The sequence below is a fragment of the Chitinophagaceae bacterium genome (assembly GCA_016717285.1).
In the GTDB taxonomy this organism is placed as follows: domain Bacteria; phylum Bacteroidota; class Bacteroidia; order Chitinophagales; family UBA10324; genus JACCZZ01.
This window is the reverse complement of sequence record JADKFU010000005.1, coordinates 1,270,584-1,385,926: the sequence shown is the minus strand read 5'-3', so window position 1 is coordinate 1,385,926 and position 115,343 is coordinate 1,270,584. Positions and strand designations below refer to the sequence as shown.

Annotated in this window: 85 protein-coding genes (1 of these 85 only partly in view); 24 read left to right on the top strand and 61 right to left on the bottom strand. The window is 40.8% G+C overall.

The window, feature by feature from the left end; genetic code table 11:
* On the bottom strand, positions 1-197 hold the 5' portion of the coding sequence (locus IPO83_15515; GenBank protein MBK9732662.1) for a BamA/TamA family outer membrane protein. It extends 2,068 nt beyond the left edge of the window; 197 of the gene's 2,265 nt are visible here — the first part of the coding sequence; the start codon lies at positions 195-197; the stop codon falls past the left edge of the window.
* Between the two features lie 77 nt (positions 198-274).
* Between IPO83_15515 and IPO83_15510 the strand changes: the two genes are divergently transcribed.
* The gene (locus tag IPO83_15510; protein ID MBK9732661.1) at positions 275-997 is read left to right on the top strand and encodes an RNA methyltransferase; all 723 of its coding nucleotides are present in this window, start codon (positions 275-277) and stop codon (positions 995-997) included.
* 46 nt (positions 998-1,043) lie between these two features.
* On the opposite strand, the gene aroA is transcribed toward IPO83_15510, so the two are convergent.
* The 7 genes from aroA to IPO83_15475 form a co-directional block, all read right to left on the bottom strand.
* Complete coding sequence (aroA, locus tag IPO83_15505) at positions 1,044-2,255, bottom strand: 3-phosphoshikimate 1-carboxyvinyltransferase (protein ID MBK9732660.1); 1,212 nt, start codon at positions 2,253-2,255, stop codon at positions 1,044-1,046.
* A 60-nt stretch (positions 2,256-2,315) separates the two neighbouring features.
* Positions 2,316-3,386: a 3-dehydroquinate synthase gene (gene aroB, locus IPO83_15500; GenBank protein ID MBK9732659.1), complete on the bottom strand. Its 1,071-nt coding sequence runs from the start codon at positions 3,384-3,386 to the stop codon at positions 2,316-2,318.
* 107 nt (positions 3,387-3,493) lie between these two features.
* Positions 3,494-3,724 (bottom strand): hypothetical protein, encoded by a 231-nt coding sequence (locus IPO83_15495; GenBank protein ID MBK9732658.1) that lies wholly within the window; start codon positions 3,722-3,724, stop codon positions 3,494-3,496.
* Positions 3,725-3,753: 29 nt separating this feature from the next.
* On the bottom strand, positions 3,754-4,884 hold the full coding sequence (locus tag IPO83_15490; GenBank protein MBK9732657.1) for a bifunctional 3-deoxy-7-phosphoheptulonate synthase/chorismate mutase type II: 1,131 nt from the start codon (positions 4,882-4,884) through the stop codon (positions 3,754-3,756).
* Entirely contained in the window at positions 4,881-5,720 is an 840-nt protein-coding gene (locus IPO83_15485) for a prephenate dehydratase (protein ID MBK9732656.1), read from the bottom strand. Before IPO83_15485 ends, IPO83_15490 begins: the two co-directional genes overlap by 4 nt.
* A gap of 283 nt (positions 5,721-6,003) precedes the next feature.
* Complete coding sequence (locus IPO83_15480) at positions 6,004-7,731, bottom strand: M28 family peptidase (protein ID MBK9732655.1); 1,728 nt, start codon at positions 7,729-7,731, stop codon at positions 6,004-6,006.
* Positions 7,732-7,801: 70 nt separating this feature from the next.
* Positions 7,802-9,652, bottom strand: coding sequence for a T9SS type A sorting domain-containing protein (locus tag IPO83_15475; protein ID MBK9732654.1), 1,851 nt, complete (start codon positions 9,650-9,652; stop codon positions 7,802-7,804).
* Between the two features lie 230 nt (positions 9,653-9,882).
* Between IPO83_15475 and IPO83_15470 the strand changes: the two genes are divergently transcribed.
* Together IPO83_15470 and IPO83_15465 are read left to right on the top strand one after the other, a co-directional pair.
* Positions 9,883-10,749 (top strand): ABC transporter ATP-binding protein, encoded by an 867-nt coding sequence (locus IPO83_15470; GenBank protein ID MBK9732653.1) that lies wholly within the window; start codon positions 9,883-9,885, stop codon positions 10,747-10,749.
* A 92-nt stretch (positions 10,750-10,841) separates the two neighbouring features.
* Complete coding sequence (locus IPO83_15465) at positions 10,842-14,432, top strand: hypothetical protein (protein ID MBK9732652.1); 3,591 nt, start codon at positions 10,842-10,844, stop codon at positions 14,430-14,432.
* A gap of 126 nt (positions 14,433-14,558) precedes the next feature.
* Here the strand turns inward: IPO83_15465 and IPO83_15460 are convergent, their stop codons facing one another.
* Positions 14,559-15,788 (bottom strand): alanine dehydrogenase, encoded by a 1,230-nt coding sequence (locus IPO83_15460; protein ID MBK9732651.1) that lies wholly within the window; start codon positions 15,786-15,788, stop codon positions 14,559-14,561.
* On the bottom strand, positions 15,785-16,204 hold the full coding sequence (gene tsaE, locus IPO83_15455) for a tRNA (adenosine(37)-N6)-threonylcarbamoyltransferase complex ATPase subunit type 1 TsaE (GenBank protein MBK9732650.1): 420 nt from the start codon (positions 16,202-16,204) through the stop codon (positions 15,785-15,787). The genes IPO83_15460 and tsaE overlap by 4 nt, the downstream gene beginning before the upstream one ends.
* A gap of 444 nt (positions 16,205-16,648) precedes the next feature.
* Between tsaE and IPO83_15450 the strand changes: the two genes are divergently transcribed.
* Complete coding sequence (locus tag IPO83_15450; protein ID MBK9732649.1) at positions 16,649-16,981, top strand: GIY-YIG nuclease family protein; 333 nt, start codon at positions 16,649-16,651, stop codon at positions 16,979-16,981.
* A gap of 99 nt (positions 16,982-17,080) precedes the next feature.
* On the opposite strand, the gene ugpC is transcribed toward IPO83_15450, so the two are convergent.
* The 11 genes from ugpC to IPO83_15395 form a co-directional block, all read right to left on the bottom strand.
* Complete coding sequence (gene ugpC, locus IPO83_15445; GenBank protein ID MBK9732648.1) at positions 17,081-18,199, bottom strand: sn-glycerol-3-phosphate ABC transporter ATP-binding protein UgpC; 1,119 nt, start codon at positions 18,197-18,199, stop codon at positions 17,081-17,083.
* A 14-nt stretch (positions 18,200-18,213) separates the two neighbouring features.
* A complete protein-coding gene (locus IPO83_15440) occupies positions 18,214-19,365 on the bottom strand; it encodes a glycosidase (GenBank protein ID MBK9732647.1) in 1,152 nt (383 codons plus the stop codon).
* 34 nt (positions 19,366-19,399) lie between these two features.
* Positions 19,400-20,707 (bottom strand): hypothetical protein, encoded by a 1,308-nt coding sequence (locus IPO83_15435; protein ID MBK9732646.1) that lies wholly within the window; start codon positions 20,705-20,707, stop codon positions 19,400-19,402.
* A 10-nt stretch (positions 20,708-20,717) separates the two neighbouring features.
* Positions 20,718-22,145 carry a glycoside hydrolase family 130 protein gene (locus IPO83_15430; protein MBK9732645.1) on the bottom strand — a complete coding sequence of 476 codons (1,428 nt, stop codon included), beginning with the start codon at positions 22,143-22,145 and terminating at the stop codon, positions 20,718-20,720.
* A gap of 21 nt (positions 22,146-22,166) precedes the next feature.
* Positions 22,167-22,994 (bottom strand): carbohydrate ABC transporter permease, encoded by an 828-nt coding sequence (locus IPO83_15425; protein MBK9732644.1) that lies wholly within the window; start codon positions 22,992-22,994, stop codon positions 22,167-22,169.
* Positions 22,995-23,041: 47 nt separating this feature from the next.
* Positions 23,042-23,947: a sugar ABC transporter permease gene (locus IPO83_15420; GenBank protein MBK9732643.1), complete on the bottom strand. Its 906-nt coding sequence runs from the start codon at positions 23,945-23,947 to the stop codon at positions 23,042-23,044.
* 2 nt (positions 23,948-23,949) lie between these two features.
* Positions 23,950-25,074 carry a Gfo/Idh/MocA family oxidoreductase gene (locus IPO83_15415; GenBank protein MBK9732642.1) on the bottom strand — a complete coding sequence of 375 codons (1,125 nt, stop codon included), beginning with the start codon at positions 25,072-25,074 and terminating at the stop codon, positions 23,950-23,952.
* A gap of 138 nt (positions 25,075-25,212) precedes the next feature.
* Positions 25,213-26,523: an extracellular solute-binding protein gene (locus IPO83_15410; protein MBK9732641.1), complete on the bottom strand. Its 1,311-nt coding sequence runs from the start codon at positions 26,521-26,523 to the stop codon at positions 25,213-25,215.
* A 147-nt stretch (positions 26,524-26,670) separates the two neighbouring features.
* Positions 26,671-27,738: a LamG domain-containing protein gene (locus tag IPO83_15405; protein MBK9732640.1), complete on the bottom strand. Its 1,068-nt coding sequence runs from the start codon at positions 27,736-27,738 to the stop codon at positions 26,671-26,673.
* Between the two features lie 39 nt (positions 27,739-27,777).
* Positions 27,778-29,295, bottom strand: coding sequence for a RagB/SusD family nutrient uptake outer membrane protein (locus IPO83_15400; protein MBK9732639.1), 1,518 nt, complete (start codon positions 29,293-29,295; stop codon positions 27,778-27,780).
* 159 nt (positions 29,296-29,454) lie between these two features.
* Positions 29,455-32,538, bottom strand: a complete 3,084-nt coding sequence (locus IPO83_15395) for a TonB-dependent receptor (GenBank protein MBK9732638.1) — start codon at positions 32,536-32,538, stop codon at positions 29,455-29,457.
* A 367-nt stretch (positions 32,539-32,905) separates the two neighbouring features.
* Between IPO83_15395 and IPO83_15390 the strand changes: the two genes are divergently transcribed.
* Positions 32,906-34,204 (top strand): DUF5103 domain-containing protein, encoded by a 1,299-nt coding sequence (locus IPO83_15390; GenBank protein ID MBK9732637.1) that lies wholly within the window; start codon positions 32,906-32,908, stop codon positions 34,202-34,204.
* Between the two features lie 9 nt (positions 34,205-34,213).
* On the opposite strand, the gene IPO83_15385 is transcribed toward IPO83_15390, so the two are convergent.
* A complete protein-coding gene (locus tag IPO83_15385; GenBank protein ID MBK9732636.1) occupies positions 34,214-35,140 on the bottom strand; it encodes an LD-carboxypeptidase in 927 nt (308 codons plus the stop codon).
* Positions 35,141-35,374: 234 nt separating this feature from the next.
* On the opposite strand from IPO83_15385, the gene metG reads away from it, so the two are divergent.
* The gene (metG, locus tag IPO83_15380; GenBank protein MBK9732635.1) at positions 35,375-37,480 is read left to right on the top strand and encodes a methionine--tRNA ligase; all 2,106 of its coding nucleotides are present in this window, start codon (positions 35,375-35,377) and stop codon (positions 37,478-37,480) included.
* Between the two features lie 138 nt (positions 37,481-37,618).
* The gene (locus tag IPO83_15375) at positions 37,619-38,041 is read left to right on the top strand and encodes a TIGR03067 domain-containing protein (protein ID MBK9732634.1); all 423 of its coding nucleotides are present in this window, start codon (positions 37,619-37,621) and stop codon (positions 38,039-38,041) included.
* Between the two features lie 150 nt (positions 38,042-38,191).
* Here the strand turns inward: IPO83_15375 and IPO83_15370 are convergent, their stop codons facing one another.
* From IPO83_15370 to IPO83_15335, 8 genes are all read right to left on the bottom strand, one after another.
* Positions 38,192-41,659 carry a PAS domain-containing protein gene (locus IPO83_15370; protein MBK9732633.1) on the bottom strand — a complete coding sequence of 1,156 codons (3,468 nt, stop codon included), beginning with the start codon at positions 41,657-41,659 and terminating at the stop codon, positions 38,192-38,194.
* Position 41,660: 1 nt separating this feature from the next.
* Positions 41,661-42,125, bottom strand: coding sequence for a response regulator (locus tag IPO83_15365; protein ID MBK9732632.1), 465 nt, complete (start codon positions 42,123-42,125; stop codon positions 41,661-41,663).
* A 312-nt stretch (positions 42,126-42,437) separates the two neighbouring features.
* Positions 42,438-43,979 carry an MBL fold metallo-hydrolase gene (locus tag IPO83_15360; protein MBK9732631.1) on the bottom strand — a complete coding sequence of 514 codons (1,542 nt, stop codon included), beginning with the start codon at positions 43,977-43,979 and terminating at the stop codon, positions 42,438-42,440.
* A gap of 202 nt (positions 43,980-44,181) precedes the next feature.
* Positions 44,182-44,934 carry a hypothetical protein gene (locus tag IPO83_15355; GenBank protein MBK9732630.1) on the bottom strand — a complete coding sequence of 251 codons (753 nt, stop codon included), beginning with the start codon at positions 44,932-44,934 and terminating at the stop codon, positions 44,182-44,184.
* A 57-nt stretch (positions 44,935-44,991) separates the two neighbouring features.
* Positions 44,992-45,462 (bottom strand): PepSY-like domain-containing protein, encoded by a 471-nt coding sequence (locus tag IPO83_15350; GenBank protein ID MBK9732629.1) that lies wholly within the window; start codon positions 45,460-45,462, stop codon positions 44,992-44,994.
* A gap of 77 nt (positions 45,463-45,539) precedes the next feature.
* Positions 45,540-45,932, bottom strand: coding sequence for a hypothetical protein (locus tag IPO83_15345; GenBank protein ID MBK9732628.1), 393 nt, complete (start codon positions 45,930-45,932; stop codon positions 45,540-45,542).
* A gap of 248 nt (positions 45,933-46,180) precedes the next feature.
* Positions 46,181-46,354, bottom strand: a complete 174-nt coding sequence (locus IPO83_15340; GenBank protein MBK9732627.1) for a hypothetical protein — start codon at positions 46,352-46,354, stop codon at positions 46,181-46,183.
* A gap of 1 nt (position 46,355) precedes the next feature.
* Positions 46,356-46,886, bottom strand: a complete 531-nt coding sequence (locus IPO83_15335; GenBank protein ID MBK9732626.1) for a hypothetical protein — start codon at positions 46,884-46,886, stop codon at positions 46,356-46,358.
* A gap of 349 nt (positions 46,887-47,235) precedes the next feature.
* Between IPO83_15335 and IPO83_15330 the strand changes: the two genes are divergently transcribed.
* Positions 47,236-48,828 carry an IS1182 family transposase gene (locus IPO83_15330; GenBank protein ID MBK9732625.1) on the top strand — a complete coding sequence of 531 codons (1,593 nt, stop codon included), beginning with the start codon at positions 47,236-47,238 and terminating at the stop codon, positions 48,826-48,828.
* A gap of 122 nt (positions 48,829-48,950) precedes the next feature.
* On the opposite strand, the gene IPO83_15325 is transcribed toward IPO83_15330, so the two are convergent.
* The 5 genes from IPO83_15325 to IPO83_15305 form a co-directional block, all read right to left on the bottom strand.
* Positions 48,951-49,658, bottom strand: a complete 708-nt coding sequence (locus IPO83_15325; protein MBK9732624.1) for a hypothetical protein — start codon at positions 49,656-49,658, stop codon at positions 48,951-48,953.
* Positions 49,659-49,688: 30 nt separating this feature from the next.
* On the bottom strand, positions 49,689-49,994 hold the full coding sequence (locus IPO83_15320; GenBank protein MBK9732623.1) for a transposase: 306 nt from the start codon (positions 49,992-49,994) through the stop codon (positions 49,689-49,691).
* 303 nt (positions 49,995-50,297) lie between these two features.
* Positions 50,298-53,282 (bottom strand): DEAD/DEAH box helicase family protein, encoded by a 2,985-nt coding sequence (locus IPO83_15315; protein ID MBK9732622.1) that lies wholly within the window; start codon positions 53,280-53,282, stop codon positions 50,298-50,300.
* Between the two features lies 1 nt (position 53,283).
* Positions 53,284-54,075: a nucleotidyl transferase AbiEii/AbiGii toxin family protein gene (locus tag IPO83_15310; protein MBK9732621.1), complete on the bottom strand. Its 792-nt coding sequence runs from the start codon at positions 54,073-54,075 to the stop codon at positions 53,284-53,286.
* Positions 54,072-54,896 carry a hypothetical protein gene (locus tag IPO83_15305; protein ID MBK9732620.1) on the bottom strand — a complete coding sequence of 275 codons (825 nt, stop codon included), beginning with the start codon at positions 54,894-54,896 and terminating at the stop codon, positions 54,072-54,074. Before IPO83_15305 ends, IPO83_15310 begins: the two co-directional genes overlap by 4 nt.
* Before the next feature lie 327 nt (positions 54,897-55,223).
* Between IPO83_15305 and IPO83_15300 the strand changes: the two genes are divergently transcribed.
* The 4 genes from IPO83_15300 (at position 55,224) to IPO83_15285 (ending at position 63,379) form a co-directional block, all read left to right on the top strand.
* On the top strand, positions 55,224-56,888 hold the full coding sequence (locus IPO83_15300; GenBank protein MBK9732619.1) for a CTP synthase: 1,665 nt from the start codon (positions 55,224-55,226) through the stop codon (positions 56,886-56,888).
* Between the two features lie 302 nt (positions 56,889-57,190).
* A complete protein-coding gene (yidC, locus tag IPO83_15295; protein ID MBK9732618.1) occupies positions 57,191-59,041 on the top strand; it encodes a membrane protein insertase YidC in 1,851 nt (616 codons plus the stop codon).
* Positions 59,042-59,335: 294 nt separating this feature from the next.
* Positions 59,336-61,213, top strand: coding sequence for a T9SS type A sorting domain-containing protein (locus tag IPO83_15290; protein MBK9732617.1), 1,878 nt, complete (start codon positions 59,336-59,338; stop codon positions 61,211-61,213).
* 243 nt (positions 61,214-61,456) lie between these two features.
* On the top strand, positions 61,457-63,379 hold the full coding sequence (locus tag IPO83_15285; GenBank protein ID MBK9732616.1) for a T9SS type A sorting domain-containing protein: 1,923 nt from the start codon (positions 61,457-61,459) through the stop codon (positions 63,377-63,379).
* Positions 63,380-63,782: 403 nt separating this feature from the next.
* On the opposite strand, the gene IPO83_15280 is transcribed toward IPO83_15285, so the two are convergent.
* The 8 genes from IPO83_15280 to IPO83_15245 form a co-directional block, all read right to left on the bottom strand.
* A complete protein-coding gene (locus IPO83_15280; GenBank protein MBK9732615.1) occupies positions 63,783-64,754 on the bottom strand; it encodes a YihY/virulence factor BrkB family protein in 972 nt (323 codons plus the stop codon).
* On the bottom strand, positions 64,744-65,154 hold the full coding sequence (locus tag IPO83_15275) for an acyl-CoA thioesterase (protein ID MBK9732614.1): 411 nt from the start codon (positions 65,152-65,154) through the stop codon (positions 64,744-64,746). The genes IPO83_15280 and IPO83_15275 overlap by 11 nt, the downstream gene beginning before the upstream one ends.
* A gap of 169 nt (positions 65,155-65,323) precedes the next feature.
* The gene (gene mltG, locus IPO83_15270) at positions 65,324-66,370 is read right to left on the bottom strand and encodes an endolytic transglycosylase MltG (GenBank protein ID MBK9732613.1); all 1,047 of its coding nucleotides are present in this window, start codon (positions 66,368-66,370) and stop codon (positions 65,324-65,326) included.
* Between the two features lie 364 nt (positions 66,371-66,734).
* Positions 66,735-68,645: a tetratricopeptide repeat protein gene (locus IPO83_15265; protein ID MBK9732612.1), complete on the bottom strand. Its 1,911-nt coding sequence runs from the start codon at positions 68,643-68,645 to the stop codon at positions 66,735-66,737.
* Positions 68,646-68,769: 124 nt separating this feature from the next.
* On the bottom strand, positions 68,770-69,075 hold the full coding sequence (locus IPO83_15260; protein MBK9732611.1) for a rhodanese-like domain-containing protein: 306 nt from the start codon (positions 69,073-69,075) through the stop codon (positions 68,770-68,772).
* Positions 69,076-69,083: 8 nt separating this feature from the next.
* Complete coding sequence (locus tag IPO83_15255) at positions 69,084-70,934, bottom strand: T9SS type A sorting domain-containing protein (GenBank protein MBK9732610.1); 1,851 nt, start codon at positions 70,932-70,934, stop codon at positions 69,084-69,086.
* A 57-nt stretch (positions 70,935-70,991) separates the two neighbouring features.
* A complete protein-coding gene (locus tag IPO83_15250; GenBank protein MBK9732609.1) occupies positions 70,992-71,792 on the bottom strand; it encodes a PASTA domain-containing protein in 801 nt (266 codons plus the stop codon).
* The gene (locus tag IPO83_15245) at positions 71,782-74,469 is read right to left on the bottom strand and encodes a D-alanine--D-alanine ligase (protein ID MBK9732608.1); all 2,688 of its coding nucleotides are present in this window, start codon (positions 74,467-74,469) and stop codon (positions 71,782-71,784) included. The genes IPO83_15250 and IPO83_15245 overlap by 11 nt, the downstream gene beginning before the upstream one ends.
* A 462-nt stretch (positions 74,470-74,931) precedes the next feature.
* Between IPO83_15245 and IPO83_15240 the strand changes: the two genes are divergently transcribed.
* A complete protein-coding gene (locus tag IPO83_15240) occupies positions 74,932-77,700 on the top strand; it encodes a sulfatase-like hydrolase/transferase (GenBank protein ID MBK9732607.1) in 2,769 nt (922 codons plus the stop codon).
* A gap of 277 nt (positions 77,701-77,977) precedes the next feature.
* Positions 77,978-79,417, top strand: a complete 1,440-nt coding sequence (locus IPO83_15235) for an amidohydrolase (protein MBK9732606.1) — start codon at positions 77,978-77,980, stop codon at positions 79,415-79,417.
* A 149-nt stretch (positions 79,418-79,566) separates the two neighbouring features.
* On the opposite strand, the gene IPO83_15230 is transcribed toward IPO83_15235, so the two are convergent.
* From IPO83_15230 to IPO83_15205, 6 genes are all read right to left on the bottom strand, one after another.
* Entirely contained in the window at positions 79,567-80,157 is a 591-nt protein-coding gene (locus IPO83_15230) for a Pr6Pr family membrane protein (GenBank protein ID MBK9732605.1), read from the bottom strand.
* A gap of 96 nt (positions 80,158-80,253) precedes the next feature.
* Entirely contained in the window at positions 80,254-82,404 is a 2,151-nt protein-coding gene (locus IPO83_15225) for a T9SS type A sorting domain-containing protein (GenBank protein MBK9732604.1), read from the bottom strand.
* 43 nt (positions 82,405-82,447) lie between these two features.
* Positions 82,448-83,989, bottom strand: coding sequence for a TolC family protein (locus IPO83_15220; protein MBK9732603.1), 1,542 nt, complete (start codon positions 83,987-83,989; stop codon positions 82,448-82,450).
* Positions 83,990-84,042: 53 nt separating this feature from the next.
* Positions 84,043-87,177 carry a multidrug efflux RND transporter permease subunit gene (locus tag IPO83_15215; protein MBK9732602.1) on the bottom strand — a complete coding sequence of 1,045 codons (3,135 nt, stop codon included), beginning with the start codon at positions 87,175-87,177 and terminating at the stop codon, positions 84,043-84,045.
* Between the two features lie 27 nt (positions 87,178-87,204).
* Positions 87,205-88,347, bottom strand: a complete 1,143-nt coding sequence (locus IPO83_15210) for an efflux RND transporter periplasmic adaptor subunit (protein ID MBK9732601.1) — start codon at positions 88,345-88,347, stop codon at positions 87,205-87,207.
* A 219-nt stretch (positions 88,348-88,566) separates the two neighbouring features.
* Entirely contained in the window at positions 88,567-89,691 is a 1,125-nt protein-coding gene (locus IPO83_15205) for an AI-2E family transporter (protein ID MBK9732600.1), read from the bottom strand.
* 525 nt (positions 89,692-90,216) lie between these two features.
* Here IPO83_15205 and IPO83_15200 point away from each other — a divergent pair.
* On the top strand, positions 90,217-91,155 hold the full coding sequence (locus IPO83_15200; GenBank protein ID MBK9732599.1) for a hypothetical protein: 939 nt from the start codon (positions 90,217-90,219) through the stop codon (positions 91,153-91,155).
* A gap of 3 nt (positions 91,156-91,158) precedes the next feature.
* On the opposite strand, the gene IPO83_15195 is transcribed toward IPO83_15200, so the two are convergent.
* The gene (locus IPO83_15195; protein ID MBK9732598.1) at positions 91,159-92,388 is read right to left on the bottom strand and encodes an NAD(P)/FAD-dependent oxidoreductase; all 1,230 of its coding nucleotides are present in this window, start codon (positions 92,386-92,388) and stop codon (positions 91,159-91,161) included.
* A gap of 243 nt (positions 92,389-92,631) precedes the next feature.
* Positions 92,632-92,844: a hypothetical protein gene (locus IPO83_15190; GenBank protein ID MBK9732597.1), complete on the bottom strand. Its 213-nt coding sequence runs from the start codon at positions 92,842-92,844 to the stop codon at positions 92,632-92,634.
* Positions 92,845-93,298: 454 nt separating this feature from the next.
* Here IPO83_15190 and IPO83_15185 point away from each other — a divergent pair, with 454 nt between their 5' ends.
* On the top strand, positions 93,299-94,378 hold the full coding sequence (locus tag IPO83_15185) for an acyl-CoA desaturase (protein ID MBK9732596.1): 1,080 nt from the start codon (positions 93,299-93,301) through the stop codon (positions 94,376-94,378).
* A gap of 84 nt (positions 94,379-94,462) precedes the next feature.
* On the opposite strand, the gene IPO83_15180 is transcribed toward IPO83_15185, so the two are convergent.
* From IPO83_15180 to IPO83_15165, 4 genes are all read right to left on the bottom strand, one after another.
* Entirely contained in the window at positions 94,463-95,905 is a 1,443-nt protein-coding gene (locus IPO83_15180; GenBank protein MBK9732595.1) for a Glu/Leu/Phe/Val dehydrogenase, read from the bottom strand.
* Complete coding sequence (locus IPO83_15175) at positions 95,902-96,135, bottom strand: hypothetical protein (GenBank protein ID MBK9732594.1); 234 nt, start codon at positions 96,133-96,135, stop codon at positions 95,902-95,904. The genes IPO83_15180 and IPO83_15175 overlap by 4 nt, the downstream gene beginning before the upstream one ends.
* 12 nt (positions 96,136-96,147) lie before the next feature.
* Entirely contained in the window at positions 96,148-96,867 is a 720-nt protein-coding gene (gene ccsA / locus IPO83_15170; GenBank protein MBK9732593.1) for a cytochrome c biogenesis protein CcsA, read from the bottom strand.
* Between the two features lie 140 nt (positions 96,868-97,007).
* Positions 97,008-97,661, bottom strand: coding sequence for a heme exporter protein CcmB (locus IPO83_15165; protein ID MBK9732592.1), 654 nt, complete (start codon positions 97,659-97,661; stop codon positions 97,008-97,010).
* Positions 97,662-97,784: 123 nt separating this feature from the next.
* On the opposite strand from IPO83_15165, the gene accC reads away from it, so the two are divergent.
* Positions 97,785-99,284, top strand: a complete 1,500-nt coding sequence (gene accC, locus IPO83_15160) for an acetyl-CoA carboxylase biotin carboxylase subunit (GenBank protein ID MBK9732591.1) — start codon at positions 97,785-97,787, stop codon at positions 99,282-99,284.
* A 36-nt stretch (positions 99,285-99,320) separates the two neighbouring features.
* On the opposite strand, the gene IPO83_15155 is transcribed toward accC, so the two are convergent.
* Positions 99,321-99,770 carry a hypothetical protein gene (locus tag IPO83_15155; GenBank protein MBK9732590.1) on the bottom strand — a complete coding sequence of 150 codons (450 nt, stop codon included), beginning with the start codon at positions 99,768-99,770 and terminating at the stop codon, positions 99,321-99,323.
* A gap of 73 nt (positions 99,771-99,843) precedes the next feature.
* Between IPO83_15155 and IPO83_15150 the strand changes: the two genes are divergently transcribed.
* The 3 genes from IPO83_15150 to IPO83_15140 all read left to right on the top strand — a co-directional run bounded on the left by IPO83_15150 (position 99,844) and on the right by IPO83_15140 (position 102,083).
* Complete coding sequence (locus IPO83_15150) at positions 99,844-100,833, top strand: acyl transferase (GenBank protein ID MBK9732589.1); 990 nt, start codon at positions 99,844-99,846, stop codon at positions 100,831-100,833.
* Between the two features lie 153 nt (positions 100,834-100,986).
* The gene (locus IPO83_15145; GenBank protein MBK9732588.1) at positions 100,987-101,475 is read left to right on the top strand and encodes a hypothetical protein; all 489 of its coding nucleotides are present in this window, start codon (positions 100,987-100,989) and stop codon (positions 101,473-101,475) included.
* Positions 101,472-102,083 (top strand): cupin domain-containing protein, encoded by a 612-nt coding sequence (locus IPO83_15140; protein MBK9732587.1) that lies wholly within the window; start codon positions 101,472-101,474, stop codon positions 102,081-102,083. Before IPO83_15145 ends, IPO83_15140 begins: the two co-directional genes overlap by 4 nt.
* A 217-nt stretch (positions 102,084-102,300) precedes the next feature.
* On the opposite strand, the gene IPO83_15135 is transcribed toward IPO83_15140, so the two are convergent.
* The 4 genes from IPO83_15135 to IPO83_15120 form a co-directional block, all read right to left on the bottom strand.
* Positions 102,301-102,936, bottom strand: coding sequence for a hypothetical protein (locus IPO83_15135; protein MBK9732586.1), 636 nt, complete (start codon positions 102,934-102,936; stop codon positions 102,301-102,303).
* A gap of 42 nt (positions 102,937-102,978) precedes the next feature.
* Positions 102,979-103,854: a DUF1295 domain-containing protein gene (locus tag IPO83_15130; GenBank protein MBK9732585.1), complete on the bottom strand. Its 876-nt coding sequence runs from the start codon at positions 103,852-103,854 to the stop codon at positions 102,979-102,981.
* A 185-nt stretch (positions 103,855-104,039) separates the two neighbouring features.
* Entirely contained in the window at positions 104,040-106,283 is a 2,244-nt protein-coding gene (locus IPO83_15125; GenBank protein ID MBK9732584.1) for a M4 family metallopeptidase, read from the bottom strand.
* A gap of 24 nt (positions 106,284-106,307) precedes the next feature.
* On the bottom strand, positions 106,308-108,620 hold the full coding sequence (locus IPO83_15120) for a hypothetical protein (GenBank protein MBK9732583.1): 2,313 nt from the start codon (positions 108,618-108,620) through the stop codon (positions 106,308-106,310).
* Positions 108,621-108,944: 324 nt separating this feature from the next.
* Between IPO83_15120 and IPO83_15115 the strand changes: the two genes are divergently transcribed.
* The 3 genes from IPO83_15115 to IPO83_15105 all read left to right on the top strand — a co-directional run bounded on the left by IPO83_15115 (position 108,945) and on the right by IPO83_15105 (position 113,675).
* Positions 108,945-111,899 carry a tetratricopeptide repeat protein gene (locus tag IPO83_15115; GenBank protein MBK9732582.1) on the top strand — a complete coding sequence of 985 codons (2,955 nt, stop codon included), beginning with the start codon at positions 108,945-108,947 and terminating at the stop codon, positions 111,897-111,899.
* 9 nt (positions 111,900-111,908) lie between these two features.
* Entirely contained in the window at positions 111,909-112,649 is a 741-nt protein-coding gene (locus IPO83_15110) for a response regulator transcription factor (protein MBK9732581.1), read from the top strand.
* A 111-nt stretch (positions 112,650-112,760) separates the two neighbouring features.
* The gene (locus IPO83_15105) at positions 112,761-113,675 is read left to right on the top strand and encodes a hypothetical protein (GenBank protein MBK9732580.1); all 915 of its coding nucleotides are present in this window, start codon (positions 112,761-112,763) and stop codon (positions 113,673-113,675) included.
* A 7-nt stretch (positions 113,676-113,682) separates the two neighbouring features.
* Here IPO83_15105 and bshB1 read toward each other — a convergent pair whose 3' ends face one another.
* Positions 113,683-114,399 (bottom strand): bacillithiol biosynthesis deacetylase BshB1, encoded by a 717-nt coding sequence (gene bshB1, locus IPO83_15100; protein MBK9732579.1) that lies wholly within the window; start codon positions 114,397-114,399, stop codon positions 113,683-113,685.
* A 238-nt stretch (positions 114,400-114,637) separates the two neighbouring features.
* On the opposite strand from bshB1, the gene idi reads away from it, so the two are divergent.
* Positions 114,638-115,171 carry an isopentenyl-diphosphate Delta-isomerase gene (gene idi / locus IPO83_15095; GenBank protein MBK9732578.1) on the top strand — a complete coding sequence of 178 codons (534 nt, stop codon included), beginning with the start codon at positions 114,638-114,640 and terminating at the stop codon, positions 115,169-115,171.
* Positions 115,172-115,343 lie beyond the last annotated feature (172 nt).

The window sequence follows — 115,343 nt, the reverse complement described above, 5'->3', positions numbered from 1 at the left end:
AGTCCAAGCGTTTTTCTATTGGGTTGTTGCTTTGCCAGTGTCGCAAGTTTACTTTCCAGTGATATGTTTTCTTCAATATTTCTTCTGATTTTCCTGTAATCTATTTCCGACTGTATGGTGACTTCATTTTTTTTTAACAACACCTGGCTGCCTGTGAGATATTGTGTATTGCTGCAACCGGTAAGTAAGGGAGCCAAGAAAACCAGCAAAAGAATGTATCTTACACTAAGCCCCAAAAGTCGCATGTATGTTGAGTAAATCGATTGAAAAATACGTGAATTCACTAAAACAAAAAAAGCACCGTATTGAAGAAGGCCGCTTTATTGCTGAGGGCGAAAAGATCGCGGAAGAGTTTTTAACATCGCGCTTACGCACAGACAAGATCATTGCCACGCGTGAATGGCTGGATGAAAAAGAAAATCTATGGAACAAGAAGAAAGCAACTGTGCTGGATGTTTCTGAAATAGAAATGAAACGAATCTCAGGGCTTACACAGCCATCACGTGTATTGCTGGTCCTCGAAATGATTGCAACGGAAATTGATGATAGCATGGTAAAATCCAACATCAACCTCGTGTTGGAGGATATTCGTGATCCCGGAAACATGGGTACCATTATCCGGATCGCTGACTGGTTTGGAATTCCATATATTTTTTGCTCAGAAGAATGTGTGGATGTCTACAATCCAAAAGTGGTTCAAGCTTCAATGGGATCTGTTACAAGGGTGAAAGTAATAGAAATGAAACTTCCAGGGTTATTTCAACGCTTTCCTTCTTTGCCTGCATATGCTGCGCATTTAGAAGGCGAAAATATTTTTTCCACGAATTTGAAACAGGAAGGATTCATTGTGATTGGCAATGAAGCACGCGGCCTTTCAGAGGCACTTGTTCCATTCATTCATAAAAAAATCACCATTCCTAAATTCGGAAAAGCGGAATCGTTGAATGCCGCAGTGGCAACAGGAATTGTATGTGCGATGTTCCGTACAAAAATGTAGAAACGCCCTGTTTCCGTTTATTTTTGAGACGCTAAACATGGTGTCTTTACTCCTTCGTGATTTCAAATCCTAACAATTTCAAATCATCCCAATATTTCGGATACGATTTTTTCACTACCATCGGATTGTCAATCAATACATTTCCGGATAGCATGGCCAATGGCGCGAATGACATGGCCATCCTGTGATCTTCATAGGTGTTGAACATCACATCGTCAGCAATAAATTTTCCGGCTACGGTGATAGCATCACCAGATTTACGAATACTGATACCACATTTCTTCAATTCATTTCTCAATGCATCCTCGCGGTCACTTTCCTTGTATTGAAGATGTTCCAATCCGGTGAAGCTGGCAGGTTGTGATAAACCACCGCACACAACAAACATAGCCGGCGCAAGGTCAGGTTGATCATTCAGGTGAAAATTAAAATTTCCACTGCCGGCAGTTTTCGTGAGATTAATATGCTGACCTGCATAAGAAGTTTTTATTCCGAAGTTTTCCATAAACACTGCAATTTTTGCATCGCCCTGGAAACTGTTTTCCAGCAATCCTGATAAAGTGAGATCCAATTCATCACTGAAAGCTGCCATCTCGTAATAATAAGATGCGGCACTCCAATCGGATTCAATAAAAATATTCTTCGGTTGGTAAGATTGGGACGGAACCTGAATAACATTCGCTTTCCGTTCATGTTGCACGCCAAAGTATTCCATGAGTGATAAGGTCATGTCAATATAAGGTTGAGAAACGATATTGCCGGTCAGTTCAAGCGTCAAACCATTTTGCATGCATGGAGCAATCATCAGTAAAGCAGAAGCAAACTGACTGCTGATTCCTGAATGCACTTTTATTGTTCCGCCTTTAATTTTTCTACCTGTAATTTTTAGCGGCGGGAAATTTTCATGACCCAGATATTCAATCTGTGCACCCAATTCCCGCAATGGGTCCACAAGATCTCCGACAGGACGTTCCTTCATTCGTTCGCTTCCCGTTAAGATCCAGCTGCCTTTTTTCAATGCAAGAAAAGCAGTCATGAAACGGAAAACGGTTCCGGCATCATGAGCATCATAGTCAGTTCCGGATGAATTCAGCAAAGAAGTCATCACTTTGGTGTCATTCGAATCGGAAATATTTTTCTTCACTATTGATTGCTCCATTAATGCTTCTATAATGAGCACACGGTTACTTATGCTTTTAGAACCGCTTAAATGAATGCTGCCTTTTATATTCCTATCGTTCTTCGAAACCCTGTACAACATCATTTATTTTTTTTCTTTCATGTTTATATTCCGACCATACTATCCGGTGTATGAATATTATTTATACATAGCACGGATATAATCCAATGACCGGCGGATCAATTGTTCGTCTGCTTCCACTCCGATTACCGGTTCGCCTATATTTTGCAGCAATGCAAACTGAATGCGGCCACCGCGGTTTTTTTTATCTTGTTTCATCAGGTTCAATACTGTATCATCAAAAACCGGATCCATATTCACTACGGGGAAATGGTGGCGGATAAACTTGTTCACTTCCTCCATTTTTTTCTCCGGGAAATCGCAAAGTTGTTGTGAAAGAAACAATTCGCCAATCATTCCTGCGGCGATGCAAAATCCATGAAGCGCTTCTTCTCCCCTGTTCAATAAATTCGATTCAACGGCATGCCCAATCGTATGTCCGAAGTTCAGAATTTTACGCAAGTCCTTTTCCAGCGGATCTTTTTCCACCACCGCCAGTTTTATTCCTGATGAATCACGCACAATCCTTTTCCAGTTAACAATCGAAAGATCATCGATTGCATTTATTTTTTTCCAGAATTTTCCACCTGCCAGTAATCCGTGCTTCACCACTTCAGCAAATCCATTCATCAACTGTTCTGCGGGAAGTGTTTTTAAGAATTCAACATTTACAAATGTGGCTGCCGGAGTTTTAAAAACACCCACCTGATTTTTGAATTGCTGAAAATCAATGCCCTGCTTTCCACCGTAAGCAGCATCAACCTGGCTCAGTACAGTAGTTGGAACATGCATAAAATCAATACCCCGCTTGTACGTTGCTGCAGCAAAGCCACCTAAGTCGCATACCATGCCACCGCCTAAATTAATGAGCACCGCGTTTCGATCCGCATTTTGTTCAGTGAGCTGTTCCCATACCTGCTGCGTGGTTTCAATATTCTTGAATGATTCGCCCGAAAAAATTTCGATGACGTTAGCGGATTTCAGCGATTCCACTTCGTTGAATAAAACAGGCAGACAATGATTCACCGTCTGATCATCAACCAATATAAAATGCGAGGTGTATTTTTTTTTCGAAAGAAAATCTGAAAGTCCTTTAGAAAAATTTTTATGAAAGATATTTTTTGAAAGGAGCTGCTTTTTAGAAGACATGATTTGGGAAGATAATTGTAACTGATTTCAAAAATGGAGATTGCAGGAAAAGTTATTTGACGGTTTATCACAGCACATCGAAAGAGTTGCTATGATGGTATTTGCAACTAACTCATCAATACACAAAATTCTTTTCGATTGATCTCGCTCCTTATACTCCACTTTGTTCTAACCTTTGGAGATTGTTTCTCCCGCCAGTTACCATTTTTCGCAATTTGCAATGAATATAAGGAGGGATCGCCATGACGGCGTTGATTGATGCGCCTTTGCAAACATAGTATAACAACATTTGTTGCCTGGTGCAATTCTTCTCCGGCTTTGCCCAACCATTTAACCATGTAACAATTTAACGCCTCAACCAAGCAATTTACGCCTGCGAACCAACAGCCTGCTGTTCCTTCTTCTTCGCCAGATTCATCACTTCCACCTGAGTGCGGATGGATTCATCATGTATCTGAACGTAGAGCGCTTTTACAAACTCACGATTGAGTCCCATCGTTTCGCCGAGGTCGAGCACTTTCTTCAAAATTTCTTCCCAACGACTCACCTGGAAAACGATCACATTGTTATCACGTTTCCAATCACCGATTTCTTTCGATAGCAACATCCGCGAAGCAAGTGTCTGTAACAAATCTTCATCAACGGAATTAATTTTCTCGCGTAACTCCTGCAGCTTCGATTTGTTTTCTTCCACTACATCAGTCCGGATGATGAGGTTAGAGATGATTTCAAATAAACGATCCGGAGTGATCTGTTGACGTGCATCACTCAAAGCTCGCAAAGGATCATTATGAGTTTCAATGATCAGACCATCGTAATGCAGGTCCATTGCTTTTTGAGCGACATAAGCAGTAAGGTGCGTGTTTCCGCAGATGTGACTTGGGTCGCAGATCATAGGCAATTCAGGGCACATGGTTTTTAATTCCAATGCAAGTTCCCATTGCGGCTGATTGCGGTACATCGTAACTTCATAACTATGAAAACCACGGTGAATCGTCGCCATCTTTTTTATACCAGCACGGTTGATGCGTTCCAATGCGCCGATCCACAATTGAAGATCAGGATAAGCAGGATTTTTCACCAATACCGGAACATCCACCCCTTTTAATGCGCTGGCCAATTCCGTTACAGAAAATGGATTCGCTGTTGTGCGCGCGCCAATCCAGAGAATATCAATTCCGGCCTTCAATGCTTTTTCTATGTGCATCGGATTGGCAACTTCTGTTGCCAGCATTGCGCCGGTTTCTTCCTTCACGCGTTTCATCCAGTCGAGGCCAATTACACCAATGCCTTCGAACATACCCGGACGTGTACGTGGCTTCCAGATACCTGCACGAAAAACAAACTTATCGAAGTGCTGCTTAATTCCTCTTGCTGTCTTCAGCATCTGGTCTTCAGACTCCGCGCTGCACGGTCCTGCTATCAGAATGGGTTTTTTGTCAAAGGGCAACCATTCACTGGTTGGAATGAGGTCAAGATCTAATTTTTTTGTGCTCATAGTTTTGCTGTTACAAATTTTCCTTTACGGTATTCTCCTAAAATTGAAAGATTAAAAGTTTTCTTCAACACCTTGGTAATCGCTGTTTCATAGTCTTCATATTTCGTCCATTCCAGATCAACCAGGAATGTATATTCGTTAGGTCTCCCCACAATCGGTACAGATTGAATCTTGGTAAGATTGATCCAGTAATCACCCAATATGTCCACCACCTTTTTTAAGTTGCGTGGTGAATTATCCAATTGAAAACTTATTGATGCTTTGTTGGCTCCGGAAATTTTAATGTTCTTATCAGAAAGAACCAAAAACCTTGTATAATTTCTTTTATGCGTTTCGATGTTTGAATTAAGAATCGTCATACCATAACGCTCTGCGGCCGCATCACCTGCAATCACCGCTGTGTTGTGCAACTGCTGGTCCCGCACATTTCTTGCACACTCTGCGGTATCGTTTAATGCCATTACTTTCTTACCAGGAAATCGCAGCAGGAACTCATCGCACTGGCGAATCGCCATCGGATGTGAATGAATGAATTCTATTTCATCAATCTTAACACCGTTCAAACCCATCAGGTGCAATTCAATCTGCAGATAGACTTCGCCAATCACACGCAGCCGGTAGTCAGTGATAAACTGATAATTGGTAAGAATAGTACCGGCCGTGGAATTCTCAATCGCCATCACACAGTAATCAGCTTCTCCATTTACCATCTTCTCACAGGAACTGCGGAATGAATTGGCTTCAATGATGTCGATATTGCGTCCGAAAAATTTTTGCGCGGCCACATCATGAAAAGATGCTGCTATGCCCTGTATGGAAACTTTTTTTCTACGCATGTTATCGCTCTTACGTATTCGTTAGCGACAAAGTTATACGAAAATGCATGTAATAAACTATTTTTTTTCGCTGAAACCCATACGGGATAAGGGTTTTAGCTAACAAGGGTTAGTTAGGGGAATGGAGATTAGGAATTAAGAATTAAGAATTAGGAATTAGGAAGTTCCTGTCATTCTGAGTGAAGAGAAGAATCTATCCAGTAAAAAGCAAGCGCATTTTATGCTGAGCAATTCCGCCTGTCATTCTGAGCGAAGCGAAGAATCTCCACTCCCAAACAAATCCTCAATTTTTAAATATAACCTTCCTGCTTTCTGTCAGCATTCCATCTATCACCAATTGATACATATAAGTTCCATGTGCATTATAGCCATGATGATAGAGCACTTCATTGATTCCCTTATTCAGTTTGAAAGGAAGTTCTTTCAGCAAATTTCCATTGGTGTCAATAATCCTGATCACAGCGGTGTTATAGGGTATTGGATGAAGCACATTCACGGTAATAATGATTGCCTCATCAGAAGGATTGGGAAAAGCGGGCAATAACTGAATGCTTTTTTTTGAATCCGGATCACTGATGGACGTAATAGTGCCTGCAATTTCTCCACTGAATAAACTTTCTATTCCATTGCTATCTACTGTTGCTACACTCAGGTAATAGGTATTTGGTGCCGGAAGATTTAAACTTGCAATTGAAGTGTTGATAGTATAAACAGAATCCCAGTCATAAGTCAGTGAACGCACTCCAACACGGTATTGCGGATACGTTTGATCTGCATTAATTTCCACTGATATCACATTACCGGCAACATCAATTCCAAATGTGGGTGTCTTAGGTCCAATGGCAGCCATCGCTGCACCAATTCCATTAATAAGCGCATTTCTTTTGAGGTAATTAAAATCAACCAAAAAACTATCAATAGCATTGTCGCCATCTGTATCATAACCCAGCACATCACGGGAAGTATGCTGGTTATCAGCATAGCCAACTGCCGTCACATTTGCATTACCATTTTCGTTGGCTGATGTAAATCGCATGGCAGTGTATCCATGTTCCCTGAATGGAATGTGATCACCTCCTCTTCCGGTACGGTCTTCACCCGTCATTACAGAAATAGTCATAGGAACTGATGCAAGCTCCAGCAATTGCTCCTTGTATTGCAATTTGATAAACCGCACCAATCCTTTATGCGGCGAATTAAAACCACCATAAGAAAACAGCCTCACCTGCGTACTGTCAATGTCACCAAACGGAGAGCAGCTTGGTGGTGATGAAGTTTCTCCACATAATATTCCACCCACAATATCATTGTTGAGCACTGCCTTCACAGGAATATTTTGCTGCTGTACATAATCGGCAAACGCTTCTGATCCATACAGCCCCTGTTCTTCTGCAATGTTTGCAAGAAATACTATTGTCCGGCTGTAACTAAATTTACTCATCACTCTCGCCAGTTCAATCACCAGTGCTGTTCCGCTTCCATTGTCGTCACTGCCCTGCGCAAGGCAAGCGGTATCACACAATATTTCACAACGGCTGTCTAAATGTGATTCAATGATGATGATGGAATGATCAGCTGTATCAAGTCCGGGCAGAACGGCAAAAACATTTCTGTGCTGACCGACATTACAGATTGAAAGATCAAACTGAAGATACGAAGGCAGGAGTCGGTTATAATTCCCGGCACTGAATTGTTGAAATTTATGATATACCCATCTTCTTGCAGCGCCGATTCCTTTTACATTCGAAATTGTATCTGATCCTGAATTGCGGTTTTGAAATGACCCTAAATATTCGAGATATTCATGCAGTGAATCAGCATTGATCTGATCATTTAATCCTGTTGAAATTGTATCCGGATCATTCAGTAGTACAGGTGGAAAATAATCTGCCGGATTGTAATTCCCCATCATTACCTGTTCAGCCATTGCATTGGTTGAGATAATATTGGTTTGAGCGAAAACGGTATGAACAAACAGGAGGCAACATGCAAGTGAGAAAGATTTTTCCATAGCACCTGAATTTTATGAAAGTTACTCTAATCAGTCAGGAATTAATTACGCGAAGCACTTTTAAGCTTTTTCAAAGCTTTATCACCTTCTGTGTTGTAATAACTATTCCATTCGTGGAGATGAGCAGAAAATAAGTTCCCGCTGTCAGTGGATCCGTAGCAAATGCAAATTCATTTTTACCGGCAAGCACTCTTTCCTGCATGAGCGTTTTAATCTTCCTTCCATTGATATCCAGCAATTCAAATACACAGTTTGCTGAATGCTCCAGCTTAAATGCAATGGTTACTTTTTCTCCGAAAGGATTTGGAAATACATTTACGCCCTTACTGCTTTCATATATTTCATTCACGCCGGTTGGCGGCGGATCCAATGCGATCTCTGCAATCCAGGTGGAAATTTTATGGATAGTGGTTCCATATGAACCATTCACCCACACTTTTCCGGGATCATCATACCGACGTTGCGCTCCTGAATAATCTCCCCATCGTTCAGTTCCGGGAATAACAGAAACAAAGGACTGCCCATTCTTCACATTCTTCAATGATGAATAGCTTCCTTCACCATCAGAAGCAATAACAGAATAGCCGGGAAAAAGATTGATCGCGCTTCTCATTACCACAATGATGGAAGAGTTATCCTGATCACTTAATCCATTGTAGGCAAGATTTGGATAACCATAATGAATCGTATCATCGGATAAAATCTTTAATGTTAAAGAAGGTGCGGATTGCACATTATTAATAACCCCATGATATATTGCTGCTGTGGCTAACGCAGTATCAGTAGTGTTTCCTACCAACTGAATTCTGTCATTTTCATAAAACGCTCCGAGCACGCGCGAATCGTTAGTGGCAAGATCACCGCCTGATGATTGTTTTCCATCAATAGGAATAAAGTAGGAAATATCCGACTTCAAAACTTCGCTGGTAAGCTCTTGTGAAGATGCACCAATGGTATCCGTAAGATGTACAAGAAAAAAAGTATCATTCACAACATCAAGATTCCGTTCACTCAGGAAATAAATATCAGGACCGTATAAAGTGCTGCCGCCTTTCACCGGACAAAGGTTCCTGATCTTTCTTCCATTGAATGAAACATCATCATGAAGTTGCACTGAGAGCGATGCGCCCTCGTAACCTTTGAATTTATTTACCTGCCAGATCACGCTGCGAACCCAACCTGTTTGCCACGGTTCATCGTTGTGAAGATGATTGACGGTAACAAACAATTCATTATTGGTGAGAGCGATAATCGGATAATCACTCCATAATGTATCATTGAGCGGATTGCCGGGTAACTCATAAAAATTCCAGTTTGCGCCAGGATAATCAGTTTGAGAAAATGCAACAATTATACTTGAAGTCGCATCGGTAAATCCTGCCAGAAACACAGCTACAAATTTATTTTCAAGAGGGTCATAAATGACTTTTGGATCATACTTGTCATTCGTATTTCCTAATGAAGCAGAAAATGCATCCAATGAAATATAACTGATGGTGGTGTCAGTGTTCAGATCATACATGAAGATCGTGGAATTCATTACTGAAACCACGTAACCGGAATTTGAAACGGCAATGTCGTTATCGTTGGGAACAGAATTATTGTAAAGGTTGCCCTGGAAATTGCGCCATACAAACGGAGTGTCCGGAACATCTCTTATGGTTGATGGAAGTGTTGCAGCTTGTTTTTTCTTACGGATCATTTCTTCCAGCAACTCTTTTCTTTCTTCCAGTAGTTTTCCGTCCTGAAATTCATCTTCAACTTCCTTTTCTAGATTTATCAGTCCCGGATTCCAGTCTTCCTGAATATCGCTTACCTTTTGCGAAGCGCTTAAAGGAATATTAAAGAGACGCTGCTGAGCGACAGCGCAATTGTCAATGATAACCAACACTAAAAATGAAAGCGGTAAAAAGTACTTCATTAACCACATTTAAAAAGTCGCCGTAAAATAAATCAATTAATGGTTTGAATCAACATGAATTTACAAACACATTGAGTGCATGATAAGACATCCTCCTTTTAATATTACAAAAAATCATTTTTAACAATGCTCATCGATAAATTGAACGCCTTCATCTAAATAAAATAACATCTGTAACTTTTCTACCTTCTTTTACCTCTCATTCTTTATCATTGTAAAAAAACCAAATCATGGAGCTTTCCATTCAAGGCTTGTCGAAAACCTATTCCAACGGAGTTATTGCCCTAAACGATGTTACACTTACCATTCCAACAGGAATGTATGGATTGCTGGGTCCAAATGGAGCTGGTAAATCCACGCTCATGCGCACCATTGCAACCCTACAGGATGCAGACAGTGGGAGTATTCACCTGGAAGGCATTGATGTTTTAAAAGATAAAATGGCGGTTCGCAAAATACTCGGATATCTTCCACAGGAATTCGGTGTCTATCCCAAAGTTTCCGCGCAGGATATGCTGGCTCATATCGCTGTACTGAAAGGATTGACAGTGGGCAGAAAAGAACTGGTGCAGTCGCTGCTGCAAAAAGTGAATTTATATGACGACCGCAAAAAATCATTGAGTGGTTTTTCAGGTGGCATGAAGCAACGGTTTGGTATTGCGCAAGCATTGCTTGGGGATCCGAAGCTGATTATTGTGGATGAACCCACTGCGGGACTGGATCCCGGAGAGCGCAACCGGTTTTATAATTTACTTTCCGAAATCGGTGAAAACAGGATCGTGATTCTTTCCACCCACATTGTGGATGATGTAAAAGAATTGTGTTCCAACATGGCGATTATTGACAAAGGAACTTTACTCTATTCAGGTTCGCCGAATGATGCACTGCTTTCGCTATCCAATAAAATATGGACCAGGTATATTTCAAAATCAGAGATACAGGAGTTCATGAATCGTTACCGTGTGATTTCAACGCGCATGGTAAGTGGAAAACCTTTGATTCATGTATTCAATACCGATGATCCCGGAGATGGATTCTCACCCGTTGAAGCGGACCTCGAAGATGTTTTCTTTTCACGCATTGCAGGATTAAACTGATTTGGCTGTTGCTGAATTACTTTTTAATAACGCTGCAAATTAAGTCCTGCACTTTTAACTATCTCTGAATTTTCTCACCCTCACACGCTAATATGTTCTGGAACATTTTCCGCTTTGAAATAAGATACTGGCTGAAGCAGCCAATGGTGTTCATTTTTTTATTCGTCAACGCGCTGCTGATATTTGGTGCCACGAGCAGTGATTCAGTGCAGGTGGGAGGCTCAGTTGGGAACGTAAACAAGAACGCTCCATTTGTTGTTGAAAATTTTTACGCAGTCATGTCGATCATCAGCTTGCTGATGGTGACTGCCTTTCTGAATGTAGCAGCAGCACGGGATTTTAATTTTAACACCCATCAGATCATTTTTTCTACACCATTAAAAAAAATCAGTTTTCTGCTGGGCCGGTTTTGTGGTGCTGTCTTCGTTTCTATTATTCCTTTCTTAGGTGTTTCTGTTGGAAATATTTTAGGGGTGCTGATGCCGTGGGTTGATCCTGCACGTGTTGGTCCAACATTTATAGATGGCCACCTGATGGGGCTGATTGTATTTATCATTCCGAACATCCTGTTCGCAGGCGCATTTATTTTTGCGATTGCAGCACTTACCAGAAGTACGATTTATTCATTCATAGCTACTATTCTTTTACTGGTAGGTTATGGAATTGCCAATGGACTCGTAAGAGATTTAAAGAATGAATATTTAGGTACACTCATCGATCCATTCGGCATCCGCACATTTTCTGTTGCCACTAAATACTGGACAGTGGCAGATAAGAATTCAATGTCACTCGGATTAACAGGTATCATGCTTGTGAACAGGCTGATCTGGCTGGCAGCAGCGGCAGCCATACTGACATTTACTTTTGCAAGATTTTCATTCACAGAAAAATCACGCAGAAAAAAACGCGCAGCGCCAGCAGTAAAAGAACTTCGTCCTTCCTACGGCATGTTTCAGAAATTGCCCGCAACTTCATTTTCAAATGCCGCTTCACAGCAATTCAAACAATTCATCAACCAGGTAAGACTCGATTTCTTCGGCATTTTGAAAAGTACAGCATTCATAGTCATCATTCTTGCAGGCATCATCAACATGGCTTCTTCCATGGCTTTTGTAACTGATTCTGGTTATGGAAATAAATCCTTTCCGGTTACGTATACCATTATTGACAGCATACGCGGAACATTGTATCTCTTTCTGATTGCCATCATCACTTTTTACACAGGGGTATTGGTATGGAAAGAACGCGATGCAAAAGTGAACGACATCTATGATGCATTGCCGTTTGCAAAATGGATATCTCCCATTTCCAAGTTGATTTCCATGATTTTAATTGTCGGGGTAATACTGCTCGTCGCTTTGATTACTGGCGTTGTTACGCAAACATTGTATGGATTTCATGATTATAAACCAGGTGAATATTTTATTGAATTGCTCGTGCTTGATCTGCTGTTCTTCTGCTTCCTGATCGCACTTTCGCTTTTTATTCATACGATCGTTAACAACCGTTACATTGCATACTTCCTTTTCATTGCATTTATAATTGCCAATCTGTTTGCGTGGTCGTCGATAGATGTAGTTTCCAATATGGTTATTTTCGGAAGTATTCCCAACCATACTTATTCTGATATGAATGGATTAAATCCGTATACACAAGGCCTTGCCTGGTTTAATCTGTACTGGTTTCTTTTTTCGGGTTTGCTTGTGATGTGCGTAGTGGCTTTCTGGATGCGAGGGAAAGAAACGGCTTTTAAAAACAGGTGGAATGCTGCAAGAGCTTCTTTTAAGGGAAGTTACCAATGGATCACCTTCACGTTACTAATAACATGGATATTTTCAGCGGGATTTGTTTTTTACAACACAAAAGTGCTCAATCACTACAACACACCAAGAGCACAGGAAATTTCGCAGGCGGAATATGAAAGACTTTACAAGAAATATGAAAACATTAATCAGCCGCGGATAACGGATATTCATTATCAAATCGATCTTTATCCTGAAGCACGCAATCTGCACGTAGTGACCGATGCAATTGCATGGAATGCCGGAGGCAAAGCAATAGACTCCATTCATTTTTCAATGGTTGATGGATTTGATATTGTAATTGATTTGCCTGATGCCACAGTCGTTCTTGACGACAAAAATCATCTGTATCGGATCTATCAATTGAAACAACCATTACAGCCTGGTGACAGCCTGCCCATAAAAATAACTTCAGATTATCTAAGCAAAGGCTTTGAGAACAATGTGCGCTTTACGCAGATCGTTGCCAATGGTTCCTTTTTCAACAATGCGGATGTACTCCCACAGATCGGTTATCAGTCAGGTAACGAAATAGCCGATAAAAACCGTCGCAAGAAATGCAAGTTGCCTGAACGGGAACGCATGCCCGCTCTCGTACGCAACTGTAGCGATGCCTGTATGAACACTTACCTGAGTAACAGCTCTGATTGGGTGAATGTAGAAACCGTAATGAGCACATCGAAAGACCAGATTGCTGTAGCTCCGGGTTCTTTATTGAAAGAATGGACAGCAGGTGACCGTCATTATTTCCACTATAAGCTGGATCATAAATCAATGAACTTTTACTCCTTTATTTCTGCCCGTTATGAAGTGAAACGCGATAAGTATAAAGACATTGATGTGGAAGTTTATTATACCAAAGGTCATGAATACAACGTAGACAAAATGGTCAGCTCACTGAAAAATTCACTGAAATATTACACTGAAAACTTCGGACCCTATTATCACCACCAGGCACGCATCATTGAATTCCCGCGATATGCTTCTTTCGCACAGGCCTTTCCCGGAACCATGCCTTATTCAGAAAGTATCGGCTTCATCGCAAATCTTGAAGACCCTGAAGACATTGATATGGTTTATTACGTAGTGGCGCATGAAGTTGGACATCAATGGTGGGCCCACCAGGTGATTGGTGCCAACATGCAGGGCGCAACACTGTTGTCAGAAACCATGGCACAATATTCTGCACTCATGGTAATGGAAGATATGTACGGTAAAGAACAGATGCATAAATTTTTAAAGTATGAAATGGATCGTTATCTCCGTTCTCGTGGTGCCGAAACAATTAAAGAAACTCCTTTAATGAAAGTGGAAGAACAGGGATACATTCATTACCGGAAAGGAAGTGTAGTGATGTATTATCTGAAAGAAATGATTGGTGAAGACAGCATCAACTTCGCATTGAAAAACATGATAGACTCCTTCGCTTACAGGAATCCTCCTTATCCTAATTCCTATCAACTGGTGGAGCGGTTTGAAAAAGAAACACCTGACTCCCTGAAATACATTATTAAAGATCTTTTTTACGACATGACCATTTTTAATAACCGAACCCTGGATGCATCCTATAAAAAATTGCCGGACGGTAAATTTGAAGTCACGATGAATGTGCAATCCGAAAAATACAAAGCTGATTCGCTGGGGAAAGAAACAAAGGTTCCCATCAACGACTGGATCGAAATCGGAGCGCTGGCAGTTCCTGAAGAAGGCAAAAAAACCGGGAAGCAGTTATACAGTGAAAAAGTAAAAGTGGCAGCGGATAAAAACACTTACCTATTTACAGTTGATCAACAACCGGATAAAGCAGGGATTGATCCTAATTATTACCTGATTGACAGGATGCCGGATGATAATCTGAAAGACGTAGACGAGAAGAAATAATTTAATGAGGAACCAGGGTGGTAAGTCCTTAGTCCGGAGTCGTTAGTCCTTAGTCGTTAGTAGTCTTTAGTCTTATTGCTAAATTCTATGATGTACGTCCCAAATTAATTCCTAATTCCTAATTCTCTACATTCCTGAAGCAAAAAGCAAATTCAAATCCGTACTCTTCATGTTGAACTTTTCGCTCAGATGGCGATTGGTAAGTGTTCCTTTATAAACATATACTCCATTGCGGATGTGAGGATGCACGCTCATCAGCTTATCAAACCCACCCAACTCACTTGCCTCGAGCAGCATGGTGGTTAATACATTACTGATAGCTTGTGAAGCAGTTCTTGGAACGCGAGAGGGAATATTGGGCACACAATAATGAATGATGTCAAATTTCTTGAAGATCGGATTGGTATGCGTCGTAACTTCCGATGTTTCGAAACAACCTCCCTGATCAATACTTACATCAACAATCACTGAGCCGGGACGCATGTGCGACACCATATCTTCGGTAACAATTATGGGTGCACGACCTGATTTTGAATGCACTGCTCCCACCGCTACATCGGCTCGCGCCAAAGCCTTTGCCAGTACGTCCTGCCGGATAATAGAAGTGAACACCCTTGCGCCAATATTGCGTTGAAGTCGTTTTAATTTATAAATAGAGTTGTCGAATATTTTTACTTCAGCACCTAATGCAATGGCTGTACGCGCGGCATTTTCACCAACCGTTCCTGCACCAAGTATCACCACATTTGCAGGAGGAACACCGGCAATGCCACCTAATAAAATTCCTTTACCATGATTAAGATTACTCAATAATTCCGCGGCAATTAAAATGGCGGTGCTACCCGCAATCTCACTCATGCTTCCAACAATTGGAAAGGAGCCGGATTCATCCTGTATGTATTCGTAAGCAAGTGCAATCACTTTTTTCTGAAGTAACAATTCCAGATAGTGCTCTGTGACAGTTGGAAGATGAATGGGTGAAATAATAATCTGGTTAGGATGTAACATATGAATCTCCTGCTCGGAAAGCGGAGCAACCTTCAATATGATATGCGCATTAAAAATTTCCTTTGCATGGTATGCGATCCCCGCCCCGCATTCGGAATATTCTGTATCAGAAATATGTGAACCTTCACCTGCTTTGGATTCCACAATAATCCGGTGATCATGTCCAACCAATATCGAAACAGCACCGGGAGTAAGTGCAACCCTGTTTTCCTGGAAATGACGCTCTTTCGGGATACCAACAAAAAGTTGATCCTGTTTCCGGGGTACCTCCAGCAGCGATTCCTGTGGAGCCAGACCAATTCCGGATTTCAGTTCTTCCGGCAGTTTTATTTTTTTCTCATCACTCATGGCAGTGTTATCGTCAAAATTCTTTGTTGATCTTCAGTTACCGTTATGCTGATATGGACAGTTTCCACCGGAAGCAATGGTTCAATTAATTGTGGCCACTCAACAAAACAATATTCATTTCCCGAAAGATACTCTTCAATTCCGATTGCAAGGGCTTCATCGATGGTTTGCAGGCGAAAGAGATCAAGGTGAAAAATTATTCCGGCGCCGGCGTATTCATTTACGATTGCAAAAGTAGGACTTGAAATATGTTCCTGCACTCCTAATTGATTACACAATGCAGCAATGATTGTTGTTTTGCCGCTTCCCATTTCCCCTAAAAATGCGAAAATTTTACTGCCTGCACAAGACGACAAAATCTGCTGCGCAACCTCCGGGAGTTGTTTCAAAGAAGCAATTTTGATTTGATTCTTCATGAAGTGAAGCTATGAAAAAGATGGAAGGAAGAGGTGCTTCATTCGCAATATTTGTAATCCTGAGTTTATGTTTGTCATTCTAAGCGCAGCGAAGAATCTATATACGATAAAAAAATTGTTATTCTCAACAACAGGTTTTCATTCTGACCACAACGAAGAATCTATGCACAATAGCGAATTTGTCGATCTGATTAACAGGTTTGTCATTCTGAGCGTAGCGAAGAATCTACACCAACAATCAATTGGTCATGCTGAGCATACGTTTGTCATTCTGTGGAGTGTAAAAAATCTACCCGACCATAAAAAATTATTACTTTGTTCACCGAAGAATTTATAATACACAAAATATTTGTCATTCTGTGCCTCATGTTCGTCATTCTGAGCGCGGCGAAGAATCTATAATATCCGAATTATTGCACGTCTATAAAATCCATATTCAATTTAATGAAAGACTACCATTTTTATGTATACCTCCTCACCAACTACAAGAAGACAGTTCTCTACACCGGCGTTACCAATGATTTAGCAGAACGTATTCTTAGTCATTTTGAAAACAGAGGCAAGCCAAAAACATTTACCGGCAGGTACCATGTCTTTTACTTGCTTTACTATGAGCACTTTCAGCATGTAGATAACGCTATTGCACGCGAGAAAGAAATCAAAGGATGGACAAGAAAAAAGAAAGAGGATTTGATACGGACGATGAATCCGCAATTCCGTTTTTTAAATAAAGAATTGTTCGAGGAATGGCCGCCTGTGGATGATAATTTAGGTTAAGGGCAGATTCTTCGCTTCGCTCAGAATGACAAATACTTTCTCCGAAAGACAGATGCCTGCTCAGCATAACAAGTTTATATCAGAATGCTACGGGCAAAACTATTTTATAACCATTCCTGAAACGGCATCCATGAATACGAGTTTATCCAGCCCGAACTTTACCCCGGTTTTCTCTCCTATCGCTACAGATTCATTGGGTGGCCTCCCTGCAATAAGTGTCTGATCAGCTAAAGAAAGATACACCAACTGTTCATTGCCCATATTTTCATACGCTGTTATTTCAAGCACACAATCGCTCATTTGATCTTGATCTTCAGCACCTGTTAAAAGAATGTGTTCAGGCCTGATCCCGATCACCACTTGCTTGCCCGTATAATTTTTTAATGACGCAGAGACATCAGGCAGTGATAATTTAAATTTTGCTGCCTGGTGTATAAAACAAAAACCTTCCTGCTGTTCAATAGTGCCGCTCATAAAATTCATGGTAGGTGATCCTATAAACCCTGCAACAAACTTGTTGTCGGGCTCCTTGTATAAATGCATCGGCGTATCCAGTTGCATCAGTCTTCCTTTATTCAGCACGGCAATTCTGTTGCCCAGCGTCATGGCTTCTGTCTGATCATGCGTTACATAAATCATTGTTGCATTGATTTCATGATGCAGCTTTTGCAATTCAATCCGCATCTGGCTTCTCAGTTTTGCATCCAGGTTACTGAGTGGTTCATCAAACAAAAAAACCTTCGGCCGCCTGATGATTGCTCTTCCGATAGCTACGCGTTGTCGCTGCCCTCCGGAAAGTGTTTTTGGTTTACGCTCCAGCACTCCTTCCATCTCCAGCAATTTTGCTGTATGCATCACTCTTTCTCTAATTTCTTCCTTCCGCATTTTTTTCAGCTTCAGACCAAATGCCATGTTTTCATACACAGTCATGTGTGGATACAAAGCATAATTTTGGAAAACCATAGCGATGTCACGGTTGCTCGGATCGAGGTCATTGATTTTTTTTCCATCAATCGAAAGTGTTCCTTCGCTGATGTCTTCAAGACCGGCAATCATTCTCAGCAATGTAGATTTGCCACAGCCTGAAGGACCTACAATCACCATGAATTCCTTGTCTTTCACTGTAAATGAGATATCGTCGATGGCCTTTGATGGCGCTTCATTCTTTTTACTACCGGGATAAATTTTTGAAAGGTGCTCCAATGTTACTTCTGCCATGATCTCTGATTTAGTTACTGCTCAAGCGAAAAATATTCTTTTAAAATATGGGTAATGCGACAGGCAAGATCCAATTCACCAGAAACAATAATATAATCATTACCATGTGCGACAATGCCGGTTGTAAAAACAACATGCTGTAAATACGCCTGGTGTTGAATATCAATGGTCAGGTTTTCATTTGCCTCCAGCAATGGTGTTATGTCTTCAAGCCTAAGAACTTTTAAAGGATCATTACGATCCATCAATGCCCAAAATGTTCTATATACTCCTACTGCGCCACCACTCTGTTGCACGCCATGGTACAGGATCAACCAGCCATCTTTGGTAAGAATAGGTGGTGTACCTCCTCCAATTTTTTCGTTAGACAAAGAAGCGCGCCTTGCGCGGATGAATGGCTGATTCATTGGTTTCCAATGCAAAAGATCCGGCGAAGTGGCCATGTGTATGGCAGCGCCGGGATGATACAGCGAACCCGGCGATGAAGCAAAATAACATTCACCCATAGGACGGGTCAAGGCAAAATATTTTTTGCCGATAGTTCCTTCAAATAAAAGCATGTCTTTATTCTGATGGTCGAGCACAACGCCCATGCAGTTGTAATTTAATCCATCTTCCGATGCATATAACATTGTTGAATGCCGTTCACTGCTTACACAGCAGACGGTCATGTAATATCGCCCATCAATCAATGAAATTCTCGGATCTTCTATGCCATATTCCTGGCTTGCAAATTCAGGCGCGATAATTTTATCGTAGTGAATCATTTCAACCCTGCTGCCATCGGCATTTAATTCAACCGGCAAAAGCCACGATAATGAAGTCAACGCATACACCGGAAATCCATATGCCTTAATGCTGAACTTACGCGGATCAACCCGCACAACGTCCTGCAATGGCCAACTGTCTGTCGTATAATTTCCTGAAGCCTCCCAACGAATACAATGCGCTTTGTCATTTACAACAGGATCTGTAAGTGCTTCTGCAATTCTCACCATCATCAGCAGATTCCCATTGGATAAACGACACAAACCAGGATTAAAAGCACCCAGCACAAATGTTTTTTCTTTCAATCCGTTTCGAAGCGGTGAACGAGACAGATCAACATCATCCGGCTTGAATATCAAGCGATCTGATTTTATATGTGCATGCTGATTCTGTTGCATCGTTTACATTTTCTTATCCGAAATCAATCAGTGACTACTTCTTATACTTTTCAAAAGCTGCTTTTACTGCAGGATGATTTTCCACCTGTTGCATGGTAAACAAGGCTTCAATGGTTGATTCTGCGCCCGAGTTATAATTTACACTTCCCGGTGCTGAAATTCCATCGTAACCCCTGCCGGTTGCAACATCATACATGTTGGCATTCTCATTATTTGCTCCGGCAAACCATGCGGCCAGGTGCCCTGCAATATCGGCATACTTGTCCAACCCTGTAATGTTATATGCTTCAACCGCTGCGAAAACCATTGGTGTAACACCATATGCAATTTGTTCATAGGCAGCACCACTGAGCTTCTGATACACTTCTCCGTTTTTAGCAAGCACAGCAGTTGATTGATAACCATTCTGCAAAATCCAGGGATAAAAATTATCTACTTCCATCAAGGCCTTGTCAGTGTATTGTGCATCATTCAAAAAAGCACCTGCCTTCAGCAAAGCATACGCTTGCACATTCGCATAAGCATGCCATGTATTTTCCCAGCTTAAAAAACTTCCATACGGATAGTGCGTGGCATCTCCTGCCTGCATCAGCACAATTCCATCCGCCAGCTTTTTTATGTAATCAGTGATGACCTGATCTCCGTTTGTTTTCGAATACATTATCAGGCCTAAAATCAACAATGCCGATTGATCTGTTGCACTTCCCGACGGCAACCATTCAGGGACAGTAATTCCATTCACAAGCTTTGTTGTTTCAGGAAGATTTACCATGTCAGCTTTTATCTGTGCTACCAGCTTGCTAATTGAAGTATTCATCTCGTTATAGAGCTGCACATCAATATTTTGAATCAATGGAGCACATTCAGTAAGTGCAACAAGCGCTCTCCACGACCACCAGTTTTCACCGTTGGAACTGGTAGCACCAAATTTGTTAATCAGTCCACTCGTAAACAAAAAATTATAGAAGTATCCATTGTCGGATTGCATTTCTAAAATGAAATGTAATAAATGAATGGCTTTGTTTTGAAGTGCTGTATCTGTAGCGAATTTTTCGCTTCGAACATAAACCTGCACTGCTCTTGCAACATCATCAACGCAGGTAAACCCCTCTCCTGCAGCTTCAACCGGATGGTAGTCCGGAGCTTCGGCATAAATATAAATACCAGCAGCATTAACGCCTGTTGAAAAAGTAACGGGAGTATACAAATAATTAAGGTGGTTCAGATTGACCAATGCAGTATTTACAGTTGGAGGCGGCTCACCTTCGCCGGGTTTATCACATGCTGCGGCAATGAGGTTGATCAGCAGGAAATAAAAAACGTAACGCATCTTTATGTTCATAGTTGGAATTTTAAGGTTTCATCTCATTCAGCAATTCATTCAATTCAATTGTTACGAATGCAGTTGCTGCATCAGATACTGCATAGGGAATAATCAGCTTGCTGCCATGTAACATCAATCCACAGGTGTACACCACATTTGGAACATAGCCTTCACGTTCTGCTTCATCAGCGATCAGCAATGGCTCGTATAATCTCTTGATTACAATGGAAGGATCGTACAGGTCAAGAAGTATTGCACCTATTACATACGTTCTCAAAGCACCAACACCATGCGTAAGCAATAACCATCCCTCACTTGTTTTTACAGGTGAGCCGCAATTACCTGACTGTACTATTTCCCAGTGGAAACGAGGTTCCAGCAACAATCTGTACTCATCCCATCTGTATAAGTCATCAGTATACATGATGTTCATTACTTCACCACCTTGCCTGGAGATCATCACGTATTTGCCGTTTATCTTTTCAGGAAACAAAGCCATTCCTTTATCACTAATTGCATCACCATATAATTTTCTTATTTGGAAAATGTCAAAGTCTTTGGTTTGGATCATTTGCGTCTGAATCCTGTGACCGTTGTAAGCAGTATACGTTCCATAATAGGTGGTTTCATCATTGTCTGTAAATTTCACAAACCGCACATCTTCCATGCCCATGCTTTCGGCCTTCCCACCTGGGAAAATTACTTTTTCATTCAATGGTAATGCTGCAGATGAATGCAGTTCATAATTGCTATCCAGTATATTTTCAATAATTGATATACTGTTTTCTACCGCTAAATCCTTCGCTGCTATGCTGGATAATACTTCCATCGCCACTGCTGCAGTAAATTGTTCTGGTAGCATTTCAAGAACACTGCTTTTAAATTCAGGAAATGCCCCTGCACATTTCAACACAAAGGCTTTGCTGTATAACGCATCTGCATTCTTCTCCAAACGGGTGGCGAATAAAGCCGGATTATCAAGAACTACATTTCCATTTTCATCAACAATACCGCTCTTAAAAGCAATGGAAGAAATATGGCCTTCACCGGTGGCCCGCAGACTCATCACAAAACGTTGTTGCCCTTTGCTTAACTGCGATTGATCAGGATGAGCAACGATAGAAGGGTTGAAGAGTGCAGCCGCCTGAATGGAATATTCCTTCGTAAAAAAAGAACCCAGTAACAATTTTCTATTTGCTGAAAAATGATCCAGGCTTTTTCCAAATTGTTTTTCCGTCCGGTCGAAATGCTGCTTAAATATTTCATTAATGTTTCTGTGACGTGATGAAAAATCAGCCGCAACTTTTAAAAGCAATCCATTCACTTCCTCTTCAGAAAACTTTTCCAGCCGATTGATCACATGGTGAATACGCTCACTTCCCGGCAGACTCAAATACTGGAGAATGACTGCCTTTGGTGACGCAAACAATTGTACAGGACTCTTTGTAATCTTCATAGCTGATCAAAGTCTTTTTAATTAATCTTTCATGCCGGTTGAGGCCATGCTTTGTATGAAATGTTTTTGAAAAAACAGGAAGGCAATCATTACAGGTAATGCAAGCAAGACCGCTGCGGAAATTTTCACGCCCAATTGCGAGTCGGCTCTACCTCCCACCGCGAACAAGGTTACTAATTGTGGCATGGTCATTAGTTGCTCATTGCGAATCACAATCAATGGCCACAGTACTTCATTCCAGGAACCAATGAAAGTGAGGATGGCAACCGTCACCAATGTTGGTTTGATATTGGGCCACAGGATACGGAAGATGATCTGCAATTCATTACAACCATCCAGCCTTGCCGCGTCAATCAAAGCCTGCGGTAATCCCTGGAAGGCCTGCCTGAACATTAAAATCGCGAAAGCGCTTACGCCGAACGGAATGATCAATGCAGCATACGTGTCAACCAACCGGAGATTCACCATTGTGATATAATTCGGAATGAGTGTGATTTGAAACGGCAGCGACATGGTGAATACAATCACGTAAAAGATCAACTGACGACCTTTGAATTTCAATTTAGCAAGTGCATAACCAACCATTGAACCTGTCACCAGCACGATACCTGTTGTAATTACCGCAATCAGCAGACTGTTGAACAGGGAACGTTCAATTGGAATCTTGCTCATCATAGTGATGAAGTTTGACCAGGTTGGTTTTGTGGGCAAGAAACTCAGTTTGCCGATTTCACTCTCAGGCGAAAAGGAAGCTCCAATCATCCAGATAAAAGGATAAATAAAAGTAAGAGCGGCTATTCCCAAAGCAGCATACAGGAGAAAAGTCCCAATGGATTTATTCTTTTGCATCACCGTTTGATTGTTGTTTATTCTTCCAATTCATATGCGCTGATTTTTTAATCTTCCCTCTCAATGTATTTCTTCTGCAACACTACCACAGTCATTATCATAATAGCATAGAAAAAACCAAGTGTTGAAGAATAACCCATGTTATAAAATTGAAACGCCTGCTTGTAGATGTAAAGAACCGCTGACAATGTTTGATTCATGGGTCCGCCACCGGTCATGACGTATGGCTCGATGAAAAGTGAAAATCCTCCTATCGTTGATAATATTACCACCATAAAAATGGTCGGATTGATCATCGGCAACGTGATATGATAAAATTGCTGCCAGCGGTTGGCGCCTTCCAGCTTCGCAGCTTCATAATATTGCGGCGGAACCGTTTGTAATCCCACCAGAAAAAGGATCACATACAATCCAACATTCTTCCACGTAGCCATAATAGCAATGGAATAAATGGCCACATCAGGATTCACCAACCACCCAACTTTGGGGAGCCCGATATCGGTAATCAACCTATTGATCAATCCTGAATCATAACCCAATAATTGTTGCCACAATATGGTAATTACAACACCGGAAACAATCACCGGCATAAAGAAAGAAGCCCTGAAAAATGCAATTGCTTTGATTTGTTGGTTGAGCAGGTAAGCGAGAAAAAGGGAAACAATGAGTTGCAAAGGAATGTGCAGCAATAAAAATTTCAAAGTGTTGCCAATTGCTTTCCAGAATAAACGGTCATTGAATAACCGCACATAATTATCAATACCGATAAAATGCATCGGGCCAATGATGTTCCATTTATTGAACGTGAGGAAGAAGCAGAAGAAAACAGGAAAGAATACAAAGACAATAACGTTGAGTATATAAGGCGACACGAGCAGATACGGAAGCAACTTTTTTCGCGAAACCGAAAACTGTCTCCTGCTTTTTTTGATGGTGACTGATTCTTCCGACATGTTCAGTTCTTTGTTTCTTTAGACAATCGTTGTGCAGTCTCCGCCATTTTCAATGATTGTAGTGCATTCCGTTCAGCAATTACACGTACATGATTTTTATTTACGATCCACTTCCATTGATCCGTAATCATTGCCGTTAGCATTTGCCGGTAACGGTCCTGCTTTTCCATTTCATTTCCATAATGAATAGTAACATGATGATCAAACAAAACCTCCTGAAATCTGCCACGGGTCAATTGCACTTCCGGATAATCAGCATCCTGCTGCTCGATCTTTGCACCTTCCAATTGGTTTTGAAGAATTTCAAGGTGATGATGGAGCAACAATCCGTGCAATTTGATCTTCACCGGGATCCATCCATACAAGGTAATCTCTCCCCGCTCAAACTGCAACCGCATCTCCTGCCGGTCCAGTATTTTAGGTTGATCGAAGCCATGATAAAAATTAACGATTCCATCCTGGTAAAGAACAGTGGCCTGCACGCGATCGGTTATCTTTTTACCTACACCAGGTCGCTGCAGTGCTATTGCATTCACTACTTTTCCTTCATCCAACCAACCTTCAAACAGATCGAAGAAATGAACAGCATGTTCTATAAATATACCTCCACTTTTTTCTTCGTCCCAAAACCAATGCTTTGGACCCAGGTTTTCATCGCTTGCATAGTTTTCAAAAAAACCATGGAGAAAATTTCCAAGCATTTTTTTGTCACAAATCATTTTCACTGTTTCAAATAAAGGATTGTAGCGTTGCATGAGGTTCACTACATACAGCAGTTGTAACTGCGCTGCTAAAACTGCCAGTTCTTCTGCTTGTTCAGCATGCAATGCTGCAGGCTTCTCGCAGATCACATGCTTACCAGCCATCAATGCAAGTTTCGATTGCTGAAAATGCAGATAAGGTGGCGTTGCAATATAAATGAGTTCAATCCTGCTGTCTTTCAGAAACAATGCATAATCAGCATAAACCGATGCATTAAATTTTGTTCCGAATTCATTTGCAGCACTTTCATTAGTGTCTGAAACAGCCACAATGCTAATGCCTGGCACATTCAAAAATGCTACAGCAGCAAAATGTGCGAAGCCGCCTGCGCCAACGATTCCGATATGTAATGCTTTATCAGGCAAGGAAAAATTTGAAGGTTTGAAAGTTTGAAATGTTTGAAGGGTTTGAAGGGTTTAGATTGTTTATTCGGTCCCTGAATGTTGAAACAAAAATGGTTGCGTCCATTGACTATAAGCTTGACGTAACAATCGCTTCATCAACTAATTCTTAACGGCAATTTCATTATCTCCTAACAAAACATTTACCGCCCTTTCAGCATCTGCTATGGCCTGTTCCGGTGTTTTTTTTCCAAACACTACACAGGTTTCATATTCCTGTGAAATGATGTCGAGGACTTCCACAATCACTTCACAATTATCAACTCCTTTTAAATACGGCAACTGCTTCGCGAAAGTTATCAGCATTGGATTCTTGCTGAAGTAATTGCTGTAGTACGGATCAGTTTGCAGGTTCTTTCGCCGTGGCAATTGTCCGGTTATCTCCAGTAATTGCAGATCACCTTCCTTATCCACCATGGTCTCGATAAAGTCCCATGCAATTTGCGGATGCGTACAGGTATTGAACACTACCATATTCTTTGGGTCAGCATAGGTATGAACCGGACCTTCATGATCGTCAGGAACGATGGGTTCATAAAAATCAAAACCGAAATGTCTGTCTGGCAAACTATTTAAATAAGAAATTTCCCAGGGACCTGTCCATTTTGTAACGATCTGCTCCGCAACAAAAGGATCACTTGCCGCCGCAAGGTTTTCTCTGGAAAAATAGCCATCACTATACAAGCTTTGCAGAAAACGAAAAACCTCCACTGCATATCTGTTATTGAATGCTGCTTTGTTGTTTATAATTAATGGTGCCCCATTTGAAGCTGCAAGATAGAGCGGGTAAAAATTAAAAAGTCGCTGGTACCAGATTGCTTTTACTTCGGTATAACCAAACCATTGTCCGGTTAATCCTTTCGCTGCGTTGTTGTTTTTATAAACTTTAGCTGCGTTGCGGTAGCTGCTGTAAGTTCTCGGAAGTTCATCAATTCCGTTTTCACGCAGCAGGTCTTTGTTATAAATTGTAAGGAAGGGATTTACTTTCCATGGAACCTGGTAGATATGTCCGTCTGAACTGGTAATTTCTTTTATCACGTCACTGTCACAACGTTCATTCATAAATTCCCAAAAACCGTTCAGCGTATCCAGTGCAATCAAAGCACCTGCACGTGCATACATTTCTACATTTCCCTGCCACATATTGGCATAGATGTCAGGTGTTGTTTTACCTACCACAGCGGCAAGTATCACTTCTTCACTTGAATTTCCTTCAGGAACAGGTTGAATGTGAACCGGACTTTCAGCATGAAGCGTATTCCAGCTTGTTGTCCATTGTGTTCCAAATGCAATTTCCCGTGGATTATTGGAGCACCAGAAAAGCAATTCCTTTTTCTTTTCTTCCTGAGAACTACAGGCGTTCAAAGAAAAAAAAACAAGCAATAACAAGCAGGCACGAATGGAACAATGCATAGGAATTTATTCAACCGGAAGTTCTCCGTTAATAAATCAGGCACTTCTATTTTAAAAACACCGGAATCAATTTCATTTTTATTTGGAGAAGAAAAAAACCCTGCAGTTTGAAACTACTGCAGGGTTCATAATGGTATCAGGAAAAAATTACAACGTCTTTTGATTGTTGTAAATAGTAGTTACCTGAGGGCCATCCAATGTGATGTTGTAGAACATCACATCATCAATGTTTCCGGTAAAGAATCCACCCCATGCAACCTGGAAGTCTCCGTCAACAGTTTCGTATTTGTCTGTCGGCAAATCCTGTCCTATGGTGAAATTTATTGGTGTACCAAGTCCGATAGCGTTTCCGGGAGTATTGGTCCATGATTTAACAAGGTCGCCATTGATGTAGAAATTCATATTGCCGCCACCAAAGGTTACTACAACATGGTACCAAACATCATTGTCTAAAACTGCTACTTCATCATCACGATCATAGTATGCTGTATCAACACCATTCACGGCCTTCACAGTCATGAATATTTTGTTAGCGCTTTGATATTGAAGTTTATAGCCGTTCCAGCGGTTTAAAGCCGTCAGCGTATAAGTGTCAGGATTGATAAGTCTTGCAACGCCTGATTTGTTACACCATAAGCTGATAGACATTTGTGGTGGATTAAGCGCGGAAGTGTAAGGCACTTCAATGTTTCCGCCACCGTCAAAATGGTAACACATATTTGCGCGACCGAAACGATCTGTGGTAAGAGAAGGTGTTCCTGCACCATAATAAACGTGACCGGTTTTAACGGTTCCGTTGTTGCCATGTCCCGAAGAATCGTTCGGATTGCCATTGAATTTCCAGAAACCGATGAGGTTGTCAGGTGAAATTTCGGTAATCAGATTCGATTGGTACGTAGCAATTCCTGCCTCCAACTGTGCGCATGCATTGGTAATAGCTTCCTGTGTTGCGTTTGCATCTGCCTGAACTCCTTTTGCCGCATCAATCACCGTTCCGAAAGCTGTTTTTGATCCAACTACATACTGTCCGGGTTTTGTACCTTCTACAGTTGAATTGTACAAAGCGTCTGCTTCTGTAATATTCGCATTAAGACATGTCTTGTCGGTAACTACTGCAGGATCATCCTTTTTGCAGGAAGTGAAGACGACTGCCAGTAACATGCTGAAAAATAATGTGGTCGCAATTAATTTAAAAGGTTTCATTGATGGTCTCATGTTTTTTTGATTTGTTTAATTGTTAAAAATAAAAGAAGGTTAATACAAAGCGTGATTTCTGTCTCTCTCGCTTTGTGGAATGGGAAAATATTTATTGGTCTGATAATTAAAAAAAGGCTTGTCAGCAAAAGCTTGTGTTGCATACGATTCACCGTAACGGATAACGTCGAAATAGCGATGAAACTCACAACCCAGTTCTACCCTTCGTTCATGTTGGATGGCCGCACGCACAGATTCTTTACTTCCGGCGGCGACGTCAGGCAAAAGTCCTGCCGGAATATTTCCAAAGCCTGGCAACAGATTATCATAGAGGTAACTTTCGCGGGCCCGCTTTCTGACTTCATTAAGTGGTATCAATGCTTCCGCAGTCCTTCCGGATTCATTCAGTGCTTCTGCATCCCATAATAAAACATCGGCATAACGAATGGCGATATAATTGATGCTGCCGTCACCTTTAAGGTTGATAGGTATTTCTGAAAAAGGTTGTTGATGTTTCCTGGTAAGATAGCCTGTAGGCGACCAGTCTTTGCTAAATATTTCGCCATTGTACCAAGGCATGCTGTCGCGGCCCACTGTATAATCTAATCGCGGATCAGGAATTCCTTCTGTAGTTTTTTCAAACTCATCTACAAAATCCTGTGTGGGTGCATTAAAGAAATAACCGCCTTCCACCGCGGGTGCAAACCATTGGTTCAAAACATTGCCCGTAAAAGGATCCTGTGCATTTAAATGCTGCACTTCAAAAACAGATTCGATGTTGTTTTTGTAATCAGCACTGAAATTCTGAGCATACTGAAACATAAGCTGATATTGCTGACTCCCAATTACTTCTTCGGCTTTGGTGGCAGCAAGATCCCATTTGGATTGAAATAGATAAGCTTTGGCCAGCAATGCATTGGCCGCGCCTTGTGTTACGCGTCCAACATCCACACCTGAATAACTGAGGGGCAGGTTTGGTGCAGCATCAAGTAAGTCCTGCTCTATTACTGTTTCAAAAATCGTTTGAACAGGTGATTGCGGTATTTGTAACTCTTCCGCACCTAATGGTTCAAGTATAACAGGCACATCACCAAAAATATTGACCAGTGTGAAATAATAGTAGGCGCGTAGAAATTTTGCTTCCGCAAGTATTCTTGCTTTCAATGCTTCATCCATTTCTATTGCAGGAATCTTATCAAGCACGATGTTGGCCCGTGTGATACCTTCATACAATCTTTCCCATTCATTTTCCAGATTGCCGTTGATTGCGGTAATGTTGAAGTCATCAATGAGTCCGATATCCGCCTGATCGCCGGCAATGCCTCCCTTCGCCGCATCATCAGATGCCACATCTCCAAACACCCAAATTCTGTTTTGTGCATTGGTTCCCTGGAAGCCTGCCGGAAAAGAAAGCAACTGATATGCAGCATTAATCGCCAATACTGCTTGTTCCTGTGTAGTATAAAATTCAGATTCGGGGTACACTCCTAACACTTCCGTAGTCAGAAATTTCTTGCATCCTGTAACTGATAGAAAGACAAAAGCAATTAGCGCACTTTTTACAAAGCACTTCTTCATTGATTAAGGAGGTAATAAACGCGTGAAAAAAAATTCGAGTCCGGTTACATTTTTTGATCGATGACACTTTAACTCCGACCCGGGCAGTAAAATGGAGAAAAAATGAAACTGCGTTCTGTTGCCGAATATACGCTTAATATACTCAGCACTATTTAAGAATCAGAAAGTAACATTGATGCCGGCAATGTAGCTGCGGGCACTGGGGTATGTTCCCCAATCGATTCCTGCAGCTAAATCACCTCCGTATGTTTCTGAATTAAGATTATCACTCGTATGCATTTCCGGATCAAGCCCTTTGAATTGGGTAAATGTCAAAAGGTTTTCACCAGTCACATAAATTCTGATTCCTTTCATATGAATTTTATCAAGTGCCTGTTTAGGAATATTGTAACCGATTTGCAAATTTTTCAAACGCAGGTAAGACGCATCCTGCAAAAATCTGCTGGATGGTGTTTTATTATTGGTTGATCCCAGCCAGGAAACACGTGGCTCCGTATCGCTGGTACCTTCTCCTGTCCAGTGGTTGTCATATACATTTTGCGTCAGGTTAAATGCACGGTAGAATCCTTCAATGTCCTGGTTCACCTGAAGGTATATTTTATTGCCATAAGAACCCTGGAAGAAAACAGAGAAATCAAAATTTGCATACTGCAGGTTAGCCGTGAAACCATAAATAAATTTGGGTATGGCGCTGCCTAAAAATGTTCTGTCATTTTCATCAATCACACCATCTTTGTTCTGATCTTTAAATTTCACATCACCGGGACGGATATAAGTTCCCTGGTAAGCATGTCCAAAAATATCCGCATTGTTTTGAAAGATGCCTTCCATTTCATACATATAAAATGACCCAATGGGTTCACCTACTGTTGTGAGGGTGGCATAAATTCCATTATCAATTCTTCCACCGGGAATCGGAGCGCCATCAGCCAGCTCAAGCACTTTATTTTGCAAGGTTGCCAGATTTCCGTTTAATTCATACTTCAGCTTTCCTTCATTGTTTTGATAATTCAGCTCAAACTCAAATCCTTTGTTTTGCACCTTTCCCGCATTGGCATAGGGAGTAGAAGCACTTCCGCCAATCAACGGCAAAGGCACAGGAATCAGCATGTCAGATGTTATCTTTATAAAATAATCTACCGTGAAAGTGAACTTATCCTGCAGTATTCCAAAGTCAATTCCAAAATCAGTTTGCGTGGAGGATTCCCACTTCACATTTTCATTGCCACGCGTAGAAACAGTATAACCGGAGTTGCTGACCGGTGTTGCTCCGAACACATAGTTATAACCTTGTCCGATCACGGAAGCCCACGGATAATTTCCGATATCCTGATTGCCTAGTTCACCAAAGCTTGCTCTTAACCGTAACTTTGAAACAGAAGGCATTTTATCCTTGAGCCACTTTTCATTGTGCATGTTCCATCCTGCAGATCCGGAAAAGAAGGTACCGTACCTGTTGTCAGCTGAAAACCTGGAGGAACCATCGCGCCGAACAGTGCCTGATAACAGGTATCGGTCATCATAAGAATAATTTACATTTCCGAAAAGCGAGAAAAGGCGCCATTGTTGTTGCGCTGAAAAAGCGGTCTGAGAATTTATATCGCTTCCATTACCCAGGTAAATCAGGTTGTCAAGCTGCTCCGGAAAATCATGATCAGTGCCTCCGTGAATCGTATTGTTATTGCTAATGGCTTCGGTACCAAGCGTAGCAGAGATATTGTGCACCGTGTTAAAGACTTTATTGTAACGCAATGTATTGTTCCAGATGAGGTTTATGTTATTGGCTGTGCTGACGGTAAGTCTGTTTGGGCTGTTGATTCGTCCATTTGTTCCGTAATTTCTGTCGAAGCGACGCGCATCCGTAATAATTAAATCCATTCCCGCATCAGACTTGAAAGTGAGGTCTTTCAAGATCTTGTATTCCAGAAATACATCGCCGAAAGTCCTGTATTGATTTTCTGTATTATCTGAATAAACAGCCAGGGCAACCGGGTTATATCCATCTCCGAAAAATTCAGGATACTGTGGAAGATCAGTATAGCTGCCGTCTTCATTAAATACAGGAATGGCAGGTGTGCGAAACAAGGCATAGCGAACTACACTTCCCCCATTTCCTCCATATCCATCACCTGAGCTGCCTACAATGTTCCTGTTGCTATATGAAATGTTGATGTTATTGCCGACGGTCAATTTATTGTTGAGCGCAATATTGAGTTTTGCATTGGTAGAAAAACGTTCGTAGGAGGAATTCAAAATGATCCCTTCCTGTTTAAAATAATCTGCTGCTACATAATAAAGTGTTTTATCTGTTCCGCCGGAAACAGAAAGCTCATGACTCTGAATCATTCCATTCTGAAAAATTTCATTCAGCCAATCTGTATCTGCCATGTCCAGACCTTCAGGAATTGGCTTGCGCTTTAATGCAGCGTTGGAAATATCGAGGTTATCATTGGCCACTGCTTCATTAAAAAGTTGTACATACTCCGCAGTATTCGTCATCTCAGGCAGATCACCGTGCGTTTGAAAACCTGCATATCCTGAATAGGTCACTTTTGCATCACCCTTTTTTCCACTCTTAGTGGTAACTACTACCACACCATTTGCAGCTCGGGCCCCGTAAATGGCCGCTGACGCGGCATCTTTTAAAACAGTGATGGATTCAATATCATTCGCTGATAGAAAATTGATACCGTCTTTTGATGGAATACCATCAATGATGAAAAGGGGATTGTTATCGTTGATGGTGCCAACACCACGTATCCTTACTGCTACACCTTCGCCCGGTTGCCCGGTTGATTGTGTGATACGGACGCCGGAAACTTTTCCCTGCAACGCCTGATCAACATTTCCAACAGGCAGCTTTGCAAGTCCTTCTACATCTACAATGGAAACTGCACCGGAAATATTAGAACGCTTTTCCGTGCCATACCCAACCACCACTACTTCATTCAAAGTTTTATAATCAGCATCCAGCTTAATGTTAATCATCAATGCGACATCAGCAACTTCAACTGATTGCCTGAAATCAACAAAGCCTACATATGAAGCTTTTAAAGTATAATTTCCCGGAGCCACCTCATTAATGGAATAGGTGCCATCATCTTCACTATTAGAACCATATTGAGTGCCTTCTAAAACTACAGTGGCATAAGAGATGGGTGCGCCTTTGCTATCAATTACTCTTCCGGTAATGGAAACATTTTGGGCCACTACATCTATGGAAAAGAAAACCAGATTAAACACCAGTAGGTATGTAAAAATTTTAAAGTACGTCTGTATCATAGGTTACCTCCACTGACTGCTTAAGTCTTCGTGCGGTCCTTCAAAGTACTCATAAAATGATTGATAGTATGTTTTTGAAAATTATCGCGGCAATTGTTCCTTAAATATTTTATGTAATATGAAACTTTATATTTTTTTATTTCGCAACCGACTGCAACCGGTTTTTATTTGAATACCAGCGCAAAACGAACAATAAAATACACGGCATTCATCGCCGCTTTCATTTATTTATTGAAAGAAAATATTTCTACACCAGACTTAAAATTCGCAACAACCGTTAATTGCCATTATTTTAGCTGGCCGTTTTTCAAAGCAGTCACGGGAAACAATGCGTAAAAATATTTTTTTCAAATCATCATTAATCACAACTTTCCTGTTGAGTTTGTGCTGCGTGCATGCATTTGCACAGGATGACATCACTGTTTACCAGGACCAGGTGTATGTTCCCAATATAAAGACGGTGCAACTCTACCTGGATCCGATCCTGCTAAGTGATCCGGTAATTCCATTGAATGGTTCATCACAACTGCACCTTGAATTTGATGACCTGAACGGCGACAAAAGAAATTATTATTACACCATTGTGCATTGCAACTTCGACTGGACCAAATCTGAGTTGAATGAATTTGATTACATCGACGGTTTCCGGGAACAGGACATCAACACCTTTGAATTTTCATTTACCACGTTGCAAACCTACACACACTATGAAGTATTATTTCCAAATGAAAACATGAAACTCACCAAATCAGGAAATTACATTCTTAAAGTATATGCTGATAACGATCCCGATCGCCCTATCATCACGCGACGGTTTGTTGTGTTCTCCAGCAAAGCGGAAGTTATTACAAACGTTCATCCACCCTACGATCCAAAATTCAGTACCCGTTATCAGGAAGTTGATTTCACTATCCGCTACAACGGCTTAACCATTTCAAATCCAATAACAGACGTAAGGGTTTTACTCATGCAGAATTTCCGGTGGGACAATGCGATTGCGCATCTGCAACCGCTTTTTATGAAACCTTATCAACTCGATTATACCTATGATCTTAAAAATGCTTTCCCGGCAGGAAAAGAATTTCGCTATTTCGATTCACGCAGTATTCGTTACCGCACTGATCATGTACGTGAATTAAACTTTGATAACCGGCAAACTGAAGTGATTTTGTTTCCGGATGAATCACGGGCAGAGGAGACTTACTCCGTACATTCTGATATCAACGGAAAATTTATTCCCGGAATTATTGAAGGATTTAATCAGAATGCGGAACCTGATTATACCTGGGTGCTTTTTTCCCTCCCATTTGATTACCCTTTGCAAAATATGGATCTGTTTATAACGGGTAAATTGACTGATTGGAAATTATCTGATGAGTTTAAGATGCATTACGACGCTAAGCTGCATGCCTACCAGGGGAAAGCATATTTGAAGCAAGGCTACTATGAGTATGAATATTTAACCCTGGATAAGGAAACAGGCATCGCCTCCAACGACATGATGGAAGGAAACTCTTATGAAACTGAAAACACGTACCAGATTCTTGTTTACTTCCGCTCATTCGGCAGTCGCTACGATGAGGTGATTGGTTATAAAGTGACAGATTCTTTTAACAGGAACAAGTAGAAACTGTTATCAGGAATTCACAATGCTGGGAACCTCCTGCATTTTTATTACACATTCTGTCGCAGCTTCCATTTCCCAACTTCTGCCCATTACCAACGTTCGGTTATCCGCTTCGTGCCCGGAAGGAAATCCATAGCAAACCGGATAATCGTATTCTGCCACATGCTCCGCAATGATTTCATACGCTGATTTTCCAAATGGATTTTTTTCATCCTTATTCTTCATGTCTGAAAGATGACCGACTAACAAGCCAGCCAATGATTCCAGTTTGCCACTCCGTTTCAGGTTGATCATCATGCGGTCTACATGATAGAGCTGCTCATCAATATCTTCAATGAATAAAATTTTTCCTGTTGTTTCAAGATCAGAAACGGAACCATTCAATGCATACAAGATGGAAAGATTCCCTCCGCAAAGAATACCACTGCACTTTCCCGGCCTGTTTAAATCATGGGAACTGAAAGTGTACCTGGACCTTTTTCCAAATAAAACAGTTTGTAATGAGGTAACAGATTCATCCGTTGCAGTGGAAAAATTAATTCCCATAATAGAATGAACAGAAGGCAAATTGTAAATAGTATGCAGATGTGAATGTATCACCGTAATGTCGCTGAAACCACAAAGCCATTTAGGTTGCTTCAGAAATTTGCGCCAGTCAATCGCATCAATAATTCGAAGCGTTCCATAGCCTCCTCTTGCAAAAAGGATGGCCTTTATTGATTCATCGTCCAGCATACTTTGCAAATCAGCAGTACGAATGTCATCCGCTCCTGCGAATTGAAAATCTTCAGCTCCAATGGTATTCCCAATCACTGCTTCCAGTTTCCAATTAGTTAAAGTATTAATGCAGGATTGAATTTCCGAAAGGGAAATTTTTCTTGCAGTGGATACAATGCCAATTTTATCTCCGGGTCGTAAGGCTACAGGTTTTTTCATAAGTTCTGTTTATAAGTTATCACGAAGTTCAAACTGGCAAGGTCTGGAAAAGATCAGCGAACGTTTTGAATTGAATGGATCATCCTGCAGCTTTTCGAAACCTGTCTCAACATTCGCTGGCCGGGAATCAGCATGCTCAGACGCTGGCACCGCACTTAAGTATTTTTTTCAAAAATAATCATCTTCATCAGGAATGCTAACTTGTATAAATTTATGCTGATTTTTGCGTCCGCCATGAAAAACACACCCAAACGATATACAGTAACCGCTGCATTGCCTTATGCAAATGGCGGTATTCATTTAGGCCATCTCGCCGGTGCTTACATTCCTTCAGATATTTATGTCCGGTACAGAAGGTTGAGAAACGATGATGTAATATTTGTTTGCGGTTCTGATGAACATGGTGTTCCTATCACATTAGGTGCGCGTAAAGAGGGTATCACGCCACAACAGTTCGTTGATAAATATCATCAACTGATGAAAACCAGCTTTGAACAATTCGGGATTTCCTTCGATATCTATTCCCGTACTTCCAACATTGTTCACCACGAAACAGCACAGGAATTCTTTCTGAACCTGTATAAGAAGAATGATTTTATTGAAGAAACCTCTTTGCAGTTTTATGACGAACAGGAAAAAACATTTTTAGCAGATCGTTACATTCAGGGCACTTGTCCGAACTGCGGTTATGAAAAAGCTTATGGTGATCAATGCGAACGCTGCGGCACTTCTCTTTCTCCCAAAGATCTGATCAATCCTGTGTCTGCGCTAAGTGGAAAATCACCCATACTAAAGGAAACCAAACACTGGTTCCTGCCCTTGCAAAATTATGAAGGATGGTTGCGTGAATGGATTTTGGAAGGTCACAAAGAAGACTGGAAAGCAAATGTGTACGGCCAGTGCAAATCATGGCTCGATCAAGGCTTGCAGCCACGTGCCATGACGAGAGATCTGGAATGGGGCGTGAAAGTGCCGTTGCCTGACTCGGAAGGTAAAGTAATGTATGTTTGGTTTGATGCACCGATTGGATACATTTCCGCGACGAAAGAATATTTTATAAACAGGAAGCCGGAAATCAAGAACCTGGAAAATGTAAAGTCTGCTTCCTGGGAAGATTACTGGAAAAGTCCTGATTCAAAACTCATTCACTTCATCGGCAAAGACAACATTGTTTTTCACTGCATCATTTTTCCAGCTATTCTGCATGCGCATGGCGAATACATTGTTCCTGATAATGTACCTGCAAATGAATTCCTGAATCTTGAAGGAGATAAACTTTCGACTTCACGCAACTGGGCAGTCTGGCTGCATGATTATTTAATTGACTTTCCTGGTAAGCAGGATGAACTGCGCTATGTACTCACTTCCATCTTACCCGAAGCAAAAGACAGTGATTTTTCCTGGAAAGATTACCAGGCACGCATCAACAATGAACTCGTCGCGATACTTGGAAATTTTGTAAACCGCACATTGGTTCTTACCAGGAATTATTTCGAAAGCAAGGTTCCGCCACGACATGAATTGAATGCACTTGACAACGATTGCCTGGAACAATTAAGAAGTATTCCACAGAAAATTGCAGACAATATTGAAGCATATCGTTTTCGTGATGCCTTGAGCGAATTAATGAATCTCGCCCGCACCGGCAATAAATATCTTGCAGACAATGAACCCTGGAAAGTAATCAATACCGACAGGCAACGCGTGGAAACCATCCTCAATCTATCATTGGAAATTACAGCAGCTCTTGCCATTTTATGCCAGCCGTTTATTCCCGCCACTTCAGAAAAAATATTAAAGATGCTGCAGCTTGATAATGTGAAGTGGGATGATGCGATCGGAAAACAATTGATGAAACCCGGACATCAATTGGGTGAAGCCTCTCTTTTATTTAAGAAAATTGAAGACGAAGAAATTACAATGCAACTTGATAAACTGCAGGCAACAAAACAAGTGGTTGTCACTACAACTACATCAGATAATCAATCAAGTCCGGAACCAACCGTTGAAAAATCCACCATCACTTACGACGACTTTGCAAAACTCGAATTAAGAGTGGGTACTATTGAAGCTGCGGAAAAAGTAAAGAAAGCAGACAAACTCCTTCAATTGAAAATCAATCTTGGGAATGAAGTTCGCACCATCGTATCCGGAATTGCAGAACATTATGCACCGGAAAATATCATTGGTCAGCAGGTTTGTGTGGTGGCCAATCTTGCACCGAGAAAAATCAAAGGCATCGAATCCAAAGGCATGATCCTGATGGCGGAAGATGAAAACGGCAATCTGAAATTTGTGATGCCTTCGGAAAAGATTTCGGATGGGAGCTCAGTATCCTGATCTGCCTCCTGCTAAAAAAGTGGTGGGATTTTTTAGTTGGATGCTCTGCTCTTTTGAGTTTCATAAAAATCTAACTATACAATAAATTGCAAAATTGCAGTCTATTGTATAGTTCGGCGTTTTAATACTAATGACATTATGAAGACCTCCCTCATTATTTTGGTTATTGTTTGTGCTTTGTCATGTGGCGTAGCTGGAGATGCAACAAAATCTACCGACCAGGCAAACATACAAGGAGTCTGGTTGGCCCAATCAGAAAGCGTGAACGGCATCAAAAAGAATGTGACTTACGTGTATGTCTTCAGAAAAGATAAAGTTACCTTCATAGACGAGACCGGAAAGGAGATGAAGTATTCGTTCAAGTTGGACTCCGCCGACAACCTGAAGTTGATTACTATTCAGCCAGTGGAGACGCTTACCAATTCCACGCCTGTCAGCGTTGCTTATCAGTTGGGCGGAGATTCGCTGAAGATTGTAATCGCACCTGCTGGTTTGCGACCCACAGAAATATCAGACAAAAACAATCAGGAGCTAATTATCTGCAAGCGAAAGGGTTCATGAAAACGCTACCCTGGTGGAAAGTTGTCGTGTCAAGTTTGCAATGAACCCTTGCAATCTCGGGTGCGGTGACTTGCAAGCTTTTATTTTTTTAGCGTTGCATTGCGTGTTTGCAAAAAAATGTGCTTGCAAATGCGTGGGCTTTCGGAGTTGTCAGGTTGCAGGAATATAAATATCAAAGGTTGCTCCTTTATTCAGTTCGCCTGTTGCGGTGATGATGCCGTTGTGATTGTCAACTATTTTTTTTACGATGGCAAGTCCGATGCCTGTGCCTGCGTATTCTTCTTTGCCGTGAAGCCGCTGAAATACTTCAAATATTTTCTCTGAAAATTCTTTTTCAAAACCGATACCGTTGTCGGAAATGGTGATGTGGCAGTATTCCTTTTGCGGTGTAAGGTTTGTGATATTTATTTTGCTGTATTTTATATTCACACTCTTTATTATTATGTGCGGTGGAATTTTCGGATTTGAAAATTTTAGTGCGTTGCCAATGAGGTTGTGCATGAGTTGACGAAACTGGAAGGGAATAATTTTTACTTCGCAATTTTCTTTTACTGCTATCGTGGCGTGTTTTTCGGCAATGGCTTCTTTAAATTCTTTTTTTACTTCTTCTATAATAATATGGAGGTCGGTGATTTCAAATTTTCGTTCTGCTGTGTTGAGGCGGGAGAAGGCAAGTAAATCGCGTATGAGTTGCTGCATTCGTTCTGCTGCATTCTGCATAAGGCGGAAATACTTTTTTCCGTTGGCGGATAAGTTTTGATTTTCTTTTTCTAATATTCTTCCTGCGAAGGTTTGAATTTTGCGAAGCGGCTCTTGTAAATCATGGCTTGATATATAGGTAAATGATTCAAGTTCTTTGTTCATTTTTTCAAGTTCTTCGTTGGCTTGCATTAAATCACTTGTGCGTTGCTTAACGGTTTCTTCCAGTAAAACCGATTGTGTTTTTTGCTGCTCAAGTTCTTTTTTATGCAGTTCCTTTTCTCTCAATTCTTTTTCCAAAAATAAATTTCTTACTTCTGTAACATCTGCAATAATTAGAAGGATTAAATGTTTGCGGTGTGTTTTTTGAATAATGCGCCTTGCATTGAGCGACATTATTTTTTCGCCTAAATGCAGGAAGGTGTGTTTGACTTCGTAATTATAGAATTGTGAATTTTTTGGAATGATGTCTTCAAGCAGTTCGCGTAATGCTGGAATATTCCATTGCTTATTTCCCAAGTCGTATAAAAGCACTCCTTCTGTTTCTTCTTCGGTAACACCAAATTTTTTATAGAATGCCTTGTTGGCAGATATTACCCGAAGGTCTTTTCCCAAAACAAGCATGGGTTCGTGCATGGTGGACACTATTGCTTCTGAAAATTCATACGATTCATTGAGCAGGTCGTTGCGCGTTTGTAATTCCTGGTTGGTGGTGGTGAGTTCTTCGTTAGCAGATTCAATTTCTTCTTTCGAAGTTTCTAATTCTTCATTTACGGTTTGCAGTTCTTCATTACTTGAAACCACTTCTTCACTGGCACTTTGCAATTCTTCGGTAAATGCTTCCTGCTCCTGCGAGATACTAAGCGCATCAGCATGTGCTGCTGCTAATTCTTCTTCCAATTTTCTTATCCTGCGGTCCTTTGCAAGGGAATTATTTTTTCCGCCTTTATTATTTTGCGAATAAATTTCTGTGTGCTCCTGTTCAGTGAAAAGAATTAAAAGCAGGGGTTCATCCGCCCCTATAATTGTCGGGGCTATTTTAAGCGGAACAATTTCTACGCTTATACTTCTGACTTCAGAATTTATTTTTATTTCTATTCCGCTTTTGCGAACGCGGTGTTTTGTTTTAAGGACTCTTGAAATAGCGTTGCGCAATTCAAAAGCGATTTCAGGTCGTGCCATTTTTAAAATATTAAAAGTGGCTTTGCCTTTTGGGTGGGTGAGAAATAAATCGGTGGTGCCGCGAAACTGTACAATTTCCATTTGATGATTAATAACAACACTTGCAGGCATAAATTCTGAAAGCAGCACGGCATCAATAGCATTATCAAGTCCGTTATGATTAACGAAATTGTTTTTTGGAATTTTGTTTTTGCCCGTTACCGGAATATTTTTTTCGGGAACACCATCTTGCGCAAAGCGTGGTGACAGTGCAGGCAATGTGCGGGCGCCTGAATTTGTTTTGCGTGAAAATATTTTAAATTTTTTATTGGAGCTTGTAAAAAGATTTGCCGACTGACTGATGCTTTCTGATTTGCCGAGCATTAAAAATCCATCATCATTTAACGCATAATGAAAAGTGTTGACGGCTTTTTTTTGTGCTGCGTTATCGAAATAAATAAACAGGTTGCAGCAACTTACAAAATCGAGGCGCGAAAAAGGCGGGTCGCGTAAAATATTGTGCGGAGCAAACACCACCATATCGCGCACAGCTTTGTTTACACGAAAGCTGCCATCGGCTTTGGTAAAAAAACGCTGTATTCGTTTTGGCGACACGGTTTCCAATTCCTTCTTGGTGTAAACGCCAATGCGGGCTTTACCGATTGCCTGTTCGCTAAGGTCGGTCGCAAAAATCTGAACGGGTGTGTTAGTTGTTGCGCTTCCCTGAATTTCGAGCAACATCATGGCAATAGAATAAGCTTCTTCGCCTGTTGCACATGCGGGAACCCAGATACGCAACGACCCTCCCGTCTTTTTTCTTTTGAGCAACTTCGGGAAAAGATTTTCTTTTAAATATTTATGTGTGTCGGTATCGCGGAAAAAACTGGTTACATTAATCAATAAATCCTGATAGAGAATATCAATCTCTTCATTTTTTTGCGTAAGCAGTTTTGCATATTCTTTTAGTGTTTTTATTTTATACAACAACATTCTGCGGATAATGCGCCTCTTGATAGTGTTCATTTTATAGGCGCTGAAATCAACACCTTTAGCTTTGTGTAATTGGTTAAGAATAATTTTTAAATCGGGATTGCTGTTCTCAATTAAATCTTCTTCACCATTTTTTACTCCAATGGTTTTTATCAGCGGATGCTTGCTTAGGCGCTCTAATTCATGTGCAATTTCCTTTGGCGATAAAATAAAATCAACCATGCCCGTGGCAATGGCAGAGTGAGGCATGCTCTGGAATTTTGCAGTATCATCCTGTGCAAAAGTTAATCCGCCTTCTTGTTTAATGTCTTTAATACCGATTGTGCCATCGCTTGCGCTGCCCGATAGAACAATGCCGATAACTCTTTCTTTTTGCGCGTGTGCAAGTGAGGAGAAAAGAAGGTCAATGGAAATGGCTGCACTTGTTTCTGAACGGGGAATTAATTTTATGTGCCCGTCTGTTACTTCAATTCCTTTATTGTATGGAATGATAAAAAGATTATCGGGTTGTATTTTATCCATGTCGTCAATTTCCTGCACTTTCATTTTTGTTTTCTTGGATAAAATTTCAGTCAACATGCTCTTGTGGTCGGGGCTAAGGTGCTGCACATAAATGAAAGCCATGCCCGTGTCAGGTGGAAGATGTTTTAATAACTCCATCATCGCTTCCAGTCCGCCTGCTGATGCGCCAATGGCTACTACAGGAAAAGAATTTTCTTTGGCATCTTTTTTCTCAGGAGATATTTTTTTGGCTGAGGTTGCTTTCATGTCAAAGAATAATTGCTTTTAAAGTATTGAGTAAGAAATTTTCTTTGCGCGGTTGTGAAGTATTTTTTTCTGACACAATTGTGAGCGCCTGGTGAATTACTTTTTTGAGTTCAGAAAAATCAGCGGGTTTACAGATATAATGTTGCGCTCCGTTTTTGTAAAGCAGGTCGGCAATGCTTTCGTCATAAGAGGTGGAGAAAATAATTACGGGAAGTGATTTTAATTTTTCGCTGCGTTTTATTTCTTCCAAACAGGTGAATCCGTTTTTGCGCGGCATGTTGAGGTCGAGAAAAACGAGATCAGGTTGGCTGTCTGCTTTTTTGTTGAGCAGTAGCATGAGTTGTTCCCCGTCATGCACGGCAGTGAGTTTGGTTTTTAGTTGCAGTTCATCCAATGCCTCTTTGAAAAAAAGACAATCATCTTGGTCGTCATCGGCAAGAAGTATGTTGACATTTGGAGAAATCATTTCGCGAAGTTAGTAATGTAAGTATGCAATTGCTATTAATAAAGCAAGTATGTTCAATCGGAGTGGGTGCGCGGGGTGAGGGAGGTCTCCATCGTGTAAAGAGAGTGGAGAAGTCAGCAGAGGTCATAGTAGTTGGTGACAACGAGCTTCGATCAATCGAAGAGGTCTCACACTAACGAAGGACTGAACGTTAAGTCGTTCCCGATTCTGTATGGAGGTTTAAACTTCGAGTTTACCAGCCTTACGTTAAAAGGGGCAAAGACTGGTAACAGTTTTATACTACTCGATAACCGGCTGCTCTGCTTCTCATTGTCATGCGGTCAGTTGTTTTGTTATAAGTTGTTCTCCAAAGTCGTCTGAAAGCAGTGGGATGTCACACAAGCGGCAAACATCGCATTTCCCTTTATTAATCCAATGTGCTCTTTCATTGTAAGGTAGTTTGTTCAGATTGCCTCCCATTTGAATTTTTTGTTTGAGTGCTAAGTAAGCATAAGTGGGATTAGTTGAAAGATAACGAGCTGCTCTCACAGGTTCACGAATCATTGTATGTGATGCCGCAGGAAAACGAGAAAGTAGTCGTAAACTCACGATGTCAATATTGTCTTTTAAGCAAGATTCGTCTGTTACATAAATGTCAGCTCCGTATCCAATGAAGAAAACATCGCCACCCCACAATTCAGTGAGTGCATGTTTCAGTCGGAAAGAATATGTTTTGATTGTCAGGTTTGAATTACCCGGAATTTCATAAACAACTTTTGTTTTTAATTCTTCACTCTCAAAATAACAGTGAATGAAAATTTCTTTTTCTACGTCTTTCAACGAAATCACAAAATTAATTTGCCTCAAAAGTTCACTGGCAATCCCGCTACTGCTGACAGGAAGAATAGTTTGTAGCTGTTCCTGCAATTTATTCACAATCGTTGTCGGCTGAACTTCAAATGAATTTGCTTTTACAATTTCATCTGCATATTGCTTGTCAAGCAGATGACTAAGATTATCATCTATAGCTTGTTCGTGATAAGGAGATGTTTTATTCCACAGATTATTTTCAATGTTGTCTCCGGGAAGGAGATTGAAAAATCTTATAGTCGATTTTTTGTCAAAGAAGTCTTTATAATACTGTTCCAGATTGCTTCTTGAAAACTTCATTTTGTTTATCCACTGTTTGTCCTGTTCAAGTAATGCAAACCCGGGAACAAACGAAAAAATATCAACAGGTTTTATTTCCTCAACAATTTCGCAAAACTTGTGAGCAAGAAACTGCTCTCGCAACAGCGCAATTTCATGGTCGTCTTTGTTTGGCGCATGAACTGTATTTGGAAAATAACTTGCCCCTCCTAAACCACAAATTAATAAATCAACTTGTTTCCACCTCTTACGGATCATTTTGGTAAATATTTCTACAAAAGCCCAGTGCGATGCATTAAGAGCATCGTTCAGGTTTACATAGACTTTCCCTTCACATTCATAAGTTACAAAAGCATCAAGACCATTTACGATGAAAGTCATTGACAAACTATCTGATAATTTTATTCTATTGAATGAAGGAACCTCCCGGATATTTTTAAAGCCGATAGATTGCAGAAGTTCTTTTGTTCCGTTCTTCCAGGTGTAAGGGAAATAAATCCGGGCGTTCTTGTTCATCAGTTGTAAAGTCGGGACATGCAGATGGTCTTCATGTCCGTGAGTAAGAATGATGTGTGTTATATCGCTGACGAAAGATGTATCAACAGGCTTAGGAAATACGTGCCATTGATTTAAGTAAGCTGCACCATTAAACCACGGGTCAGTTAGCACTTTTAAATTCTGGAGTTCAATCAATAGCGATGCGTGAGATACATATGTTAATTTCATTTTGAATTATTATTTAAGGATATTAAACGCTAATAGTTTTGAAATTAGTGTCTCGTACAAGATTTGCCGCTAACATATAAGTATTAAGTCGCTGCTTCGCTGCGCGCGTTTAATCCTTATATGTTAGCGGCTGGGCTACTGTCCGTCCGAAGTGCTACTTTTACAGCTTTGCAGAGAGTTTATCCAACGAAATTTACATTCATTACGTTGTCGGTTCAAGTTTATGTTGTCGGTAAGCAATAAAAAGCAGAACAATCATTACTAGTGTTGAAACAAGTGATGAGTTTAAAGTCCCAAGATGCAAACCGCCTTTGTTAAGTGGCTTCGTTAAAAAGTCGCCAAATGTTGCACCGAATGGTCGGGTGAAAACAAAGGCAACCCAAAACAAAATGATGTGATTTATTTTAGTAAGGTTGTGAAGAAGAACAACAATAAGAATTACTCCACCAGTCACGAAAGCACCTTGTAGATAACTTAGTCCAAAGTAGTCACCAAGAAAATCACCAAACGCAGTTCCTAAACTGTTTGAGAAAAGAATTGCTGTCCAGTAATAAAATTCTTTTTGTTTGTCGGTGATTGGATAAACTTCAAGGTTCTTGTATTTCTTAAACCATAGATACAATGTCAGAACTAAGCAACTTACAAGCAAGAAACTTCCAAGGGTGTAACCCAAGTGAAGTGTTCTGTCAATGTAATCTGAAATTTCTGTTCCTAAAGTTGTAGTGCCGACAATAACAAGCCAGTAAATGACAGGAATATATTTCTTGACTGAGAGTTGTGTGAGTAATACAACAAGGAAAAATGCAAGTGTAATTGCAATACCTACGGTATAACCTAAATTCAAAGTCATGGAAATAAAATCGCCAAGCGTTTCGCCAAGCGTCGTGGCGACAATTTTCATCAGCCAAAATATCAAAGTGATTTTGGCAACTTTATTTAGTTGTTCTGTTGTCATGTTATTTGAAATTAAAAAAAAGAAGCACCGCGTTAGAGGTGCTTCTTTACTTGTTAATTAATCTTTGTCTCCCTTTCCTTTCTCCATTTTTGTTTTGCTCAACATTTTACCATCAGTTGTAAACAAAACATCAAAAGTTTCTTCGCCTTTTTCAATTTCGGCTTCAAAACAGTTTCCGTTTTTTAAACTCTCAATTTTGCTTGCCTCATTTATTTTGAAACCTGCAAAATCTTTGCTTAATGCTGATTGAACAGATGTTGGCAAAGCAGAAACTTTTATTTCAGTTTCAGTTTCTAACCACTTTCCTGTTTTGTCAAAGTTGGCAGAAACTTCTTCGCCATTCAATTTGAAACCTGCTTCATACTCGTTGGCATTTTCTATTTCCCAACTTGTTTTAGTTACGGTTGGGAACTTTGCTTTGAATGCTGAAGTAACGGCAGCAGGAACTTTGTCGGCAGATATTTTTTGAGCACAAGCCGCATTGCTCATTAATGCTACTGTTAGTAGCAAATAAATTATTCTTTTCATTTTTTGAAATATTTAATTGTTTGAAATAAATGACTAATCGCACAAACAAAGTTTGTGGCTAACAAGAAATAGAACAATTAAACTATCGGTGGACGGAAAATTTTGTAGATGTAGTCTGATTGAATAAAGTTCACCGTTGGCATTGCAGGTTTAACTACAATCGGGTGAAATATTGCCATTGAAATCGCAAAAAAGTTAATGAAAGTAACCTGTGCTTGTCCGTGATGTTGAGTAGGCGATGGCGTATGTGGTTTTTGTTCGTCTCCGTTATCGTGCTTGTCAAACAGTCCGTCAATGTTTACTAAATGGTCGGTGATAAAGTCAAGCGGTGTCATGTCTTTGTCCTCTGTAGATTTGCAGTGGTGATACATTTCGGGAATATCATGCAGCACCGAAAAGTCACCCAACGGCAAACAGTAAGTCCCGAAGGCGTAAAACGTTAAAAGAGATATGTTGACTGCTTTTTTCAATGTTGTCTATGTATCGCTAAAATTATAGTTTTTATTCTTCGGTCTGTTCATTTTATGTCTGTCGGTTTAAAGTTGCACTGTCGTCATAGAGTTGCCGCTAACGAATGCGGCTTTGTGTTAGTGGGCTTTTGAAACAATCAACTGCATGCCCGCAATAAAGTTAACTAAATGAAACACTTTTTATGTTCGCACTTCGTGCCCGCTAACGCAAAACCCACGTTATGCCCGGTGCTTCTTTAACATCAATATCAACTGGAGATTTTTGATCGTTTCACTCTTCTGATTTTCTTTTCTGCAATGGATCTTTGCGATGCCATCTTTCGACGCTTGAAAAAGTCACTAAGTTCTTTTTCTTCTGTTGAAGTTAATGGACCTTGTCCACCAATAAAGTCAACGTCCAATTCGATTTTTTTTGTTTTCATTTTATTGATTTTGAAAATATCTGTTAATCAATTGAAGCGCAGCCCTTGTTTCAATTATCATAACTCTTCCACCAAAGTGAATGGCCCCAAGAGTCTTGATGTAGTGGTCAACAAGTTGTGTTTTGGATAGAAATGAAACATTGCCTTCGTGCCCACGCTGAAATGAAAGTTGACAGGCAAAAGCAACTAAATTTCCTGGTACCCCTGCATATACCTTTGTGCTGCCCTTGTTAAATGATGCACTTTCAACCAAGTGCATATAAACGTGGTCAGTTTTAATTTCTAAGCTAATGAGTCCCTGTATAATTGTCGGGTTATTTACTATGGTTAGTTTATAAACATCTCTTGAAGGTATTTTGAATTCGTCTCTCCAATTGAAAAGCCACCCGTTTGATTTGCTTACTGATTTTAAGTCACCACTAGTTAAAACTGAAACCTCAGTTCTGAAACTGTCACCTGTAATTACGTTTTCAAGGCTGTTGGTTAGCTTGTCAACAATAAATTCAAGTCCTATAAACTTAGCTTTTTTCACATTCACAATTTACGAAAAATTGCCGCTTTTCATTGCGAAAATATGTTTACTAACGGCCATCATAGCATTGGACATAACGAATGTGCCTTTGCGTTGTGTGGCATTTTGAAACAACCAACTGTAAACTCATATCAGGACTAACAATAAATTTGTAAATGAATAGCAGGATTAATTTTAAAAACTGTAAACTTTTTTCAGGAAGAGACAACTAAATGAAACACTTTTTCTCTCAGCACTTCGTGCCCACTAACGCAAAACCCATGTGCCCGTTGCACAACTCACCAAACATAGTGAATAACCTCCTGAGATCGAAGGAGGATATCAAATGCTATTCTGAGATATTTGTGTCATGCAAGGCCGTAAAGAAATAATACCCAAAATGCTCTACCAGGTTCACATTGATGACCTGGTTCCAAAGGAGAACTTTTACCGTAAGCTCAGTGCAGCTATTGATTTGCATTTTCTGTATAAGCAAACTGCACGTTATTATGGAAGTGAAGGTCAGGACAGCATTGATCCTGTAGTGTTTTTTAAGATCTGTTTGGTGGGTTACCTCAACAATATAGGTTCGGATCGCCGCCTGATGGAGTATTGCAGCAACTGCCTGGACGTAAGGTTGTATTTGAAATATGATATCGATGAACCACTTCCCTGGCATTCGACCATTAGTCGCACCAGGCAACTGTACGGTGAAGAAGTTTTTCTTGCATTGTTTAAAAAAATACTGAGCCTGTGTATTGAGGCTGGTATGGTTCGCGGTAAACGACAGGCCATTGACAGCGCTCATGTGAAAGCCAATTGCAGCATCGACTCACTGACAGAAAAACAAATACTTGATGACGTGGAGCAATACAGCAGTGAACTTGATGAACAAAGTGAGTTCAAAATAAAACCCGTTACACTCACTCCATCTGATAAAGCAAGCCCCACCATCAGTTCTGAAAAGCACAAAGCCGTCCAATCCCATCACCAATGGAAAGCAGAGGAATATAAAGACATGCCCGGTGGAAGTAGTAAGGGAGCTGATCAAAACAGTAACCAGATCCGTGGAAAATTTTTAAGTAACCATACCCATACTTCTCCCACTGATCCTGATGCGCGTATTGCAGTCAAGCCCGGCAAAACGAGGCAGATGAATTACCTGGCACAGGTGGCAGTAGATCAAAGCTGCCATGTGATCACGGCAGCAGGAGCCGATTTTGCCGATAAACGCGATAGTGAATGTCTTGAACACATCGTAAAGCAGGCCACCACTAACTTAAAAGAAAATGACCTCCATTTAGAACAGATCACAGCCGATACAGGCTACAACAGCGGTGAGGCACTACAATACTGTGCTTCAAATAATATCGATGCCTACATCCCCAACTTCGGGCAGTATAAAAATGAACGGGAAGGGTTTATCTATAACAAAGAACAGGACCGCTATGAATGTACAAGAGGAAATAAAGCCACCCTTCCCTTCAAAAAAATAAGGTACAGCTACGACAAGCATGCGATGAAGGTTTACCGCAGTGACAACAGTAAATGCAAAAGTTGTCCGTTAAGAAGCAGTTGCATTGGTAAGGGTGATTATAAGAAGATCGAGCACAGCATCCATAAACCACTATATGATCAGATGCATGAGAAGCTCAAAACTCCATATGGCAAACGGCTGATGAAAAAGCGCAGCAGCACCGTAGAACCAGTGCTGGGGAAGCTGCTGAACTTTGTAAATATGAGAAGAGTCAACACCAGAGGCATCCACCAGGCCAATAAACACATCATGATGGCAGCACTCACTTATAACCTGAAGAAGTATATCCGCTTCACGAGCAAAAAAACAAATTCAAAAGCGGCAGCGATGATAGAAAATGCTTCCGAATTTGTTCAAAAACTGCTTTCAGCGCTGTTTTTTGTTTTACCACGTCCTACACCACAGTATGCAGCGAAACTTGTCTGAAAAAAATCCCCGACAATTTTTTTAAAACTATCAGCGACTTAAGCTGATCGCTGTTCAAAATCATGCATGAATACCATCTCAGGAAGAAGTTGTGCAACGGTTACCCATGTTAGCTGCTGTAATTATTTCATCTCTATTATTTCCCATTTGGTTTGTCCCTCAATAAAATTACAAATTTTGAATTTTCCTTTTGATACTTTCTTTACCAATTTATTAAATCTTACTTTGACTGGGTCTTGTGTTAAAACATCAAAGTCCGAAGTTCCAATTTCTTTCCATTTTCCATTTTTTAAACTAAATATTCTCAAAGATTTATATCTGCTTGCACAAGAAGAATAGAAAATTCCAACTTCGTTTATTCCGTCTTCATCTATGTCATTGCATAAAAAGAAATTGTCTGGGTGGCAACAATATGAATCAGTATATAGTCTTGGCAGTGTCTTGTCATAAAAGCAATAAGATTCTCCATCGTCACAATAGTTAAAAGTTGGTATTACAAAAACAGTGTCACTTTGTTTGTTTGTTCTAATACCTTTCACAATTCTAATACCTTCAAATTCTTCTTTAAGTTCTGAATTTTTATATGTCAAAATACCACAACTGTCGGCTTGGTAACTTGAAAAATAGTTGTCAATGATACCGGATTTCTCATTTAATAAACTGTCCTTGAAATATTGTTTGTTAGCGTTTATTACAGAAGTCAAACTGTCCTTTTTATAAATTGTGTCGTTGCCAGTCGTTTTATTCTCTACTACACTTGTCTTGTCCTTGAATTTGCAGGAAAATGTCAGAGTAAGTAAAGTCAAAATAATTGCAATCTTTTTGTTCATCGGAAAGTCTAGATATTATAGCAGCTAACGTCAGTTCGTGCAAAAACTAAGGTAGCGAAGATCCTTGATCATATTGCGCTGTATAGTGCAGCTGGACAATGCCGGAGAAAAACTTTTATACACCCATCCATATGTCCTCGTGATGTAAAAAACATTAAAGACAGCTTCCTTCAGCCGTTTTTTTAGCTCTTCGATTCCTAATATATTTAAAACCCGCCTGAAGTTATAGGTGAGATAGATCAATGCAAACTCACCGTTATTCTTTTCAATGCCTTTCAGTAATATATGATCGTAGCCCCATTGCCGCTTGATCGTTCCAAATATATGCTCTATGATCTCCTGTCGCTTGAGGTAGACGTGTTTTTCATTTTTTACGCAAAACCGCTGTTAGCAGATGCCCTTCTTTCTCGTCCGAAGGGTTGTCGTGTCAAGTTTGCACCTACTCTGTCCGATGCGATTTGTATTAGTAAAACTGTCCAGTTGCGCGCAAAACCCGTGCTGTGGTAAAATAATTTTATTAAAAAAGGAAGGGAGGGGAAAAAGTTTTCTTGGGTGGGTGAAAAAATACTCTCTTGCAAGCTTTGGTTTCAGCGTTGCCTTGTGCGGCTTGCAAGAGTGTATTTTATTTAGCGTTGGCTTTCATGTTATTTGCTCTTCAAGTAAATCTTTCCAAATAATGTATCCCTTTTTTTCGTCTGAATAGTCATGTAGAACACGACTAAAATTCTCTGGTTGATTTTTAAGGAAAACCTGTCTGCCTTTGTTTCTGATAACACTAAGTTGTTCGTCAATTTCTTTCAACTTTATTTTAAGTGTCGGCTTGTCTTTAGGGAAGTGCCACAAGTAAGTTGCTTCTTCTGTGTCCAAAGTTTCCAATACAATGTGAAACTTCTCTTTGCCTGTCAATAGGAAAAAAAAAGAGAAAGGGCTTAGCACAAAACGAATTTTTAATGTGCTTCTGTCGTGTCGCTGCGATAAGAAATGCAAATGCTTCTGATGTTTGTAGTTTCCTTTCTTCAAAATATCTTCCAACAATTCTTCTCCAGAATTGTAAAGCGAATTGCTTTTCTCCCCTTGAATTTGATTGATGTCTAAAAGATTTTCATTTTGAAGCAATGGTCTTCCAATGATGTTCTTTGAAACAAAAGTGAACTTTACACCTTCAATCACTTCACGGTTTATTTTCTTAACGTCATTTGATGTTGCTAACTGTGAAATCAATTTGTCATTCTCAAATTCTGCATGAATATCAATCTTTACATTCTTTGATTTTAGTGCTTTTACGAAGTAGGGTCTTAATACTTCAAATTCTGGTCTTACTTCAAGATTCTCAATTTCAAATTCAAGTTCGGTTTTTATTTCAGGAATGGGGTGTTTGAATGAAATACTTCCGTAATGAAATTCAAGTTGCTCAATTGGAACTTTTATTTGTCTTTCAATTGTAATGGTCTTTGTTTCTACCGTTTCTTCGGAGGGTTCATCAAACAATGTCGCTTGTTTGTCAATCTTTCGATAAAAAGTATTCCGTTTAAGGAATAGCTTATTCAGATAATCAATCTTGATGTCTCTGTAATCGTAAATAGTCGGAGTAACTTCTGAACGCTGAACTCTGCCAATGTATTGAATCAACTTTCCTTCAAATGAAAATGGATAAACCAGAAACAAGCAATTAGCATTCTGTAAATCTGTTCCTTCTCCGAAGAATTGTCCTGTTGTAATAAGGGCTTGATAATTTCCGTCCTTCAAGATTTTCCATTTGGCGTTTCGGCTGCTTTCAGAATCATCACCACTTAATGTTATTGTCTCGTATAATTGTTTTATATACTGGTGCAAAGAATCAATGTGTTCTTTCCTTTCAGTAATTATCACAACTCTTTTGCCTTCTTTCAATTCAATTACCACATCTTGAAGAATCAATCTGTTTCTCGCTGAATCGTGAACAAGAATTTTTGATAGTGTTTCAAACTGGTCTGTCTTGGAATTGAATGGAACATCAAGTTCGGTATTTCTAATAATGATTTTGGCTTGCTGTGCCGTGCTAATCGCACTTGACTTTATTTCGGAAATTACTTCGCCTAAGTGAATAAAAATTAGTTTTCCGTCATTGTATTTTCTGAATGGAGTTGCCGTTAAGCCATAGAGATAAAATGTTTGAAGTTTTGCAATTGTGTTTCTGTATGTTTCAGCAGGAATGTGATGACACTCGTCAACTATTACAGTTCCAAAAGCAGTTTTCAAATTATCATTATCTGATTTCTCAAATTCCTTTGATAAACTTTGAATTGTTGCAATCGTAATTTTTCTTCCAAGATTACTTTTCCCTTGTCCTATCTTTCCTATTTCACTTTTGGGTATTCCAAGAAATGTTTCAATTCTCTCAATCCATTGTTCAACCAATTGTTTTCTGTGAACAATGATTAAAGCAGGTTGCTGCTTGTTCGAAATTATTTTCAATGCAACAATCGTTTTTCCTGAGCTGGGTGGAGCTACAATTACTCCTAAATCTTTTTTAGAAATGGATTCAATAGCCACTTGCTGATGTTCTCTGAGTTGAGCATTGAAAAGAAATGGAATTGCTTTATGCCTTTCCCTTTCATCAACAAAATCATGTTCAATTTTATTCTCTCTGCAAAAGCGAATAAGCTTTCCTATAAAACCTCTTGGAATCACAACTTCATTTTCTGATTCTTCTACAAACTTGAAATAGCGTTCCGTTCCAAAAGTATTTTTTCCGATTTTCTTCTTGATGATAAATTCCGAATTTGTGAAGTTCAATTCCTCTTTTAGGAAATTTATCAAAGGTGTCGTGATTCCCTCTCTGCTAATGTGAACTTCGTTTAGCAATGTAATCTTCAATTTCCCATCTCCAACATTCTGAAAAGTTGAATCGGAATTTGTGTTTAGCGATAGATGTAGTTGTTCTAAATCTGAAACAGAAATTTTCCTGATGTTTTTTATAAACTCAAATTGGTCTGAAAAAGGTTGCTGTGTTTCTGCGTTGATGAAACAACTGTTTCCTTGTTCTAATGTTGTCTTGAAAAGCGGAAGTGCAATAAGATTTCCCAAACCTTTTCCTGAAAGAAAATCTTGATTTGGAAACAAGCGGTCAAAACTTGAACTTTTATCAAACAATGAGAATGCTCCCGACTGTTCTAGAATAGAAATGAAAATCCTTCTGCTTCTTATTGCAGGGTAGGGTTGTTCAAAGAAAATCCATACATGCCCTCCTTCACCCGAACGGGAACGCTCCAAGTATGCAGGAATACTTTTTTCAATACAAGCGTTAAGAAACTTTCTTGCATCATTTATCCATTCAGCTTCATCAAAATCTGCTGCAAGAAAGTATGAAGTGTTGTCGTGCAATAACGGATAAATTCCAATGAGTTGTTGTCCACTCAGATGCTTTGAAATTTCGTGGCCGGTAAGTTTTAAATAGGTTTTGTCGTTGTAGTTTTGAAAAGTTCCACCTTTCATTTTATGTGCCCGATACATGTATGGGTCATATTGATAGGCAGGCATGTAGCCGCTTTTGTTTCCCTTCTCCCATCGAATTGCAAACACATCTTCTCTGCCTTTGAAAACAGATTTGAAAATTTGAATTTGATTTGAGAGAGATTCATTCATACTACATTAGTTCCACGAGATTTTTTAATACTAATTCAAAAGCTTCGTCTTGATTATACTTTTCTTCCGGTCGTAACAAAGCAACTGTATCACCCAAAAACTCGGCATCATTTCTTTTGGCTTCAAGATTCAGAATGAACTGCTTCTTAGTTGGGATTGCTTTTTCCAAAGAGAAACTCATATACTCTTTATAGCATTTGATAACTAATTCGGGATTTACGTTAGCTGTAATAAGTGCTTTCCATAAGTCAAACAAATCTCTTCCTTTTCGTCTCTGGTATAATGCTCTAAGTTTTGTGCCTAATAATTCTTCAAGTGAATACGTGGTTAAATTGCAATCCCCTTTAAACCATTCGGAGTTAACAGAAAACGGTTTTTTCTCCCATCCTAAAACTGAGAAATGTTCACGGCAATTAGTTTCAACTTTTAATTTAAGTTTTTGAATTGGTGGAAACTCTGATTCAAATCTGTAGAAAATGGTATTGTTGTCTTTTCGTGGTGTAACATTTGACTTTGCAAGAAACGAAAGTGCTTTTTGTAATCGTTGAATGGTTTCTTTAATTGGTTCAGATCGAACCTGAACTAAGTCAATGTCTTCCGAATATCTTGGTTGCGATTGCAAATAAAGTTTGTGCAAAGCGGTTCCTCCTCTGAAAGCCAAACTCTCAGCAAGAAAATCATCTTTGAAGATTTCAATCAATGCTCTGCAAATCACAAGGTCTTGTTCAACCTGTTCGTTTGTTTGCCAAGGAACATAATTGCTCCATTCTGTAATGTATGCTTGTGGTATCATTCGTCAACTTCTATCTCTGTGTTAATAATCAATTTCCATTTTTCATTTACAACTTCAATTTTCTTCTCGCCAGATGCTTTTAGGGGAATTAAATAAAATTTAGTTCCTGCTTTTTTGCAGAGCGAGAATATTCTATCAGCAATTTCTTTCTTGTTTAAAATTTCATCTAATACAAAACCTAATCTTTGCAAAGAGGAAGCGCTTGCATAGTTTATTAATGCCTCATTTATATCATTTCTTTTAACTGTTTCAAGCAACTCGTTAATTACAGTTGAAGCCCTATTAAGTCCACCTATTTTCTTTTCATAACTAATCAAGTCAATTGCTGTGAGCAACGGGTTTGAAATATTGATATACCCTGTTTCTGTTTTCTTTTTTTCAATAAGCGATTCAGGTGGAAGTTGTTTTGTGCTGATATAGTTTATTTTAAGTCCTTTCTTTTTTGTCGGCCTCAAAACCGGATATTCTGTTACTACAAAATATTCTTGCGGTTGTTGGTGTGATGCACCGTGAAGTGCTGCTGCGTTTAAAAGTCCTACATAGTATTTTCTCTTTAAGAATTTCATTAGTCCGTTTATAAACATAGCTGCCGGTAAAATTCCTTTTGATGAATATTGGGGTGGAATGATTATGTAGTAGCCTTTAAAAATGGAAACCACTTTTTCTTTTTCAGATAATCTGTCCAACACCCGCTTTAACGCTGTTTCGGTATCAGATTGAAATCTATGCCTTAGCTCGGCTAAATTGAATGCCAGTTTGCCTTTAGATTGACATTCTTCAATCCAATGCTCTAATCGGCTGTAATTACTATCTGAAATCATTTGAGATAATTTTTGCGAAATATACCACATTTCGGTGCTTTTCGCAAAATAAATCCAAATAAATTAGAAATAGGATTGAAAATAAAATGGAGTTAATCAAACCACAATAAGCTAACTACATACCCGTAACTGTCAGAATAAAAACATTGCTCATACGTTCTCAAAAATGTACATATTACCTTCCCGTTTGACACAAGCCTCCGGACACTACCTGACAATAACTCCCTGATCATCATCTCCCATTTCGCTCATTAAATTAATTATCTCTTACCTTCTTTCTAATCCTGAAATCTAATAGTACCTTCGAAGCCCGTAACTGAATCTTTCATGGCAACCACTAAATACATCTTCGTTACGGGCGGAGTTACCTCCTCGCTTGGAAAAGGAATCATCTCCGCATCTCTTGCAAAATTGCTGCAGGCAAGAGGTTTCAAAGTAACGATCCAGAAGTTTGACCCTTACATCAATGTTGATCCGGGAACGCTCAATCCGTATGAACATGGCGAATGTTATGTAACCGATGACGGCGCCGAAACGGATCTTGACCTCGGTCATTACGAACGGTTTCTCAACCATCCTACTTCGCAGGCAAACAATGTGACCACCGGTAAAATTTACCAGGAAGTCATCAACAAAGAACGGGAAGGTGCCTACCTCGGAAAGACCGTACAGGTGATTCCCCATATTACCGATGAGATTAAAAGAAGGATTCAATTGCTTGGAAATTCGGGTGATTATGAATTGGTGATTACCGAAATCGGCGGCACTGTCGGCGACATCGAATCACTGCCTTACATTGAAGCCGTGCGACAGATGAAGTGGGAACTCGGGAATTCAAACTGCCTCGTCATTCACCTTACACTTGTACCCTATTTAAAAGCAGCTAAAGAGCTGAAAACCAAGCCAACACAACATTCAGTTAAAGAGTTGCTTGAAAATGGAGTACAGCCTGATATCCTCGTTTGCAGAACAGAACACCACCTCAATAATGACCTCCGCCGCAAGATCGCTTTGTTCTGTAATGTTACCACGAATGCAGTGATTGAGTCCATTGATGCTGAGTCCATTTATGATGTTCCGTTGCTGATGTTGAAAGAGAATCTTGACAAGACAGTATTGTCAAAGCTCAAGCTTCGAACCGGCGATGAACCCAATCTTGATAATTGGAAAGAGTTCATGGGCAAGTTGAAAAACCCGACATCAGAAGTTAAGATCGGTCTCATTGGAAAGTACGTTGAACTCGCCGATGCTTATAAATCCATCCGCGAATCTTTTGTGCATGCAGGCACCATCAATGAATGCAAAGTGGACCTGATTTCTATTCACTCTGAACACATCAATCCTAAAAATGTACATCACCTGCTGGGGGAATTGAATGGTATTCTTGTGGCTCCCGGTTTTGGTCCCCGGGGTATTGAAGGGAAAGTAACCGCCATTAAATATGCGCGTGAAAACAATCTTCCGTTTTTTGGCATTTGCCTCGGCATGCAATGCGCCGTTGTTGAATATGCGCGCAATGTGCTTGGATGGCCGGAAGCCAATTCTACCGAGATGGATACCGAAACCAACGTTCCGGTAATTGACATGATGGAAGAACAGAAAAAGGTAGTATTGAAAGGCGGCACCATGCGACTGGGTTCTTACGAGTGTACATTAAAGAAGTCGTCGAAGGCCTATCAGGCATATGGCCATGTTTCTATCTTTGAACGCCACCGTCACAGGTATGAATTCAACAATAAATACCTTTCTGCCTTTGAGGAAACCGGATTTATGGCTACCGGCACCAATCCTGAAAGCAACCTTGTTGAAGTGATTGAACTGAAAAAACATCCCTGGTTTGTGGGTGTGCAGTATCATCCTGAATTAAAAAGCACTGTTGACAATCCACATCCGCTTTTTGTAAAATTTATATCGGCGGCTATCGAAGATCAGAAAAGAAAAGAAAGCAACCCGACTGCAGTAATCGAAGAAAAAACACCTGTATATCTTTAAACGGATTTGCCTTTGAGTTTTCGACATCAATTTCATTAGCATTGATTTACTCCATCAAAATCATCTGCTAATCCTCCTTAAAATTATTTTATGAACTTTTCTCCGGCTTTGCCGCAACCATTTAACCATTTAACAATTTAACAATTCTACTGGCATTAATAGTTAGCAGGAAAGTCCGATCTTCATCAATCCTTCCTTTGACTTTCTCCCAAATTCATGTAGGTTTGCGCTCCCAAAATGGATAGGGTGGCTAAAATTTATACGACGTGCAACCGTCCATAAAACTCAACTAAATATAATTCATGGACAGGAATGCGGCTATTGGATTTGTGCTGATCGCGTTGATCTTCATTGCATACATTTATATTAATACCCCTTCACAGGAAGAAACTGCCCGTTTGCACAGGCAGCAGGATTCCATCTCGTTGGTTCAGCAGCAGCGACACTTTGCAGATTCTGTCAATGCAATTTCACCTGACAGCAATGCGATAGTCAACAAAGGTGACACTACCGTGAAGCAAACTGCCACCGGTATTTTCTCAGATACTTCGGTTACCGCGGAAGAAATAGTGAACATTGAAAATGAAGTGATGAAAGTAAAACTGTCAAGCAAAGGCGGCAAAGTGGTATCAGTAGAATTGAAGAAATTCAAAACGTATGATCAGCAACCACTCATCCTGTTCGACGAAAAAAACACGTTCTTCAATTATGCTTTTTTTTCCGGCACCACGCAGGTCGGAACTGATGATGTTCTTTTTAAAACTACCGGGAAATCTTTTGCAGTAGCACAAAATGATTCCAACACGATTGTTTTCCGTGCATACGCATCATCCAATCGCTATATCGAACAACGCTATACTTTGAAAGGCAACTCCTACCTGTTGAATTATCAATTCAACCTCGTAGGCATGGACAGCGTGATCAGCAAAAACAATCCGGACATTAATTTAGAATGGAATACCAACTTCAGTCATACCGAAAAGGATGTTGAAATGGAAAAGAATTATTCTTCCATTTATTTCCGCTATTGGGATGATGATGTGGAAAGTATTTCTGAGCACAGCACCGGTGACATGAATGCTCCGGGCAAGCTGCAATGGGTTTCTTTCAAACAACATTTTTTTAATGCCACTTTAATTACACAGCAGCCCTTTGCACAAGGCAACTTCAGCACACAATCTGAATTGGGTTCAGATTACGTGAAGAAAATGAGCGCTCAGCTTGTGTTGCCTTTTGACAATAATAAAAAACAGGTAAGCTATCCGATGCAGTTTTATTTCGGACCTAACAACTACCAGGACTTAAAACGATTGGGCGATTATGACCTGGAGCAAATCATTCCTTTAGGTGCCGGACTCTTTGGTATCATCTCCTCTCCGATCAATAAATATTTCATCATTCCGCTTTTTAATTTTCTAAACAACTATGTGCTGAATTTCGGACTGATCATTTTAATCATGACAGTGCTGTTGCGTATCATTCTCTTTCCGCTTAATTACCGTTCCTTTCTTTCTGCGGCAAAAATGCGTGTGCTGAAACCTGAAATTGATGAGCTCAAAGAAAAATATAAGGACGATCAGGCAAAGTTCGGACAGGAACAATTAAAACTCTTCCGTTCGGCTGGTGTAAATCCATTGGGAGGTTGTGTTCCCGCATTGTTGCAATTGCCCATACTTGCGGCCATGTACACTTTCTTCCCGCTTTCTATCGAATTGCGGCAACAGGCATTGTGGTGGACCAAAGATCTCTCCACCTACGATTCAATTTTAAATCTTGGTTTCTCTATTCCTTTTTACGGCGATCACGTGAGCTTATGGACCATCATCATGACGATCACTTCTATTCTTTTTGCGATTTACAACAACCAGCTTTCGGGTGTAACCGGTCAAATGAAATACATGGCGTATATTTTTCCTGTAATGCTGCTTGGCGTTTTTAATAGCCTTCCTGCCGCTCTCACGTACTATTATTCGTTATCGAATATCGTGGCGTTCGGGCAACAGTATATCATTAAGAATTACATCATAGATGAAGATGCCATTCACCGGAAAATACAGGACAATAAAAAGAAACCGGTTAAAAAATCCAAGTTGCAGGAACGACTCGAAAACATGGCTAAAGCACAGACGCAACAAGCGAAAAAATCAAAATAATAATCTTTGAACAGTTGCTGAATTAGTAAGAAAATTTTGTTTTTTGTTTACTTTGAAACAGTAGCTTAACTTTGAACATCTTTAAATTTAAAAACTATAAACAATGCTGACAAAAAAATTTACACTCCTTGCAGTCGCTGTCTCCGTTTCGGTGATGGCTGCTGCTCAGATTCCCAAGTTTTCGACGGATCCTCAATTGATAAAAACCCAAGCCTAAATAAAACAGTTTGTTAATTTGCATTTTTAATTTTGATTATTACGCAAAACCATTTTTCTAACCCAACCATGAATACCATGAAAAAATTTACACTCACATTCACAGGTCTTTTATTGGCAAGCGTCATGTTTGCCCAAACAACAGTGACCCACCAGCCACCAACTGTAAGACCTGAACATTACAAAGGTCCCACGTTGGTTCCCGGGAGTTTTGCAGGCAATGAACAGATGCCTGTTCCCACACAATCAACAACCAGTACTTCGCCCATCGGTCAGACACAGACCATCCGCGATTTCACAGAAGCAGTAATTGGTACTACCTTCTATGACCTGCAGTCAAACAATGCAATTTCCGACCGCCTCGTCTATAACAGCAGCACCGGAACTGTATCCGCAGCCTGGACTTTCTCAGCGGGCAATCAGGCCACTGATCGTGGCACTGGTTATAATTTTTATGATGGAACTGCCTGGGGCACGCAACCTACCGAGCGTGTTGAAAGTGAACGCACAGGCTTCACCAACATCTGCATACCATCAAGTGGCATTGAAAATGTAATGGCCCATAATACCACTTCATTTGTAATGCAACATTCTTACCGTGCATCCGCAGGCACAGGTGCATGGACTGAAAGTCTTACCGATCTGGAAAATGATGCGGTGGGCGGAAACCTTTGGTCGAAAGTAGCCACCAATGGAAATAATGTTCATTTGATTTCCCTTACTACTCCTACCGGGAATGGGGGTGCCTTATACAATGGTTTGAATGGAACACCGATGTACTACCGTTCAACAGACGGTGGAACAACCTGGGATAAAACCAATGTAGAGCTTCCGGATATCACTTCTGAAAACTATATCGGCTTCGCCGGTGACGCTTACCAGATTGATGCGAATGGAAATACAGTGGCAATAGTTGTTGGCGGAAGTATTTCCAATGATGTGCTACTCTACAAATCAACAGACAATGGTGACACCTGGACCAAAACCATCGTGTATCAGCATCCTTATTTTAAGTTTACAGATGACACCATCACTGACATGAATAATGATGGCGTGGCCGACAGCATTCGAATTGCAGATGGTTCTTTCGCTATTCTGGTGGACAACAGTGGAATGGTGCATTTGTGGTGGGGAGATATGTTTATTCTGAATGATATTGTGGGTGATGCGGCTTACTCCTATTATTTTACGAATGCTTTGATGTATTGGGATGAAAACATGACCGATGCTACGATGATTGAAAATTTAGGTTCACAAGATCTTGATCAGAGCGGTTACATTGAATTCAATGACATTGGAACATTTCCATTCAAAGGTCTTACTTCCTATCCGAGTGCAGCGATCGATGTAAACGGCAACATCTATCTGTCTTACATGGCGGTAGTGGAGAATTCATCTGATCCTGATGGTAAATCGATGCGTCACATTTATGTATCGGTAAGCCAGGACAATGGCGAATCATGGGCTGATCCTATTGATGTGGTTAGCGATGAGTTTGCTGAAGGTGCTTATGCATGTCTGGCCCGAACAGTTGATGACAATGTGCGCCTTATTTATCAACGCGACTTTTGTGCTGGTATCTCAACAACAAGTGGCAATCCTGATCCCTGCAACGCGGGCGTGGAAAATGAAATAGTGTATGTGTCATTGCCGGTGTTTGACCTCGGCATCGATGTTGGTGTGCCTGGGGTGAATACTTCTGATGCTTCCATTTCTGTCTATCCGAATCCCTCAACAGGTTTTACCACACTGGCTTTTAACAAGCTTGACCAAAATGATGTTTCCATTTCAGTTACTAATAGCATTGGAAGAACTGTAATGACGCTGAATGCTGTTAAGGTTAACAATAACAAAACAGACCTCGATCTTTCAGGAATGGAAAACGGCATCTATTATGTAAATATTAAATCAGCCAACAGCAATACCACTATTCCGCTGACACTGCTCAACAAATAGTTTTTTAACTTAGAAATTGCATTGAAAAACCTCTCCAAACGGAGGGGTTTTTCTTTTTAAAACATTCTTTTAATATTCAACTCTCCATTTCATCTTTGTGTGAATTCCAAACTGCACGCTAAAGAGCATTCATTCAGCATTTACCGATCTGCGCATACATAAAAATAAATTAGATTGATAACTTTAAATTTATAATTTTGGCAGTATTCCTTGCACCAGATTTTAAACCAAACATTTTAAAACATGAAAAAATCTACGCTTCTGTTTATTTCATTGTGTGTTGGAACTTTGGCATTTGCCCAAAGCACCCAACTTACACGCATTGCCGATCCGCGAATGAGTGTCGATCTGGCAAATGACAATATGCTATTGCAATCTACTCCTAAGCGCCTGCCTCCTGCTACACAATCAGCGGGTACGCGTGATTTGACAGCGGTGGCTTTAGGAAGTTCCAGCAATGGGTTAACAGTATTAAGTAATCAATGTAATGTGATAGTAGCTGATAATACCACAAAAGTTGTGGTGTTTGTTCATCGCAACAATGCCGGAGCTTTTGGTGGCACCAGTTCACAGTACCGCTATGATGTTTCCAAAGATGGCGGTCTCACTTTTACGAATGATATCGGAGCGCTCAATCCAAATACAGACGGAGCAGGTGCTGGTGGTATAAACGGACGTTATCCGCAAGGCGCTCTTATCAATCCTTCCAATGCCGCTGTGCCTGACAGCGTTTATTTGGTATATGAAGGAACATGGCACAATGGTGATGGAACTGCACCTGCCAATACATGGGAAGGGATTATCTCAGGTGTGGGTCAGGTAGATGGTGATGTTTTATCTTTCACTGAAGTCATTGATTCTGTGAACCATGGTGATGTGGGCATTTTTACTTCCTTAGTAAAAGGATTACCGGGAGAATATTGGGCAATGGCACAGGTGTTTGATGAAGATGACATCGCTGGCTATCCCAATGACAGTAGTTACGTTTTGATAAAAGGCGTTTGGAATGCTGCCACCCGCAATGTAGAATGGACACTTAATAAAACAATTACCCTTCCACCGGATCTCGCTTTTGATGGAGAAACATCCTGGCTCGATCCGTTAATTGCATTCGATCCTACCGGCATGAAAGGATGGATTGCGATAGGAGGTGATTTTATTGATGATGGACTGTACGTTTATCAACCCGTTTTTATTTCTACCAACGATGGTGGTGCAAGCTGGTCAGAACCAACTTATGTTGACCTTACCTCATTCGACAATGTTTTGTTGAGTCTTGATCCACTCAGCAGTGGAATACCAAGCACTGGTTATGAAGCAGCACTGGTAGTGGATAAATTTGGAAATCCACATTATGTAAATGTAGTAGGCGGTGGACAGGATTATGGAATTCAATCCGGCTTAAACCTGCATTGCTACGACATTACAAATCATGCAGGAACATGGGAAGCCATTCAATTAGATGTTGACAGCGTCGCAACTTTCCGTGGCGTAGTTGGAACCAATGTCACCTACACAGAAGACAACCGTTGCCAGGCTACTACTACTCCAGATGGCAGCAAGGTATTCTTCAGTTGGATAGACACCGATCCTAGTTTGGTTGATCCCTATGCAGCCGACAACACGTATCCCAATCTTTTTATCAGGGGACTCGATGTAAATTCATGGCAGCTTTCGTTCGAAGCTAAAAATGCTACTTATAACACCGATTGGGATGGCAAAGCTTATATGCCACACCTTGCTCCGGTAAGTCTGCGTGATGATCCGACTGCAACTACCACTATTCCTGTGGTTATTGTTGATCCTGCCGGTGCATTCGATGCAGTTTCTAATTTCTGGTATTTGGGAGGTATAACATTCGCTGATACAGAATTCCCGACAACCGGTGTTAACGAGGTAATTGAACCAAGTGCTTTTTCGGTAGGTGCTAACTATCCAAATCCATTTAATGGTTCAACACAATTTACCGTAAAGGTTACTGAAACTTCTCAACTTAATGTTAAGGTTCAAAATATTTTGGGAGAAACTTTCTCTGAACAGACGTATCAGTTTGCTCCTGGCAACCACACGGTTGCTATTAACAGGAACACATTGGCAGCAGGTGTTTATTTCTACACTGTGTCATCAGGCAATGCTTCCGTTACACACAAAATGGTGATTGAATAATAATTTCCTTTTCAAAATTTATTATAGCCCCCGGTAATTCGCCGGGGGCTTTGTTTTTTAAAATATTGACTGAACGAAAAAACAAAAATCCATCCGGGATGGATTTTTTTATTTGACTATTTTAAATTAAGAATAAAGTCCACGGGCCCGTTGATGCAAGAAAGACTTTAGTTCAGCAATTATGCTGATATCGACAGGAAGAAAATATCCGCTGCTCTACGAAGTGAAAACCAATTTTCATTTGTTAAAAATATTGAATGACGTCACTTGATTAGTTCGGTAAGTTGACTGTTATGACCGTAAAGCGCCCCCCCCCCCTTCTTCCCCCCTCCCCACCCCCCCCCCCCCCCCCCCCCCCCCCCCCCCCCCCTCCCCGGCTGCCAAGCGCATTACGCTGAATAAATTACAGATCGCCGGAGAATGTCTTTTCCAACGAACCTTCCTTATGGATGTTCTTATTCATTTCAATGCTTGCATTTAATTCAAATCCAATGAGCAGACTCAGTGAATTATAATTTAACCAGATCATCATCACCAATAAAGTTCCGATAGAGCCATACAATTTATTGTATTGACCAAACTGATCAATCAACCATGAAAAAATAATAGAGCTTATAATTGAAAGTGCACAGGCCAGTGTTGCACCTGCTGAAAAAAAACGCCAGCGGTTATGTGTTGCCGGTCCGAAATAGTAAATGAGCGCGATGGAAAAATAAATGATCGCAAGCACAGATATCCAGCGAATGGTGGTGAACCAGAAATAAGTGGTGGAACTTTCTGCAGTAATTAAACGCATGATCCACTTAATAATACCTTCTCCTCCTATAAACAGTGTGATGGATACAACCAACAGCAAAAACAGCAGGATCAAAATCTTAAATGCAACCAGTTGATTGTTGAGAAAATTCCGTTTCCTGAATGTTGGCAAGGCTTTGTCAAAGGCATTCATCAGGCTCATCACTCCCCTGCTTGCGTAGTACACGGATAGAATAATACTGACAGACAGCAGGCCACCTTGCTCGCGTGTTACAATATCTTCGATGGTTTCATTCAGCAAATCATATACATTATGAGGCAATACATCACTGAGTGTATTGAGCAGTGCGCTTTGAAAATTGGGCACAGGTATATATGGAATAATCGTAAACATAACCAGGATGGCCGGGAAGATGGCAACAAAAAAATTGAAGGAGATGGAAGAGGCGCGAATCAGAATTGAATCACGACCCATTTCCATAAACAAAAAAGAAAGCACTTCATAGACAGAAATATCACGGTGTCCGGGAAAACCTTTGATCTTCGCGAGTTCAACAAGTGTATCCCAGCCACTGTACTTTCTTATGTTTTCTATAATACTGCTCACATCAGTGTTCAAGATAAGGCTTCAGCAATTCCTGTACAAATGCAGGGCAGGAAACAGGCTTCCTGCTGTCTTTATCAATGTAGACTAAAGTTGTTTCGGCTTTATTAATCAACTCATTTTTCTGGTTATACATCTCATAGGAGAAATCATGACGTACGAGTGGCATCTTTTTAATCATCGTTTTGATGCGCACAACATCATCATAGTGCGCGGGCTTCACAAAATGAATATTTAAATCCCGTACCGGTAACATAAAACCAAGTTCCTCCATCTTCTTATATGAAATGCCCAGACTTCGCATGGTCTCCACCCGCGCCTGCTCATAGTAAAATGAATAATAACCGTAATAGAGATAACCCATCATGTCTACTTCACCATACCTTACGCGGATTTCAATTTCGTGGATGTACATGTTGGGAGTTGGATGGTTGAATGGTTGGGTGGTTATATGGTTATATGGTTAATTGCTGATTGTTTAATTGTTTAATTGTTTAATTGTTAATTTTTGGAAAAACTCCACACCCTTAACAACTAAGGACTAAGGACTAACGACTAACGACTAACGACTTTCTCACTACTCACTATTGCCTCCCTAACCACTCCTGATACCTCCGTGCATTCAAAAGATGCTGTTGATAAGTTTTCGCGAATGAATGTGTACCGGGCTTATCAGGATTCGCGCAAAAATATAAATAATCATGTTGTTCGGCATTTAATACTGCATCCACTGTTTTGATGGATGGCGTACAAATGGGACCGGGCGGAAGCCCTTTATTAAGATATGTATTGTATGGCGAAACAAATGCAAGATGTACATTCAGAACACGCTTAATCGAAAAATCTTTTATTGCAAACTTTACGGTGGGATCTGCCTGCAGCACCATGCCTCTATGAATTCTATTCAGATATACGCCGGCAACAGTACTTTTCTCCGACTGGTAATTCGTTTCTTCTTCAACAATAGAAGCAAGCGTGATAACCTCTGCCGGTGTAAGTTGCAGTAAGGCAGCCTGACTTTTCCGGTCCTCCGTCCAGAAACGGTCATACTCCTTCTTCATCCGTTTCATAAATTGCACGGCGTTCGTATTCCAGCGAAATTCATATGTGTTCGGAATAATCAGCGAGATTGAATTTTCCGGCGTTAATGAGAATTGTGTCAATTCGTATTCGTCATTCAGTGCATTTAGTATTGCAACAGAATCAGCTTCCAGTTTACGGCCAACAAAACCTGCGACATCTTCTTTCAGTCTGAATTTAATGATCACAAGTTTTACCGGTTCCTGCAATCCACCACGAATCATTTTTACCAGTTCATAATTATTCATGTTTTTTTCCAAACGGTATTTTCCCGCATGCACATTGCCTCGAAGCTCCATCTTGGTGGCAACCCATTCAAAAGCTTCAATGTTTTTTACAATTTTTTTGTCATACAAAATCGCAAGCAGTTGCTCGTAATCGCTACCCGTCGGGATATAAAGAAATTCCTTCTCGTCTGCAAATTCGATATTGGGAGCATATACCCTGTGATAATAACGATACCCGATTAAGACTGCAAAAATACCTACCACAACAAAAAACGCAATCACATACCGGCGAAGCTTTGATTGTGATTTTTTCTTTTTGGCCATGGGTTAGTAGTGGGTCGCGAGTAGTGAGTAGTGAGTCCTTAGTTGAAAATGGATGTGCCGATGAATTAATGTGCCGATGTGCCGATTGATTGCCTGATTTTTTGCAATGGTTATCTTTTAAAGCATTAGCATGAAAGTCTGAAATGGATTTGCCGAAGTGCGTATTGATTGTTTGTTTGATTTGTTTTCATTTCTCTTTTTGCATGCTGCTAAAAAGAGAAATATTACGGTCTGAAAATAATCTTCTCGTCAACTACCATTCATCAAAGAATTCCGCCACAACAAAAGCAACTGCCAATAACTCAACCTTTTAACCCACCAACCCATCGGCACATCAATCCATTGGCATATCGGCACATCAACATCAACTCCCCAGTCCTTTCAAAACCATCTTCGCCTTTTCATTATCCGGATTTATTTTCAACACCCGCACTGCCAGTTGTCCTGCTTCATCATTTTTTCGCAACACAATCAGCAACGCAATTTTATTCATGAGTGCCTGCTCATAATCAGGATCCAGTGCAAGCGCCCTGTCATACAAAGTTCCGGAATACTCAAAATCACTATTCAGGAAATATACATACCCCAGGTTTGACAATGCCGGAGCGAACTTAGGTTGATCCTGTACAATTTTCTCAAACACTTCCTTTGCTTCGTTTAATCTTTTCAATGCCACCAGCACACTGCCAAGTTTATTATTGAATTCCGGATCTGAGGACTTCAGCACAACAGCCTGCTGATAAAAATCCAATGCACGGTTAAAATCACCCAACTGGTAATTGCCTTCTCCAATGCGATAGGCAGTCCATGAATCATTAATCTTCCCTGCATCCATTTTTCCAGACAACTCAACAACTTTTTTAAACTGCTTCTTTAAATAAAAATAACGGAGTTGCTCCGCAGTGAAATTCGCATCACTTTTATCTTTAACAGATTCCAGGTATTTATTGGCGGAATCAAGCAGGTAAGGTTGTGCCGAGAATGCTTCAAACGTTTGCAGGTAACCCTTCGCCATTAAAAGCGGTGACGGATTTTTTGTCGTCATGCATTCAATTCCTACGAACTTTTGAATTTCCTGTCTTTTTCTGTCCGTCACCGGCACCTGTATCCGGTGATCGTGCACCGTTACATGAGGAATATCAAGCGTTTCAGAAACAGGCATGTGACATTTAAAGCAGTTATCCTTTTCAGTCATGCGCTGATTCACGGGAAGTTTACATCCATGATTTTCTGTTCCATGACATGATTTGCAGGTAGCATTAAATTGCGAAGGCAGTGTAACCTTTACGCTGATGTGCGGATTGTGACAAGTCAGACAGGTCATCTGCGATTGCAGATAGCATTTACTTTGCTTCATCCTGTCTACATGGGAAGCCATGATGAATTTCCCTTCTCCACCTTCATAACGTGGCATAAAAACATTCATGACCGTGTTCAATGGTTGCCCTGGTTTGAAATCAAAAAAAGTTTTTCCTTCATTCAAAACAGAAATACCCTGCAGGTGACAACGCTGACACAATTCAACCTGCAGATCCCGTGAAAGCTTTTTCGGATTCACGATAGAATAGTCAATGTACTTTGATGTATCAATTAAAATACCTTTCAATTTTTCATTCACATGCGCTTCACCAGCACCATGACAGCGCTCACATTCAATTCCCTTTTTCACCACGGTAAATTTATTTTCTGAGGTGGTATCAAAATCAGGATACATGTTGTGGCAATTCATGCATTCAATACTGATGATACGGTTCCATCGTGTATTCATGCCGTCTTCAAATCCCGGAGGCATTTCCCAGATTCCTTTTTGCGTGTAAAACGTTAAGGGTGCCTGGTAGAGGTAACCATTCACCTGCCAGATATGAGAGTTGGTGTGTTGTCCGGAGCCAACGATATAGGAGATTTGTTCAGATCGTTTATAAATGGTGTCCTTTCCGCTCAACCTGTACTCCATAATATACAACAGGCTATCTTTCCAGAATGGTTTATAGTAGAAATCTTTATACGAGTCATACACGACATTGTGCGCATCAAACCTGCCGGATGATTTTTGTGGTGAGGCAACATCCCAGCTTTCACCCATTCCTGTATTAATAAAAGTTTCATAAATCTGCTGATGACAGTTTTTGCAGGTGCTCATTCCTACATATCCTACAGTATCATTCCAGCTTTTATAAAGTGGTGTTTCAGCAACCTCTTTTTTGGGAGCACTGCAATAGATTAATGAAACGCTGATGGAGAAAAAACAGATTGAAAAGAGGAAGCGCTGTTTCACTGATAGGGTTGTTGGCCAAAAGTATTAATTGTTTGGCGACAAAAAATACAGTGCGGCCAATCTTTGATAACTTCAGAGCGCATAAAGACGCTGGCTAAATCCGTTATACTGGATGGGCGGCAAATTATTCAGGAAATTTCATCTTCCATTCTTCCATTCCTCCGGTCACGTTCTTCACGTTCTTAAAGCCCATCTGTTCAAGTATCGCAACGGCCTGCATGCTCCGGCCGCCCATTTTACAATGGATGATAATTTCTTCCTCCTTCCAATCTTCCAGATCAGGAATAGCAGACATAAATGTTGACAAGGGCAGGTTCATTGCACCAATATTGAACTCTTCATATTCCCATTGTTCACGAACATCAATCAGGTGAAAAAGATCATGCTGATCCAATCGCGTCTTTAGCTCTTCTACTGTAATTAACTGCATCCGGAAAATTATTGTTTGATGAATTTTTTAACCGACATTTTTCCTGTCGCAGGTTCGGTAACTTTTAATAAATAAAAACCGGGCATCAACTGTTCAACTGCAATTGATTTGGTGCCATTGGTTTTCTGAATAACTCTTCCTGAATTATCCAGAATTTCATATTGATACACTGCTGTGCCGTTATATTGCAAAGTAAGCACATCGTGAACAGGATTAGGATAAATAGCAATGGAAAGTCCAACAGGCGAAGGTTCCTGCAATCCTACCTGGAATGGAATGTCTTTACCAAGCACGGGCCGCATCATCAACGTGCCGGGAAATTGAGAATCAATCCAGCCATTATTGAGATTATATTTCAGGTGCGTGTGGCTATCGGTATTCAAATCGAAACCGATATCAGTTTTCAGGTCGTTGGAAACGGAGCTTTGCTGAAAACCTATGTAAAAAGTATCGGTCACTTCAACGGCATGACTAAGGCGATAAAAAGCAAATCCATTCAACTCCTTTTGATATTTCGGTTTCAGAAAATCATCACGGTACAAAGTGTCTGCTTCATTCAGTGCCGACCATACGATCAATGAAAAAAGATTCTGGCTCATGTTTTCCTCTGTGTTGGAAAAATGAATCAAGACGCCCTGAAGTTTGTCGGTTGTATTTACTATATACTCCTGCGCCAATGACGCCGGCGAACCCAACAAACGGTAAGTAGCCTCAGCGCTGCCATCGTCATATGCCATGTAATTTGAAAACACCTGTTCGCGTACTATTGAATCATTCCTTGTATTAATATCACCGGTTGCACCAATCACATACTGCGTGGAAATAATAACCGTATCATTAAAAAACTCAGGAATATCATAGCTCTCGAATCTTACTTCACCTGTATCGCTTGCAGCGATATTCTTGCTTTGAACAGGAGATGTGAAGACCGGTGAACCGCTCATTTTTTCTGTTGCAGTGTATTGATAGCTGGTATTTTTAACAGCATTAAAATTATTTTTTATCACCAATACGTGTTGATCCGCTTTCTCTTTCTCCTGGTAATTTTGAAACTGATTCCAGGGCATTGCCTGATACGTTTTAAGAATGGATGTCGGATAGAGTTGCACCGCAGCATCATTGATTAATGTATCCGTATGATTTCTTCCCGAATTCATGCGCACATAATCGAGATGCCACTGATCATAGTTACCGATGAGACTGGCATAATTGCGGAAACGGAATTGAAAATCATCATGAAAAAACTGCGTCTGAGCAACCTTTACAAGCACTTGTCTGAAAGGCTGAACACTGCTTCCATCATGTGCCCAGGCATGCCGCCAAATGCCTGTATTGTCTTTAAATTCTAAAATGATAGAATCTCCGAATGCTACCCCATAATTAAAGAGATTGAAAATCTGCGTATTGGGTACATCACCAATACCGCCCGGCTGATAAAAGAAACTCAGGTAAACAGAATCGGCCGCGGACAATGCGCCAAGCAAAACAGGGACAGATGTAACTGTATCGGCAGGTCCGATAGTACTGAAGCTGAAGCTCGCGGTATCATAAGGTACACCCTTTCCATTAAGGCCATCAAGCGTAAGCACTCCATAAGTAACGGGATCTTCAGGAAAAGTATAATTAAGGTAAGCTCCGCTATTTTGCCACAATGCAGGATCAGGGTCAGGACCCGGATAAGAAAAATCATCTATGAAAGGTAAGGTGACTGCTGAACGTGTGCTTCCTGTTGAAGACTGGTGATCAAACAATGCGGCATTGTACCGCAGGGGAATCAACGTTTCCTGTGCAACGGCAATAATGGGCCAGAAGGCAACAACCGCAAAACCGGTTATCAATTGCAACATTCTTTTTATCATCAGTAAAAAAAATTAAGTTCAAAAAAAATCCTGCGCACTTTTGAATTCATCATTGCTTTAATCAGGCAAACGCTCATAATGATCCGGCGAAGTAACAAAAACATCTACACTGTCTCCTGCATTCAAGGTTAAATTACTCCCTTCTTCCGCAGGAGGAACCTGCTGATAAATAATTGCCTCTAAAGAATCCTCGTCCACATATTTATCATATACCACACTTCGCAATCCAAGGGAGGAGCCTTCCAACACAAATTTAGCTTCGCGAAGCGACATGCCGACAAGATCAGGAATTTCAAGTTCTGTGATTCCCGAACCATCACCCAACACAAGATCAATTACAGATCCTTTCCTTATAAAGTCACCTGGCAATATGGGTTTGCCTTCAAATTGCTGATCGAGTACAACATTCTTCGCAAGGTCAGGCTTATAAATCAGTCTTCCCACCTTCATGCTATAGCTTTCCAAAATCATGGTTGCCTGTTTCAGCGACGCATCTTTAAGATCAGGCATTTTTACTTCAGGTGCCATTGATGCATTCACCGTAAGATAAATAGTTCGCCCATCCTTCACTTTCGACGCCGCACCGGGATTCTGATCAATAACCGATAACGCTGGTTTTTTTGCATCATATGTTGAATCCGTAATTGCATATTCAAGATCACTCTTGTGTAATAACTTTATGGCTTCTTCCAGCGATTTTCCTTCCAGGTCAGGCACTGTGATCGCAACACCATGCTTGGTAAAGCTTCTCACAAAAACAGCAAACAGCAGAAACACGCCAATATAAAATCCAATCGCCCCTAAGATATTATAGAGGAATTTACGGCTGCTAATGAAATTCAGGAAGTTATTGGGCAATGGAAAGCTTTTGTTTTTCGAAGCTAAATTCTAAAATTTTATCAATAAAGTCGAATGGCTTATACTGGTTGATGGCTGCCTGGTGAAAGATAACCGTTGCCGGCGTCATGCCCGGTAACGAGTTCACTTCAATGATTATTGTTTCTACGCGGCCATCGTCAAAGATGCGCACAAATGCATCAATTCTACAGTAACCGCTTACGTTTAGAATTTTCGCCGCACGTTCAAGATCTGATTTTATAATATCCGCGATCCGTTTATATTCTGACTCATCCTTTGAAAATCGCGCCGGTGTAATATTCTGGCCCTGACCTGCTAAAAATTTCTCCTCCAGCGACAACACTTCTTCACCTGCCAAAGCTTCAGAAGGTTCAAACACTTCAAATGTTATTTCACCTGCCCCATTCAATTTGGTAAGCATGCCGCCGGTAATTTCAAGAAAATGAGCTGCGCCATTCCGGGTGATCAGTTCTTCCACCAATAGCTTCTGCTTACGCGGAAATTCTTCACCGGCTTTAAGTCCAAGTATGGCCGCATATTTTTTTGAAATCGCTTGCTTGTCTCTGAAAATCAGTTGACAAAATGCAGTCAGTTCTTCGCGCGATTTTATCTTCTTCACAGCAGAACTGCAACCATCATCTACAGGTTTACAAATGAATGGATAAGTGACCACCGCGGTGATGCTGTCATAAAATTTATCTGCATCATTCAGCCAGTCTTCTTTATTCAATAGCAAATGTGTGGCAATCAGGAAACCATGTTCACGCAGCATCTCATTTGTCTGGTATTTATTGATGGTGATTTGGGAAGAAACAACGCCGGAGCCATTGTATGGAATTTCCAGCCGGTCCAGATCTTTCTGTATTTGTCCGTCCTCTCCCGGCCTTCCATGTAACGCAATAAAAACACCGTCCACTTTTTCTTTCAATTCATTCAATGAAATTTTTTGCGGTTCGAAAATCACCGAAACAGATGCATATTTTGTTGTAAGCTGCTTGCATTCCTTCTTTATTTTTTCTACAACCGGATGCTTTTTAAAATGAAGGATCTTATCGCGGATATCGTCTGCGTTGTCTTTCAGCAGGAGATTCACCGGAATCTGGTAAAGCGAATACGCATTCGCATTTCCTAACAGGAAAACAGGAACCGGTTCATACTTAGTGGAAGAGGCCAGTTTTTCAAAAACATTTCTACCGCTTTCAACTGAGATGTGCCTTTCAGAGGAATAGCCTCCAAGAATAACTGCAATCCTTTTTTTTACGGATGCAAGATTTTTAAGTCCTGCAATATTTTCATCCAACTGCTGCAAAAGCTTTCGGTACGCGAAAGTTTTTGATTGTGAAGCAATGCGATCTGCAACAGAAGTGCGGATGATGAAGGTAAGAAACTGTGAAGGATTCAAACCAATTTCGGCGGCCTGGTGAAAAAAAAAGGACGAAGGCAGCATGCCGGAAGTAGTGTTTGGATCATTCAGAAAAATCTTTTTATCCTTTCGAATGAAACCATCAATGCGCGCATACACATGAAATCCGAAAAACACAAATAATGCTTCACACTGCCTGCGGATTTTTTCAATGTCTTCGTTGGGCAAATCAATTGGTGTTATTTTCCTGGTAAGTCCGGGTAAATATTTAGAACGGTAATCAAATACTTCTTTTCCCTTTTTTATTTCAGTAGGTGGAAGTGCCACTGCTGACCCGTCTTCCTTCCTGATCACAATACAGGAAAATTCGGTGCCTTCGATAAATGCTTCCAACTGCACTTCCTGTTCTTCATAGATGCTTTGCAACAGAAGACTTTCATCAGTTTCTTTAAAATGATCCCGAATAAATTTTAAAAGCGCTTCCGGATGATTGATAATAGTTCCACCGATGTTGAATGGAATACCTGTTCCATCCTTTATTTCTGAAACACTTCTCACCCAATCAATTTGCTCCTCTTCGGATAGCTTATTCCATTCCGCCGCCGTTATCCCATGCACAAAAAAAGCAGCGTCCACTGCCTGCTGAAAGGAAGTAAGATTTTCTGAACGCACTATACTAACTCCTATAGATGATCCCTGGTTTGCAGGCCGCACGACAAAAGGCAATCCAAGCTTTTTCTTTGCATGATGCAGCATTTCCTTGTTCTGCGCTGCTGCCAGCCAATCTTTCCTTTTGATCACGATACTCCTGGCCACTTCAAGACCTGATTCTTTCATGATACTTTTTTGAAATACCTTGTTCATACCGATAGCGGAAGGCAGGACACCGGAACCTGAATAAGGAATATTCAGCCATTCCAGAATGCCTTGTATCGAACCATCTTCTCCCCAGGAACCATGAAGCGCGAGAAAACCAAAGTCGATGAGGGTTTTTAATTCTTCCATCACGAGCTTTCTGCCGACTTTGCTGATCAATTGATTTAATTCCTCTGCGCTCAGCTCACCCAACGATTCAAGGTATAGCTGAAAATTATGCGGTGAAAAAGAAAGAGAAGCAATGGGTGGATAAAAATCACGGATCGTCCCTTTATAAATAAATTGCCAGTTGAGCAGGATGAAATTTCCTTTAGAGTCTACAAAAATGGGAACAGCTTCAAACAGGTTTTTGTCGAGGTTATCATACACCGTTCGTCCACCCGCAAAAGATATCTCCCGTTCGCGGGAAGCGCCACCAAAAAAGATTCCGATTCGGATCATGAGGCGCAAAGGTAATGATCGGATGGAAATGTTAATTTTTGAATTCCGCCGCCAAAACGTTTTCCTTCTTCAAAATCATTTTCATTTTCGAAAATATTATTCATTCAATCCTCCATCGCGCGACTTCATGTGTATTGAAAGCTTCGCTGTTAAATGATAATGGATTAAAAAATCAGTTCATCAGGAGCATTTTAAATCACAATCAGCACTAACATTTTTCATTTTATCAACATCATTTTTTGATTTTGACCACACTTTACATATTAACAATCAATACATAAGCTCGTGATAATGAAAAAAGTGCACTTATCCACCACCAACAGCACAAACTGTCGTTCAGAGACCATGATTTTTTTTTATTATTGTGTCTTGAAAACAGACTGTTTTTCCGTAAAAATACGGCAGTGGCCTATCAGTAAATGATTGTCGGCCATTCAAACCCAAAAGACAACTTTTCATATGAAGCATATCTACGCCCTTTTCATTGGCATCTTCTCCTTACTTCCTTTTTCAAATAACCTAAAAGCGGATTGTATCTTAAATGCTCCTGTAGTTACCATATCTGCCACTACAGCGTGTTCAATTTCCTTTTCATGGGTTGGAGATCCTCAAACAGATCACTATACTGTAAGCTACAGGAAAGTAAATTCACCCTGGCAACCGGAAATAGCAGTATCCAATCAGACCTCCTGGACCTTCAATAATTTATTGCCGGGGACGTACTATGCAGTGGAAGTGATTCCCTATTGCCCTAACAACAGCCATGGACCATCAGGAATCCGGTTTGCGACAACACCTTCCTGCTCCGCGCCGGAAAGTTTAACTGCTTCCCAAATCAGCGCGAATACCGCGACTATTGTCTGGTCAAATTGCGGTGACAACACAAGTTCATATGTCAGATACCGTCCTTCCGGATTGCAAGTCTGGCAAATTATACCCGCAGGAAACAAAACCAGTTTGCTTTTGTCACAATTAAACCAATCAACAGTTTATGAGTACGAAGTGAAAACCTGCGGTGAAACCGGCGAATGGTCGGCCACTAAATCATTCAAAACCCTTGCAGACGATGATTGGAAGCCAAACATTTTGTGCATTGTTCTGGATGATTGCCGCTACGATGTATTTGCACCAAACGGAGGCCCTACATTTTTTCAATCTCCCGGTATCAACAGGATTGCAACAGAAGGAGCAAGATTCGAGTATGCGTTTCCTGCACTTTCATTGTGTTCACCCAGCCGCGCTTCCATCGTTACAGGATTATATCCGCATCATCACGAAGTGATCACCAATGGTTCCTATGAATCATTTGCTTTACCAACAGTGGCCAATGTGCTTCATGATTATGGTTATTATAACGGATTCGTTGGCAAGTACGGATTTCAATCATTTCCAAACGTAACGGGCTTCGATTACTATTGTGAATCGAGTAATGACTTCTATATAGATACCTATTATGACTACAATGGTCAAATGCACGTCAAAATTCCGGGACATAAGACAGATGTGATCACCAATAAAGCTTTGGAATTCCTCAACAGTGTTCCTACCGGGAAAAGATTCCTGCTCTATGTAGACCATAAAGCACCACACGTGCCCTACACACCGCGTCCACAGGATGAAGGAATTTTCGATAATGAGACCATGCCTTTTCCTGATAATTTTAATCTCTGGACTCACAATATTCCTTCCACCTACCTTGAGTGTTATTCTACCAGCAACGACAGCGCCGATAAGTATAATCAAATGGTGAATTATTACGAATTGCTGGCTGGAGCAGAAGCAAGTATTGATACCATTCTTAGCTGGCTGGAGCACCGGGGAATTCTGGACAGCACCCTTGTGATTTTTACGAGTGATAACGGACTAATGATAGGAGAACATGAACTGGGCGGTAAGGAAATTGCGCTTGAAGAATCTATCCGGCTGCCTATGTTCATTCGTTATCCGCGATGGTTTGCTCCCGGCACAGTAATAAGTGATGAAATGGCAATGAATATTGACATTGCTCCAACCATGCTGGAAGCAGCAGGTGTACCTGACGGATTAATTACTGATGGATTGTCGATGCATGAACTGGCAAATCATACCGCTCATAGAAATGAACTGTTTTATGAATATTTCTACCGCAATAGCTGCAACCCCACTTCGACATCCGTGCGCGATTTCAACTATAAATATGTAACCAGCAGGTGCACTTCTGCTGTAGAGGAATTTTATGATCTTACTAACGACCCTAAAGAAAATATTAACCTGATCAATGCGCCTAATTACAGTTCACTCATTCAGCAATACAAATCGAAACTTGATTCTCTAAAACAGGTATACGGATATGTTCTCGTAGAAGACACGATTGAACCATGCTACTTAAAAACCCCTGATTTTTGTAATATCAATTTCCCCTGCAACGTAGAGAACTGCAATATTTTCCCGACCACTAAGATAACCGATGTATCCAGCGGCGGCGGTTGTGCTGACGGCAAAATCAAGGTAATTCCTACAGGAACTTTTAATTATAATTTCCATTTGGAATTATACGATAGTGAATCCACCCTTCTGCGTTCTGTTAATCAGCAATCTGCAACAAGTGCTTATACGTTCACCAATCTGACAGCGGGAAACTATTCGGTGAAAGTATATGATGGAGATTGTTTTGTAACTGCTTTCAATGATCTTGAAATAAAATGTGCGAAGCCATTAGCTCCCGCCACTTCAGGCATTACCGGAACATCGGCTACCATTAGTTGGTCAAACCAACCGTGCAACAGTGGTTACAAGGTGCAATACCGTGTGCAGGGTGCATCAACCTGGCTTACAGTAAAGCCCAAAACGAATATCAATATTTATCAACTTATTAACTTAACTGCCAATACTAATTATGAATGGAAGGTGTCCACAAAATGCGCGAATGCAAGTCCCACTACTTATTCTAATTATTGCGCTCTTAAAACATTTAATACCTCGCTGCGATTGGGAGGAACTGAAGCGGGTGCTCCTGCATTTTCAATCTATCCCAACCCGGCTAACGATATGATTAGTGTAAATCTTGATGTGAAAGAGACTGGCTTGTTGCAGGTGCAGGATGCTCTTGGAAGAACCATTATGGAAGAAAAATTACAGCTTAGTGAGAATGCACACAAAATAAATATCGCGATGTTATCACCTGGAGTATATCTCGTGTCCGTTAAGACTGGTTCAGGAATTTCAGAGAAATCATTTGTAAAAGAATAAAAAAAGATACCCAAACAACCTGCTTTCTCATTTTAGGATGGTCATGACTTTTATTAAAATGTCTGCATGCTATTGCAAAATACTTTCTCTTTCATAAACGCCGGCTACTTTTATTTTGATCCTCAATAGGCGGCAAGAAAATAGGTTCAGTTCATAAATAACAGCTTATTGGCAGGATCGCATTGCAATGTCAATTGAAACAGCAAAAACAATTTATCATTCGCATTTTTATAACCATGAAAGTATTTCTACTTTCATCAAACATTAAATCCTTGTCATGAAACTCAGCTATTTACTTACAGCATCAATCGTTTTGCTCGCTTCCATTCATAGCATCGGACAAAACAAAAAACTTCCCGCCAACAAAGCGGCTGTGCTTGCATCAGTTGATAAGCATCAAAAAGAGCTTACTGATATCAGTGATAAAATCTGGGGCTATGCGGAAGTTGCTTATCATGAAACACAATCATCGAAAGCACTCGCTGATTATGCGGAAGCGCAGGGCTTCGTGGTACAGCGTGGTGTGGCAGGAATTCCGACAGCATTTACTGCTACTTACGGCTCCGGAAACCCCATCATCGGAATCATGGGAGAATATGATGCATTGCCGGGACTTTCACAAAAATCACAACCAACGAAAGAAGTGTTGCTGGAAGGTGCAGCAGGTCATGGTTGTGGCCACAACATGTTTGGTCCCGGAAGTTTAGGCGCCGCACTCGCCATCAAAGAATTGATGGCGGCGGGAAAACTGAAAGGCACCATTCGGTTTTACGGAACTCCTGCAGAAGAAGATGGCGCAGGAAAAGTTTATATGGCGCGCGCCGGGTTATTCAATGATCTTGATATCTGTCTTGACTGGCATCCTGATTATGAAAATAAAGCCAACATGCAAAGTTCACAGGCTGTTACGGACTGGACTGTTGAGTTCACAGGAAAAAGTTCGCATGCCGCTGCCGATCCATGGAATGGAAGAAGTGCATTGGATGGCGCAGAATTATTTACAACCGGCGTGAATTTTTATCGCGAACATGTGAAGCCAAGTGCGCGCATGCACTACGTTTATAAAGAAGCCGGTAACGTTCCGAATGTGATTCCTGATAAGGCATCTGTATGGATCTGGATGCGTGATTCAAAACGAAGTGGTGTAGCAGTGCTGGAAGATCGCGTGCGCGAAATTGCAAAAGGCGCAGCGTTGATGGCAGGTGTGCAATACAACATCAAACTCAATAGCGGTTTGTATGAATTGCTTGTGAATGAAACGGGTGCTAAAGCATTGCAGAAAAACATGGAGTTAGTTGGCCCTATCACTTATACAGCCGAAGAAACTGCATTCGCGAAAAAAATTCAGGAGGAATATGGATTGCCTGCTAAAGGAATGAAAGGTGATATTAAACCATTGGAACAAACACGTCCTGATCCGGATGGTGGCTCTACAGATGTAGGTGATATCAGTTGGATCGTTCCTGAAATAACATTGCTTGGCGTAACAGCTCCGTTCGAATCTCCCTGGCATTCTTGGGTAGTGGTGGCTTGTGGTGGAATGTCTATCGGACACAAAGGACTTCTGTTCGCTTCCAAATCACTTGGACTAACTATGGTGGATTTATTCGAAAATGAAACGCTGCGGAATGAAATCAAAGCAGAGTTTCTGAAAAGAAAAGGCAGTGAAGTGTGGAAGCCGTTGTTGCCTGAAGGACCACCGCCCATTGAGAATTAGGAATTAGGAATTAAGAATCAGGAATTAGGGTTTGCTTGCTGAACAAGAAACATAAACCAAAGTGAAGTCGGGATCGCACTGTCAAAGATTGAATCTTTCAAACTACGCTCCGGCTTTGCCACAACAATTTAGCAATTTAACCATTCAACTTAACCGGCAAACACACGATTCATCATTTTTGCAATACCCACCATAAGCAACGACAATAACAGAAATGCAAAGAATAAAAAACAACTGTTGATCATTGCATCAGCATATCCGAGCTGTTTCACGTCAATAAACGGATACGGATAAAATCCTGATAAGGCGCCCCGAAATAAAACGAATACAAGATAAATTGCAGGATAAATCAACCATTTGAAAACATGCGTCCATGCTATTCCTGATTTGTCAGCAAAAATTATCCAGAAAAGAAATGTAAAAACCGGAATCACTGAATGCAACAACTCATCAACCGGCAACTGCAAACCCTGTGGTTGCCATAATGAACGCAGCACGAGATTATAAACTATTCCAACCACCATGATGTAAACAGTTATTGCCGTAGCTGTTTGTGCTTTCAGAAAAAAACGTCCTTGCTTTGATTCAGGTTTCAAACAGATTGTTGTAAAATAAACGGCAACAAGAATATTCGTAAGTATTGTGAAATAAGAAAAGAAACGGATGATAGTTTCAGGCAAATCTTTAACCCTGAATTGAATCATCAGGTACAGTTGCAATATCACAGCGAACCAGGCCATCGATGCTCCACACGCTGCAACAAGACGCAAGATGTTATTCCGTTGATTCACGTTTATTATTTTCAGGTGCTTTGAATAATTGAACGCCGCGCAAATTTATTGCCTGATAAATTTTACATTCATCACCTTTCCTTTAACAGTAACACGACAAAAATACATTCCAGGTGAAAGCGCTGAAATTTCAAATGGGAAAGCGGGGTTACTTTCTGTTCTAAGGGTAATTCCTAATGAATTATAAATCTCGAGTCTGTCAATCATGAGCGAAGAGGGAGTTATTGTGATAAAATTATCTGCCGGATTCGGAAATAGTGATAAATAATTTTCCGGTTGCTCAATATTTAAAGCAGCAGTTACAACCTGGCATGGATGAATGGAAGAAACACTTAGCCGTTCCACATATCCTCCATAATTCAGAAAAAGAAAAGTATCAACAAGCAAAATATCTTTTATATAGCTTTTGGTAAAAAATGTATCAATCTGCCGGAAGTGATTGGTATCGCACATATCATAATAGAAAAGGTAATTACCATATGGCCAATACATGATACTGTCATGAATCCATATTTTATCCAGGTCCCAATTGATATCCTGCACTTGTTGCAAAGGCGATGCACTGAAATGCAGATTTGCTGTATCATCCAGGTTCAGTTGAAATATCCGTCCTGAATTAAAATCGAAATCAATTCCGTTGAGAACCGGTGCGGATAGATTATACAGGAGTTGTGTTTCAGAAAAATAACAGGATAGCGGAAAGTTTACCTGTTCTGATTTAAGTAGCACGGGAGGAAAAGTGCCTGCCTGGTACAGTTGCAGTGAATCCGCTGAGCATGAATTCCGTTGAAAAAGAACATCATTGCTGAAGGCTACAAAACTGTAATCGCCCCAACCTTCATTAACAATATTATATGGATCAGAAACATCAAAAAAATTGGTTCCGTAAAAGGTGTGTGTATAAATATGATTGCCCCATAACTGCACATGCTTCAACTGAGAATTCGCATACTGCGGCAATTGATACAGTGAATCAACCTGCGGAAAATTTGAAAGCAGAGAAAGCCGCACCTGGTTGGGCGCATCCAGATCCTCTTCAAATAAAAAATTTCCATCAACCATCATCCATTCACATCTTCGCTCCATCCTGTAATCACTTTCAATGGAATTAAAATCACGCAGATGATCAAATACATAAATAGAGTCTTGACCACTTGCATAAATATTTCCATTGGCATCAATATTCAGATATGAAAACCAATCACCTACGAGGTTGTTTCGCAACAGAACATGGCTTGTATCAAGTGTAGTATATTCGTCAAACCCCTTTATGTCGCGTATAAAAACATACCCACTTCCGTCAGGAATAACTTTCACACACCATTCATCATAAACAGTATCTGTCTGCGTGATAGCCTGCTGATTCATGATGTTGTAGAAAGCAACACTCCCATTATTAAGCACAATAAGCAGTGAGTCATTCATGAGTGGAAAAGAAGAAGGATATTCGGCAGTTATCAAAGTTGAATCGATAAGTACAGGCGTCCCAACCTGTGAAATATCATACAGGTAATTCGCATGAGAAATTCCGAAATTGTAGGCATCTCCTGCATTTACCACAAGCAATTTTTCATTAGCATTTGCAGCAATAATAAGATCAGTCTGATTGGGTAAGACAATGGAGTCCAACAGTGGGAAAGATGAAGTATAAACATCAAATCGTTTGATCATTTTTCCGCCCTTATGAGCAAATAACTGACTTCCGTTTACAAACAACCGGTCGAAAGAATTTCCGATATCAAGCGTATCCGTAAGCACCGGACTTTGAGGTTGCGCGTAATTATACACCAGGCAACGCTGACTTGCGGCCACAAATACAAAAGAGTCTGCCACTGCCATATCGTTAATATAATCAAGTGCGGGCAAGTGGGAAATGATCCATGGATTCAATTGATTACTGTAATCTGTTGCATAAACGCCGTCGCGAAAAACAATAAGCGTTTCACCCATTGAAAATATTTTTCCCTGCGCATAGCTTCCAGGCAATGGTAAGAGCGATACCAATTGAGGTGATAAAGAATCTGACAAGTCCCAGGTTACAATTCCAAAGTCCGTCAGTCCGAAAAACAAACTGTCCTTTATAACGCCATCAATATAACTTCCCCGGACGAGTGGGTAATTCAACGATACGGGATGCTGAGCATATGCAGTAAAGAATTGCAGGAATGTCAGCAAAAGAAGCAAACATCTTCTCATGGATTTCGTAATTTGAAAAGATTATTACTTTCAGTTTACAATCTTACCACCCTCCTCCCAAACTCCTATACAAACTTACTGTCGAATTCAATTTACTCTGAAGCAGGAAAGATTCATTTAATTCTGCGCTGAATAGATTATCCTGTTGAATAATTACTTCTGTGTAATCAGTGTATCCAAAATTATAACGGGCTTCTGAAAGCGTAAGCGCTTTTCTTGCTGCTTCCACCTGTTGGTGAACAATGTCATATTGACGAGAATAACTTTCATAATTCTTTAACGAATTGTCTACATCAGAAAATGCTTCAAGCACTACCTCTTCGTATTGGTAGGTAGTTTGCTGCAACCGAAATTCTTCCGCTTTAGTCGCATGTTTCAGTTTTCCGAAATTAAACAACGGACCAAAAAGTCCGGCTCCACCGGCCGCAGCAAAACCGCCTGCAGTTAGAAAAGTATTTAGTTCCGGGCTTGCAAAGCCAAGCAATCCTGTTAAGCTCAGCACCGGTAAGCGATTGGCTTTGGCAACACCCACACGATCAAACTGTGCCTGCATCTGCAGGTTTGCAGAATGGATATCAGGCCGGCGTTCAAGTAATTGGGCAGGAATACCAGAAGGAATAACCGGAACAATGGTCTGTTCAATGTTACGCTGCCCACGAATTACAGTGCCCGGATTCATACCCATTAACACCCGTAAAGAATTTTCAATCTGTGTGATCTGTCTTTCAAACTCCGGAATAGCGCCGGCTGCAACATATTCCTGCTGCTCCGCCTGCAACTTATCGAGTTCAGAAACATAACCGGTATCAAAACGTGCAGTGATGATGGTTGTATTTTCATGACGGGAAATAAGCGTGCGTTGTGCAATGTCAAGCCTGTTATCCAGATCACGCAGCACAAAATAATTGGTAGCTACTTCAGCAACTAAACTTACCTGCAAAGCATTTCTGTTTTCAATCTCTGCAAGAAAATCACTTTGTGCTGCGCGTTTTGCATGCCGGAGTTTTCCCCAGATATCAATTTCCCAGCTAAGCGTACCGAAGGCCGATAAAGATCCTCCTTCCAATTGACCTATGTTTTGTGCACTCGTTCCTGCCGTTCCATACGCCGCTCCCGCCGAAAAACCAATGGAAGGATACAAGTTGGCTTTTACAATACCTGCAATTTCTCTCGACTCTTCCACACGTGCTGCCGCCGTTAACAAATTACGATTGCTGTCAAGAGTTGTTGCAATGAATCGCTGAAGCACAGTATCCTGGTACAAGGCAATCCATGTCAAATTCGTGATCGAATCATTAGAAACCTGGTTAGGATAAATGGAATCGGTTGTAACCTGTGGCTGCGTAAATTTTCCGCCCACCATACAACTGCTCCAAAATAATGTGATGAAAAGCAGGGGAAAAAAAATCTTACTCAAAAACACAAGAGCATCAGCTGTTTTTATCTTCTGCAAAAAATAGCTTTGAGTTATTTCTATCTGTGGTGATGGAGTATGCTTCGTTCCGATGAAAAATCGGGAATCGAAATGACGACGATGATTATCTGACCAGGTTATTCTCCGGCTTTGCCGCAACCCTTTAATCATTTGACCATTCAACCATTTTACAACCGGTAAATGACGAAACTGATTTGAAATTCTCATTTCTCCTGCGCCTCCATCGCCTTATGCTTCTTATTTTTTCCTTCAATCATCACATAAAATGCCGGGATCAGTATTACTCCGATGATGGTGGCAGTAAGCATTCCCGCAAAAACGGCCATGCCCATTACCTTCCGTCCTTCTGCGCCTGCACCTGATGCAGTGAGCAATGGAATTACACCCAGAATAAAAGCGAATGATGTCATAAGAATAGGACGGAACCGGAGACGTGCTCCATCAATGGCAGCGCTCACTGTCTCTTCACCGGCATCATATTTCATCTTCGCGAATTCAACAATCAGTATGGCATTCTTAGCATTCAGTCCGATCAGCATCACCAATCCAATCTGCGCGAAAATATTGTTTACATAACTCAGCGAAAAAATACCGGCGATAGCTAACCCAAGGAATGCGCCCATCACGGCCCATGGTGTTCCAAGCAATACACTGAAAGGAAGTTTCCAGCTTTCATATTGCGCTGCGAGAATCAGGAATACAAACATCAGTGCCATCAGGAATGCTGTACCACCGGTTCCTGCCGCTGCTTCTTCCTGGTAAGACATGTTGCTCCACTGGTATCCCATGTCAGCAGGTAAAGTTTCCGCTGCAACTTCTTTCAGCGCCTGCAATGCCTGCGACGAACTGTAACCGCTTGCCGGGATACCATTAATTTCAGCAGCCCGGTAAATATTAAAGTGATTGGTGTATTGCGGACCACTGGTGTCTTTTACCTGCGCAACAGTTCCAAGCGAAACCATGTCACCATCTTTGTTGCGTGAATAAAACTGCTGAAGACCATCGGGCCCCATTCGATAACCCTCATCAGCCATCACGTATGTTTTATACTGCCTTCCGAACTGATTAAAGTTGTTGACGAATGAACCGCCAAGCATGATCGAGATCGTACTGTTTACATTGTCGAGATTCAATCCGAGTTTATCGACCTTTTCTTTATCAACCTGGATACTTTTCTGCGGCACATTTGCACGATAAAGTGTATAGACTTTACCAATCTCCGGCCTTGCACCGGCAGCAGTTACAAAACGCTGCGCCTGTTCCGCGAGATACTGCGGCGTATTTCCTCCGCGATCCTGTAACATCATAGTGAAGCCCGCACCATTACCTAACCCGATGATAGGTGGCGGGCCGATAGCAATTACGGTGGCTTCAGAAATGCTCTTCATGGCGATGGCATTTATTTCTTTCGCTATTTCGTTCGCCGTCTTCTCCCGTTCCTCCCATGGTTTCAGTGTGATGAAGAAAGTTGCAGCATTAGGAGCCACCGTATTATTAAGCAGGTTATTTCCATTGATGGTGGTATACAATGCTATTTCAGGAATCTTGCTGAGGATAGCTTCAATTTTTTTTGTAGTCCCATCCGTTCGTTCAAGTGAAGCGGCATCAGGTAACAAGGTGCTGATAATAAAATAGCCCTGGTCTTCTTCAGGAACAAATCCAGATGGAATTTTCATTCCAAGCATCGCGGTAGCGCCAATAATTACTGCTAAAACAATTCCGGTGACAATAAGCTTACGAGCAAAGAATCCCGCCACTTTCACATAGCCATTGGTAAACCGATCGAACATGCGGTTGAAGGCAGCAAAAAATCTGGCAAGCCAACCTTTCGATTCTTTTTTAGGCTTCAGCAATAAAGCGGCTAAGGCAGGACTTAATGTGAGTGCATTAAAAGCTGAAAAGCAGACAGAGATAGCAATTGTGATTGCAAACTGTTGATACAATCTTCCGGTAATTCCTCCTGTGAAAGCGACCGGCACAAATACGGCCGAGAGGATGACAGCAATGGCAACAACAGGTCCTCCTACTTCCTTCATTGCTTTACTGGTTGCTTCTTTCGGAGACAAGCCGTGTTCTATATTGTGCATCACTGCTTCCACTACCACTATGGCATCGTCCACTACCAATCCTATGGCGAGCACCAATCCAAGTAATGACAGAACATTCACAGAAAATCCCAATAGCGGAAAAATCATAAATGTTCCGATAAGTGAAACAGGAACGGTTAACAAAGGTATGAGTGTTGCTCTCCAGTCCTGGAGGAAGAGGAATACAACTAAAATTACCAGGAGAACAGCCTCCAAAAGTGTGTGAATGATTTCATCGATACCTGCAGTTACCGCCAGTGTGGTATCCAAAGAAAAATCCTTTTTCATATCAGGCGGAAAACGATCTTCCAGCTCTTCCATTTTCGCTTTCACAGCTTCCGCCACAGCGAGTGCATTCGATCCCGGAATCTGATAGATGGCAATGGTGGATGCAGCAGAACCATTAATGCGGCTCGTCATAGTATAATTTTCAGTTCCCAAATCAATGCGTGCAACATCACTCATGCGAACCAATGCGCCATTGGAATTAGCTTTCAGGATGATGTTGCTGAATTGCTGTTCGGTAATCAATCGCGACTGCAGCAGCACCGTGTAGGTATTCTGAGTTCCGGCCAAGGCAGGTTCGCCACCAAAGCTTCCCCCGGGTTTAATTATGTTTTGTTGTTTCAAAGCGTTGATCACATCCTGCACAGTGAGGTTGTATTGCGATAACCTGTCGGGCTTCACCCAAACACGCATGGCATATTCAGAACCGCCGAAAACAAACACATCACCGACACCACTGATGCGCTTCAATTCATCCACAACATTGATGAAAGCATAATTGTTAAGGAACTTGGAGTCGTATGTATTATTGGGTGAAGAAAGAGATACGAGCATCATCGGAAAGGTGAGCGACTTCTTCGTGGTAACGCCCAATGCAGTAACTTCAGGAGGAAGAAAAGGTGATGCCTGAGATACACGGTTTTGCGTAAGCATGTTCGCATTATCGAGGTTGGTTCCTACATCGAATGAAACTTCAAGTCTCATCGTCCCGTCATTCGCATTCACCGATCGCATGTAGAGCATTTTTTCAACACCATTTACCTGTTGCTCAATAGGTGTGGCCACCGTTTGCTCCATGTTTACGGAATTGGCACCAGTATACGATGCATTGATCTGCACCATCGGAGGTGTGATTTCAGGATACTGTGAAATCGGAATACCTCGTAATACAATCAGCCCAAGAATCACCATCAAAATAGCGATAACCATGGCGAAGATGGGACGGCGGATGAAGAATTCACTCATATAATAAGTTTCAGGTTTGTATGAAAATTATTTACCCACGGATGTTGAGTCATAGGAATATGCATTTACTACCGGTTTAATAACCATGTTAGGTTTTATGATTGCATTTCCGATCATTGCCACCTTATCACCCGCTTTAATACCGTTCGTAATTACCCAATTACTTCCTACACGCTGACCGACTTTTACAGGTTTGGGCTTTACCATATTACTGTCGTTTACCAGGTAGGCCATGAAAATATTCTGCATCTGATTGATAGCCTGTTGAGGAAGTAGCACGGCATTCTGAATTTCAGTGGTTTTAAACCTGACTTTAACATATTGACCAGGTTTGAGAAGTTGTGTTTTGTTTGCAACCACGGCCTGAACCAGCAGTGAACCCGTGGCAGGATCTACCTCTCGATTAGCAAAATCCAGCTTGCCTGTTTCGGAAAACAAGGAGCCATCGCTGAGAATGAATTGTACTTCGAGGTTACTCAATTGTTCAACGGTCATCGTCTCTTTAAATTTAAGATAGTCGTTTTCAGAAATTGAAAACCGTACCCTCATCGCTCCTATAGCTGAGATCGTATTAATGGATGATTGTCCGAGCGATTTACCAACATAATCACCAACCTGAACTTTGGATACGCCAATGAATCCTGCGATTGGTGCAACAATTCTGGAATAACCCAACTGTGTGTTGGCATTGTTTAATCCGGCCTTTGCTGCAAGCACCGACTGTTGTTGTGCTTCATAGTTGGCTTGTGCTGCGTCCAGATCGCGTTTACTCAGTGCATTCATTTCAACCAAAGGTTTCACACGGTCCAGATCGGCCTTTGCTTTAACAAGCATCACTTCCGCCGCGGCCACCTGGGCCTGTGCGGCCTGTGCCTGGTCACGCAACTGATCATCCTGAATGGTATAAAGCAATTGTCCTTTGCTAACAAGAGTTCCCTCCCTGAAACTGATAGCTTCTACCCAACCTTCTACCCGGGGCTTAATTTCAATATCTGACTGGCCATAAGTCTGACCAACATAATCTGCATAGAGCGGAACCGTTTGCTGACCTGCCACCACCACGTTTACTTCCGGAACGAGCTCCTTTTTTTCTTCTTTTTTTGAACAAGAAAAAATCATACTGGAGGACAGCAGGAGCATAAAAGCATAATTTCCGTTTAATAATTTCATAGCTAGTTGTTGCTTTATTCAGCGGTGAAAAATAGCAAAAATTAGATTCAGATTTAGTTCATTCATATGTAAACCAAGATAAGTTTCTACCCATTTATCATCAAAACCAGCACTTAAGGCGATTGCTTTGCTTAGTATAAAACAGGGATGCTTACTCATTGTTTTTAGAGCAGTGTTCTTTTAAAAAAAATTCGAAACCGTAAATCACATCTTCATTCATCAGTCGGATGTTTCATGTTGTTTCACCCAATCTACAAACAGGTTATAACCCAATGACAGGACGATGGCACCTGTGAACAAACCAATAAACCCCGAATGAAAAAATCCACCAATAGCGCCAAGAAAAACAACCAGCATTGGCACAGGCGCTCCTTTTCCAAGCAATAAGGGTTTCAGGACATTATCAACCATACCAACCAATACCATCCACACGGTTAGCAAAATTGCGGTAGTTGTAGGAGCAACAGTCCAAATGTAAATGATAACACCTGCAGATACGGGCAACATACCCAATTGCATAACTGACAACATAAAACAAATCATTGTCCACAGGCCGGCGAGCGGTACACCAGCCATATAAATACCTATTCCGGCTAACATGGCCTGAATAAAAGCTACTCCAAGAATTCCCCTTGTTACATTCCGTATGGTGACGGTTGCAACATTTAGCATTTCTAATCCGGGAGATCCTGCAACACGTTTAAAAAAAGAACTGATAAAATTTCCACCTGAATTCGAATAGGCAAGCAACACACCGCTTACAATTACTGAAATGGCCAGGATCAAAAGACCTTTTCCGGTTGATGCGATCATTCCGAATAAACTGATAAGAATAATCTTCAGCTGGTCCTGGTATTCTATTGCAAAGCCCTGAAGATTATTAACCGCGCCACTCCAAAATTCAAAAATATAGGGACCAATTACAGGAAATGTTTTTAGCTCTTCACCAGGTAATGGTAAAGTTAGAGTGCCTCCTTTCAGGTGATCTGCAAAGGTTTTCAATTCAGATCCGGAAGCAACAAGCATCCATACAGGAGGGGCAATTAGAATCAACATCAGTATGCCTGTAATCAAACCGGCAGCAAGCTTATCCCTCTTCCCGAATCCATTCTTTAACCGGCTATACACTGGGAAAAGCGAAACAGCCAATATCACTGACCAAAGTGCAATGGTGATAAATGGCTCAAGAATATTATAACACCAGTAAAACAACAAGCCCAGTGCACCGATTTTTACCAGTAAATCAACGACAGCGCCAAGAGGGATTTTTAGCGGTTTTTTTTCTTGTGCTTCGTATTTGAAATCCGGAAGGTTTTGAATGTTGCTACTTTCATTTTCGTTCATGGATGTGAGATTTTATTTATTCATCAATTTGAAAGTTGAACATCTTTCAAGTTGAACAACTTTCAATTGGTTCATTGAAGTCCGTTCCGTGGCGCGACAAACTTCGCAATATTCACGAGAATATTTCCAGATAAATATCATTTGACATCGCGACCATCATCTAAATGAATCCTTGTATCACTTTAGTGCTATTCTATTTTAAGTATTACCGAACGCTCTATTGTGGCATTAAAAAATCTCACTTTACTTTCTCCGGACATTCCGAGCTCTGTAGCAGCTTTTTTTATTTATTACCGCACCAGCAGAATGAATACAGGAATTCGCCTTCACTTAACAAACAAATTAATGGAAGACGTATTCTTTTTAGGCACAACAAAATTAAAAATCCTCTTACTCAATGTGAGTTCCGTGATTCCAAGGCAATCGACATGAAAGAGCTACGGAATTTGCCTCTACTCTGAAAACAACTTCCGATTTTTTTATCAGCTAATTTGTATGTTTGATCCACACAACCGCCTCGCAAGTATGAAGAATGTTTTTCTCGCCTTTTTCTGTTTTTGTTTACTTAACAATTCTATTCCGGGTGCCGCTCAAATAGTAAGTAAAAGCTATACTTCTGCTACGATGCAGGCTTTCATCAAAGGACAAACGTATGCTGTGCTGACCACTGATGAAACTTTTAACAAGTGGTTTCAATCCACGCTGGAAAAACAATGGACCGTAAACCAGTTACAATTTATTTCAGCAGCAAAATTCGACACGTTTGTTATCAGCGATAAGAATTTTTTTATTTATGCAGAAGCAAAAGATGAAAAAACTTCCGCCATTCGCCTGCTCACCGGTGATGATATTGCGAAGAAAAAAGAATTCTTCTTCGTGCTTTCACAGGGTGGTTATAAACAGGCAAAATTACTTCTGGCAGCCGGCACATCAGGATCAAAAGTATTAGGCTCCTTCCGTTACGGCCCTGATCGTGCAGACCTTTGCGCAGGTATGATTGAAAATGAAATAATGCTCACCTTGCTGAATCAATCGTTGCAGGTGGTGATGGAGAAACAGATCAAGAGCATGGTGAAAGATTCTGTGAAGTGGACCATCAGTGATGAAAATGACCGCCAGATAGCAGACCAGACATTGCTGATCAATGAAGCCTATAACAATGGAAAAATTACACTGGATGATAAAACTATCATAACTGAGAAAGTGATGGAAGATTATCCTTACGATTACCTGGTTATTTCGAAGGACTCTGTTCCATTATTGTTTGATGAATCAACCGGAAATTACGCTTACCTATTTTTTTATTTCCCTTCGGCCCACCTGAAATCCGTGGATGATTGCGGAGATATTATCGTCTATGATCCATTTCTGAAAAAGATCCTTTATTACGAAGACAACATGGCCGGTCCCTGGTTTGAAAAATGGAAAATGAAACAGCTTGCAACTGCCATAAAATCAAAGTAGCATTCATGCGCGATCTGCAATATGTGTTGCGGCAATGAAAGCGGAAGTCCATGCATGTTGAAAATTGTAACCTCCGGTAATACCATCCACGTCCAAAATTTCACCGGCAAAGTATAACCCGTTATATCGTTTACTCATCATCGAATTCACGTCCATTTCTTTAAGCGAAATGCCACCAGCGCTTACAAATTCTTCTTTAAAAGTTGTTTTGCCATTTGCATTCATTTCATAAGCACAGCAATTTTTTGCCAGTTTATTAATCATCGTAACCGTCAGGTCAGCCCATCTTTTGGTTTCATCAATTCCGGATTCGATTAACAGAAATTCCCATAATCGCGAAGCCAGTCCTGTAAAATTTCCGTTGATCAGTTTCCTGGCAGGTGAAAGAGCGCGCTGCTCCTTAATTTTTTCAACAAAACTTTGTTCCTGGTAAGTTGAACACCAGTTTACAACAACTTTAAATTGATAATTCACATTTGAAAGTTCTCTTGCAGCAAATGCAGAAAGTTTCAACACTGCAGGTCCGCTCAATCCCCAATGCGTTATGAGAACCGGGCCATTTGATGATCGCTTACTGCCTGCTATTTTGATAATTGCATCAGAGGCAGCAATGCCCATAAGTTTATTCAGCGGATGGCCGGGAAAGTTAAAAGTGAAAAGTGAGGGAACGGGTTCCTCTATTTGCAGCTTCAAATTCTTCAGCCAGTCAAACTGAGTGGCTTTCGAAAATCCACCGCATGCAATCATCACGAAATCAGTATAAAGCTTTTCTCCTTTTCTGTAGTAAATGTGAAAGCCCTCGTCGAGCGGCTCAATTTTTTCTACCGGAAAATGCAACTGTAGCGTTACGTTATAGCGTTGCATTTCACCAAACAGGCAATCAATAATGGCCTGCGATGTATTTGCTTCCGGAAACATTCTGCCATCGTCCTCAGTTTTTAATGGAACGCTTCTGCTTTGAAACCACTCAATAGTGTCGGTCGAGAAAAAATGGTGGAAAGCACTTCTCATAAATCTTTCGCCTCTCGGATAGCAACCTGCCATTTCCTGTATGTCGAAACAGGCATGCGTTACATTGCATCTTCCGCCGCCGCTCACTTTTACTTTTTGCAACACCTGTCCTGATTTTTCCGCTATTGTTACCTGCAAAGCAGGATTTAAGCGTGCCGCATTTACCGCGCAAAAAAATCCTGCCGCACCACCTCCAATCACGAGCAGCTTTTTTTGATTCATTTCAAATCAATTGTGATTTTTGATAGGATGCGTTTTAAGAAAAGCAATCTACTTGAGCAAAATGGTTGAAAATTTATGCGATTTTAAAACCTCAACGCCATTTTGAAACTATCAGGAGATTCCTGAAAGGCAAAAAAAAACACTTTGATTCACCAAAGAGTAACTGGCAAATCAAAGTGCTTAAAAAGGTAGAATTAAATGAGAACTAATTAAATGACTGCTAAAGTAAGGGCAATCTGGTGTTTACTTACCGTTGACCCAGGTTTCGTTTTTGTACTCACCTAAAATGGTTACTTCCTTGTTTTTTGAATACTCACGGGCTGAATTTTCCATTGCTTCCCTGCTTTCATTCCTGATCTTTACGCCTTTAATTTTGGATCCCTTATTTGCTACTTCAATGTAGAATCCATCCATCATTTTTGCCGGTCTGGTGGCCGGACGACCAAAGTTTCCCATTATGAATTGTTTTAAAGAATTAAAAAAATTTCGCGCAAGATATAAAATCTTGAGGTAGCAAGGTCAATTTTTGTATAGATTATTGATAATTAACTATTTATAGGATTACAATGAACATGAAATTTACCACAGAATGCTCCAGGTTTTTAAAATTTGGTCTTAGTTTCAACTCGTTGATTCCATAGGACGAACTGATAGGTCTTTCCCAAAATAGTCATCAAAAAGTGAAAGTACTGCTTCAAAAACTTGCAGCATTGTCATATGCCACTCATAAATGAAATTAGGCAATGCTGATTCCTGAATTCGCAATGGAAAACATTTACCTTGCGCCATTGTTGCAGTTTAGCAGTTTGGTATTTGAAAGATTTAGATAATACTCAGGTCTCTTAAAAGGTCTCCAATGAATGTTTGATTTACCATCTGCTTACAAAAACACAATCTCTCTGGCATGGCAATACCCAAAGTTACCTTTAACAATACCTCCACTCCGTTTTTCAAAGCATTGAAAGAAAAGGTAGATGGATATTTCATTCAGCATCAGATTCGCCAAACCGGAAATCTCTCCGTTTATTTTAAGGGCATTCTGCAAGCCTGCCTTACATTGTCTTTATATATCATTTTAGTGTTCTTCACACCGGGCGTTTTCGTTTCCATACTTCTTTGCATACTGTTAGGACTGAGCATGGCCCTGGTAGGCTTTAATATCATGCATGAAGGGGGGCACCACAGTTTATCAAAATACAAGTGGGTAAATATTGTGTCTGTACACTCACTCAATTTCTTCGGTGGCAGTTCTTATTTCTGGAAATTAAAACACAACATCTCGCACCACACTTATACCAATATTGAAGGCATGGATTCAGATATTGAAGTAGGTCCCTTAATGCGCTTGCACGACAACCAACCTCGATACTGGTTTCACCGCTTTCAGCATTTTTACTGGTTTGTATTATACGGTGCAACCTATATTTCCTGGGTGTTTTACCAGGACTTCGATAAATATTTCACCGGCAGAATTACGGATGGCATGGTGAAGCAATCATGGTCAGTGAAAGAACATTTCATTTTCTGGATTTCAAAAGTCTTTTACATCTCGCTGTTTCTGCTGATTCCGGTTCTCACAGTCGGCTGGATAAAAACACTCATTGGGTTCTTCATCATACATTTCTTTTGCGGGTTATTCATGGCCATCGTTTTTCAGTTAGCACATATTGTGACAGAAACACAATTCCCGAATGCTGATCCGACCTCTAATAAAGTGGAACAGGAATGGGCGTTGCACCAGATAGCAACCACAGCAAATTTTGCAACCAAGAGCAAGTTAGTTTCCTGGTTACTCGGCGGTTTGAACTTTCAGGTAGAGCACCACCTGTTTCCGAAGATCAGTCATGTACATTATCCGGAAATCAGCCGTCTGGTGAAAGAAACATGCGCGCAGTTCAATGTCAGGTATATTGAATATCCATCCATGTTAAAAGCACTTCGCGCCCACGTGATTCATTTGCAAAGATTAGGCAAACCCGGATTTGCCTGATTACTTTTCAATCTCAACAGGTGTAATTAAAAAGCCGGTCAAACAACTGACCGGCTTTTTACTTTGAGATTAAGAATTGGCTTTTTATGGCCAGATACCAAGTGTGGTATAGGATGAAGCAACTCTGTCAATGGCATACACAAATGCTGCTGTCCGCATGTCTTTAATTCTCTTATCCTGCTTCCAGGTTTTACGGATATTCTGGTAAGAACTGATCATTGTATCTTCCAGGCCGCTATTCACCAAATCCTCTTCTTCAGCACCGTGCTCGAGCAATTGTTTGGCTTCTGCATTCAGCTTTTGTCCTGTTACACTTTCAATCTGGTCCATAAAGACCTTGTTGGTGTTTTCGCTGAAGCGTTTATCCATCCGGCCAAAATGAACATGCGAAAGATTCTTGAGCCATTCAAAGTAAGATACTGTAACGCCACCTGCATTCAGAAACATATCAGGAACAATTAATACGCCCTTCTTCAACAGGATGTCTTCACCACGCGGAGTGCACGGTCCGTTTGCACCTTCAGCAATTATTTTTGCTTTGATGCGTGGTGCGTTCTCTTCTGTAATTACGCTTTCCAGCGCAGCAGGAATGAGGATGTCGCAATCCACTTCAAGCGCTGCTCCCGGATTCTTTACAATTTTTGCTTTGGGGTAAGCGAGTAGGTTTCCTTTTTCTGCTTTCCACTTCATGATGTCGTCAAGATCCATCCCTTTAGGATTGATCAGCGCGCAATCAATTTCTGATACTGCAACCAGCAATGCCCCTGCTTCCACAAAAAATTTCGCGGAATGATAGCCTACATTTCCCAATCCCTGCACGGATATTCTTTTTCCTTCTATGCCGGTGCTGAGCCCAAGTTTCTTCATGTCTTCCGCTACGGCACATGCTTCACGGATTCCGAAATAAACGCCGCGACCGGTAGCTTCCCTTCTTCCATGGACACCACCATTCATAATTGGTTTTCCGGTTACGCAACCATAAGCATTGATTTCTCCGGGATGAAAGGCAACATATGTATCCACGATCCACGACATTTCACGTTCACCTGTTCCGTAATCAGGAGCAGGCACGTCGATGCCGGGACCGATAAAATTCTTCTTGATCAATTCAGTCGTGTAGCGCCGCGTAATGCGTTCGATGGTATCATCACTGTACTTCTTTTTATCGATGCGGATACCGCCTTTTGCTCCGCCGAACGGAACATCCACGATGGAGCATTTGTAAGTCATGAGTGCGGCAAGCGCCATCACTTCATCCTGGTTTACATCCGGACTATAGCGGATACCTCCTTTACAAGGTACTCTGTGCTGCGAATGCTGCACACGATATGCTTCAATCACTTCCACACTTTTCTTTCCGGTCTTTTTGTCTTCCACCACCACCGGAAAACGCATTTGGTATACGCTGTTACATGCTTTGATCTGTGCAAGTAATCCGGGTTCGTAGTTGAGAAAATTTGCAGCTTTATCGAAGTAACGTTCTACATTCTGAAAAAAGCTATGGCCATCTTGTGTTCCTTTCTTCATGGTTTTTCGTTGTCTTTAATTTTTTTTTCGAGTTGAGAAATTCTGCGTTCCTGAAATATTAAGAAAATTACGATGCCGGCAAATATAGTAACGAGGATGGTAATCACTACATATAATTTACCCGATTCACGCAAAAAATTGCCGGCTTGTTCATCCAGGCCGGTGCCTTGTGCTTGCAACAACACTGTATTTAATAGCAGGATGGCGAAAACAATCAGTGTTTTTTTCATATAAACTTTAGATTAAGAAACCGGTGAGTCAATAATATTTGCTGCCTTGGCGGGAGCATTAAAAATAGTGTGGCCAGCCATCAACGTCACTTCCATTGTTCGAATGCGGGCAACAAGGGTCATGATCCAAACGCCGAGTAAACTCCATCCTAAAACTGCAGGATAAAAAACCAATCTCATTCCGCCATCAAGATCATATGCAGAAAATCCGGGGTTGCCACCATTGCCGGGATGCAATGAATCTGTAAGCCGTGGAACAATGAATATGGTAGGAATGAAAATGGCGTAGGCCATAATATTAAAGACCGCTGACACTTTTGCACGACGGTCAATGTCATCAATTGAATTGCGTAAAACGAAATAGGCAAGATAAATCAGAAGACCAACCGCTGCACCCATCAATTTTGGATCATTGGTCCACCAGGCGCCCCAGGTGGTGCGTGCCCACTGCATGCCGGTTAATATACCAAGCACTCCCATTAAAAGGCCGATACGCGCAGCAGCAGTTGCATAAATGTCAAAAACAAGATTACTTTTTGACAAATAACGAATACTGTATATCATAGAAATCAGCAACAGTATGGTCATGCCAAACCACATCGGTACATGGAAATAGAGATTGCGGATGGACTCATGCAAAATGGGCAGCGCTGGCGATGGCATCAGAAATCCGGCGATGATCGTATAAGTGATCAATATTACACAAAACACTTTCCACCAGTTTCGTTTCATATTCATCTATTATTAAAACCGACTGTTAACGCGACAATAATAAAACAGGAAATCGGGATTTCTATACAAAACGCTGGTGAGCAGGGATTGATAATCGTTAAAAAGGGTAACGCAATGCGTGAATGGAATTCCGGTTATTTTCATTCGCGCCAAAGATAAGGAAATAATAAAACCGCCATTACCACCATAATAACATCCAGCGAAAACAACAGCACAAAATCTTTAACAGGATAAAACTCGATGTGATTGAGCAATGCTGTTTGTGTAAGCTTGATCAATAATAAAAGAACAGGTATAATAAAAGGAAGACTAAGAATTGCCATCAGTGCTACACTCTGATTGGCTTTTGCTGCAATAGCAGACATCATAGTAAAAGCAAGACCAAAGCTAAGGCTTCCCAAAAGCACTACAGCAATAAAATAAGGCACTTGTGAAATCGGACTTTTATTCACGATCATGTAAAGGATCATTCCTATAAATGCCAGCAACAACATCATGCCACCGTTGTAAATAAGTTTTGAAAGTATAACCGTCCGTGGATGCGCAATCGAATAATAATACAGCATTCTGCCCTTGCTTTCCTGCATAAAACTTTTCGCTACAGCATTTACAGCCGTAAATAGAAGAATGATCCAGAATAATGTGACCCAGACAACAGGCTCCATTTCAATAAAGCTGATATAGACGAGAAAAATGGTTGCTGCCAAATAAAGGAGGATGCCACTAATTGCATAGCGTTGCCGCCATTCCAGTTTGATATCCTTTATGAGGAGCGCCTTGATTTCCTTCCACATAGCAGCGAAAGTAAGTAAGAAGTTTCAAAACCATGATGATGCCGCCAGTGAAGCCCCATTTGGTATTCTTAAAAAAAGGTAATTATCATTCATTTTAAGTTTTTCATTTTCTATTTTTCACCCATGAAGAAAATCCTGATTGCTAACAGAGGCGAGATTGCCATGCGTGTAATGCGCTCTGCAAAAGAAATGGGTATCAGCACAGTGGCTGTATATTCCGAAGCCGATCGCAATGCACTGCACGTAAGATATGCTGATGAAGCAGTGTGCATTGGTCCGCCACCTTCCAATCAGTCTTATTTGCGCGGCGATAAAATCATAGAAGTTTGTCATCAGTTAAAAGTAGATGGCATTCATCCCGGATACGGATTCCTGAGTGAGAATGCGGACTTCGCACGAAAAGTGCGGGAAGAAGGAATCATTTTCATCGGCCCGTCTCCTGAAGCGATGGAACTGATGGGTAGTAAATTAGCAGCAAAAGAAACGGCCAGAAAGCACCATGTGCCATTGGTTCCCGGAACAGAACAACCCATCAGTGATGTTGGCAGTGCAAAGAAAATTGCAGCGGATATTGGTTATCCTGTATTGATCAAAGCATCGGCAGGTGGCGGCGGAAAAGGAATGCGTACGGTGCAAAATGAAGCCGAGTTTGAAGAACAGGTTAGCCGTGCCATCAGTGAAGCGCAGGCTGCCTTTGGCGATGGTTCGGTTTTTATTGAAAAATACGTGACCTCACCGCGACACATTGAGATTCAGATTTTAGGAGACCAGCACGGTAACCTCGTGTATTTGTTTGAACGCGAATGTTCCATTCAAAGAAGACATCAGAAATTAATAGAAGAAGCACCTTCCTCTATTCTTACACCCGGGATGCGGAAAGCAATGGGAACCAGTGCTCTTGCTTTGGCTAAGGCATGTGGCTATTATAATGCAGGCACTGTTGAATTTTTAGTGGACGATCAAATGAAATATTATTTCCTTGAAATGAACACACGCCTGCAGGTCGAACATCCTGTTACAGAGTTTATCACCGGTCTTGATCTCGTAAAGGAACAGATAAAGATTGCGCGTGGTGAAAAACTAAGTTTCTCGCAGGATGATTTAAAAATACATGGACATGCAATGGAGTTGCGGGTATGCGCAGAAGATCCGGTGAATAATTTTTTACCTGACATCGGCCGGCTGAATACCTACCGTCGTCCGCAAGGTCCGGGAGTTAGAGTGGATGATGGATTTGAAGAAGGCATGGATATTCCCATTCATTACGATCCATTGCTGGCAAAGCTTATTGCACATGGCAAAGACCGTACTGAAGCGATTGCGCGACTCATCCGCGCAATTGATGAATATGAAGTGTCAGGCGTACAAACCACTTTAAGTTTTGGTAAATGGGTTTTGAAACATCCGGACTTTGTAAGCGGGAACTTTGATACCGGGTTTATTCCAAAATATTTTAAGGCAGATAGTATTTCGCTGGAAGAACATGATGCTGCTGAAAAGGAAATTGCCGCGTTGTTAGGTGCGGGCCTTTCCGGTGGAGGTGAAAACACTTCAGGTAAAGTAAATGCTGCTGGTACGGTAAACAATCAGCACGCTAACTGGAGAAAAAACAGATTGGCTTAGTTGGATCATAATTCCGGGAGTTTTGTTTTCAACCAACTAATGACAATCACAAATTATCAATGGTGTAGTCACTTCATTGCTCATGTTTCCTGCTCTGTCGCTGATAAAAATGGTATAAAAAAAAGTATCTGTTAATTTTCCGGGCGTGCAGTTGAAGGGAGAAAAAACATAACTGATCGTTCCTGAAATATCCTTCACATTCCCTTCCGGTGTAATGTTTGGAAACTGGAATGTGTTTATGAAACCGGTACGGCTGTCTTTAAAAAAAAGGTTGGGAATAGTATCAGAACTGGAAGCACCAAGGTCGCCATCTCCATCGGTAAATGAAATTACAAAAGTGATGGAATCAAAAGCAGGTTGTCCTTTCACAAAAGTCTTGGAAATAGAGTCAAATGCAATCAACGGTTCTACCGGATATTCCGGCGGATTGAGGCATGAAGCAAGCATGGTTAAAACGAACGCACCTGTTAGCAATTGATATTTCATGGTTTACGAAATTATAAAATCTTTTCTTTGCGAGGATGCAAAGGCAAACTAACGCAATTACATTCCTAATGTTATGTTAACCCGTACTGACATCCGGAGTAAAGTATTTGATGTGGATGAAAAGTCATTCAGGAATGTTGCCATTGAACTTTTCAATTATCAATTTCAAAACAATGCAGTGTATCATGAATACTGCTCTTTATTACATACAGATCCTTTCCAAATTACTTCAATCGATCAAATACCTTTTCTTCCGGTTGAATTTTTTAAAACACATCGCGTAGTCACAGGAACAGTTCCTGAAAAAATTGTTTTCAGCAGCAGCGGAACCACTGGTCAACAAACAAGTCGTCATTATGTTAGCGATCTGCTGTTGTATGAAGCAAGTTTTCTGAACTGCTTTCAGCACTTCTTTGGTAATCCTGAAAACTATTGCATTCTTGCGTTGCTCCCCTCCTATTTAGAAAGAGCAGGTTCTTCCCTGGTTTATATGGTTGAAAAATTGATTGAAAAATCAGGTCACCCGAAGAATGGATTCTTTCTTTACAATCATGACGCATTGTACAAGTTGCTTACACATTTGGAAGCAGTTAAACAACCTGCTTTGCTCATCGGAGTTACTTTCGCGTTACTTGATTTTGCTGAAACTTATCCCCTTTCATTAAAATATACGAAGGTGATGGAAACAGGAGGCATGAAAGGTCGGCGTGAAGAAATTACCAGGGACGCCTTGCACCAAAAGCTGCGCAATGCATTTTCTGTGAATTCCATCTACAGTGAATATGGGATGACTGAATTATTGTCGCAGGCTTATTTAATGGAAGATGGAAAGTTCCATGCACCAATATGGATGAAGGTCCTTATGCGCGATGTGAATGACCCGCTTCAACTCATTGGAACCAATCAAAGCGGCGCCATCAATGTTATCGATCTTGCAAATATTGATTCCTGTGCATTCATCGCTACATCAGATCTTGGGAAAGTGTATGCTGACGGAACCTTTGAGACGCTGGGAAGAATGGATTACAGTGATGCAAGAGGGTGCAACCTGATGTGGGAATGAGATGGGCGACAGGCTTCAAATTGCCTGAAAAGCTTATCCGGCAATTTCTTTTTGAAAACCCTTAGCAGTTCCAAGTCGCAGCAAAAGCGGAATTATTCTTTTGAAAAATCATGGTTAAATGAAAAAAAATTATTTTTGTGCCATTAATTTCCAATGCCCGCTGCAAAGTCATCGATAACAAATGAGCATGACTTCATCCGGTTGATGAAGTCAAAGGACATAAGCGCGATTGATGTTGTTTACAATCACTATGCACCGGTTCTTTACGGCGTAATCTTCAGGATTACCAATGATGAAAAAAAATCTGAAGAGATCCTCTGCGAGACTTTTACGTATATCTGGAATCATTTTAATGAAGTTGATGTAACAGTTCAGAATGTTTGTTTCTGGATGCTTAGCGTTGCCCGTCAATTTTGTTTTGAAACACTGAAACCTGAAGAACGTATGACCATGGAAAATGAATGGGAGTTTTTTATGCATGGAAACAGCACTGATAAGAAGTTGTCAATGCTCGGATATGCATTTTTCAAGGGAATGAATGTTGAACAAATGGCCGGGAAATTTAAGTGTACTGAAAACGTTGTCCGGATGGAATTACATAATGCCGTGAATCATCTAAAAAACGAATACTTCTCCAAATGACATCAAGAGATCTTATAGCATCCGGTGTTATTGAACTGTACTGCCTTGGCATTGCAAGCGAGGAAGAAAATTTGCTTGTTGAGCAACTTGCTTTGAATGACCAACTGCTGAAAGATGAAATTGCTGCAGTGAATGATGCATTGGCGAAATTCGCAGTTGCAGTTTCAAATATTGCTCCACCGCAATATTTGAAAGAAAAAATAATTTCAACAATTGAATCCATAAATATTGAAAAACCAACAGGTAATCTTCCTCCCAGACTAACTGCCGAATCGACGATTACCGAATGGCTTGATTATCTGAAAGTAAACCAGGTTGCACCATCAGAAACAAAAGAAGAACTCGTAGTAATTGATCTTCCGGGTACAGAAGATTTTGTAACGTATGTCGTATTCGGAAAACCCGGAGCTGGAGTAGCAGAAGAAGTTCATAGCGGCCATGATGAATATCTCTTCATCTGCAAAGGTGAATGTGAGATGACCATCGCGGGCATAAAAAGCGCTCATAAACCTGGTGATTTCCTCACCATTACTCCCGGAACGCTTCATTCAGCGGTAGTAACGGGCAACGGTCCGATGATTGTAATTGGACAGAGACGCGCAGCTTAGAAAGTCCTTAGTCCTGAGTCGTTAGTCGTTAGTAGGCTTATAAGTAACGCCTTCACTATTTATTTTAAAAGTCGTTAGTCCTGAGTCGTCAGTATAATTATAAGTGACATCTTCACTATTCACTATTCACTATTCACCATTACCTTTCACCAAAAAGCGAAAACCTCCACCTTGCCAACTAAGGACTAAGGACTAAGGACTAAGGACTCACTACTCACTACTCACCCCCTTCCAATTCCAATTCAACTCTTGCAATCTCCGAGCCCAGCAAGTGAAGCAAATCAAATTTAAGTGCATTGAGTAACAGCACATTTCCTTTGATCTGGTTGATATATTCATTGGCTTTCTCAGGCTCATTCTTCATCATCAACGGCAATTCCTTATCCAAAAAATTGAAGTGTTTTATGATTGCTTCACTTTGCTTTTTCCCTTCATCAGATAAGGTAAATGAACCAAAGATGCGTTGCAGAAAACCAATCTTAATGAGAGATTTGATTTCACCATCCAACAGAAACTTCTTCTTGAAGTTTTCTTCACCTTTGGCTGTTTTGAAGGCAATCTGAATAAAGTGCGTGAATAAAATTTTCGCTTTGGGCTTTTTATAAAACGGATAAAGGAAAATCATTTCATGCAATTTGGGTTCTTCCTTTTTAAAATTTTTCCCTGCAATTACGTAAGCAAAAGCCAATGTCGCATTTCCCTGCACGGGTTGAATATCATAGTTCAGCAATTGCAACACTTGCCTTGCGAGCAAATCCATCAATGTATATTTCATGAAATCGCGTAACCGTGATTCAGTGGGTTTCAGGAGCAATAAAGTTTCAGCAGGAGTGAGTTTCGTAAGCAATTCCATATTTACAAAGATAGGTCAGGCAGTAACAACTGTTGCTGCTCATTAAAACCAGGGGACAAGCATGGAAACATGAATACGATAGCCTACATAATTAGGATATTTTTTCAGAAGGTGTTGTTCCATCATTGGGATGCTGACGAAGAAGAACATTAAGGTCATGGCAACAGGTCCGATGATTGTCCACCAGAAATTCAGATTTGCATGCAATACGAACAGATAAATGCCCCACCAGAAAAGTACTTCTCCAAAATAATTAGGATGACGTGAGTATCTCCATAAACCTGTGTAGCAAAATTCCTCTTCACTCTTCCTGTTTTCTCTGAATATACGTTGCTGCTCGTCGGCCACCAATTCAATGATCGTGGCGGTGAGACAAACCATAAATGCAACGACATCAATAAACCCCGTGTCATAAAGGGGTTGACGCACTGCGAAATAGACAGGCAGCATGCATAGAAATACAATGGCTGTTGGAAACAGATGAATACCAAATAAATTTACAAACGGATAAAATATTCCTGCATTTGATTTCAGTTCTGTATATCTCCAGTCCTGATGTTTCAATCCATTCCATCTTTTCAGCCAGTTGGCGGTAAGCCGGAAACCCCAGGCCAAAAATGACAGCAATAAAAAATCAAAGCGGAGTGAATAATGCATTTGAGTCATGGTGGTCCAGTAGAAACAAATCGCGAATGGAGCAATACTCCAATAGGGATCATAAAAACTTGCATTACGGAATAATATTGAAAATAAGAAGATCATGACCGTGGCAACAATTGAAGCGTAAAATGTTTCCTGCAACATCGACTGCTCCTTCTCAAAATAAAGTATAAAAATAAATGCAGTAGAAAAGGAAATGGCATAGGCAAGAAAAATACAGGTGTACGCAATAATCTGTTCACGATATTTGGCCAGCATGTTTACAATATACAAACATTTATAAGGTCTGGAAATGACTGAAGAAAAAAATTCAGTAGCAAGCTTGCTTATTAATAAATAATTAATTATGTTTTCAATGACTTTTTTGATGAAGCATGGCGTAAAATAAAACCGGATCCCAACAACAGTGGAATCCGGTATTATCATAGCAACATTAAAATACGCTACCGGAGTATCACCAGTTTTTGCGATTTTATTTCAGCTCCGCTAAAAAGCTGCACCTCATACATGCCCGGATTAAGTTGTGAAACATCAATCCTTATCTGGTGTTCACCCATATCCATTTTCGCATTGGTGATTGGCCTCGAAACTATCCGACTGTTTAAATCTGAAACCATGACAGTAACATTTTTTTCTTCAGTCAGATTAAATTTTACAATCGCTACATCAGCAGCAGGATTTGGAAACAATGAAAAACTTTCTTGCGCTGTTGGCTGTTCCTCCTCTTCATACGCTACATTTTCAGAAGTTTCATTGCTGCTCTTTCCATAAATAGTGTACGCACAAGGTTCGAGGTAAGCCGTAAATGTGTTGTTGCCGGAATAGGAAGCACTGAATCCCTCAGATAATGTAACAGAATATCCTGCAGAAAACGTGACGCTTGATATGGTAGGCGTAGCTGTAGTAGTACAGGTGCCGCCTCCACTCTGCAATTCGCCAATTGCCTGCCAGGAACCGAATAAAATATTTCCGCATACACTCTCAAAATAATCTTCTGTGAGTTCACCCACTGCCACCGCATCCCATGCTTTGCCTGTTTGTATGGCTTCGTTAGAGCAACTTCCAAAGATTTCAATGGCAGCCTGAAGTGTTGCACTTCTTGAATCTTCAAACGTTGCAGCACTCGTAACATATTCTGTCAGGGCCAAATATGCAATATCACCTGCAGCAGTTCCAATGCCTTCCACGCTATAATTTATTCCAAAATCATTGGCGCCTGTATCACCAACATATAAAATGTAGAACCAATGATTCTGAACATTCGCCATATTGTATTTTTCCTGTCCGTTCCAAAAATCTCCGCCATAAGTATCCGGACTGTTTTTGCTATTCGGATTTTTAAGGTTTCTGTTGCTTCCCACGGGCGTTCCGTTGATCCAATCCATTTCATTAAATACGTAGCCCTCTATCAGTTCCCCGAAAATATCTGAATAAGATTCGCCCAAGGCACCTGCTTCGCCATCACCGTCAAGGTCATGTGATGATTGGTCAACACCGTGTGTCATTTCATGACCAATTACATCAATTGAATTCCAGTTATCATCAGAATAATAATCCTCACCAGATCCAAAAGTCATCACGTCTCCATTACAACCCCAGCAGGCATTGGTTGCGTCGGCTTCATCTTCATTCACATCCATTTGTGTATTCACATAAGAGATCAGGTCTCCAAAGTCGTTATCCCAGCTATGCCTGTTGTGAAAAAAAGAATAATAGTCACGGGATGCTTTTACACCCCAATGTGTAGTGGCACCGGATATCTCGGCCGGATCACCATGATCATCCCACACATTATTTGCATCTGCAATCTCGCTTTCTTCCCCTGCAAAATAATCGTATGAATAAGTATGAATGAGAATGTTGGGATCACAATCATCAATCAGATAGTAAAGGCCTAAACCTTTATCGGTGTTTATATTTTTAGTGCCGTACCAGCCGTCTGATAGGTCACCGGTATTTACTGTTCCCGGGTTACACAAGTCCGATATATCTATCTCATTCAGAATAGCTCCTGTTGTTGCATTTACAAAAACCCTTTTCGCGACACCATTCCGTACATGCAGATCATATTTCCATGCAAGCACCATTGTTCCATCATGAAAATGATCGGTACCTTCTTTCGCTCTCAGCATCAGTTCTCCTTTCGGAAACCAGGTGGCTGAAGGATCATTTCGTTTAGCTCTAAGTTTTTGTTCTTCTGCAGCATAGTTCCACAGTCCTTTTACTCCATTGATCTGTGTCATCGCAATAGTTACCGCAGCAGCTTCCGTAATAACAGGCTTCGTGTCAAGAGAAAGTCCTCTTTTCATTTTACCATTCGCACAAAACAACTTTCCATCAGGCGCAACGTGCACCAAAAACTCTCCATCGTAAATGCGGACTCCTTTGTAGTACTGATCAAAAGTATAGTGATGGTAGCCATATTGATCTTCGCTTATTTTTACAAAGCGCATCTCATCATCCGCACCAAGGTTGAATGCTTTTTTATAGCTTGATAACAACAACATTGGGTCTGCATTAAATTCAGGCCGGAAAAAAATCCAGTCGCGGTTGCTCCTGGGGTTGGCCATGCTATTCATTTCCACATTCCAGAAAAGTGTGTCCTCAATTTTTAATGGCTGAGCGGAAACATTATTCATGATCAGCACAAGGATCATCATGAGTATTAAAATTGATGTTCGTTTCATGATAAGAAGTTTTGAGTTGAATAATTAATTCTTGTTCAGTTGTTCCACCTTGGCATTTAAAAGGTCATTCTGCTCTTTCAGGCTTATCACATACAAGCTGAGCTCTTCCACTTTCTGCAAGAGCATTTTTTGCATTTCACCCACATCAATTCCCTTTTCATTCATTTCAGCAGCAGAAGGAATTCCCGGAAGGTGATTATTGCATTCAATAAAAGATTGCATCTCATCAATGTCTTTCAACTGATAATCTTTTTCAAAAACATAATCAGGCCAGTTGGTAGAATTTTTCACTTTCAATTCTTCGCAGATAATACCGCCGTCTACCCCAAGCTTATATCCTTTTGTATCGTCAGTACCAATACCAACCGTACCATTTGAACTTACATACAGTGTATTGGTACCGGCAGCCCGTAAAATAACTTTGCCAGTAGTGTTCTCTGAATTGGTCGCTAATAATAAATTATCGCCATCAGCTCTCATATAGGCCTTATCTGTCACGCCATTCTGCAATTGTATATATGGGTCTGTTCCGCTAACGATCATGGTCTTTCCACTGCCGGAAACAGATAATGTTACCGGATTTGAGGCTCCTCCAAACTTTCCGTTTCCGAATACATACAATCCATTAGGATCAGCGGTGGTTGCGTTTCCAATAGCCAACCCGCCATTATTCGATAAATACATTTTAGAATTTCCATTGACCACAACTTTAAAAGGATTTTCAGTTCCGGTTGCTTCAACACGAAGACGTGCATCTGGTGTTGCAGTACCAATACCAAGACTACCGGTCACATACAGTCCGTTAGCAGGAGGAGTGGTTGCCGAACCAACTGTTACACCACCTGTGCTGCTTACAAATAGTTTGCTCGCTCCGTTTACCTGGATCCGCATTGCATCATCGCCGCTTGGCGCATTCACATGCAAAGTTGAATTTGGGCTGGTTGTTCCAATGGCAACGCGGCTTTTGAAATAAGCATCAGCATCCACTCCAAGATCAAAGGTGGTGGCAAGTGTAAGTGATGTGGAACCTAGAATTGATTGACCGGTAACCATTAATCCATGGCTTGGAGCAGTGCCGTTTCCGACGGACAAACCGCCTGTGGATCCAGGAGTAACCTTTAGAATGGTACCTAACTGGTTATCAGAAATAAGGAAAGGAACCTCGTCATCATCGGCCGTTACATTCAAGCGGGCAAGCGGCAATGAAGTACCAATACCTACTTGTCCCGAATTATCAATCACCAGACGACTATCTGAATCAAAAGCCTGGCTAACAGGGTTGAGGTGAGTCTGACTAATAATAAAAGTGTTGGCAGTTTCGAGCGTGTTGGAAGTTTTTGTAACGATTTCCCATTTTCTTTCATCACCTGCTATGGAAGAAAAGCGAAGGCGGGCATAATCTGTACCTGTTGATTCATTGATCCAGAGATTGGGAACGGTTGGAGAAGCATCAGAATTTATATACACTTTAGCAAGCGGTGAAGAAGATCCAATACCAATATTGGTTCCATCATCATACATGCTTCCGGTAACTAATGCGGTGCCATTCCAACGTGGAACAAAACTGGTAGTGTTAGTGCCAACCTGCGGATCAGTTTCAGCTCCTCCTCCTGTTCCGGTAACCCAACTTAATGCACCGGCGCCATTGGTAGAAAGTACCTGTCCATTGGTTCCATCAGCAGCAGGCAAGGTCCATACTTTATTGGCTGAAATGGAGGCTGGTGCCTTGAAACCAACGTAGTTGGTTCCGTTGGCAACAGTTTCCATAAACTGCATTTCACCGGTGCCGCCCGTAATACCTGACACAAAAGGGTTCACTCTTATAGCTGCAGGAATAGTGCTCGTAGGTGTGATCTCCAGACGCGCTGCCGGCAAAGTGGTTCCGCCAATGTGAATTCCATTTCCTACATAAGCATTTCCCTCAGCAAAAATATCTTTCCAGGAAAATGCAGACGAACCTATGTTGACCAGGTTATCAGTTCCAGGCAGCAGGTCTACTCCGACAGTTGTAGGTGACACTAAATTTCCCAATGATTTGGTGGCGCCTTTTGCTGAAACGGGTTCCCATGAATTACCATCATAAAAATAAAATCCCTGTGTGCTGTTGGTCTGATAAATCATCAGCCCTTCTACAGGTGCCGCTATAGCATCACGTTGTGCTTTTGTCATACGGGGAATCAGCACTCCCTTGGTGGTAGAAGTGATGTCAAGAAGTGAAGACGCGTTTGGCGTGCTTGTCCCAATTCCTGCGGCTCCCGTTGCAGGAAAAGTGTTTTGCGCATAAGCCACAGCAAATCCGGCGAAGAGCGCAAAGGCAATTGAGAAAATTTTTTTCATAGTTGTTGATTTTTGTTCGAACGAAAATAGATGCAGCGGGAAGCCCAAACCAAATCCGGTTATTATTCGGGATGAAGGATTGATTTAGCGGGAATTTGAGAGGAAGATGAAGCAGAAAATAAGATCAGGCAAACTGCATTTCATGCTCCCTCCTTGAACTGTTAGCATGCTCCTTTCCGATAGCAATCAGAAGAAAAGCAACGATTATTCATCAAGATCAATTTATTTTACGGAGAACAGAATGTCTCGTCAGCTTTTAAGCATCAGGATATTACTTGAGAAAATTAACACCAATATTCATCTGATAACAGCAGCACATTGCTTATGAAAGTATTACTTCGAACGCTGATTATACTATTATTGACGCTTCCTCTTTCCGGCACCCTGCGTGCTCAGACTCAAATTGCAGATAGTTTAAGAAGGATGGTGCAAAATCATCCTCAGCAGGATTCCGTAAGAGCCTATTATCTGGTGCGGCTTGCAGAGGAATTAATTGTTACTGACCTTCAGGAAGCAGCCACACATTCCAAAGAAAGTATTGCAATTGCAGAAAAAATAAAGAGCCCTGTTTCCCTCATGAGAAGTTATTTCACGCTGGCTAAAGTATATGCTGAGGAAGGCAATATTGATTCTGCGAGAAACTATTTCATGCGCTCGATAAGCATAACACAACAACTCGGAAACCTTATCTCGGAAACAAAATACACCACTCAACTCGGAGCGGTGGAGTCGCGGATTGGCAATTATGAAACTGCATTAAAAATTCTTCAGGGTGTGATCCCTATTGCTGAAAAGTCCGGATCTGCTAATTTGCTTGCAGCGGTTTACGGTTCCATAGCAGGTATCTTTTTCGAACAGAATGATTACACGAAATCGCTGGAATACGAGCTGAAAGGTTATCAGTTGAGTAAAATCAAGGAAGATATCAGGATCATAACACTCATTTCGAATGTCGGACAATCGTATGGAGCATTGGGTAATACTGACAGCGCTTTGTATTATATGCATCTTGCAGTCGAAAAGTCAAAATTTTATGGCGATAGTATTGAACTTGCTGATTGCTATTCCGCTCTTGGCGATCAATATCGCGAAACCCGGAATCTTGATAGTTCTATTTACTATTATCAGCTGGCACTGACGTTATATAACGATAATGGTTATGAAAATCTCCTGGTGGGCGGAACGTACGGCGGCGCAGCTGAAATTTATTTACTACGTAAAGATTATAAGTCAGCGCTTGAATACTATAAGAAATCAGAGGCTTTGCTGGAACCTGCAGATTTCCAGGATCAGTTGGAATACACGCTCAAAGGATTGGCCAATACGTATGCAGGCATGGGTGATTATGAAAATGCTTTTAAGTATGCATTGAAATATGAGTCGCTGCACGACACCCTTAACGCTATTGCAAAAACTTCAGCAACGGAACAGTTGGAGCGCAAATACAGCATCGCACAGAAGGAAAAGGAAATTGAATTGCTCAACAAAGAAAAATTATTGCAGCAGAAAGAAGTGAATCAGCAACGCCTGATCAAAAACTTGCTGATTGCCGGTGTCGCAGTACTATTAATGATTGCGTTCCTGTTATTCAACCGCTACCAGATCAAGCAACGTGCAGGAAAGCAGCTGCAACTTCAAAACAAAGTGATTGAAGAACAGAAACAACGTGCTGAAAAGGAACAGCTCCGCGCGGAGAAAAGTGAAAAATTTAAATCGCAGTTTCTTGCAAACATGAGTCATGAGATCAGGACACCGCTCAATGCGATTTCCGGTTTTACCAGTTTACTGTTTGACGAAGAATCCCCGGAAAAAAAGTTGCGATACCTCAATACGATAAAAAAATCAACCGATAATTTATTGGTCGTCATCAATGATGTACTTGATCTCAGTAAGCTCGAGGCGGGAAAAATGCAATTTGAAAAAGCACCATTCCGCCTGCACGATGTGCTCAATCTTATCTATGAAACATTTGAATTGAAAGCGGCAGAAAAAAAATTGAATTGGAAATTACAAGTGGGCGAACATGTCCCGCCTTTACTATCCGGTGATGCAGCAAGACTTACGCAGGTATTGATGAACCTGACGGCAAATGCTATGAAATTTACTACCGCCGGAACAGTTGTTCTCAGCACTTCTGCTGATCCTGTAGCAAAGACCATCACCTTCTCGCTAACAGATACAGGGCCTGGAATTCCAAAAGATCAGTTGCAGAAAATATTTGAAAGTTTTTCGCAGGCTGACTCCAACAAAAAAAGCAGTGGCGGAACAGGACTTGGATTAACCATCAGCAGAACCCTTGTGGAAATGATGCAGGGAACCCTTGAAGTAGACAGCAATGAAGGAATGGGATCCGTCTTTTCATTCACCATTCCCTATACAATTCCGACATCAGCAGAATGGCAACTGCTGCAACAAAATGAATTGGTGTATGAAGAAGACATGGGCGAAGAATTGCAAGGCATCAGCATCTTAGTGGCAGAAGACAATGAATATAATCAGTTGCTGATTCATGACATGCTGAAAAGATACATCCCCAATGTAACTGTTCGTATTTGTAAAAACGGGAAGGAAATACTTTCTGCACTCGCACCAGTTACAACATCTAATGATTCAGGAATAACGGCTAACGACTTCCATCTCATCCTCATGGATGTTCAAATGCCGGAAATGGATGGTTTCGAAACAACAGCAATCATTCGAAACGAATTAAAAAATTCCATTCCGATTATCGCGCTTACAGCCTCTGTAATCCGCAGCGATATTGATAAATGTTTAGAAGCCGGCATGAACAGTTATGTACCAAAACCATTTTCTGCAAAGGAATTGTTGAAGGCCATTGGATCATCGCTGGGCAAAAAAATGGACGGCAGGCACAAAGAAAATTCAACGGAAGAAGACAAACCTGTTTTATCGGAAACCATCATACAGCCAACTGAAAAGTATCAATGGATACACCTCGATCATTTAGAGCATCTCGTGGCTGGTGATGCTGTTCAGGTTACCCGTTACCTGCGGCTTTTTTATGAATTGATACCTGCGCGTATGTCAACTTTGAAAAAGGCATTGGAAACGCAAGACTTCACTCTTATCAGGAAAACAGTTCACGTAATGAAACCGCAAATGGCATCGCTTGGATTAAGCAGGGCTAAAAAACTGGCTGAAACAATTGAATCAAATTACCATCGTGAAGAACGCATTACCGGTGACGTTGAATTGCTGATGAACGATTGCACGGCAGCGCTGGAAGAAGTAAAAAATGAATTGAAGGTAAATTCATAAGTAAACGAGATGATTAAGGCCCTGCTTATTGACGACGACCTTTATACACGTGATCAGCTGCAACAGTTATTCAGGAAGTTTTTTCCGGAGATAGAATTACTGGCCACCTGTGAAAATGGAAGTGATGGATTAAAAGCGATTCAAAAACATCATCCGGAGCTGGTTTTTCTTGATATTGAAATGCCCGACATGAGTGGCTTTCAAATGCTGGAACACCTGATTGAAATCAACTTTGAAGTCATTTTCATCACGTCTTACAACCAATATGCAATCAAAGCGATTCGGTTCAGCGCGCTTGATTATTTATTGAAACCTGTTCAGATCACAGAACTGAAATCAGCATTGGAACGATTCAAAGGCAAAACGACAATTAATGCTGATAAACGCATTGGAAATTTCCTGCACAATTATAAAGTGAAGCAACCTGAATATTTCCGTCTTGCAATTAATACAACGGAAGGCACTCACCTGTTGAATACCGATGACATTATCCGCTGCGAAGGTGATGTTAATTATACAAAGTTTTTTATGAACAGGCAGCCACCTGTTATGGCTTCCAAAACATTAAAAGAATATGATGAACTACTAAGTGACCATCATTTTATCCGCGTGCACCGTGCACATCTCGTCAACAGAAAATACGTAAGCAACATCACCCAGGATCACAGACTAAAGTTGCTTGATGGTTCACTGATAGATATTTCAAAACGAAAGTTTTCCGGAGTCCGGGAATTGCTGCGTCTTTCTTAGAAGTTTAAAAGCAGTTTCCGCTTTATACCAAGGTGGACTAACAATTCGAACCTCCGTATAATTTTAGACTTATCTTGCGCACTTTCAAATCCCTATTCCAATTAATCAGCAATGACCAAAAATATTATCTGTAGCTGTGCTATTCTTTTGGTTGCTTTCTCTTTAAGTGCTCAATCAGATTCACCGGCGAATCAACTGAATTTAACGGATTCAGTAACTGCTATTCAAAAAAAAACCGGATCAGGGATTATCACCAATAACCACAGTGGAAAATTTTACATCTATTGGGGATACAACGGTTCCGTTTTTACTCACAGTGATATTCACTTTGAAGGTCCGGATTACAACTTTACTGTATTTGATGTGGTGGCGCATGACCGCCCTACTCCTTTTTCTTTTGGTGTGTATTTCAACCCGTCAAGCATTACTATTCCACAATACAATTACCGGATTGGTTATTATCTCAACAACCGCTGGAGTATTTCGCTTGGACTTGATCATATGAAATATGTGATGGATCAAAACCAGACCGTACTCATGTCCGGTGAAATTGACGATATCGCCAGTGCAGATTATGCCGGCAGTTATCACGATTCTGCCATGGTGCTGACGCAGGATTTTTTGAAATTCGAACATACAGACGGACTTAATCTGCTGAGCCTTGACGTAGAATATACCTTGCCCTTGCTAAACTTGTTTCATGACAAGATGAATATGTCCCTCGCTTCCGGAGCAGGCATCGCTGCGATGATTCCGAGAACAGATGTAAGGGTGTTCGGTGAAGGCATCAACAATAAATTTCATCTTGCAGGGTATGGAATTTCTGCTAAGACCGGTGTTCGTTTTGAATTTTTCAAAAATTTTTTCCTGTTAGCTCAAACGCGTTTCGGATTTGTAAATCTGCCTGATATTTTATTGAATGACAATGTTCCGCAACGGGCAGATCAGCATTTCAGCTTTTTCGAATACTTTGTAACGGCTGGTCTTACGCTTCCATTTCGCAAGAATGAAAAGCACTTCAAATAATTACAGTTTATTTAAGATGAAACAAATTGTCAACACCTGTTTTTCTGCGGCTCGTAAATCCTTCCCCATATTTTGCTCCGATCATCTTTCCCGATTCCTGTGCTCTGAAAATAAGACTGTCAATGAAATCAGGCCGTGAAATATAGGTCTCGGGTTCGCGTGATTTTGGATCAAAAAATTGTGATTGAAAAGCACGGATAGCTTCCAGCTTCTTTTCTAAAAAGACTGAAATGTCTACCACCAGGTCAGGCTCGATCCATTCATCCTGGATATAATGATAAATAACTCTCGGTCGCCAGGGATCCTGTTGAATATCTTCTTCAACTGTTTCAATCATTCGTAAGCCTGAAAGAAAAGAAGAATCTTCAATCAACTGTGCTGCACGGCCATGATCAGGATGCCGATCATGAATGGCGTTGGCCAAAATGATCTCAGGCTGGTACTTCCTGATCATCCTGATCACCTGTAACTGATGTACTTCATCATTTACAAAAAAACCATCGCGCATGCCAAGGTTTTCACGAATGTCGATGCCCATAATTTGAGCAGCATTCTGCGCTTCCCGTTCCCGGATAGCCGGTGTACCACGCGTACCCAGCTCTCCGCGTGTCAGGTCAATTATTCCGGCCTTTTTTCCAAGAGAGATTTGTTTCAACAAAGTGCCGCTGCATGATAGTTCTACATCGTCAGCATGGGCGCCAAAAGCAAGTAGGTCAAGTTTCATAACTATAAACTGAATTTTTCTGTTTTTAAAAAATGGAGACACTAATCAAATGATCAGGATTGAAAATGCCTGATGCTTCGCACAACACACAAGTTACGGGCTACTGGATTCAAACGCTGCTGTTGCAAACCGATAAAACACATTCATGTTAATGCGCTTTGTAACAGGCAACAAATCGCGATGAAGTTAAAACAACTTAGTCTGAATCCTGTTAAATTTGTTTTTAGCCTGGTTAGCAATGAAGTCAAAGAAAAAAAATGTAGAATTGGTAGTGCTGGTAAATTCGTCTGGGAAAAAGACGGGCATTGCAGAAAAAATGGAAGTTCATGAAAAGGGATGGCTGCACCGCGCATTCAGCATTTTTATTTTTAATAGCAAGGGAGAAATGCTCTTGCAACAACGCGCGGATACCAAGTATCATTTTGGCGGATTATGGACAAATGCCTGTTGCAGTCATCCAAGACCGGGAGAAAAAATAACCGCCGCCGCGAAAAGAAGATTGATGGAAGAATTGGGAATCAGCACAAAACTCAGCATGCTCAATTCTATTCAATATTGTTTTCACGATAGTAAAAGCGGCCTTACTGAACATGAATTCGATTATATCCTGACGGGGAATTATAATGATGCCATCAAAATGAATCCAGATGAAGTGAAATCAGTAAAATGGCTGTCTATGACGGCCTTATCCACAGAACTATCGCGTTATCCACAAAAATTCACTCCCTGGTTCAAATTAATTATGCGGCAAAAACCGCTGACTGAGAAATGAAAACAGGAACTAAACCAGATATAAACCATTGATAACGAATACTTAATCCAATCTTTCCTGTCAAATCTTCAGGGTACCTTTGTGGCACCAAATTTTCTAATGCGTATATCTTTCCCGCCAGAAAAAATAACGGTTGTCTTGCAATAATTTTTAAATAGAAATTTTACCTTTT

Coding starts and splice junctions, on each gene's coding strand:
- aroB (MBK9732659.1), bottom strand. CDS start 3,386: ATGTCTTCTAAAAAGCAGCTCCTTTCAAAAAATATCTTTCATAAAAAT.
- IPO83_15495 (MBK9732658.1), bottom strand. CDS start 3,724: ATGGTTAAATGGTTGGGCAAAGCCGGAGAAGAATTGCACCAGGCAACA.
- IPO83_15490 (MBK9732657.1), bottom strand. CDS start 4,884: ATGAGCACAAAAAAATTAGATCTTGACCTCATTCCAACCAGTGAATGG.
- IPO83_15485 (MBK9732656.1), bottom strand. CDS start 5,720: ATGCGTAGAAAAAAAGTTTCCATACAGGGCATAGCAGCATCTTTTCAT.
- IPO83_15480 (MBK9732655.1), bottom strand. CDS start 7,731: ATGGAAAAATCTTTCTCACTTGCATGTTGCCTCCTGTTTGTTCATACC.
- IPO83_15475 (MBK9732654.1), bottom strand. CDS start 9,652: ATGAAGTACTTTTTACCGCTTTCATTTTTAGTGTTGGTTATCATTGAC.
- IPO83_15470 (MBK9732653.1), top strand. CDS start 9,883: ATGGAGCTTTCCATTCAAGGCTTGTCGAAAACCTATTCCAACGGAGTT.
- IPO83_15465 (MBK9732652.1), top strand. CDS start 10,842: ATGTTCTGGAACATTTTCCGCTTTGAAATAAGATACTGGCTGAAGCAG.
- IPO83_15460 (MBK9732651.1), bottom strand. CDS start 15,788: ATGAGTGATGAGAAAAAAATAAAACTGCCGGAAGAACTGAAATCCGGA.
- tsaE (MBK9732650.1), bottom strand. CDS start 16,204: ATGAAGAATCAAATCAAAATTGCTTCTTTGAAACAACTCCCGGAGGTT.
- IPO83_15450 (MBK9732649.1), top strand. CDS start 16,649: ATGAAAGACTACCATTTTTATGTATACCTCCTCACCAACTACAAGAAG.
- ugpC (MBK9732648.1), bottom strand. CDS start 18,199: ATGGCAGAAGTAACATTGGAGCACCTTTCAAAAATTTATCCCGGTAGT.
- IPO83_15440 (MBK9732647.1), bottom strand. CDS start 19,365: ATGCAACAGAATCAGCATGCACATATAAAATCAGATCGCTTGATATTC.
- IPO83_15435 (MBK9732646.1), bottom strand. CDS start 20,707: ATGAACATAAAGATGCGTTACGTTTTTTATTTCCTGCTGATCAACCTC.
- IPO83_15430 (MBK9732645.1), bottom strand. CDS start 22,145: ATGAAGATTACAAAGAGTCCTGTACAATTGTTTGCGTCACCAAAGGCA.
- IPO83_15425 (MBK9732644.1), bottom strand. CDS start 22,994: ATGCAAAAGAATAAATCCATTGGGACTTTTCTCCTGTATGCTGCTTTG.
- IPO83_15420 (MBK9732643.1), bottom strand. CDS start 23,947: ATGTCGGAAGAATCAGTCACCATCAAAAAAAGCAGGAGACAGTTTTCG.
- IPO83_15410 (MBK9732641.1), bottom strand. CDS start 26,523: ATGCATTGTTCCATTCGTGCCTGCTTGTTATTGCTTGTTTTTTTTTCT.
- IPO83_15405 (MBK9732640.1), bottom strand. CDS start 27,738: ATGAGACCATCAATGAAACCTTTTAAATTAATTGCGACCACATTATTT.
- IPO83_15400 (MBK9732639.1), bottom strand. CDS start 29,295: ATGAAGAAGTGCTTTGTAAAAAGTGCGCTAATTGCTTTTGTCTTTCTA.
- IPO83_15390 (MBK9732637.1), top strand. CDS start 32,906: ATGCGTAAAAATATTTTTTTCAAATCATCATTAATCACAACTTTCCTG.
- IPO83_15385 (MBK9732636.1), bottom strand. CDS start 35,140: ATGAAAAAACCTGTAGCCTTACGACCCGGAGATAAAATTGGCATTGTA.
- metG (MBK9732635.1), top strand. CDS start 35,375: ATGAAAAACACACCCAAACGATATACAGTAACCGCTGCATTGCCTTAT.
- IPO83_15375 (MBK9732634.1), top strand. CDS start 37,619: ATGAAGACCTCCCTCATTATTTTGGTTATTGTTTGTGCTTTGTCATGT.
- IPO83_15370 (MBK9732633.1), bottom strand. CDS start 41,659: ATGAAAGCAACCTCAGCCAAAAAAATATCTCCTGAGAAAAAAGATGCC.
- IPO83_15365 (MBK9732632.1), bottom strand. CDS start 42,125: ATGATTTCTCCAAATGTCAACATACTTCTTGCCGATGACGACCAAGAT.
- IPO83_15360 (MBK9732631.1), bottom strand. CDS start 43,979: ATGAAATTAACATATGTATCTCACGCATCGCTATTGATTGAACTCCAG.
- IPO83_15355 (MBK9732630.1), bottom strand. CDS start 44,934: ATGACAACAGAACAACTAAATAAAGTTGCCAAAATCACTTTGATATTT.
- IPO83_15350 (MBK9732629.1), bottom strand. CDS start 45,462: ATGAAAAGAATAATTTATTTGCTACTAACAGTAGCATTAATGAGCAAT.
- IPO83_15340 (MBK9732627.1), bottom strand. CDS start 46,354: ATGAAAACAAAAAAAATCGAATTGGACGTTGACTTTATTGGTGGACAA.
- IPO83_15330 (MBK9732625.1), top strand. CDS start 47,236: ATGCAAGGCCGTAAAGAAATAATACCCAAAATGCTCTACCAGGTTCAC.
- IPO83_15325 (MBK9732624.1), bottom strand. CDS start 49,658: ATGAACAAAAAGATTGCAATTATTTTGACTTTACTTACTCTGACATTT.
- IPO83_15315 (MBK9732622.1), bottom strand. CDS start 53,282: ATGAATGAATCTCTCTCAAATCAAATTCAAATTTTCAAATCTGTTTTC.
- IPO83_15310 (MBK9732621.1), bottom strand. CDS start 54,075: ATGATACCACAAGCATACATTACAGAATGGAGCAATTATGTTCCTTGG.
- IPO83_15305 (MBK9732620.1), bottom strand. CDS start 54,896: ATGATTTCAGATAGTAATTACAGCCGATTAGAGCATTGGATTGAAGAA.
- IPO83_15300 (MBK9732619.1), top strand. CDS start 55,224: ATGGCAACCACTAAATACATCTTCGTTACGGGCGGAGTTACCTCCTCG.
- yidC (MBK9732618.1), top strand. CDS start 57,191: ATGGACAGGAATGCGGCTATTGGATTTGTGCTGATCGCGTTGATCTTC.
- IPO83_15290 (MBK9732617.1), top strand. CDS start 59,336: ATGAAAAAATTTACACTCACATTCACAGGTCTTTTATTGGCAAGCGTC.
- IPO83_15285 (MBK9732616.1), top strand. CDS start 61,457: ATGAAAAAATCTACGCTTCTGTTTATTTCATTGTGTGTTGGAACTTTG.
- IPO83_15275 (MBK9732614.1), bottom strand. CDS start 65,154: ATGTACATCCACGAAATTGAAATCCGCGTAAGGTATGGTGAAGTAGAC.
- mltG (MBK9732613.1), bottom strand. CDS start 66,370: ATGGCCAAAAAGAAAAAATCACAATCAAAGCTTCGCCGGTATGTGATT.
- IPO83_15260 (MBK9732611.1), bottom strand. CDS start 69,075: ATGCAGTTAATTACAGTAGAAGAGCTAAAGACGCGATTGGATCAGCAT.
- IPO83_15255 (MBK9732610.1), bottom strand. CDS start 70,934: ATGATAAAAAGAATGTTGCAATTGATAACCGGTTTTGCGGTTGTTGCC.
- IPO83_15240 (MBK9732607.1), top strand. CDS start 74,932: ATGAAGCATATCTACGCCCTTTTCATTGGCATCTTCTCCTTACTTCCT.
- IPO83_15235 (MBK9732606.1), top strand. CDS start 77,978: ATGAAACTCAGCTATTTACTTACAGCATCAATCGTTTTGCTCGCTTCC.
- IPO83_15230 (MBK9732605.1), bottom strand. CDS start 80,157: ATGGCCTGGTTCGCTGTGATATTGCAACTGTACCTGATGATTCAATTC.
- IPO83_15225 (MBK9732604.1), bottom strand. CDS start 82,404: ATGAGAAGATGTTTGCTTCTTTTGCTGACATTCCTGCAATTCTTTACT.
- IPO83_15220 (MBK9732603.1), bottom strand. CDS start 83,989: ATGATTAAAGGGTTGCGGCAAAGCCGGAGAATAACCTGGTCAGATAAT.
- IPO83_15215 (MBK9732602.1), bottom strand. CDS start 87,177: ATGAGTGAATTCTTCATCCGCCGTCCCATCTTCGCCATGGTTATCGCT.
- IPO83_15210 (MBK9732601.1), bottom strand. CDS start 88,347: ATGAAATTATTAAACGGAAATTATGCTTTTATGCTCCTGCTGTCCTCC.
- IPO83_15205 (MBK9732600.1), bottom strand. CDS start 89,691: ATGAACGAAAATGAAAGTAGCAACATTCAAAACCTTCCGGATTTCAAA.
- IPO83_15200 (MBK9732599.1), top strand. CDS start 90,217: ATGAAGAATGTTTTTCTCGCCTTTTTCTGTTTTTGTTTACTTAACAAT.
- IPO83_15195 (MBK9732598.1), bottom strand. CDS start 92,388: ATGAATCAAAAAAAGCTGCTCGTGATTGGAGGTGGTGCGGCAGGATTT.
- IPO83_15190 (MBK9732597.1), bottom strand. CDS start 92,844: ATGGGAAACTTTGGTCGTCCGGCCACCAGACCGGCAAAAATGATGGAT.
- IPO83_15180 (MBK9732595.1), bottom strand. CDS start 95,905: ATGAAGAAAGGAACACAAGATGGCCATAGCTTTTTTCAGAATGTAGAA.
- IPO83_15175 (MBK9732594.1), bottom strand. CDS start 96,135: ATGAAAAAAACACTGATTGTTTTCGCCATCCTGCTATTAAATACAGTG.
- ccsA (MBK9732593.1), bottom strand. CDS start 96,867: ATGAAACGAAACTGGTGGAAAGTGTTTTGTGTAATATTGATCACTTAT.
- IPO83_15165 (MBK9732592.1), bottom strand. CDS start 97,661: ATGTGGAAGGAAATCAAGGCGCTCCTCATAAAGGATATCAAACTGGAA.
- accC (MBK9732591.1), top strand. CDS start 97,785: ATGAAGAAAATCCTGATTGCTAACAGAGGCGAGATTGCCATGCGTGTA.
- IPO83_15155 (MBK9732590.1), bottom strand. CDS start 99,770: ATGAAATATCAATTGCTAACAGGTGCGTTCGTTTTAACCATGCTTGCT.
- IPO83_15150 (MBK9732589.1), top strand. CDS start 99,844: ATGTTAACCCGTACTGACATCCGGAGTAAAGTATTTGATGTGGATGAA.
- IPO83_15145 (MBK9732588.1), top strand. CDS start 100,987: ATGCCCGCTGCAAAGTCATCGATAACAAATGAGCATGACTTCATCCGG.
- IPO83_15140 (MBK9732587.1), top strand. CDS start 101,472: ATGACATCAAGAGATCTTATAGCATCCGGTGTTATTGAACTGTACTGC.
- IPO83_15135 (MBK9732586.1), bottom strand. CDS start 102,936: ATGGAATTGCTTACGAAACTCACTCCTGCTGAAACTTTATTGCTCCTG.
- IPO83_15130 (MBK9732585.1), bottom strand. CDS start 103,854: ATGCTGGCCAAATATCGTGAACAGATTATTGCGTACACCTGTATTTTT.
- IPO83_15125 (MBK9732584.1), bottom strand. CDS start 106,283: ATGAAACGAACATCAATTTTAATACTCATGATGATCCTTGTGCTGATC.
- IPO83_15120 (MBK9732583.1), bottom strand. CDS start 108,620: ATGAAAAAAATTTTCTCAATTGCCTTTGCGCTCTTCGCCGGATTTGCT.
- IPO83_15115 (MBK9732582.1), top strand. CDS start 108,945: ATGAAAGTATTACTTCGAACGCTGATTATACTATTATTGACGCTTCCT.
- IPO83_15110 (MBK9732581.1), top strand. CDS start 111,909: ATGATTAAGGCCCTGCTTATTGACGACGACCTTTATACACGTGATCAG.
- IPO83_15105 (MBK9732580.1), top strand. CDS start 112,761: ATGACCAAAAATATTATCTGTAGCTGTGCTATTCTTTTGGTTGCTTTC.
- bshB1 (MBK9732579.1), bottom strand. CDS start 114,399: ATGAAACTTGACCTACTTGCTTTTGGCGCCCATGCTGACGATGTAGAA.
- idi (MBK9732578.1), top strand. CDS start 114,638: ATGAAGTCAAAGAAAAAAAATGTAGAATTGGTAGTGCTGGTAAATTCG.